General features: G+C 68.4%; 104 protein-coding genes (2 of these 104 only partly in view). 63 read left to right on the top strand and 41 right to left on the bottom strand.

What is annotated here, in order from left to right; all coding sequences use genetic code 11:
* Window positions 1-47, top strand: the end of a protein-coding gene (locus tag AB4112_RS10500) for an MFS transporter (RefSeq protein WP_441719287.1). The gene continues 1,432 nt to the left of window position 1, outside the view; the window shows 47 of its 1,479 coding nt (coding positions 1,433-1,479); its start codon lies beyond the left edge, outside the window; the stop codon is at window positions 45-47.
* A 188-nt stretch (window positions 48-235) separates the two neighbouring features.
* Here AB4112_RS10500 and AB4112_RS10495 read toward each other — a convergent pair whose 3' ends face one another.
* The gene (locus AB4112_RS10495; RefSeq protein ID WP_441719284.1) at window positions 236-1,045 is read right to left on the bottom strand and encodes an SDR family NAD(P)-dependent oxidoreductase; all 810 of its coding nucleotides are present in this window, start codon (window positions 1,043-1,045) and stop codon (window positions 236-238) included.
* A 46-nt stretch (window positions 1,046-1,091) separates the two neighbouring features.
* Here AB4112_RS10495 and AB4112_RS10490 point away from each other — a divergent pair, with 46 nt between their 5' ends.
* Both AB4112_RS10490 and AB4112_RS10485 read left to right on the top strand, forming a co-directional pair.
* A complete protein-coding gene (locus tag AB4112_RS10490) occupies window positions 1,092-1,466 on the top strand; it encodes a winged helix-turn-helix transcriptional regulator (protein ID WP_309799804.1) in 375 nt (124 codons plus the stop codon).
* Between the two features lie 67 nt (window positions 1,467-1,533).
* Window positions 1,534-2,307: a transcriptional regulator NanR gene (locus tag AB4112_RS10485; RefSeq protein WP_309800305.1), complete on the top strand. Its 774-nt coding sequence runs from the start codon at window positions 1,534-1,536 to the stop codon at window positions 2,305-2,307.
* Between the two features lie 14 nt (window positions 2,308-2,321).
* On the opposite strand, the gene AB4112_RS10480 is transcribed toward AB4112_RS10485, so the two are convergent.
* From AB4112_RS10480 to AB4112_RS10455, 6 genes are read right to left on the bottom strand one after another with little or no spacing between them, the layout of a single operon-like run.
* Window positions 2,322-3,347, bottom strand: a complete 1,026-nt coding sequence (locus AB4112_RS10480; RefSeq protein WP_441719281.1) for a Gfo/Idh/MocA family protein — start codon at window positions 3,345-3,347, stop codon at window positions 2,322-2,324.
* A gap of 4 nt (window positions 3,348-3,351) precedes the next feature.
* Window positions 3,352-4,419 carry an ABC transporter permease gene (locus tag AB4112_RS10475; protein WP_441719278.1) on the bottom strand — a complete coding sequence of 356 codons (1,068 nt, stop codon included), beginning with the start codon at window positions 4,417-4,419 and terminating at the stop codon, window positions 3,352-3,354.
* Entirely contained in the window at window positions 4,416-5,957 is a 1,542-nt protein-coding gene (locus AB4112_RS10470; RefSeq protein ID WP_441719275.1) for a sugar ABC transporter ATP-binding protein, read from the bottom strand. Before AB4112_RS10470 ends, AB4112_RS10475 begins: the two co-directional genes overlap by 4 nt.
* Window positions 5,954-6,622 (bottom strand): DUF2291 family protein, encoded by a 669-nt coding sequence (locus tag AB4112_RS10465; RefSeq protein ID WP_309799812.1) that lies wholly within the window; start codon window positions 6,620-6,622, stop codon window positions 5,954-5,956. Before AB4112_RS10465 ends, AB4112_RS10470 begins: the two co-directional genes overlap by 4 nt.
* A 26-nt stretch (window positions 6,623-6,648) precedes the next feature.
* On the bottom strand, window positions 6,649-7,587 hold the full coding sequence (locus tag AB4112_RS10460) for a D-ribose ABC transporter substrate-binding protein (protein WP_309799814.1): 939 nt from the start codon (window positions 7,585-7,587) through the stop codon (window positions 6,649-6,651).
* Between the two features lie 60 nt (window positions 7,588-7,647).
* A complete protein-coding gene (locus tag AB4112_RS10455) occupies window positions 7,648-8,475 on the bottom strand; it encodes a phosphogluconate dehydrogenase C-terminal domain-containing protein (RefSeq protein ID WP_309799817.1) in 828 nt (275 codons plus the stop codon).
* Between the two features lie 103 nt (window positions 8,476-8,578).
* On the opposite strand from AB4112_RS10455, the gene AB4112_RS10450 reads away from it, so the two are divergent.
* From AB4112_RS10450 to AB4112_RS10440, 3 genes are all read left to right on the top strand, one after another.
* Window positions 8,579-9,823 (top strand): ribulose-bisphosphate carboxylase large subunit family protein, encoded by a 1,245-nt coding sequence (locus AB4112_RS10450; protein WP_441719271.1) that lies wholly within the window; start codon window positions 8,579-8,581, stop codon window positions 9,821-9,823.
* Window positions 9,820-11,187, top strand: a complete 1,368-nt coding sequence (locus AB4112_RS10445) for a four-carbon acid sugar kinase family protein (protein WP_441719268.1) — start codon at window positions 9,820-9,822, stop codon at window positions 11,185-11,187. The genes AB4112_RS10450 and AB4112_RS10445 overlap by 4 nt, the downstream gene beginning before the upstream one ends.
* Before the next feature lie 470 nt (window positions 11,188-11,657).
* Window positions 11,658-12,671 carry a helix-turn-helix domain-containing protein gene (locus tag AB4112_RS10440; RefSeq protein WP_441719265.1) on the top strand — a complete coding sequence of 338 codons (1,014 nt, stop codon included), beginning with the start codon at window positions 11,658-11,660 and terminating at the stop codon, window positions 12,669-12,671.
* 4 nt (window positions 12,672-12,675) lie between these two features.
* Here the strand turns inward: AB4112_RS10440 and AB4112_RS10435 are convergent, their stop codons facing one another.
* From AB4112_RS10435 to AB4112_RS10420, 4 genes are all read right to left on the bottom strand, one after another.
* A complete protein-coding gene (locus tag AB4112_RS10435) occupies window positions 12,676-14,475 on the bottom strand; it encodes a hydantoinase B/oxoprolinase family protein (protein WP_309799825.1) in 1,800 nt (599 codons plus the stop codon).
* 28 nt (window positions 14,476-14,503) lie between these two features.
* The gene (locus tag AB4112_RS10430) at window positions 14,504-16,576 is read right to left on the bottom strand and encodes a hydantoinase/oxoprolinase family protein (protein WP_309799827.1); all 2,073 of its coding nucleotides are present in this window, start codon (window positions 16,574-16,576) and stop codon (window positions 14,504-14,506) included.
* 59 nt (window positions 16,577-16,635) lie between these two features.
* Complete coding sequence (locus tag AB4112_RS10425) at window positions 16,636-17,898, bottom strand: purine-cytosine permease family protein (RefSeq protein WP_441719261.1); 1,263 nt, start codon at window positions 17,896-17,898, stop codon at window positions 16,636-16,638.
* A gap of 441 nt (window positions 17,899-18,339) precedes the next feature.
* Window positions 18,340-19,233 carry a LysR family transcriptional regulator gene (locus AB4112_RS10420; RefSeq protein WP_309799830.1) on the bottom strand — a complete coding sequence of 298 codons (894 nt, stop codon included), beginning with the start codon at window positions 19,231-19,233 and terminating at the stop codon, window positions 18,340-18,342.
* A gap of 147 nt (window positions 19,234-19,380) precedes the next feature.
* Between AB4112_RS10420 and AB4112_RS10415 the strand changes: the two genes are divergently transcribed.
* The 9 genes from AB4112_RS10415 (at window position 19,381) to atzF (ending at window position 28,623) form a co-directional block, all read left to right on the top strand.
* Window positions 19,381-20,031, top strand: a complete 651-nt coding sequence (locus AB4112_RS10415) for a hydrolase (RefSeq protein ID WP_309799833.1) — start codon at window positions 19,381-19,383, stop codon at window positions 20,029-20,031.
* A 337-nt stretch (window positions 20,032-20,368) separates the two neighbouring features.
* Window positions 20,369-21,424: a BMP family ABC transporter substrate-binding protein gene (locus AB4112_RS10410; RefSeq protein WP_441719257.1), complete on the top strand. Its 1,056-nt coding sequence runs from the start codon at window positions 20,369-20,371 to the stop codon at window positions 21,422-21,424.
* Between the two features lie 40 nt (window positions 21,425-21,464).
* Window positions 21,465-22,586 (top strand): ABC transporter permease, encoded by a 1,122-nt coding sequence (locus AB4112_RS10405; protein WP_441719254.1) that lies wholly within the window; start codon window positions 21,465-21,467, stop codon window positions 22,584-22,586.
* Window positions 22,586-23,512 (top strand): ABC transporter permease, encoded by a 927-nt coding sequence (locus AB4112_RS10400; RefSeq protein WP_309799839.1) that lies wholly within the window; start codon window positions 22,586-22,588, stop codon window positions 23,510-23,512. Before AB4112_RS10405 ends, AB4112_RS10400 begins: the two co-directional genes overlap by 1 nt.
* 13 nt (window positions 23,513-23,525) lie before the next feature.
* Entirely contained in the window at window positions 23,526-24,236 is a 711-nt protein-coding gene (gene biuH, locus AB4112_RS10395; RefSeq protein WP_441719250.1) for a biuret amidohydrolase, read from the top strand.
* Between the two features lie 77 nt (window positions 24,237-24,313).
* Window positions 24,314-25,795, top strand: coding sequence for an ABC transporter ATP-binding protein (locus AB4112_RS10390; protein WP_441719247.1), 1,482 nt, complete (start codon window positions 24,314-24,316; stop codon window positions 25,793-25,795).
* Between the two features lie 2 nt (window positions 25,796-25,797).
* Window positions 25,798-26,463: a cysteine hydrolase family protein gene (locus AB4112_RS10385; RefSeq protein ID WP_441719244.1), complete on the top strand. Its 666-nt coding sequence runs from the start codon at window positions 25,798-25,800 to the stop codon at window positions 26,461-26,463.
* On the top strand, window positions 26,456-26,806 hold the full coding sequence (locus tag AB4112_RS10380; RefSeq protein WP_309799848.1) for a cupin domain-containing protein: 351 nt from the start codon (window positions 26,456-26,458) through the stop codon (window positions 26,804-26,806). The genes AB4112_RS10385 and AB4112_RS10380 overlap by 8 nt, the downstream gene beginning before the upstream one ends.
* A 23-nt stretch (window positions 26,807-26,829) precedes the next feature.
* Window positions 26,830-28,623, top strand: a complete 1,794-nt coding sequence (gene atzF / locus AB4112_RS10375) for an allophanate hydrolase (protein ID WP_309799849.1) — start codon at window positions 26,830-26,832, stop codon at window positions 28,621-28,623.
* Window positions 28,624-28,625: 2 nt separating this feature from the next.
* Here the strand turns inward: atzF and AB4112_RS10370 are convergent, their stop codons facing one another.
* Entirely contained in the window at window positions 28,626-29,282 is a 657-nt protein-coding gene (locus AB4112_RS10370) for a GntR family transcriptional regulator (RefSeq protein WP_309799851.1), read from the bottom strand.
* A 281-nt stretch (window positions 29,283-29,563) separates the two neighbouring features.
* On the opposite strand from AB4112_RS10370, the gene AB4112_RS10365 reads away from it, so the two are divergent.
* The 7 genes from AB4112_RS10365 (at window position 29,564) to AB4112_RS10335 (ending at window position 34,896) form a co-directional block, all read left to right on the top strand.
* Window positions 29,564-30,148 (top strand): TetR/AcrR family transcriptional regulator, encoded by a 585-nt coding sequence (locus AB4112_RS10365; RefSeq protein WP_309799853.1) that lies wholly within the window; start codon window positions 29,564-29,566, stop codon window positions 30,146-30,148.
* A gap of 158 nt (window positions 30,149-30,306) precedes the next feature.
* Window positions 30,307-30,942 (top strand): hypothetical protein, encoded by a 636-nt coding sequence (locus tag AB4112_RS10360; protein WP_309799855.1) that lies wholly within the window; start codon window positions 30,307-30,309, stop codon window positions 30,940-30,942.
* A gap of 96 nt (window positions 30,943-31,038) precedes the next feature.
* On the top strand, window positions 31,039-31,896 hold the full coding sequence (locus tag AB4112_RS10355; RefSeq protein WP_309799857.1) for a cytochrome b/b6 domain-containing protein: 858 nt from the start codon (window positions 31,039-31,041) through the stop codon (window positions 31,894-31,896).
* Window positions 31,893-32,666 (top strand): molybdopterin-binding protein, encoded by a 774-nt coding sequence (locus AB4112_RS10350; protein ID WP_309799859.1) that lies wholly within the window; start codon window positions 31,893-31,895, stop codon window positions 32,664-32,666. Before AB4112_RS10355 ends, AB4112_RS10350 begins: the two co-directional genes overlap by 4 nt.
* A 114-nt stretch (window positions 32,667-32,780) precedes the next feature.
* A complete protein-coding gene (locus AB4112_RS10345) occupies window positions 32,781-33,161 on the top strand; it encodes a YybH family protein (RefSeq protein ID WP_309799860.1) in 381 nt (126 codons plus the stop codon).
* A 249-nt stretch (window positions 33,162-33,410) separates the two neighbouring features.
* Window positions 33,411-34,136 carry a response regulator gene (locus AB4112_RS10340; protein WP_309799862.1) on the top strand — a complete coding sequence of 242 codons (726 nt, stop codon included), beginning with the start codon at window positions 33,411-33,413 and terminating at the stop codon, window positions 34,134-34,136.
* A 175-nt stretch (window positions 34,137-34,311) separates the two neighbouring features.
* Window positions 34,312-34,896 carry a DUF308 domain-containing protein gene (locus AB4112_RS10335; protein ID WP_309799863.1) on the top strand — a complete coding sequence of 195 codons (585 nt, stop codon included), beginning with the start codon at window positions 34,312-34,314 and terminating at the stop codon, window positions 34,894-34,896.
* Here AB4112_RS10335 and AB4112_RS10330 read toward each other — a convergent pair.
* The 3 genes from AB4112_RS10330 to AB4112_RS10320 are packed head-to-tail and all read right to left on the bottom strand — an operon-like array spanning window position 34,893 to window position 37,423.
* Entirely contained in the window at window positions 34,893-35,774 is an 882-nt protein-coding gene (locus AB4112_RS10330) for an SMP-30/gluconolactonase/LRE family protein (protein ID WP_309799865.1), read from the bottom strand. The genes AB4112_RS10335 and AB4112_RS10330 overlap by 4 nt on opposite strands.
* On the bottom strand, window positions 35,771-36,691 hold the full coding sequence (locus AB4112_RS10325; protein WP_441719236.1) for an NAD-dependent epimerase/dehydratase family protein: 921 nt from the start codon (window positions 36,689-36,691) through the stop codon (window positions 35,771-35,773). The genes AB4112_RS10330 and AB4112_RS10325 overlap by 4 nt, the downstream gene beginning before the upstream one ends.
* A gap of 3 nt (window positions 36,692-36,694) precedes the next feature.
* Entirely contained in the window at window positions 36,695-37,423 is a 729-nt protein-coding gene (locus AB4112_RS10320; RefSeq protein ID WP_441719233.1) for a FadR/GntR family transcriptional regulator, read from the bottom strand.
* A 269-nt stretch (window positions 37,424-37,692) separates the two neighbouring features.
* Between AB4112_RS10320 and AB4112_RS10315 the strand changes: the two genes are divergently transcribed.
* From AB4112_RS10315 to AB4112_RS10295, 5 genes are read left to right on the top strand one after another with little or no spacing between them, the layout of a single operon-like run.
* The gene (locus AB4112_RS10315; RefSeq protein ID WP_441719230.1) at window positions 37,693-39,648 is read left to right on the top strand and encodes an ABC transporter substrate-binding protein; all 1,956 of its coding nucleotides are present in this window, start codon (window positions 37,693-37,695) and stop codon (window positions 39,646-39,648) included.
* Between the two features lie 59 nt (window positions 39,649-39,707).
* Entirely contained in the window at window positions 39,708-40,694 is a 987-nt protein-coding gene (locus AB4112_RS10310) for an ABC transporter permease (RefSeq protein ID WP_441719227.1), read from the top strand.
* Window positions 40,695-40,709: 15 nt separating this feature from the next.
* Window positions 40,710-41,834, top strand: coding sequence for an ABC transporter permease (locus AB4112_RS10305; protein WP_441719225.1), 1,125 nt, complete (start codon window positions 40,710-40,712; stop codon window positions 41,832-41,834).
* A gap of 14 nt (window positions 41,835-41,848) precedes the next feature.
* Window positions 41,849-43,591, top strand: a complete 1,743-nt coding sequence (locus AB4112_RS10300) for an ABC transporter ATP-binding protein (RefSeq protein ID WP_441719222.1) — start codon at window positions 41,849-41,851, stop codon at window positions 43,589-43,591.
* Entirely contained in the window at window positions 43,588-44,814 is a 1,227-nt protein-coding gene (locus tag AB4112_RS10295; protein ID WP_441719219.1) for a mandelate racemase/muconate lactonizing enzyme family protein, read from the top strand. Before AB4112_RS10300 ends, AB4112_RS10295 begins: the two co-directional genes overlap by 4 nt.
* Window positions 44,815-44,835: 21 nt before the next feature.
* On the opposite strand, the gene AB4112_RS10290 is transcribed toward AB4112_RS10295, so the two are convergent.
* Window positions 44,836-45,753 (bottom strand): dihydrodipicolinate synthase family protein, encoded by a 918-nt coding sequence (locus AB4112_RS10290; RefSeq protein ID WP_441719216.1) that lies wholly within the window; start codon window positions 45,751-45,753, stop codon window positions 44,836-44,838.
* 6 nt (window positions 45,754-45,759) lie between these two features.
* Entirely contained in the window at window positions 45,760-46,440 is a 681-nt protein-coding gene (locus tag AB4112_RS10285; protein ID WP_309799882.1) for a GntR family transcriptional regulator, read from the bottom strand.
* Between the two features lie 179 nt (window positions 46,441-46,619).
* On the opposite strand from AB4112_RS10285, the gene AB4112_RS10280 reads away from it, so the two are divergent.
* Genes AB4112_RS10280 through AB4112_RS10255 form a run of 6 tightly spaced genes read left to right on the top strand, consistent with a single transcriptional unit; the run spans window position 46,620 to window position 53,038 of the window.
* On the top strand, window positions 46,620-47,816 hold the full coding sequence (locus AB4112_RS10280; RefSeq protein ID WP_441719213.1) for a mandelate racemase/muconate lactonizing enzyme family protein: 1,197 nt from the start codon (window positions 46,620-46,622) through the stop codon (window positions 47,814-47,816).
* 43 nt (window positions 47,817-47,859) lie between these two features.
* A complete protein-coding gene (locus AB4112_RS10275; protein ID WP_441719210.1) occupies window positions 47,860-49,443 on the top strand; it encodes an ABC transporter substrate-binding protein in 1,584 nt (527 codons plus the stop codon).
* A gap of 7 nt (window positions 49,444-49,450) precedes the next feature.
* On the top strand, window positions 49,451-50,497 hold the full coding sequence (locus AB4112_RS10270) for an ABC transporter permease (protein ID WP_309799887.1): 1,047 nt from the start codon (window positions 49,451-49,453) through the stop codon (window positions 50,495-50,497).
* Window positions 50,494-51,417 carry a nickel transporter permease gene (nikC, locus tag AB4112_RS10265; RefSeq protein WP_441719207.1) on the top strand — a complete coding sequence of 308 codons (924 nt, stop codon included), beginning with the start codon at window positions 50,494-50,496 and terminating at the stop codon, window positions 51,415-51,417. The genes AB4112_RS10270 and nikC overlap by 4 nt, the downstream gene beginning before the upstream one ends.
* The gene (locus AB4112_RS10260; protein ID WP_441719205.1) at window positions 51,414-52,289 is read left to right on the top strand and encodes an ABC transporter ATP-binding protein; all 876 of its coding nucleotides are present in this window, start codon (window positions 51,414-51,416) and stop codon (window positions 52,287-52,289) included. The genes nikC and AB4112_RS10260 overlap by 4 nt, the downstream gene beginning before the upstream one ends.
* Window positions 52,286-53,038, top strand: coding sequence for an ABC transporter ATP-binding protein (locus AB4112_RS10255; protein ID WP_441719202.1), 753 nt, complete (start codon window positions 52,286-52,288; stop codon window positions 53,036-53,038). The genes AB4112_RS10260 and AB4112_RS10255 overlap by 4 nt, the downstream gene beginning before the upstream one ends.
* A gap of 282 nt (window positions 53,039-53,320) precedes the next feature.
* Here AB4112_RS10255 and AB4112_RS10250 read toward each other — a convergent pair whose 3' ends face one another.
* Genes AB4112_RS10250 through AB4112_RS10230 form a run of 5 tightly spaced genes read right to left on the bottom strand, consistent with a single transcriptional unit; the run spans window position 53,321 to window position 58,436 of the window.
* Complete coding sequence (locus tag AB4112_RS10250) at window positions 53,321-54,076, bottom strand: ABC transporter ATP-binding protein (RefSeq protein ID WP_441719199.1); 756 nt, start codon at window positions 54,074-54,076, stop codon at window positions 53,321-53,323.
* Window positions 54,073-54,936: an ABC transporter ATP-binding protein gene (locus AB4112_RS10245; protein WP_441719197.1), complete on the bottom strand. Its 864-nt coding sequence runs from the start codon at window positions 54,934-54,936 to the stop codon at window positions 54,073-54,075. Before AB4112_RS10245 ends, AB4112_RS10250 begins: the two co-directional genes overlap by 4 nt.
* Window positions 54,926-55,819 (bottom strand): ABC transporter permease, encoded by an 894-nt coding sequence (locus AB4112_RS10240; protein ID WP_441719194.1) that lies wholly within the window; start codon window positions 55,817-55,819, stop codon window positions 54,926-54,928. The genes AB4112_RS10245 and AB4112_RS10240 overlap by 11 nt, the downstream gene beginning before the upstream one ends.
* On the bottom strand, window positions 55,819-56,844 hold the full coding sequence (locus tag AB4112_RS10235; RefSeq protein ID WP_309799897.1) for an ABC transporter permease: 1,026 nt from the start codon (window positions 56,842-56,844) through the stop codon (window positions 55,819-55,821). The genes AB4112_RS10240 and AB4112_RS10235 overlap by 1 nt, the downstream gene beginning before the upstream one ends.
* The gene (locus AB4112_RS10230; protein ID WP_441719190.1) at window positions 56,841-58,436 is read right to left on the bottom strand and encodes an ABC transporter substrate-binding protein; all 1,596 of its coding nucleotides are present in this window, start codon (window positions 58,434-58,436) and stop codon (window positions 56,841-56,843) included. The genes AB4112_RS10235 and AB4112_RS10230 overlap by 4 nt, the downstream gene beginning before the upstream one ends.
* A gap of 132 nt (window positions 58,437-58,568) precedes the next feature.
* Here AB4112_RS10230 and AB4112_RS10225 point away from each other — a divergent pair, with 132 nt between their 5' ends.
* The 4 genes from AB4112_RS10225 to AB4112_RS10210 all read left to right on the top strand — a co-directional run bounded on the left by AB4112_RS10225 (window position 58,569) and on the right by AB4112_RS10210 (window position 62,200).
* A complete protein-coding gene (locus AB4112_RS10225) occupies window positions 58,569-59,309 on the top strand; it encodes a FadR/GntR family transcriptional regulator (protein ID WP_309799901.1) in 741 nt (246 codons plus the stop codon).
* Between the two features lie 86 nt (window positions 59,310-59,395).
* Window positions 59,396-60,391: a mannonate dehydratase gene (locus AB4112_RS10220; protein WP_309799903.1), complete on the top strand. Its 996-nt coding sequence runs from the start codon at window positions 59,396-59,398 to the stop codon at window positions 60,389-60,391.
* Window positions 60,392-60,411: 20 nt separating this feature from the next.
* Window positions 60,412-61,332 carry a 5-dehydro-4-deoxyglucarate dehydratase gene (gene kdgD, locus AB4112_RS10215; RefSeq protein WP_309799905.1) on the top strand — a complete coding sequence of 307 codons (921 nt, stop codon included), beginning with the start codon at window positions 60,412-60,414 and terminating at the stop codon, window positions 61,330-61,332.
* Window positions 61,333-61,495: 163 nt separating this feature from the next.
* The gene (locus AB4112_RS10210; RefSeq protein ID WP_309799909.1) at window positions 61,496-62,200 is read left to right on the top strand and encodes a GntR family transcriptional regulator; all 705 of its coding nucleotides are present in this window, start codon (window positions 61,496-61,498) and stop codon (window positions 62,198-62,200) included.
* Window positions 62,201-62,283: 83 nt separating this feature from the next.
* Here AB4112_RS10210 and AB4112_RS10205 read toward each other — a convergent pair whose 3' ends face one another.
* Complete coding sequence (locus AB4112_RS10205) at window positions 62,284-63,330, bottom strand: mannonate dehydratase (protein ID WP_309799911.1); 1,047 nt, start codon at window positions 63,328-63,330, stop codon at window positions 62,284-62,286.
* 361 nt (window positions 63,331-63,691) lie between these two features.
* Between AB4112_RS10205 and AB4112_RS10200 the strand changes: the two genes are divergently transcribed.
* The 9 genes from AB4112_RS10200 to AB4112_RS10160 all read left to right on the top strand — a co-directional run bounded on the left by AB4112_RS10200 (window position 63,692) and on the right by AB4112_RS10160 (window position 73,786).
* Window positions 63,692-65,500, top strand: coding sequence for an ABC transporter substrate-binding protein (locus AB4112_RS10200; protein WP_441719185.1), 1,809 nt, complete (start codon window positions 63,692-63,694; stop codon window positions 65,498-65,500).
* A gap of 72 nt (window positions 65,501-65,572) precedes the next feature.
* Window positions 65,573-66,571, top strand: a complete 999-nt coding sequence (locus AB4112_RS10195; protein WP_309799914.1) for an ABC transporter permease — start codon at window positions 65,573-65,575, stop codon at window positions 66,569-66,571.
* A 12-nt stretch (window positions 66,572-66,583) separates the two neighbouring features.
* Window positions 66,584-67,492: an ABC transporter permease gene (locus tag AB4112_RS10190; protein ID WP_309799917.1), complete on the top strand. Its 909-nt coding sequence runs from the start codon at window positions 66,584-66,586 to the stop codon at window positions 67,490-67,492.
* A 47-nt stretch (window positions 67,493-67,539) separates the two neighbouring features.
* The gene (locus tag AB4112_RS10185; RefSeq protein ID WP_309799920.1) at window positions 67,540-68,526 is read left to right on the top strand and encodes an ABC transporter ATP-binding protein; all 987 of its coding nucleotides are present in this window, start codon (window positions 67,540-67,542) and stop codon (window positions 68,524-68,526) included.
* Between the two features lies 1 nt (window position 68,527).
* Entirely contained in the window at window positions 68,528-69,532 is a 1,005-nt protein-coding gene (locus AB4112_RS10180; protein WP_309799923.1) for an ABC transporter ATP-binding protein, read from the top strand.
* Window positions 69,533-69,584: 52 nt separating this feature from the next.
* Window positions 69,585-70,547, top strand: a complete 963-nt coding sequence (locus AB4112_RS10175; protein ID WP_441719181.1) for a mannonate dehydratase — start codon at window positions 69,585-69,587, stop codon at window positions 70,545-70,547.
* Window positions 70,548-70,562: 15 nt separating this feature from the next.
* Window positions 70,563-71,408 (top strand): NAD-dependent epimerase/dehydratase family protein, encoded by an 846-nt coding sequence (locus AB4112_RS10170; RefSeq protein WP_309799927.1) that lies wholly within the window; start codon window positions 70,563-70,565, stop codon window positions 71,406-71,408.
* 9 nt (window positions 71,409-71,417) lie between these two features.
* Window positions 71,418-72,629, top strand: coding sequence for a D-mannonate dehydratase ManD (gene manD / locus AB4112_RS10165; protein WP_441719177.1), 1,212 nt, complete (start codon window positions 71,418-71,420; stop codon window positions 72,627-72,629).
* A 5-nt stretch (window positions 72,630-72,634) separates the two neighbouring features.
* The gene (locus AB4112_RS10160) at window positions 72,635-73,786 is read left to right on the top strand and encodes a mandelate racemase/muconate lactonizing enzyme family protein (RefSeq protein ID WP_441719174.1); all 1,152 of its coding nucleotides are present in this window, start codon (window positions 72,635-72,637) and stop codon (window positions 73,784-73,786) included.
* A 61-nt stretch (window positions 73,787-73,847) separates the two neighbouring features.
* On the opposite strand, the gene AB4112_RS10155 is transcribed toward AB4112_RS10160, so the two are convergent.
* The 3 genes from AB4112_RS10155 to AB4112_RS10145 all read right to left on the bottom strand — a co-directional run bounded on the left by AB4112_RS10155 (window position 73,848) and on the right by AB4112_RS10145 (window position 77,533).
* Window positions 73,848-74,729 carry an aldo/keto reductase gene (locus tag AB4112_RS10155; RefSeq protein WP_441719171.1) on the bottom strand — a complete coding sequence of 294 codons (882 nt, stop codon included), beginning with the start codon at window positions 74,727-74,729 and terminating at the stop codon, window positions 73,848-73,850.
* Window positions 74,730-74,828: 99 nt separating this feature from the next.
* Window positions 74,829-76,325 carry an MFS transporter gene (locus tag AB4112_RS10150; protein WP_309799935.1) on the bottom strand — a complete coding sequence of 499 codons (1,497 nt, stop codon included), beginning with the start codon at window positions 76,323-76,325 and terminating at the stop codon, window positions 74,829-74,831.
* Window positions 76,322-77,533 carry an HlyD family secretion protein gene (locus AB4112_RS10145; RefSeq protein WP_309799937.1) on the bottom strand — a complete coding sequence of 404 codons (1,212 nt, stop codon included), beginning with the start codon at window positions 77,531-77,533 and terminating at the stop codon, window positions 76,322-76,324. Before AB4112_RS10145 ends, AB4112_RS10150 begins: the two co-directional genes overlap by 4 nt.
* An 83-nt stretch (window positions 77,534-77,616) precedes the next feature.
* Here AB4112_RS10145 and AB4112_RS10140 point away from each other — a divergent pair, with 83 nt between their 5' ends.
* Entirely contained in the window at window positions 77,617-78,240 is a 624-nt protein-coding gene (locus AB4112_RS10140) for a TetR/AcrR family transcriptional regulator (protein WP_309799939.1), read from the top strand.
* A 44-nt stretch (window positions 78,241-78,284) separates the two neighbouring features.
* On the opposite strand, the gene AB4112_RS10135 is transcribed toward AB4112_RS10140, so the two are convergent.
* Window positions 78,285-78,890 carry a DNA-3-methyladenine glycosylase gene (locus AB4112_RS10135; protein WP_309799941.1) on the bottom strand — a complete coding sequence of 202 codons (606 nt, stop codon included), beginning with the start codon at window positions 78,888-78,890 and terminating at the stop codon, window positions 78,285-78,287.
* A gap of 7 nt (window positions 78,891-78,897) precedes the next feature.
* Window positions 78,898-79,278 (bottom strand): nuclear transport factor 2 family protein, encoded by a 381-nt coding sequence (locus tag AB4112_RS10130; RefSeq protein WP_309799942.1) that lies wholly within the window; start codon window positions 79,276-79,278, stop codon window positions 78,898-78,900.
* A gap of 250 nt (window positions 79,279-79,528) precedes the next feature.
* Here AB4112_RS10130 and AB4112_RS10125 point away from each other — a divergent pair, with 250 nt between their 5' ends.
* The 3 genes from AB4112_RS10125 to mug are packed head-to-tail and all read left to right on the top strand — an operon-like array spanning window position 79,529 to window position 82,731.
* Window positions 79,529-80,563, top strand: coding sequence for an HlyD family secretion protein (locus tag AB4112_RS10125; RefSeq protein WP_309799944.1), 1,035 nt, complete (start codon window positions 79,529-79,531; stop codon window positions 80,561-80,563).
* Window positions 80,560-82,170, top strand: coding sequence for an MFS transporter (locus tag AB4112_RS10120; RefSeq protein ID WP_309799946.1), 1,611 nt, complete (start codon window positions 80,560-80,562; stop codon window positions 82,168-82,170). The genes AB4112_RS10125 and AB4112_RS10120 overlap by 4 nt, the downstream gene beginning before the upstream one ends.
* A gap of 6 nt (window positions 82,171-82,176) precedes the next feature.
* Entirely contained in the window at window positions 82,177-82,731 is a 555-nt protein-coding gene (gene mug, locus AB4112_RS10115; protein WP_441719164.1) for a G/U mismatch-specific DNA glycosylase, read from the top strand.
* Between the two features lie 66 nt (window positions 82,732-82,797).
* Here mug and AB4112_RS10110 read toward each other — a convergent pair whose 3' ends face one another.
* The 10 genes from AB4112_RS10110 to AB4112_RS10065 form a co-directional block, all read right to left on the bottom strand.
* Complete coding sequence (locus AB4112_RS10110) at window positions 82,798-84,090, bottom strand: D-tagatose-bisphosphate aldolase, class II, non-catalytic subunit (RefSeq protein WP_441719161.1); 1,293 nt, start codon at window positions 84,088-84,090, stop codon at window positions 82,798-82,800.
* Window positions 84,091-84,111: 21 nt separating this feature from the next.
* Window positions 84,112-85,422 (bottom strand): alpha-glucosidase/alpha-galactosidase, encoded by a 1,311-nt coding sequence (locus tag AB4112_RS10105; RefSeq protein WP_441719158.1) that lies wholly within the window; start codon window positions 85,420-85,422, stop codon window positions 84,112-84,114.
* 190 nt (window positions 85,423-85,612) lie between these two features.
* Window positions 85,613-86,566, bottom strand: coding sequence for an SIS domain-containing protein (locus AB4112_RS10100; RefSeq protein ID WP_441719155.1), 954 nt, complete (start codon window positions 86,564-86,566; stop codon window positions 85,613-85,615).
* A gap of 29 nt (window positions 86,567-86,595) precedes the next feature.
* Window positions 86,596-87,471, bottom strand: a complete 876-nt coding sequence (locus AB4112_RS10095) for a carbohydrate ABC transporter permease (protein WP_441719152.1) — start codon at window positions 87,469-87,471, stop codon at window positions 86,596-86,598.
* 9 nt (window positions 87,472-87,480) lie between these two features.
* A complete protein-coding gene (locus AB4112_RS10090; RefSeq protein WP_441719149.1) occupies window positions 87,481-88,404 on the bottom strand; it encodes a carbohydrate ABC transporter permease in 924 nt (307 codons plus the stop codon).
* A 37-nt stretch (window positions 88,405-88,441) separates the two neighbouring features.
* Window positions 88,442-89,698 (bottom strand): extracellular solute-binding protein, encoded by a 1,257-nt coding sequence (locus tag AB4112_RS10085; protein ID WP_441719145.1) that lies wholly within the window; start codon window positions 89,696-89,698, stop codon window positions 88,442-88,444.
* 24 nt (window positions 89,699-89,722) lie between these two features.
* On the bottom strand, window positions 89,723-90,691 hold the full coding sequence (locus tag AB4112_RS10080) for an N-acetylglucosamine kinase (protein ID WP_309799961.1): 969 nt from the start codon (window positions 90,689-90,691) through the stop codon (window positions 89,723-89,725).
* Window positions 90,691-91,470 carry a DeoR/GlpR family DNA-binding transcription regulator gene (locus tag AB4112_RS10075; protein ID WP_309799963.1) on the bottom strand — a complete coding sequence of 260 codons (780 nt, stop codon included), beginning with the start codon at window positions 91,468-91,470 and terminating at the stop codon, window positions 90,691-90,693. Before AB4112_RS10075 ends, AB4112_RS10080 begins: the two co-directional genes overlap by 1 nt.
* Window positions 91,471-92,030: 560 nt before the next feature.
* Entirely contained in the window at window positions 92,031-92,813 is a 783-nt protein-coding gene (locus tag AB4112_RS10070; RefSeq protein ID WP_441719140.1) for an SDR family oxidoreductase, read from the bottom strand.
* Window positions 92,814-92,851: 38 nt separating this feature from the next.
* The gene (locus tag AB4112_RS10065) at window positions 92,852-93,826 is read right to left on the bottom strand and encodes a sugar-binding transcriptional regulator (protein WP_309799967.1); all 975 of its coding nucleotides are present in this window, start codon (window positions 93,824-93,826) and stop codon (window positions 92,852-92,854) included.
* 273 nt (window positions 93,827-94,099) lie between these two features.
* Between AB4112_RS10065 and AB4112_RS10060 the strand changes: the two genes are divergently transcribed.
* From AB4112_RS10060 to AB4112_RS10030, 7 genes are read left to right on the top strand one after another with little or no spacing between them, the layout of a single operon-like run.
* Window positions 94,100-94,963, top strand: coding sequence for a transketolase (locus tag AB4112_RS10060; RefSeq protein WP_441719136.1), 864 nt, complete (start codon window positions 94,100-94,102; stop codon window positions 94,961-94,963).
* Window positions 94,960-95,910, top strand: a complete 951-nt coding sequence (locus AB4112_RS10055; RefSeq protein WP_441719133.1) for a transketolase family protein — start codon at window positions 94,960-94,962, stop codon at window positions 95,908-95,910. Before AB4112_RS10060 ends, AB4112_RS10055 begins: the two co-directional genes overlap by 4 nt.
* A 2-nt stretch (window positions 95,911-95,912) precedes the next feature.
* Window positions 95,913-97,391 (top strand): FGGY-family carbohydrate kinase, encoded by a 1,479-nt coding sequence (locus AB4112_RS10050; protein ID WP_441719130.1) that lies wholly within the window; start codon window positions 95,913-95,915, stop codon window positions 97,389-97,391.
* 37 nt (window positions 97,392-97,428) lie between these two features.
* Window positions 97,429-98,412, top strand: a complete 984-nt coding sequence (locus AB4112_RS10045; RefSeq protein ID WP_309799974.1) for an ABC transporter permease — start codon at window positions 97,429-97,431, stop codon at window positions 98,410-98,412.
* 50 nt (window positions 98,413-98,462) lie between these two features.
* On the top strand, window positions 98,463-99,392 hold the full coding sequence (locus tag AB4112_RS10040) for a sugar ABC transporter substrate-binding protein (RefSeq protein ID WP_309799976.1): 930 nt from the start codon (window positions 98,463-98,465) through the stop codon (window positions 99,390-99,392).
* Window positions 99,392-100,909: a sugar ABC transporter ATP-binding protein gene (locus tag AB4112_RS10035; RefSeq protein ID WP_309799977.1), complete on the top strand. Its 1,518-nt coding sequence runs from the start codon at window positions 99,392-99,394 to the stop codon at window positions 100,907-100,909. The genes AB4112_RS10040 and AB4112_RS10035 overlap by 1 nt, the downstream gene beginning before the upstream one ends.
* Window positions 100,910-100,924: 15 nt before the next feature.
* Window positions 100,925-101,692 (top strand): SDR family oxidoreductase, encoded by a 768-nt coding sequence (locus AB4112_RS10030; protein WP_441719125.1) that lies wholly within the window; start codon window positions 100,925-100,927, stop codon window positions 101,690-101,692.
* A 96-nt stretch (window positions 101,693-101,788) separates the two neighbouring features.
* Here AB4112_RS10030 and AB4112_RS10025 read toward each other — a convergent pair whose 3' ends face one another.
* Window positions 101,789-102,199, bottom strand: coding sequence for a hypothetical protein (locus AB4112_RS10025; RefSeq protein WP_441719122.1), 411 nt, complete (start codon window positions 102,197-102,199; stop codon window positions 101,789-101,791).
* 73 nt (window positions 102,200-102,272) lie between these two features.
* Between AB4112_RS10025 and AB4112_RS10020 the strand changes: the two genes are divergently transcribed.
* On the top strand, window positions 102,273-105,134 hold the full coding sequence (locus AB4112_RS10020; RefSeq protein WP_441719120.1) for a hypothetical protein: 2,862 nt from the start codon (window positions 102,273-102,275) through the stop codon (window positions 105,132-105,134).
* A gap of 8 nt (window positions 105,135-105,142) precedes the next feature.
* Here the strand turns inward: AB4112_RS10020 and AB4112_RS10015 are convergent, their stop codons facing one another.
* Together AB4112_RS10015 and AB4112_RS10010 are read right to left on the bottom strand one after the other, a co-directional pair.
* Complete coding sequence (locus AB4112_RS10015) at window positions 105,143-107,590, bottom strand: PIG-L family deacetylase (protein ID WP_441719117.1); 2,448 nt, start codon at window positions 107,588-107,590, stop codon at window positions 105,143-105,145.
* Window positions 107,577-108,773: an ROK family protein gene (locus tag AB4112_RS10010; protein ID WP_441719115.1), complete on the bottom strand. Its 1,197-nt coding sequence runs from the start codon at window positions 108,771-108,773 to the stop codon at window positions 107,577-107,579. Before AB4112_RS10010 ends, AB4112_RS10015 begins: the two co-directional genes overlap by 14 nt.
* A 157-nt stretch (window positions 108,774-108,930) precedes the next feature.
* Here AB4112_RS10010 and AB4112_RS10005 point away from each other — a divergent pair, with 157 nt between their 5' ends.
* The 5 genes in view from AB4112_RS10005 to AB4112_RS09985 are tightly spaced (at most 51 nt apart) and all read left to right on the top strand, a layout consistent with a single transcriptional unit that may run on beyond the window.
* Window positions 108,931-110,205: an extracellular solute-binding protein gene (locus AB4112_RS10005; RefSeq protein ID WP_441719113.1), complete on the top strand. Its 1,275-nt coding sequence runs from the start codon at window positions 108,931-108,933 to the stop codon at window positions 110,203-110,205.
* 51 nt (window positions 110,206-110,256) lie between these two features.
* Window positions 110,257-111,153, top strand: coding sequence for a carbohydrate ABC transporter permease (locus AB4112_RS10000; RefSeq protein WP_309799992.1), 897 nt, complete (start codon window positions 110,257-110,259; stop codon window positions 111,151-111,153).
* Window positions 111,153-111,995 carry a carbohydrate ABC transporter permease gene (locus AB4112_RS09995; protein WP_309799993.1) on the top strand — a complete coding sequence of 281 codons (843 nt, stop codon included), beginning with the start codon at window positions 111,153-111,155 and terminating at the stop codon, window positions 111,993-111,995. The genes AB4112_RS10000 and AB4112_RS09995 overlap by 1 nt, the downstream gene beginning before the upstream one ends.
* A gap of 2 nt (window positions 111,996-111,997) precedes the next feature.
* Window positions 111,998-113,497: an argininosuccinate lyase gene (gene argH / locus AB4112_RS09990; RefSeq protein WP_309799994.1), complete on the top strand. Its 1,500-nt coding sequence runs from the start codon at window positions 111,998-112,000 to the stop codon at window positions 113,495-113,497.
* A 1-nt stretch (window position 113,498) separates the two neighbouring features.
* Window positions 113,499-113,590, top strand: the 5' end (the start) of a protein-coding gene (locus AB4112_RS09985) for an ABC transporter ATP-binding protein (RefSeq protein WP_441719108.1). 1,006 nt of this gene lie beyond the right edge of the window; only the first 92 of its 1,098 coding nucleotides appear in the window; its start codon is at window positions 113,499-113,501; its stop codon lies beyond the right edge, outside the window.

Here is a 113,590-nt window from a genome sequence, read left to right as displayed (position 1 = left end):
GGCGACCAGATCGTATTGGCGCGCCAAGACCGTGCGAGCCGACGTGACATGCGGGCATTACCAGGCTGTCGAACGCGACAACGAGGCTCTGCCCGAGACGTTCGCCAACCGCGTCAATGTGGCGACCACCGTAATGCTTGCAAGTGCGCGCGATCTGCCTGTGCGTCCATATGAGTCGCTATGGCTTTCTCGCCGAATCGCGTCTCGGGCGAAGGCCCCCGGCAGGCTGAGGGCTTCAGGTCGTCGGAAGCATGCCGCCGTCCAATCGAATGTTGGAGCCGGTGATGTAGGCCGCGCGCGGGCTGGCTAGGAACGCGACGGCATCGGCGATCTCCATCAGCGTGCCGACCCGCCCAACCGGGACTTCGGCGAAAAGGGGCAGCACAGCCCTTTCCACGTCCGCCCAAGGCGCATCCAGTTCAATGCCGCGCATCGCCGCGACTTCTCGAAACTTCATGTCGAGCTTGGCGCTGTGGATCGTGCCGGGAGAGATCGTGTTGACGGTGATGCCCTCGGCAGCGACGGCCTTTGCCAACGACGCGGACATGGCCGTCATCGCCGCCTTGGCGGCCGAGTAGTCCGGATTTACGGGCGGCGGCATAAGCCCCGCGAGGCTGGAGATGTTGATGATCCGCCCCCATCTTGCCGCGCGCATATGCGGCAATACCGCCGTGATCACGCGCACGGCGGCCAGCACGTTGCGATCATAGACCGAGGCCCAGGCCTCAGGCGCGGTCGTGCTCCAGTCCGCGCCGTCGCCCGAACCTCCGGCATTGTTGACGAGGACATCGATATTCCCGGCAAGGGACCGGACCGCATCGATCATCGCAATCACCTGTGCGGCATCCGTCAGATCCCCGGTCACGACATGCGCCCAGCCGCCCTCAGCTCGGATCTGGTCTGCCGCATCGGTCGCCTGTGTCTGATCACGGCCATGGACGACAACGACGGCGCCTTCCCGCGCGAGCCCCTTTGCGATGCCCTCGCCGATTCCTTTGCTGCTCCCGGTCACGAGGGCAACCTTTCCATCCAGCTGTAAATCCATGGCCAAACTCCATAGGCTGCGAGAAGCTGGATGTAGGAAAATCGCTATGGACACCGCAAGAACGCACCAAAAGGTGCCTATTCCTGTAGAAGACAGGCGCGCTTGCCTGGGGCCGGACGGTACAGTTGCCCTTGTGACCCGATGCCTGCGCTTGATCAGCGGACGTTGGAAACTGCCGATCCTGTTTCGACTTTATGCAGACGAGGTTTTACGAAGTTCGCAAATGCTGCGGGATATTCCGGGCGTGTCCCAGAAGATGCTGACACAGCATCTGCGCGAATTGGAGGAAGACCGGCTGATCGTCAGATCAGATTTCGGCGAGCAGCCGCCGCGGGTCGAATATCGCCTCACCGATCGGGGGCAGGCGCTGATGCCGGTGCTACTTGCGGCGCGGCAGTTCGCAGACGATCACAAAGCGTAACTGTCGCCAGCCTTTGCACATCGGACCATCGCCGCGATCGAGCGGCAGCATTGTCCGTATTGGTGGTATGATCATTGCGCCACGTAAAGCCGGCCCGCGGGATCGAGTGGCCGACAGGAGATTGTATCGCGTGAGGGAATCGATCGAACCCATCCTCCGAAGAAAGTTGTGGCACGAGATCTTTGATCGCCTCAGGACCATGATCACCCGCGGAGAACTGGCGCCGGGTGACGCCATGCCGTCGGAGCGGGATCTGATGGATCGGTTCGGCGTCGGCCGCCCGGCCGTCCGCGAGGCGATGCAGGCCCTGGCCAATATGGGCCTGGTCACGATCAGCCATGGCGAGCGCGCCCGGGTGCGGCAGCTGACGGCGAAGTCGATCTTCCAGCAGGTCGACCTCTCCGCCCATATGCTGCTCTCCGCCTCGCCCGACAGCCTCGAGCACCTCAAGCAGGCGCGCCGCTTCTTCGAGCGCGGCATGGTGCGCGAGGCGGCGGAGAAGGCGACGGCGGCGGATGTCGCCGGGCTGGAGGAGACGCTGCGGGAGCAGAGCGGGAAGCTCGACGACCCGGCCGCCTTCATCGCCGCCGACATGCGCTTCCACGGCCGGATCGCGGCCATCTCCGGCAACCCGATCTTCGAAGCGGTCAGCGAGGCGATGCTGGGCTGGCTGCGCGAGTATCACACCGAGATGCTGATCTGGACGGGCAAGGAGAACGTCACCTTGTCCGAGCACCGCGAGATCCTTGACCACATCCGCCTTCACGACCCGGAGGCGGCCGAGGCGGCGATGGTGCGCCACCTCGACCGGTCGGCGGCGCTCTACACGCACCACGCGTGAGCTGCGCGGCCGAGTCACGCCAGATCCGCGAGGTCCACGATGCGTCCGGCCCCGGCGCTGCGATAGGCGGCCTCGACCAGGGTGAGGGTCTTGAGGTTGTCGCGGCCGGAGGTCGCGGGCTCTCTCCCGGCACGCAGGCAATCGATCCAATGCTGCTGGATCGCCGCCACGCTCTCCTGGATGTTGTGCCAGGGTTGCGCCGCCCAGGGCAGGAGGCGGGGCGAGACGTCGAGCGTCTCGCTGCCGTCGCGGCCGGTCACGACCATTCGGTAGCCCTGACTAAGCCGGATCGTGCCGGCGCTACCATCGACCTCGACCAGCGTCTCCGGGAAAGGCTCGGTCTCCAGCCGCGTGGCGTAAGAACAGTCGACGACCGACGTCACTCCGTCGGCGTGGTCCAGCAGCATGGTCGCGACATCCTCGCCGCGGATCGTCGGGTTCACCCGGCGGGTCCGGGCAGTCAGGCGGGTGGCGTCGCCGAACAGGAAGCGGGCGATGTCGAGAATGTGGATGCCGAGATCCTCGATGATGAAGCGGCTGCCCTCGGCGAGGTATGGCTGGCCGGAGAACACGTCATAGGCTGAGCGGAACGAGACGCGGCCCCAGAACACTTCGCCGATCCGGCCGGAGGCGATGGCTCCGCGGACGGCCTGGATCGGCGTCTGCCAGCGGAAGTTCTCATGCACCATCAGGGACACGCCGGCGGCCTCGCAGGCCGCGATCATGGCGCGGGCGTCGTCCAGGGTGGCGGCGAAGGGTTTCTGGCAGATCACCGGCACCTGGTGCCGGGCGGCGAGTTCGACCAGCTTCCGATGGCTCGGCACCGTCGTGGCGATATCGACGAAGTCAGGCGCCTCGCGCGCCAGCATTTCCTCGGCATCGGCGTAGAGCCGGGTAATGCCGAAGTTTCGACCTGCCGTCTCCAGCCGAGCCGGGTCGCGGTCGCACAGCGCGATGATCTCCGCGCCCTCGACATCGCGCCAGGCGTGCAGCTGGTTGACGGCGAAGAAGCCGCAGCCGATCAGGGCGCCGCGCAGCATCGGCTCAGCCCTCGCGCGCCATGCGGCGCAGCACCACGCGCTGCTGCAGCCGGCGCTGCGCCTGGTCGACCACCACCGCGGCGATGATCACGAGGCCCTTGATCACGGTCTGCCAGAACGAGCTGACGCCCATCATCACCAGCCCGTCCAACAGGATGCCGATGACGAAGGCGCCGATGATGGTGCCGCCGATCGTGCCGCGGCCGCCGGACATCGAGGTGCCGCCCAGCACCGCGGCGGCGATGGCATTCAGCTCGAAGGTCTCGCCCGTCGCCGGGTGAGAGGCCATCAGCTGCGAGGAGATGATGAGGCCGACGAGGGCGGCGCAGAAGCCGGAGAACATAAAGACGAACATCTTCACCCGGTTGACCCGGACGCCGGACAGCGCGGACGCGCGCTCATTGCCGCCGACCGCGAAGATGTGCCGGCCCAGCGGCGTCCTCGCGGCCAGATAGGCGGCCCCGGCGGCGACCAGGATCAGCAGCCAGATGCTCACCGGCAGGCCCAAGAGCGTGCCGGCGCCGAGCGTGGCGAAGCCGGTGGTGCCGTGCTCGGCCTTGCCCGCGAGGTTGGGGAAGGTGCTGCCGTCGGACAGAAGCATCGCAGCGCCGCGGGCGACGTAGAGCGTGCCCAGCGTGGCAATGAAGGGCGCCACCTTCAGCCGGGTGATCAGGAGGCCGTTGACCGCGCCGATCAGCACGCCGAGGGCGAGGGTGACCAGCATGATCTCCGGCACGTTGAAGTACAGCGTGTAGCCGAAGCCGAGGGTCGACAGGTCGACGCCGTGCAGGATCAGCCCGCCCGCCACCATGCCGCAGAACCCGACGATCGAGCCGACCGACAGGTCGATGCCGCCGGTGATGATGACGAAGGTCATGCCGATCGCCAGGAAGGCGTTCAGTGCCACATGCTTCGACATAAGGATCAGGTTGGCGGCGCTGAGGAAGTTGGGCGCGATGATGGAGAACACGACCAGCACCGCGAACAGCGCGATGAAGGTGCGCAGCTTCATCAGATGCAGGGCGATGGCGTCGCCGCTCCAGCCCTCGGCCGCCTTGTCTGCTGCCATCATGCGCGCGCCTCCCTCAGGGTTGGGTCGGGCCCGTGCCCGGCGGCGGAGGCCGCGACGATGCGGTCCCCGGTCGCCGTCGCCCGGTCGAAGATCTCGACCAGCCGGCCGTTGCTCATCACCGCGATCCGGTCCGACAGCGCCATCACCTCCTCGAGGTCGGAGGTCGCGAACAGGATGCCGAGCCCCTGGGCCGCGAGGTCGCGCATCACCCGGAAGATCTCGGCCTTGGCGCCGACATCGATGCCGCGGCTGGGCTCGTCCATCAGCAGCACCCGGGGGCCGGTCATCAGCGCCTTGCCGATCACCACCTTCTGCTGGTTGCCGCCGCTGAGCGCGCTGATCTCGATGCCCGGATCCGAGACCTTGATCGCAAGTTCGCGGATCGACCGGCGTGCCGCTTCAGCCTCCGCCGACCGGCGGAGATGGAAGCCGCGCAGGAAGCGCCGCAGGCTGGACAGGGTCAGGTTCTCGGCCACCGACAGGATCGGCACCAGCCCGTCGCGCTGCCGGTCCTCGGGGATGATGGCGAGGCCGCGGCGGATCCGCCCGGTCACGTCGCGCGCGGTCACCCGCTCGCCGTCCAGATAGATCGCGCCGCGGGAATAGGGATGGCGGCCCATGATGCAGTCGAACAGCTCGGTCCGCCCGGCGCCCATCAGCCCGTACAGGCCGAGGATCTCGCCGGCCCGCAGCGACAGCGAGGCGTGGTCGACGGCATAGCCGCCGGTGGCGCGCGGCAGGCAGATCGCCTCGGCCCGGAACACCTCCGGCCCCGGCGGCCGGTCCCCCGGCGCCGCGAAGTCCTTCATGGCGGAGCCGACCATCTGCCGCACGATCCAGGGCACATCGATCCGGCCCATCGGCTCATGGCCGGTGATGCGCCCGTCGCGCAGCACGGTGATGAAGTTGCCGATCCGCACCAGCTCCTCCAGCCGGTGCGAGATGTAGACGATGGCCACGCCCTGGGCCTTCAGCTCGGCGATCACCCGGAACAGGATCTCGACCTCGGCGGCGCTGAGGGCCGAGGTCGGCTCGTCCATGATCAGGATGCGGGCGTCCTGCGACAGGACCTTGGCGATCTCGACGATCTGCTGCTGGCCGATGCCGAGGTCACCGACCAGGGCGCGTGGGTCGATATCGTGTTCGAGCCGACGCAGCAGCTCTGCCGCCCGCCGGTTCTGGCCGCGATGGTCGATGCCGCGCAGCCCGCCCGTCAGCTCGCGGGCCATGAAGATGTTCTCGGCCACCGACAGGTTGGCGCAGAGGTTCAACTCCTGGAACACGATGCCGATACCCTGTCGCACCGCGTCCTTCGGGCTGTATAGCACCACCGGCCGGCCATCGACCAGAATGCGGCCCTCGGTCGGCTGCTCGACCCCGGCGATGATCTTCATCAGCGTCGACTTGCCGGCGCCGTTCTCGCCGACCAGGACGTTGACCGCGCCGCGATGCACGGTGAAGTCGACACCCTTCAGCGCCACCGTGCCGGGATAGACCTTGGTCACCCCCTCGACCTGGAGGGCAGGGGCCTCGGTCATGGCGTGGCCTCGCCGAGGCCCAGCTCGGCCGGGGTGACCAGCGGCTTGGCCTTCGGGTCGTCCAGGGTGAAGACGCCCAGCAGCGTCACCGTTCGGCCGACCAGCTTGTCGCGCGGCAGGGCGGCCAGCGTGGCGTTGTAGATGTGCGCGTTCAGCGCCTTGCCGAACTTGGCGTATTCGATCTGGTTGGCGAAGCTGTTGAAGGAGAGGAAGTCGATGCTGTCGCGCAGCGCCGTGCCCTTGAACACCGGGCCGATCTGGACGGTCAGGTCGGCCGCGCCGTCGCCATCGGCATCGACCTCGATGGTCGCCGCCCGCGTGCCGGTGTCGGCCGCCGTGATCCTGCCCTCGACCGTCGCCGCCACGGTCCAGGGCATGCTGTCCACCGCCCGGTGGCCGAAGCGCTTCCCGGCCTCGTCCGGGGCCAGCGCCCGCAGCTCGGCGAAGGGACCGGCCTTGGCCTTGAGATAGGGCAGCAGCTTGGGCTGCCAGATCTCCTCGACCGTCTTCTCCGGGTCGAAGGCCGGGTTGTCGAAGGAGGTCGCGACGCTGCCGCTCGCGGCCGCCGAGGCCACCTGCGGCGGCTCGTTTTTCACGAGCTTGCAGGCGGCCAGCGGCAGGCCGGCGGCCAGGATCGCGATCACCAGGCGTCGGGACGGCGCCATCTCGGGACTCCGGACTCGACCGTCCGTCACTTCATCGCAAAGGTTTCCAGCTTGCCGGCGTTGTCTGGCGTGATCAGCAGGCAGTCCATCAGCTGCTTCTCGGGCTGGCCGGTCTTGCCGGTCTTCAGGAACTGGTCGGCCTGCTCGACCGCCAGCTCGGCCTGGCGATAGGCCGGCTGCAGCACGGTGGCCTTGATCCCGCCCTGGCGGATCGAATCCCGCACGTCGTTGCTGCCGTCGAAGCCGACCAGGATCACGTCGGTGCGGCCGGCCGCGGTCAGTGCCGCCCAGGCGCCCATCGCCATGGTGTCGTTGCCGGAGATCACGCCCTTGATGTCGGGATGGGCCTGCAGGATCGACTCCATCTTCGCGAACGCCTCGGTCTGGCTCCAATTCGCCGACTGGCGGGCGACCATCTTCAGGTCGGGATAGTCGTCGATGACGTCGTGATAGCCCTGCGAGCGGATGCCGGCATTGGTGTCGGCCTCGCGCCCGACCAGCTCGGCATAATTGCCCTTCTCGCCCATCAGCTTGACGAATTCCTGCGCGCCCAGCTGGGCGCCCTGGTAGTTGTTTGAGACGATCTGCGCCACGGCGACGCCGGTGACGTTGATCTCGCGGTCGATCAGGAAGGACGGGATGCCGGCGTCCTTCGCCTTCTGCACCGCCGCCACCGTGGCGTCGGCCCCGGCATTGTCGAGGATGATCGCCTTGGCGCCGCGGGCGATGGCGGTATCGATCCGCTCCATCTGCTTGTTGGCGTCGTCGTCATGGACCAGGACGATGGTGTCGTAGCCCAGCGCCTGGGCCCGCTTCTGGGCGCCCTCGGCCTCCGCCTTGAAGAACGGGTTGTCGTGCGAGGGTGTGATGACGGCGACCAGGTCCTTCGCCTGGGCGGCGACGCCGAAGCCCAGCGCCAAGGTGCCGGCGATGCCGGCGGCGAGAAGCGCCTTGGTGAAACGCATATGATCCTCCCTGTGGATGTTGTCGATTTCGCCCGGTTCGGGCCTGCGGCCCGCCGGATCTCAGGTGATGCGCTGGATGCTGGCCGCGATCTCGTCCGGTTCGAACACCCGCTTCCAGTCCGGCCGCATCAGCACCGGCTTGCCGAACTCGATCGCCTTGTTGCAGGCGTCGGAGAACACGCCGTCGCGCTCGTCGAAGATGACGGAGGCCAGCACGTTCAGGTGGCCCAGCAGGAAGTCCCGTGCGGCGTCGTGGGCCACGCCGCGGGCCACCACCTCGTCCATCGCCTCGCGCATCACCACCAGCAGCGTGGCGCAGACGGTCTCGGACAGGCCGGGCTCCAGGAGGGCCATCTGCTCGACCGAGACCCGGTGCGAGCGCATCACCGGCGCCCAGATCACCTTGGCGACCTCCTCGCCCAGGGCATAGGCCTCCTCGGGCCCCTGCATCAGGGCGGAGACGATGTGCTGCTTGGCCGCGATGCCGCCGAAATAGTCGGTCTTCGCCGCCATCTCGGTCTCGTCGTTGAAGATTGGCGGATGGCAGGGATGGGTGACGAAGTAGGTCAGGTCGCCACGCTTCGGCAAGTGGCCGGCGAAGGGGGCGGCGGCATCCAGCGCGACCACCATGGTGCCGGGCCTGAGCCGGGCATCGATCCCGGCGGCGACCTTGCCGATCAGCGTGTCGGGCACGGCCAGAATGACCACGTCGGCGCCGTCCAGCGCCGCCTCGGCCGGGACGCAGTCAACGCCGAGCCTGGCTTTCAGCTGGGCCCGGCCGGCCTCGCCGACCTCGACATGGCGCACGTCGAAGCGCGACCCCTTCAGGTTGCTGGACAGCCGGAAGCCCATCTTGCCGCCAGCCCCGAACAATGCAATCGACGTCATGGGCGCGCCCTCTCTTGCCAGGTCGTTGACGAGACGAGTAAGACAACTGGTATGATGAGTCAATCAGCATGATTTGATCATCCGACGGGCGGAGAGGCAGAGGATGGAGCGCATCGAGGCCGACTACCTGATCGAGACGGCCTATGACCCGCGGGCGGCAGCCGAGGTGATGGCGGGCGAACAATCCTCCGGCACCTTTGTGAAGGTCCCGGGCGAAACGGCCGCGCTGAAGAAGCGGTCGGCCGCGCGGCTCGAAAAGTTGGAGGTCGTCGGCGAGGCCGCGGCGGCGTCGCTGCCTGGTGCGGGCGGGCAGGGGCCGATTGTCCGGGCGCAGGTCACGCTGTCCTGGCCGCTCGCCAATCTCGGCCCGTCCCTGCCGAACCTGATGGCGACGGTGGCCGGAAACCTGTTCGAGCTGAAGCAGTTCTCCGGCCTGAAGCTGCTCGACATCCGTCTGCCGCCCGCCTTCGCCACGGCCTATGAAGGGCCGCGCTTCGGCATTGCCGGCACGCGGCGCCTTGTGGGCGTCGAGGGCCGGCCGCTGATCGGCACCATCATCAAGCCCAGCGTCGGCCTGGGACCGGAGGAAACGGCCGAGTTGGTGCGGACCCTGGCCGAGGCCGGCATTGACTTCATCAAGGATGACGAACTGCAGGGCGACGGCCCTGCCTGCCCGTTCGAGGACCGCGCCCGTGCGGTGATGCGGGCGATCAATGAGGTCGCCGAACGCAAGGGGCGAAAGACGATGTTCGCCTTCAACCTGACCGGCGATCTGGACGAGATGCGGCGCCGGCACGACCTGGTGCAGGCGCTGGGCGGCACCTGCATCATGGCCAGCGTCAACTCGGTCGGCCTCGCCGGCATGATCGCGCTCGGCCGGCACAGCGCATTGCCGATCCATGCCCATCGCAACGGCTGGGGCTACCTCTCCCGCCACCCGCTGCTCGGCTTCAGCTTCACGGCTTGGCACAAGGTCTGGCGGCTGGCCGGGGCCGACCACATCCATGTCAACGGCCTGGCCAACAAGTTCTCGGAGGAGGACGACAGCGTCATCGCCTCGGCCCGGGCCTGCCTGGCGCCGCTGTTCCCGGACAAGCCCTGTCCGATCATGCCGGTCTTCTCCTCCGGCCAGACGGTACGGCAGGCGCCCGGCACTTGGCAGGCGCTGGGCTCGACCGATCTGATCTTCGCCGCCGGCGGCGGGATCATGGCCCATCCCGGCGGGCCGGCGGCGGGCGTCGCCGCCTTGCGCGAGGCGTGGGAGGCCGCGGTCGGGGACGTGCCTCTGGCCGACCATGCCCGTACCCGGCCGGCCCTGGCCCAGGCGCTGGAGACGTACAAGGGATGACCGGCTCCCTGCCCGAAGGACCGCTCGTCTCCTGGTATGGCGACGATTTCACCGGCGCCGCCGCGGTGATGGAGGTGCTGACCTTCGGCGGCGTGCCCTCCGTGCTGTTCCTCGACGTGCCGACGCCGCAACGCCTCGCCGCCTTCGCCGGATACCGCGGTATCGGCATCGCCGGGGTGGCACGGTCGAAGGACCCGGCCTGGATGGAACGGCATCTGCCGCGGGCCTTCGCCGCCCTGGCCGGGCTCGGCGCTCCGGTGGCGCAGTACAAGATATGCTCGACCCTTGATTCCGCGCCTGAGGTCGGGTCGATCGGCAAGGCCGTCGATCTTGCCGTGCCATGGCTCGGCGGGGCCTGGCATCCCTTCGTGGTCGCAGCACCGGCGATCGGGCGCTGGCAGTGCTTCGGCAATCTCTTCGCCGCCTTCGGGGGCGCGGTGCATCGTCTCGACCGGCACCCGACGATGAGCCGCCACCCGGTGACGCCGATGCGCGAGGCCGACATCCGGCGGCATCTGGCGTTGCAAACCGGCAGGGCCATCGGCCTCGTCGACCTCACCGACCTCCGCTCCGGCGGGGGCGAGGCGGCGCTGCGGCGGGAGATCGCCTGGGGCGCCGGGATCGTCGCCTTCGACGTGATGGACGAGGCCGATCTCGCGGCTGTCGGCGGCATCATCTGGCGGAATCGCGGCGAAAGGCTGTTCGCGATCGGCTCGCAGGGGCTGGAATACGCGCTGCTGGCCCATTGGCGCCAGGCCGGGCTGATCGCGCCACCCCCGCCGGCGCCGAGCGCCGGGGCAGTCGAGCGCGTCGCGGTCGTTTCCGGCTCCTGCGCGCCGCAGACCGCGGCCCAGATTGTCCATGCGCTGAAATGCGGCTTCCAACCCATCCCGGTCGATGCTCGCCACGCCGTCGATGCCTCCGCCTGGGTCGCGGAGGTCGGGCGGGCCGTGGACGCGGCGCTGGCCGCGATCGGCGCGGGAAGAGACCCGCTGCTCTTCACGGCGCGCGGGCCGGACGACCCGGCGGTGGCGGCGCTCAACCAGGCCCTGGCCGCCTCCGGCGCCGATCCCGCCGCGGTCAACGAGCGCATCGGCACGGGCCTGGGCACCGCGCTCAATCAGGTGCTGCGGCGGGCGCGGCTGAAGCGTGGCATCATCGCTGGCGGCGACACCTCCGGCTATGGCGCGAGCGTTCTCGGCATCCACGCGCTGACCGCCCTGGCGCCGACAGCGCCCGGGGCGGCTCTGTTCCAGGCGCATGGCGATGATCCGGCCCTGGACGGCCTGCAGATTGCGCTGAAGGGCGGCCAGATGGGTGCGCCGGATTATTTCAGCCATATCAAGGCAGGGGGAGGCGGCTGAGCACCGACGCAGGGCCCAATGTATACCTTCGTGCCCTGGCGGTTAAACCTCGCGAACGCTTATGGCGCATTCGCGCCAAGTCTCGGCGCGTTGTTCTGGTTGCAGATCCGTGATCTGAAGCTGTGTTGCTCTGCGCTCCCATAGGGCAGGGGACCGAAGTTGTGTCGTTTCACGCGGCCTTCGTCATCGACTTTTGGGCCGCCTTCTTCGAGAGGATTTTCCGGACGAACTTGTTACAGTAGGCAATCGCCGCGCGCTTCTCAGCCGCGTAGGTCCAGCGATCGTAGCACTTCGAACTCTCGTCCCGGGGCATAGTTGCCAGACCCGTGGATGGCACGAACAGCATTGCCGCTTTGAAGGCCCTTGATGGCGGGATATTTGCTAAACTGTCGTCGAAGTTCTCCGACGGGCACGGCGTCGCCAGGATGTTGCCAGCCCGTCCCAGTCCTGTGCACGGCGGACAATCATTGATGCATGATCGGGCCGAGTTCGATTTCGTGACGGGAAGGGGAATCGCCGACCCGGAAGCGCAGATCGATGTCGGCTCGGTGGCCCGCATCGGGTCGCGCCTTGCGGCGTGGCGCGATGTGCTGAACACCTACTACTACCCCCTCGACCTCTCCTCGCCGGCCGCCCTGTTCGATGTCGGCCGCCTGTCCGTGCACGACGTGGCCTCGATCCGGATCGGCGTCCTGCACAGCGATCCGATGACCGTCCGGCGCCACCCCACCCACATCCGGCGCCACAGCGACGACTTCTTCATGATGCCGATCTCGGCGTCGGGCAGCCTGTCCCTGTCCCAGCGCGGCCGTGAATGCGAGGTCCGGCCCGGCGACCTCGCCTTCATCGGCACCGGCGACCCTTACGTCTACGTCCAGCCGACGCGCAATTCGGTGGCGGCCATCCGGCTGCCCGCGGACATGGTCCGCTCACGCATCCCGTGGATCGACGACATGACCGCCCGGCAATGCCCGGGGGAGCAGCCGCTGGTCCGGGTGTTCCAGGATTTCCTCAGGTCGATGATCCGCAACAGCGCGGCGCTGAGCGACGCGGAAGCGGAATTCCTGCGTCGGTCGCTGTTCGACCTCCTGGCGCTCGCCTTGACCGTGCCGGGGGATGCCGCCTTCGACGAGACCTCGGTCCGGTTCGCCCATCGGCAGCGCATCCTCCACTTCATCGAGGAGCATGTCTGCGACCGGGATCTGAGTAGTTCGGCGATCGCCCGGAGGCTCGGCCTGTCGCCCCGCTACATCCAGCGGATCTTCGCGGAGCGGGGCGAGACCCTGACCGAGATCATCCGCCGGCGACGGGTCGCGGAGGCGCAGCAGCTGCTGCGCAGCCGGAGCCTCGCCAACCGGTCGGTCGAGCAGGTCTGCTACTCCGTGGGGTTCCAGGACCCGGCCTATTTCAGCCGGGTGTTCCGCCAGGAGACCGGAATGTCCCCTGGCGAATACCGCCGGCAACACGCCGAGCCGGCGGCCTGACCCGTCAGCCCGGCCGGGCCGATCGCAGCTCGGACCGGCGCCGGTCGGTCGCCGCTTCGTCGACCTCCAGGGCGTCCGGCCCGCTGGCCGAGAACACCACTCCGTAGATGTCGCGCGCCCGGTCGGGGGTCTCGTAGCGTTCCAGCACGTCGTGCAGCACGCGCCTGACGTCGCGGTCCAACGGGTCGCCATAGCCGCCGCCCCCGGCTTGGTTGCCCTTGACGTACTCATCCTTGCGGATGGTCAGGACGGTGATGTTCGGCAGTTCCTCCTCCTGGCCGTTGGCGCCGATCTTCCAGTGCCGGCAGCGCTGCCCCTCATGACCGCCGAGGACGCCCTTGGGCGGGTAGACCGTGCCATCGCAGGGCCAGATCACCTCCATCGGCCGTTCCTTCGGGCCGTAGGCCACCTCCATCGCCGGGGCGCCGCGGAACTTGCCGGCGCCGCCGGTGCCGGGCATCAGGCGCAGGAACCGGATGGCGATCGGGTGCTTGAGCTCATCGATCTCGACCGAGTCCCGGTACATCAGCCCGGCCGCGACCGGCAGACCATAGGTGACCCAGCCGTCGGCGTTGGGCGAGCCCGGCCCGCCCGCATTGGCCAGGAACAGCTGGTTGACATAGGCGGCGTTGTCGACCCGGTGATCCTTGCCCGACACCACGGCACAGCCGGCCCCCATGCCGAGGCCGCCCTCGGCCAGGCCCCAGCCCTCGCCGAGCTGGGCGAAGGCCGATTGCACGATGTTCACCAGCCGGTCGGCGACGTTGGTGGTGCCGACCGAGCAGCTGTGCGGGAATTGCGGCCGGCCGGCGACGCAGCCGTCGCGCAGCTTCAGCCGGATGCGGCGGAACGAGCCGTAGTTGCGCGGCACCGAGGTGTCCAGGGCGTTGAAGATGCCGGCGATGGTCGAGGCCGAGGTGCAGGCCTCGCTCTCGTTGAAGCCGCAGTCGACATTGTCGACATTGTCCATCAGGTCGATCTCGATCATCGCCGCGTCAGGGTCGATGTCGATGACGACATTCAGCGGGATCCCGTCGGGCAGCAATTCGCCGAACGGGTCGTGCGCGCCGGTATTCTTCAGCGTCACCTTGGGTAGGGTGCGGATCGCCTGCACCATCCGCTGTTCGGAATAGGCGAACCAGTGGCGCACGAAGGCCTTGATCTGCTCCGTCCCGTATTTGGCGCACAGCTCCTTCAGCCGCCGCTCGGCGATGCGGGCCGAGCCGATGCCAGCCAGGAAGTCGCCGTACCACTGGTCGGGGACGCGGATGCGCGACCGGCACATCCGCACCACATCCTCGACCATCTCGTAGCCCCGCTGGATCCGCACCGCCGGGAAGATCAGGGCGCCCTCGGCGTACTGGTCCTTGGCGCCGGCCATGTAGGTGGTCGGCAGGGCGTTGCCGATATCGGCCTGATGCGCCTTGGCCACGGCGGTGAACAGGTGCTCCCCATCGACGAAGACGGGGACGAGGTAGGTGTGGTCGCCGGCATGGGTGTTGCCGGAATAGGGGTCGTTGTGCAGATAGCAGTCGCCCTCGCGCAGCGTGTCGCCAGCGAAATCGCACATCGCCTGCGTCTGCATGTGGCTGCCGAAGATGTGGATCGGCAACCCTTCGGCAGAGGCCAGCAGCCGGTTGTCGCCGGTGCAGATCGAGCAGCTGAAATCCCGCGCGCCGTTGATCACGCCCGAGCGGGCGGCCCGCAGCAGCGTGTTCGTCATCTCCCGGATGATGCCGTCGATCCGGTTGGCGATGATCGCCGTCATATAGGGATCGAAATCGGCTTCGGTCGTCTCGGTCATGGTCAATGTCCTTCGAAAACGGGAGCCGTCAGGCGATGTCGAGCCGGTAATGGCCGTTGCCGCTGATCGACACGGCCATGCCGGGATAGACGACCAGCGTCGTCGTGGATTCCTCGATGATGGCGGGGCCCTGGATGCGGCTGCCGCGGGCGAGGTCGGCCGACTTGTAGATCGGCACTTCGACCGGGACTCTGTCGCCGAAGAAGCAGGGCCGCGTGGAGGAGGCGGTCGCGGCCCCGATGGCCTCGACCATGGGCGACGGAGTCGGCGGGTCGGATAGCGCCACCTTCAGCCGGGCCTTCCAGCTGACCGTCTCGATCGGACTGTTGACGTCGCGCACGGCGAAGACCCGCTCATGGACGTCATGGAAGGTGTCGACATAGGCCGAGAGATCCTGGTCGCCGGCAAACCGATCCGTCGCCAGAGGTGTGTCGAGCTCCCAGATCTGGCCGAGATAACGGGCCTCGCCGAAGCGTTCGACGGCATAGGCGTCGCCGCGTCCGGGCAGCTTGCGGCGGAAGGCGTGCAGCTTGTCCTCCAGCGCGTCGAACACCTCGTTCACCCGGGCCCGGTCGAAGCGGTTCGACGGCATCACCACGCTTCGGGCCTCCTCCGCCACGATGTCGGCGAACTGCATGCCGGCCGCGGACAGGGCCGAGGCGCTGTTGGGCAGGATCACGTTGCGGCAGCCCAGCTCCTTGGCGATCAGCATGATGTTGACGCCGGCGGCGCCGCCCCCGGCGACGATCGTGCTCTCGCGCGGGTTGACGCCCTCGTTGATGGTGACGTCACCGATCGCCCGCACCATCAGGTCGCTGGCAAGGCCAAGGATGCGGAAAGCGGTCTCCTCGACCGTCAGGCCGATCCGCGTCGCCACCTCGCCCACGGCGCGCCGCGCCGCCTCCACATCCAGCCGCATCCGGCCGCCGAGGAAATAGTCCGGGTCGAAATAGCCAAGGACGACCGCGGCATCCGACACGGTCGGCCGAGTGCCGCCGCGGCCATAGCAGGCCGGGCCGGGGACCGAGCCGGCCGACATCGGGCCGACGCGCATCAGGCCGCCATCGTCGATCCAGGCGATCGATCCGCCGCCGGCCCCGATCGAACGCATGTCGACGGCGGAGATGCCGAGCAGGTTCCCGGTGTAGCGAGGCCCGAGCCAGGTGTCGCGGCTGAAGGTCAGGCGGCCGTCGCGAACCACGCCGACATCGAAGGTGGTGCCGCCGGTGTCGCAGACGATCACGTCCTCGCCCATCCCCTCCAGCCGCGAATAGGTGATCGCCGCGATCGGCGCCATGGCGGGGCCGGAACCGACCGTGTAGATCGGCTTCTCGATCAGCCCCTCGATGCTGCTGCAGCCGCCGGCGGCGGTGCTGACCAGGATCTCGCCGCCATAGCCCGCCGCCCGCAGGTCGCTTTCCAGGTCGCGGAGATGGGCCTGCATCAGCGGCTTCAGCGAGGCGTCGATCGCCGTCGCCGAGGCGCGGCGGTATTCGCGCACCACCGGGATCAGCTGGTGCGACAGCGTGTAGGGCATGCCCGGCAGGATCTCCTCGATCAGGGCGCCGACCTGCAGCTCATGGGCCGGGTTCGCGATCGACCACAGGAAGCAGACGGCGACGGCGCCGAAGCCCTGCGGGCCGAGATCGGCGATCACCTTGCGCGCCTGGGCCGCGTTCAGCGGGATCACCGTCTGGCCCTCGGAGCCGATCCGCTCCTCGATCTCGAAGGTGTGGCGCCGCGGGATGTAGGGCTGCGGGTAGTCCTGCGAGAAGTCGTGCGGGTTGAACTTGCCGCCCTCCTTCAGCACCAGGACGTCGGGGAAGCCTTCGGTGGTGAGCAGCGCCGTCTTGGCCACACTCCCGGTGACGATGGCGTTGGTCGCCCGTGTCGTCCCGTAGATCAGCAGCGAGGCGTTGCGCAGCAGGTCGTCCAGGGAGATGCCGAGATCCTGCGCCGCATGCGCCAGGGCGCCGCGCATGCCCTCGAAGATGCGGTCCGGCGTGGTCAGCGCCTTGCCGATGGTGAAGGTGCCGGCGCTGTCGCTGACCACGACGTCGGTGAAGGTCCCGCCGGTGTCGACGGAGATGCGATAGGTCATGGAACTCGTCTCGATCAGGGGAAGGTAGGCGGCGGGGCGGCGCGCCCCGGCCGTCGGCGTCAGGCGGCGCCTTTGACAAACCATCCGGGCTGGGCCCGTATCAGAAGCCCGTAGTAGAGGCCGGCGGCGACCACGGCCGTGGCCGGGGCCGAGAAGCTGGCGGTCAGCCCACCCATCTGCTGTAGGCCGAGGCCGACCGCGGCGCCGACGAACCATGCGGCCAGGCCGCAGGGATTGAAGGCGGGGATGCGGTCGCTGCGATACTCGACGGCACCGCCGAACAGCCGATCGTAGCGCGAGGACAGGATGTGGGTGAGGGCGATGGCCACCCAGGCCACGACGAAGATGCCCTGATAGGCCAGCGCCTGGAGCAGCCAGGTGAAGACGTCGGCCAGCATCAGCCCGTAGACGATGGCGCCGACGACGAGCGCCCAGACCAGCTTGCCGGCCCGGATGCCGGCCGCCTGAGCGAAGAACGATGCCATGTTGCCGGTGGCGAGATGGAAGTTCGCGGTGTTGATCCGTGTCTGGGTCACCCAGACGAACAGCAGGCCGGCGATGCCCATCAGCTTCAAGAGGGCCAGCAGGACCGAGACTTCGGATAGTGCCCCGTCCATCGGCACGGTGCCGACCAGGAAGATGCCGAACAGCCCGTTGACGATCAGGGCCATCAGGTAGAACGGCGTGCCGAAGTTGAACAGCGAATGGTAGCGGATGTCCTCTTCACGGCCGAAGCGGGCGTAGTCGAAGGTGTACATCATCAGGATCCACACCCCCATGAAGTACACGAAGCAGTGCCACCAGCCGTCGGCGGGCGCGCCGCCAGTCGGCCCGAGGGCCAGCCAGGCGTTGGAGTAGCCGTATTCGAGAACGGCCATCACCACGGCCGCGACCAGGCCCAGGAGATAGAGCGGGAACAGCACGCCGTTCAGCTTGTCCAGCCAGGTCTGGATCGAGCCCAGGCTCAGCGGGACGCTGTACAGGATGACGATCAGCGCCGCCCATCCATACCCGACGCCCGGGAAGACCGTGTGGATGCCCACGGCGATGACCGAGCCCTCGAACACCGCGTAGTAGATCGCGGTCACGAAGAAGATCAGCGTGGCCAGCGCCGCGCCGGCATTGCCGAACAGGATGCGCGAGAACAACGCGACGGAAAGGCCCGTCTTGATCGCATAGCGGGAAATAATGCCGTTGATGATGCTGTACACCACGACCGACAGCAGCATGCCGATGATCGCGTTCACGGCGCCGAAGCCCTGCGCCAGCGCCGCGGCAACCACGAAATAGAACACGGCGCTCGACACGGCCCACCAAGCCATCGTCAGCGCGCCCTTGGACGTCCGATGGCCAGGGGAACCGGCCGTGTCGAGAAATCCAGACTGTTGGAATCGCTGTCGTCGGTTGGCGCCGATCCAGCCATGTGAGCCTCCTGTCGACGTGTTTGCGGCGGCCATGCCTTCCTCGGGAAAGGCAGGGTCCCGGGGCGGTACGGGCTGATGGAGCTCTGTGAGGCTCCTTGTGAAGGCCACGCCGCCCTTCGAGGGACAGAGTAATCAGCTCGTCCGGTGGCTGTTTTGGACGAAACCGCCCAATCTCTTGGATTCTGGCACGCGTTGCTGGGGCCCGACGACGACCGGTTCAACTGCGTGGGCCGATCCGCTGCTGGCTGTTCGGATCTGACCATTTGCGCAGTCCGTGATCATTCTCGCGTTCATCGTCCGTTGGATCGTGGGAGGGATCGGCTTCGCGCCGTTCGTGCATTAGCGATCAACACTCGTGGGGTGCGGAGCCGGTTCGCAATACTCGATCAGCAATTCGGTGAGGACCCGTATCTTCCGTGCAGGATGCTGACCTGGCGGGCGAATGACATAGGCACCGGCGGGCGGCGGCGGATGACGCGTCATGACCGGCACAAGCGCACCGGAAGCGATATGTTCATGGGTCAGGCAATCGGGCAGGTAGGCGATGCCGAGTCCGGCTGTTGCGGCGGCGACCAGAGCTATGCCGTTGTCGGCCTTGAAGCGCCCCTGCGGACGAACCGTGATGATCTTGTCGCCATCCATGAGTTGCCAGCTTTCGGCGCCCTGCATGAGAGCCTCATGGGCGACGAGTTCCTCCGGCGTCTCGGGCGACCCATGCGCCTTGATGTAGTCGGGGCTTGCGACGAACTTCCCATAGATCGGTCCGACGCGTCTGGCGATCAGGTTGGAGTCCTGAAGATAGCCAACCCGTATCGCGCAATCATAACCCTCCGTGATGAGATCGACGAAGCGATCGCTGTAGCAGGTGTGGATTCGGAGCTGGGGGTGGCGGCGCGCCATTTCCGCGAGGATGGGAGCGAAGTGAGTCGAGCCGAAAGAGAGCGGCACGGCAACTCGCAAGCGGCCGTGAAGGTCACCGGTGGGTAGGATCGTTTCTCTGGCTACGTCGATCTCGGCGCAGACTCTGGCAGCATAGTCTCGGAACGTGGCCCCTGCTTCCGTGAGGGCGGCGCCCCGCGTGGTCCGTGCAAGAAGCTGGACACCGAGTTCCGCTTCAAGCCGGAAGAGCCGCCGGCTGACGATTGACTTGGAGACGCCGAGCCGCAGCGCAGCAGGCGAAACTCCCCCGGCATCAGCCACTTCTACGAAGGTCTGCAGCTCTTCGATGTCCATTGGCGTTCCCCTTCCCGCGACACAGCTTGTCGCAAAAGGGTGCTACCGCATCTCGAATAGGAACGGCAATACGGGTTCCGGCAACGCGCCGTCGGCGCATGTCTCCGCAAAACCAATGCCGCTCACACGACAGCAAAGGATGTGACAATGACCTTTCGCAATGGCCTTGCTTCGCTTCTTCGTCCCGAAGACTCGGTACTTGTCCTTATCGACCACCAGCCCTACCAGCTCGCGAACCTGAACAGCCACGATCCGCATGCGGTGGTCAACAACTCGACGGCCTTGGCAAAGGCCGCGAAGGCCTTCGGCGTCCCCACCATCCTGACGAGCGTCGTCGCCGAACGAGGCGGTCTCATCTTCCCCCAGATCACCGAGGTGTTCCCTGGCCAGGAGGTCATCGACCGGACGTTCATCAATACCTGGGAGGACAGGAAGGTCGTGGACGCAGTCAGGGCGACCGGCCGCAAGCAGCTGATCATCGCCGGCCTGTGGACCGAGATCTGCGTCGCCATGCCGGTTATCCAGGCGCTGGGCGAAGGCTGGGATGTCACGGTCATCACCGACGCCTCGGGCGGCACGTCGGTCGAAGCGCACGAAGTCGCCATCCAGCGCATGATCGCGGCCGGCGCGAACATGATGACCTGGCTGGCGCTGGCATCGGAGTGGCAGCGCGACTGGGCGCGCACCGAGCACGTCGGCGAACTGACGGAGGTGCTCAAGCAGCACGCCGCCGGCAGCGGCATCGCGTACCTCTGGGAACAGCAGTTGCTCAACACGCCGGTACCGACCACGGCCTGACCCGAGCGGGATGACGAGGATCAGAAACGAGACGTTGCGAAAGCCACCACTCTTCGAGCCTCGTCATCTCTTTCAACAGGCCATCTCGTAGGCAATGCCCTACCGTGATGAAAAAATGATCAATCTGCTTCTCTGCCGACCTCAGATGATATGCCAGAATTTAGAAAATCTATATTTTTCAATAGATTGATTTTGGCATTGGAATTGCATGCAATTCAAGGAAAGGCATCGGCCGAAAGCGGGCCGGGCAAATTCCGATCTGCAGGGGGCTTCCATGTCGCGTCCGTTCTCCATCACGCGCCGCAAATTCCTGTCTGGCACCGCAGCGACGGCAGCGATGTCGACATTGCCGTCGTTCCGGGCGAAAGCGGCGGCGCCGTTGACCGTCGGCTTCATCTATGTCGGGGCTCGGGGCGACTACGGATACAACCAGTCCCACGCCGAAGGCGCCGCCGCCGTCAAAGCGATGGCCGGCGTCACCGTGGTCGAGGAGGAAAACGTTCCGGAGACCATCGACGTCCAGAAGACCATGGAATCGATGATCAACCTGGACGGGGCGAGCCTGATCTTCCCGACCTCCTTCGGCTATTTCGACCCGCATATGCTGGCGATGTGCGCCAAATACCCCGACGTGCAGTTCCGCCATTGCGGCGGGCTGTGGTCGAAGGACAAGCACCCGGTCAATGCCGGGTCCTATTTCGGCTATATCGGCATGGGCCAATACCTGAACGGCATCGTCGCCGGCCATGCCAGCAAGACCAAGAAGATCGGCTTCGTCGCCGCCAAGCCGATCCCGCAGGTGCTGCTGAACATCAATTCCTTCGTGCTGGGCGCCCGCAGCGTCGACCCGACGATCACCGGCCAGGTGATCTTCACCGGCGAATGGTCGCTGGCGGTGAAGGAGGCGGAGGCGACCAACGCGCTGATCGACCAGGGTGTCGACGTCGTCACCTGCCATGTCGACGGGCCGAAGGTGACGGTCGAGACCGCCGCCGGCCGCGGCGCCTATGTCTGCGGCTATCACGCCAGCCAGGCGCCGTTGGCGCCGGAGAGATACCTGACCGGCGCGGAATGGAACTGGGCCGAGGTCTACAAGGGTTTCGTCGCCAAGGCGCTGGCGGGCGAGCCGCTGCCGAACTTCACCCGCGGCGGCCTCGCCGACGGCTTCGTCAAGATGAGCGCCTACGGCCCCGCGGTCGACGACGGGGCCCGCCGCCATGCCGATGCAGTGAAGGCCGAGATCCTGAAGGGAGGCTACGCCGTGATCAAGGGGCCGCTGAAGGACAATGGCGGCAGGCAGGTCGTCGCCGCCGGCGCTGCCTATCAGGAGACGGCGATCGAACTGGAAAGCATGAACTACCTGGTCGAAGGCGTGATCGGGTCGACCTCCTGAGGCCGCCGTCCAAAGGCAGATGCGACAGGGAGTTCCGCCGATGTCCGATCTGACGACCAAGCTGGGCATGATCGCCGCCGGAAGCGGGGTCGCCGGCGATGGCACGGTGCGGCTGAAGCGGGCCGCGGAAGCGGTCGCCGTCCCGATCCTGGCGGTGCTGGGCGGGGCCGCGGCCTTCTCGCTGTTCCTGCTGCTGGCCGGTGCATCGCCGCTGCAGCTGTACGGGCTGATCTGGACCGGCGGCTTCGGCAGCTGGTTCTCCTGGCAGAACACGCTGCAGCGGGCCGCGCCGCTGTTGCTGACCGCGCTGTGCGTGGCGCTGCCGGCCCGGGTCGGTCTGGTCATCATCGGCGGCGAAGGCGCCCTGGTGCTGGGCGGCGTCGCGGCGGCCGCGATCGCGCAGCCGCTGCAGGGCTTGCCGGCGGCGCTGGTGATCCCGGCCATGGCGCTGGCCGCGATGACGGTCGGGGCCGTGTGGATCGGGTCGGTCGGCGCGCTGCGCCATTGGCGCGGCGTCAACGAGACGATCGCCAGCCTGCTGATGACCTATATCGCGATCGCGCTGATGAACCATCTGGTCGAAGGACCGCTGCGCGACCCGGCCAGCCTGAACAAGCCGTCGACCGCCGCGATCGGCGACGCCTACCGCATCGGCGCGATGCCGGGCATGGATGTGCATTGGGGGCTGGCCGCCGGCATCGTCGCCTGCGGGCTGGCCTGGCTGCTGATCGAACGGACCGGCTTCGGCTTCAGCGCTCGCATCACCGGCGGCAACCTTCGGGCAGCCCAGCTGCAGGGGCTGGCCGTCGGCAGGCTGCTGATCGCCACCACCGCGCTGGCCGGGGCATGTGCCGGCCTGGCCGGGCTGTTCGAGGTGGCGGCGGTGCAGGGGCGGGCCAACGCTTCGCTCGCCGCCGGCTACGGCTACAGCGGCATCCTGGTCGCCTTCCTGGCTCGGCAGAACCCGCTGGCGATCATCCCGATGGCCCTCCTCCTCGGCGGCATCGCCGCCGCCGGCGGGCTGATCCAGCGCCGCATGGGCCTGCCCGACGCCACGGTCCTGGTGCTGCAGGGCGTCCTGTTCGTCGCCATCCTGCTGGGCGAGACGCTGTACGGCCGCATCCCCTGGTTCCAGCCCCGCATCACCCGGGACATCCGCTGATGGACCCGACCGATCTCGGCTCCTGGGCCGTACCGCTGGCGATTCTCGGCGGCGCCATCCGCGTCTCGACCCCCTTCCTGTTCGTCTCGCTCGGGGAATGCCTGACGGAGAAGAGCGGGCGGATCAATCTCGGCCTCGAAGGTACGCTGGTGATCGGCGCGGTCAGCGGCTACGCCGCCGCCTACCACTCCGGCTCCGCCTGGATCGGCGTGGCCGCGGCCGGCGCGGCCGGTGCGGTGATGGGGGCCGTGCACGGCTGGATCTGCAAGTTTCCGCGGGTCAACGACATTGCCATCGGCATCGCCCTGATGCTGCTCGGCACCGGCATCGCCTTCTTTTTTGGCAAGCCTTACATCCAGCCGGTCGCCCCGCATCTGCCGGCGATCGAATTCGGGGCGTGGTCGGCCAGCCCGCAGGTCCAGGCGGCGCTGAAGGTCAACGTGCTGTTCCTGGTCGGCGCCGTGCTGGCCGTGGCGCTGTGGTGGGCTTTCCGCAACACCCGCGCCGGGCTGCTGGTCCGCGTCGCCGGCGACAGTGCCGATGCGGCGCGAGCGCTGGGGGCCGACGTGAACCGCATCCGCCTGCTGGCGACCACGGCCGGCGGCGTCCTGGCCGGGATCGGCGGCTCCTACCTGTCGCTGTACTACCCCGGCAGCTGGACGGAAGGCGTCTCCTCCGGCCAGGGGCTGATGGCGGTGGCGCTGGTGATCTTCGCGCGCTGGAACCCGATCGCCTGCTTCGGCGCGGCGCTGCTGTTCGGCGGGGCCGGGGCGCTGGGGCCGGCGCTGCAATCGGTCGGCATGACCAAGGGCTACTACCTGTTCTATGCCGCGCCTTATGTCCTGACCCTGCTGATCATGATCCTGACCTCGTCGCGCGGCCGCACCCTGTCCGGCGCACCGGGCGAGCTGTCGATCACCAAATAGGAAGGACGCGTCCATGCTTTCGACGGCGACCGCAGCGGCAGAGACCGGCCGCTTCATCGAGGCCGACCCCTATCCCTGGCCCTGGAACGGCGATTTGCGGCCGGAGAACACGGCCCTGATCATCATCGACATGCAGATCGATTTCTGCGGGCCCGGCGGTTATGTCGACGCCATGGGCTACGACCTGTCGCTGACCCGTGCGCCGATCGAGCCGATCCGCCGCGTCCTGGCGGCGATGCGGGCAGGCGGCTATCACATCCTGCACACCCGCGAAGGCCACAGGCCGGACCTGGCCGACCTGCCGGCCAACAAGCGCTGGCGGTCGCGCCGCATCCATGCCGGCATCGGCGATCCGGGTCCCTGCGGCCGCATCCTAGTGCGCGGCGAGCCGGGCTGGGAGATCATCCCCGAGCTGGCGCCGCGGGACGGCGAGCCGGTCATCGACAAGCCCGGCAAGGGGTCCTTCTGCGCCACCGACCTGGAACTGATCCTGCACCAGCGCGGCATCGCCAATCTGGTGCTGACCGGCATCACCACCGATGTCTGCGTCCACACCACGATGCGCGAGGCCAATGACCGCGGCATCGAATGCCTGCTGCTGGAGGATTGCTGCGGCGCCACCGACCGCGGCAACCACGAGGCGGCGGTCAAGATGATCAAGATGCAGGGCGGCGTGTTCGGCGCGGTCTCCGACGCTGCCGCCTTCACCGCGTCCCTGCCGTGAGCGCCGCGATAACGGCCGTGGCCGGTTCCCGGACCATGCCGCCGTTCGGCCGCGCTCTCGGTCTCGAAACGATCGGGATGACCAAGCAGTTCGGCGGCTTCACGGCGCTCGACGACGTGTCGATCCGGGTGCGGCCGGGGACGATGCATGCGTTGCTCGGCGAGAACGGCGCGGGCAAGTCGACCCTGGTGAAGTGCGTCATGGGGTTTCAGCCGCCGACCCGCGGGTCGACCGTGATCGACGGGCGTGAGGTCGCGATCGACAGCCCGCGCGCCGCCCAGGCACTGGGCGTCGGCATGGTGTACCAGCATTTCACCCTGGTGCCGTCGCTGACCGCGGCCGAGAATCTGGTGATCGCCCGGGCCGGCGGTCCGCGCGTGATCGACTGGCGGCGGGAACGGGCGCGGCTGGACGCCTTCCTGGCGGGGACGCCCTTCGCCGTGCCGCTGGACAAGCCGGTGGCCCGGCTGGCGGCCGGCGAGAAGCAGAAGCTGGAGATCCTGAAGCAGCTTTACCTCGACCAGCGCCTCCTGATCCTGGACGAGCCGACCTCGGTGCTGACGCCGGCCGAGGCGGACGAGATGCTGGGCCTGCTGCGCGGCATGACCGATGCCGGCCGGCTGACGGTGCTGATGATCACGCACAAGTTCCGCGAGGTGACGGCCTTCTGCGAGGAGGTCTCGGTGCTACGCCGCGGCCGCTATGCCGGCGGCGGGCTGGTCGCCGATCTCGCCCGCGCCGATATGGCGGCGATGATGATCGGCGCGGCCACACTGCCCACTGTCGGCCAGAGGATCGGCGAGCCGCGGCGGACGGTGCCGGTGCTGTCGCTGCGCGGTGTCGCCGCGCCGGATCTGAGCGGGCGAAAGCAGTTCCGCATCGACGCGCTCGACGTCTTCCCGGGCGAGATCGTCGGCATCGCCGGCATCTCCGGCAATGGCCAGAAGGAGCTGGTCGAGGTGCTGGCCGGGCAGCGGGCCCGGACCGAAGGGCAGGTGCTGGTGGCCGGCGCCCCCTATGCCGGCACCCGTGGCGAGGCGCAGGCCCGCGGCGTGCGCTGCATTCCGGAGGAGCCGCTGCGCAACGCCTGCGTCCCGCGCATGTCGGTGACGGAGAACCTGGCCTTCCGCATCTTCGACCGGACAGCCGAGGGCGGCCGGAGATCCTGGCTCGACCGCGGCTTCATGCGCGATCACGCCCGGCGCTTGATCGACGCTTATGGCATCAAGACCGCCTCGCCGGAGGCGGAGATCGCCACCCTGTCCGGCGGCAACGTCCAGCGCGCCGTGCTGGCCCGCGAACTGGCCGGGACCGTACGGCTGCTGATCACCGCCAATCCGTGCTTCGGGCTGGACTTCGCCGTCGTGGCCGACATCCGGTCGCAGATCGTGGCGGCGCGGAACCAGGGCACGGCGGTGCTGCTGATCAGCGAGGATCTGGACGAGCTGCTGGAGCTGTCGGACCGCATCCTGGTGATGTCGGAGGGGCGGATCACCTATGAGACGCCGGGTGCGGTCGCCGACGCCCATGTCATCGGCAGCCACATGGCGGGGCATTGACCATGGCGATGGTGCGGGCCCGGCCGTTCGACTTTCCGTTCTCGCCGGCGACGCTGGCGCTGGTGGTGATCGACATGCAGCGTGATTTCCTGGAGCCGGGCGGGTTCGGCGCCAGCCTCGGCAACGACGTCTCGCTGCTGGCGCCGGCGGTGCCGGCGGCCCGGCGGCTGATCGCCGGCTTCCGCGCTGCGGGACTTCCGGTGATCCACACCATGGAATGCCATCGGCCGGACCTGTCCGACTGCCCCGAGGCCAAGCGCAGCCATGGCGCACCGAGGCTGCGCATCGGCGACGACGGGCCGATGGGGCGGATCCTGATCGCCGGCGAGCCGGGCACCGCGATCGTGCCGGAGCTGGCGCCGATCGCCGGCGAGATGGTGATCGAAAAGCCGGGCAAGGGCGCCTTCCATGCCACCGGCCTGGGCGATGGGCTCGCCCGGCTCGGCATCCGCCAGCTGGTGCTGGCCGGCGTCACCACCGAGGTCTGCGTCCAGACCACGATGCGCGAGGCCAACGATCGTGGCTTCGACTGCCTGCTGGCCGAGGACGCGACCGAGAGCTACTTCCCCGAATTCAAGGCGGCGACGCTGGCGATGATCCGGGCCCAGGGCGCCATCGTCGGCTGGACCGCCCGGACCGATGCCGTGCTGGAGGCGCTCCATGGCTGATCCCCTGCATATCCCGGGCCTTGTCGCCGGCGGCTGGCGCAGCCTCGCCTATGAGCCGTTTCGCGACGGCATCGAGATCGCCCGGCTGTATGGCGAGGGCGGGGAGGGGCCGGCGATCGCGGTGCTGCGCTACCGGCCCGGCGCCACGGTGCCGCGCCACCTGCATGTCGGGGTCGAGATGATCCTGGTGCTGGAGGGCGGGCAGGTCGATGAGCACGGCAGCTATCCCGCCGGCTCGCTGCTGATCAACCCGCCCGGCACCGACCACGCCGTCGCCGCCCCGGAAGGCTGCGTGGTGCTGATCCAATGGGCCCGGCCGGTCCGCTTCCTGGATGCCGGCTGACGCCGGAAACAATGGATCTCCGAATGTCGTCCGAACCGAATTTCACCATCCCCGACCTGCACCGGGCCTATGCCGACGGGCTGTCGCCGCACGCGGTGGTCGACATCGCCTTCCGGCGGCTGCGGGCGGCTGACGATCCCGGTATCTTCATCGCCACCGCCGATCCGGCCGCTCTGCATGCGGAAGCCGATGCGCTGGGGGCTTTCGATCCCGCCCGGCCGCTCTGGGGCGTGCCGGTCGCGATCAAAGACAACATCGATGTCGCCGGGCTGCCGACCACGGCTGCCTGCCCTGATTTCGCCTACCGGCCCGAGGCGGATGCGGCCTGCGTCGCCCGGCTGCGCGCGGCGGGGGCGCTGGTGGTGGGCAAGACCAATCTCGACCAGTTCGCGACCGGGCTGGTCGGGCTGCGCACCCCTTACCCGGCGCCACGCAACGCCTGCGACCCGACGCTGGTGCCGGGCGGATCGTCCAGCGGCTCGGCCGTGGCCGTGGCCAGGGGCATCGTCGCCCTCTCCCTCGGCACCGACACCGCCGGGTCCGGCCGGGTGCCCGCCGCGTTGAACGACATCGTCGGGCTGAAGCCTTCGCTCGGTGCGATTTCGACGTGCGGCGTCGTTCCGGCCTGCCGCACCCTGGACTGCGTCTCGATCTTCGCCCTGACCGTCGAGGATGCCTGGGCCGGGCTGACGGTCCTGGCCGGCTTCGACGCCGCGGACCCGTATTCCCGGCGGGTCCGGCTGGCCCGGCCGCACCGCCCGCCGGTGCTGCGGGTCGGGGTGCCGCAACCGCATGACCGCGTCTTCCTCGGCGATCCCCACGCCGAGGCGGCGTTCACGGCGGCGCTGGCCGATCTCGAGGCGCTCGGATGCACAGTGGTGCCGATCGACTTCCAACCGTTCCGCGAGACGGCGGCGCTGCTCTACGAGGGGGCCTGGGTGGCGGAGCGCTATGCCGCGATCCAGCCCTTCCTGGAGAGCCGGCCGGATTCGGTCCACCCCGTGACCCGGGGGATCATCGAGGGCGCGCGGCGCTTCAGCGCCGCCGACGCCTTCCGCGGCCTGTACCGGCTGGAGGCGCTGCGGCGCGAGGTCGGTGCCATCCTCGCCGGGCTCGACCTGTTGTGCGTGCCGTCGGTGCCGACGGTCCACACCGTCGCGCAGGTGCTGGCCGACCCAGTCCGCACCAACAGCGATTTCGGCCTCTACACGAATTTCGCGAACTTCCTCGGCCTGTGCGGGGTGGCGGTGCCGGCGGAGCGGCGTCGCGACGGCCGGCCGGCCGGGGTGACGCTGCTGGCCCCGGATGGCGCGGACGGCCTGGTCACGGCTCTGGCCCGGGACCTGCAGCGGCGCCTCGATCGTCCGCTCGGCGCCACCGGCTGGCGGCTGCCGGCGGCGGGGCCGGCGCCCGATCCGGACGCCGATCTGGTGCCGCTGGTGGTGGTCGGCGCCCATCTCTCCGGGCTGCCGCTGAACTCCGAACTGACAGGGCTGGGCGCCGTGTTCCTGGAGACAACCCGAACCCGGCCCGATTACCGGCTGTACCGCCTGGCGGGCACGATCCCGCCCAAGCCCGGTCTGCTTCGTGTGGCCGATGGCCAAGGTCAGGCGATCGCGGTCGAGATCTGGGGGCTGTCGCCGGAGGCGTTCGGCCGCTTCGTCGCCGGCATACCGGCGCCGCTCGGCATCGGCACCGTCCGGCTTGCCGACGGCCGTGCGGTCAAGGGCTTCGTGGCCGAGGCTGCGGGCGTGGTCGGCGCCGAAGATGTCAGCCACCATGGCGGCTGGCGCGCCTATCTGGCCGCCCGGGCCTGACCTCAGGCGACCGCCTCGGGCATGGCGGGGATCAGGTCGACGGCACCGCGGACGATCGACATGTGCGACTGCATCTCGCCGGCCGCACGGTCGGCGTCGGCACGCAGGATCGCCTCGACGATGCGATCGTGCTCGGCATAGGACCGGGTCAGGCGGCTCGGGGCCTCGAATTGCGCGCGCCGGAACGGGGCGACGCGCTGGCGCACATGCAGGGCCAGCTCGGCCAGATAGCCGTTGTGCGCGCCGCGGTAGATCGCCTCGTGGAAGCGGAAATTGTGGTCCTGGTAGGCGGGCAGATCGCCATCGACGACGTGGCGGTTCGAGGCTCGGTGCATCGCCTCCAGCGCGTGCCGCTCCGGGGCGGTCATGGCCCGCGCCGCCCAGCGCGCAGCCAGCGCCTCGACCTCCGCCATCACCGCGAACATCTCGTCGATCCGCTGCGGCGTGAAGGCCGCGACCACGGCGCCGCGTCGGGGACGGGCTTCGGCGAAGCCGCTGGCCTCGAGCTGCCGGATCGCCTCCCGGATCGGCGTGCGGGACACGGCGAAGCGCTGAGCCAGGCCGGCCTCATCCAGGGCGTCGCCCGGCCGCAGCCGGCCATGCACGATGTCGTCGGACAGAGTCGTGCGGATCTGTTCGGCGCGGGTGGGAGGCTTCATCGGCGACATCGCAACGGCGGCAGGGCCTCCAGTGGAAGCCCAAGCCCGCGGTTTTGCAAGCCGACGGAGGATCGGGTCGGCGGCGGCCGCGGCCCGGGCAATCGGAAGCCCGTGCGGTGCCGCGCCGGAACGCCGGAGTGCCAGATCTTCGCGGCATAAGGCGAACTTATGAGCAATATTTAAACTACAAATTTGCCAATAATTGTCCGGTCAGTATCGCCGAGCCAGACCCGTCGCGCTTGGCGGTTGACATCCTACCAACTAGAAGGTAGTCATAGGCCATGAGCAACGCATCGACCACCGCGGACGACATCCTTGCCTGCGCGCGGACCCTGATCACAACCGGTGGCTACAACGGCTTCAGCTATGCCGACATTGCGGATGTCGTCGGTATCCGCAAGCCAAGCATCCATCACCATTTCCCGACCAAAGCGGATTTGGTGCGCACACTGCTCTCCCGATATCGGGAAGAGGCCGTCGCCGGTCTCGCATATCTGGAACAACGGACTTCCGATCCGCTCGAACAGCTTCGGAACTATACGGATTACTGGGCAGCCTGCATCAGGGACGCCAGCGCGCCAATCTGTGTGTGCGCTCTTTTGGCGAGCGAGCTTCCTGTTCTTCCGGCGGAAGTCGCCCTCGAAGTCAGAGCCCATTTCCGCATGCTCTCGGCTTGGTTGACCTCGGTCCTGGAGCGCGGCCAGCGAGTGGGAAGTCTTGAGTTGACAGACGCGCCCCACATCGAAGCGGAAGGCTTCATGGCGACCATTCATGGAGCCATGCTGTCGGCACGTGCCTATGACAATCCTGAGATATTCGGCGCTGTCACCGCTCGGCTGATCGACCGACTTTGTCATCGTCAGTGAGAGCCCGTTGATCTCCGGCAAGGAAACCGCGGCTTAGCATCTATCAGGGCGACGTTCGGTGATGCCCTGGCGGGCTTCGAGCGGAGAAGCCGCGCTGTGCAAGATGGGCCGCAAATTCGCAGCCCAAGACTACCAACTAGAAGGTCAGTGAAGATAACATGCATCTCAAAGTCTTTCCGTCCTTGATCATCGCCGCAGCACTCGGCGCCTTGGTGACGACAGGTCTTGCGTCTCCGGCATCCGCCCAGAACCAGAACGCCCAGCAGGTGCGTCTGCGGGGCAGCATCGTCGAATCCAGCAATGCGATGCTCAAGGTGAAGACCCGTGAAGGGCAAACCGTCGATGTCACGCTGGCGCAGGGCTTCAAGGTCTCCGGCGTTGCCAACGCCTCGGTGACCGACATCAAGCCCGGCGACTATGTCGGCATCGCTTCGCTGCCGAAGGCGGACGGCGGTGATGGTGCCCTGGAAGTGCTGATTTTCCCGCCGGCCCTCAAGGGCGCCGGGGAAGGAAGCTACGGCTGGGACCTCAAGCCCAACAGCACCATGACGAACGCGACGGTGGCTGATGCCGTGAAGGGTGTGGAGGGACGCACGGTGACGGTGACCTATCACGGACAGGAGAAGACGATCGCCATCCCCGAGGGCACGCCCGTTGTCACCCTCGCTCCGGCAACCCAGGCCGATCTGAAGCCGGGGGCGGTTGTCTTCATCCCGGCCCAGAAGGACGCGGGTGGCGCGCTCACAGCGCAGCAGGTTGTCGTCGGCGCCAACGGCGTCGTCCCGCCGATGTGAGCCGCGACCCCACCGGCCGGGCACCACCCCCGCTCGGCCGGTGGGGTTTTCGACCCTCAGTCCCGATCAGTTCAGTCACCCGCACAGGACGGACCCATGAACGCGGAGATGCGAAGCTCCCAGCCGGCGCCCCGCCCGAGGACCATCCTTATCCGGCGTCACTCCGTCGTTACCCGTTTGACGCACTGGCTGAATGTGCTGTGCCTCAGCTTCCTGCTCTTGAGCGGGCTTCAGATATTCAACGCCTACCCGCGACTCCACTGGGGCCAGTTCGGCGCCGACGCCGATCCTGCCGTCCTCGAGATCGGCGCAAACGAAAGCGACGGGGAGCCGCACGGCTTCATCAAAATCGGCGGTGTCTCTGTTCCCACGACGGGTGTCTTGGGCCTGTCGAAGATGGAAGGCGAGTGGACGCCGCGGGCGTTTCCGGCCTGGCTTACGCTTCCGTCGTACCAGGACCTTGCCGCCGGCCGACGTTGGCATTTCTTCTTTGCCTGGGTCTTTGTCGTCAACGGCCTCGTGTATCTCGGATACGGGCTCCTGAGCCGCCATTTCCGGCGTGATCTGGCTCCGAACCGCCGTGAACTCGCACCGCGCCACCTCTGGCGCGAGATCATCGATCATGCCCGCTTGCGTTTCCCTAAGGGGGAGGAGGCCCGGCACTACAACGCCCTGCAGAAGCTCACCTACATCGTCGTCATCGCAGCTCTCTTGCCTTTGATGGTGCTGACCGGCCTGACGATGTCGCCGGGCGTAGACGCGGCATTGCCGGTTCTTCTCGACATCTTCGGCGGGCGTCAGTCCGCCCGGGCGCTGCATTTCATCACTGCATCGCTGCTCGTTACGTTCGTCGCCGTTCACGTCGCCATGGTCATCCTCTCAGGCCCTTGGAACAACATGCGTTCGATGGTCACGGGCCGCTATGCCATCCGTCAGAAGGGACCCGGCGCATGACCAGCCTGACACGCCGTCGCTTCCTGATCGGCAGTGCTTCCGGCGCGAGCGCGCTGGCGCTGACCGGCTGCGACATGCTGGAGCAGAATTCCGGATTGGGAGCCGTCATCCGTTCAGCCGAGACGCTGACGATGAAAGCCCAGAGGCTGCTTCTGGGTCGCGGAGCGCTCGCGCGCGAATTTGCCGAGACCGACATCTCGCCATCCTTTCGGGTGAACGGGACCAGCGCGCCAGACGGCGACGAGTATGCGCAGCTCGTCGATGGCAAGTTCGCAAGCTGGCGGTTGAAGATCGATGGCCTTGTCGATCGGCCGGGGGAGCTCTCGCTCGCGGATCTCAAGACGCTCCCGGTCCGCTCCCAGATCACCCGCCATGACTGCGTCGAGGGCTGGAGCGCCATCGGCAAGTGGACAGGCGTTCAGCTTGGGATCCTGCTGAGCTCGGTCGGGCTCAAGCCCTCAGCGCGATATGCTGTCTTCCATTGTGCCGACGAGCTGGAGAGGACGCTCGACGGAAGTGGTCGATACTATGAAAGCATCGATCTCATCGATGCCTTCCACCCGCAGACGATCCTCGCCTACGCGATGAACAATCAAGACCTCAGTGTCGGCCACGGCGCCCCACTGCGCCTCAGGGTCGAACGGCAGCTAGGCTACAAGCAGGCAAAGTACATCATGCGCATCGAGATCGTCGATAATTTCACCGGCCTGTGGGGCGGAAACGGCGGTTACTGGGAAGACCGAGGATACGAATGGTATGCCGGAATCTGAGCAGTTTCGGTGGACCTCAATATCTTATCGGGCACCGCTGGTGAGCCTGCCTACATCCGCCGCCAGCCATGAATCGTGGCGAAGCTTCAATGAGAACTTGGAAGGGGAATCCCGATGTTCGCACGAGATCCGGCGCATGCCATCGAATTGATCGACAAGGCGTTCCAGGAGGCTGATGTCGATACGCTCGTCAGCCTGTATGACGATGCCGCCGTTCTGATCTCGACTGAGCTCGCTCCCGGTCGTGAGATCCGCGGCAAGCAGGAATTGCGCGATTTCTACGCTCGCGTATTGCAGCCCGGCGCTTTCTCCGTCGCCCAGATAAAGACCCATGTGGTCGAGGCGGACGGTATCGCGCTCTTTACATCGCGCTGGAGCTTGAGCCGGGAAGGCGCGCCGACCAAGAGCTTCATTGCGACAGTGGTGTTCCGACAGCAGCCAGACGGTGGTTGGAAGGATTTGATCGACAGCAGCCCCGCAGTCTTGGGTCACTGAGGGCGCTGAACCTTGATCACAGGTTGTGTGCGGCGGATGCGATTGAGCGCCCAGGATATCGCCGTGGGTCATGATGTCTCATGCCGCGGTGCGATGGTTCGGGCACAGCACAGGCGGCGGGTGCCACCGCCGCCGGAACCGGAGTCAGGACCCTTGCATCAGTATCGGACATCCCCGGCCCCGCGCCCCGCCGCCCCCTGGGCGGAGGCAGGGTTCGACATGCAATCGGCACGGCTGGATAGGAGCACCGTGGACAACCGGCTGATCCGCGTCCTCGTCGCCGACGACGACCCCGAGATGCGGAAGGAGATCGTCGATTTCCTGGAGCGCCACGGCGTTCAGGCGGTCGCGGCCCCAGGTCGGCAGGAACTGACCCGCCACCTGGCCGAGGGCAGCCACGACCTGATGATCCTGGATCTGCAATTCGGCATGGAGAACGGCTTCACCCTGCTGCCCGAGATCCGGTCGAAATCCGAGGGCCTGGCGATCATCGGCACCGGGCGCGGCAGGGATGAGATCGACCGTGTCGTCGGGCTGGAACTGGGCGCCGATGACTATCTGGCCAAGCCGTTCGGCCTGCGGGAGTTGCTGGCGCGGATCCGGGCGATCCTGCGCGGACGATATGGCCGGCGGGCACCGCAGCCGCGCGGGACCGAGCGCGGGCGCTATCGGTTCGCCGGCTGGCAGCTGGATCGCCGCCTGCGGCGGCTGACCGATCCCCTGGGGGCCTTGGTGGCACTGTCGAAGAGCGAATACGCGCTGCTGATTGCCTTCATCGAGGCGTCGCCGCGGACGCTCTCGCGCGCGCAACTGCTGCAGGCGACGCACATCCATGAGGACGTGTTCGACCGCAGCATCGACGTCCAGGTGCTTCGGCTGCGCCGCAAGCTCGAGATCGATCCCAGCAACCCGAAGATGGTCCGGACCGAGCGCGGTGTCGGCTACGTCTTCACCACGCCGGTCGAGGTGCTGTGACCGCCCCGACCAGCCCGGTGCAGCTTCCGGTCGTCGCCTCGCATGGCGTTTCCGCGCCCGCGCCAGGCGCGACCGGATGGTGCCGATCGGGACCTTGAACCTCAACCAGGCCCGAATGCACCCGCTCCAACCAGCTCGCCCTATTGGCCTACCGACTAGTCGAAAGGACAGTGCAATGACAGACAGTCACACGGATTCCACTCGCTCCAGCCAAGAACGATGGCTGAGGCTCTACTACTTTACTCGGGCGGCGTTTTCAGTCGTATGGGTGGCTGCCGCGTTCACGGTGGGTCAGCATTCCTCGACCATCGCCGCCGTTTTGCTCGTCGCCTATCCCGCGTGGGATGCCGTTGCCAACTATTCCGACGCGTCGCGAAGCGGTGGATTGGCGCTGAATCGCACCCAGGCCATCAATGTCGTCGTCAGCCTCGCGACGACACTTGCGGTCGTCGTGGCGCTGCAGATGAGCATGAACTGGGTCCTCGCGGTGTTCGGCGCCTGGGCTATCCTCTCGGGCCTGCTTCAACTCGGCACCGCCGTGCGCCGCTGGAAAAGCTACGGCGCGCAGTGGGCGATGAGCCTGAGCGGCGCTCAGTCGGCGCTCGCAGGCGTCTTCTTCATCCTGCAAGCCCGGATGCCGGCTCCGCCGTCGATCACAAACGTGGCTGGCTATGCCGCATTGGGCGCCTTCTACTTCCTGGTTTCGGCGGTGTGGCTGTCCGTGAGCGATCTGCGCCGTAAGGCCGCTCGGCGGTCCTAGGTGTCGAGAAAGCGCCAGGAGGCAAAGCCCGCCACCGGCGCCTCGGCGGCGAGCAGGGCGCCCGACAGCGGCGCTCGCGCCAGCACCTCCGGCGGGTGGCTGCCGCGCAGGCTGGTGAGGTAGAGCGTGCGGAAATCGGGGCCGCCGAAGCACGGCATGGTCGGGAACGGCACCGGAACGGGGAGGGACTCGACCAGGTCGCCATCGGCGGAGAAGCGGTTCAGCCTGCCGGCGGAGACGCCGGCGCTCCAGTAGAAGCCTTCCGCGTCGCAGCTGCCGCCGTCCGGCCGTCCCGTCGCCTCGTCCGGCGTGGCGATGCGCCGGCGGTCGCTGATCGTCCCGGTGCGGGGATCGAAGCGCCAGCGGTCGATCCACTGGCCACGGGAATCGGTGTGGAACATGGTCGCCCCGTCGGCGGTCCAGGCGAGGCCGTTGGACACGATCAGCCCCTCGATCTTCCGCTCCACCCGGCCCGACGGGTCGACCCGGTACAGCGACGCGATCGGCCCTTTCTGCGGCCGGTCGTCCATGGTGCCGACCCAGAGGGCGCCGTCCGGCCCGACCCGCCCGTCGTTGAGGCGCGTCTCCGGCCGGTCCGCCTCGATCGTGCACAGCTCCTGCCGCTCCCCGGATCGCGGATCGAACAGGATCACCCGGTCGCGCAGGGCGACCATCAGCCGTCCGGAGGCGGCGAGGCCGAGCGAGCCGACCTCGCTCTCGAACTGCCAGGACCGCCGCTGCCCGGTCGGCAGGTCGACCGCATGGACCAGGCAGGCCGGGATATCGACGAAGAAGACCTGTTCGGTCGTCTCGTCATAGACCGGGCTTTCGCCGACCCCGCAGCGGGTGTCGGCGATGGTGGCGAAGCTGAGGGTCATGATGAGGCGTTTCCCGGCGAGGAGGGAGGGGAGGGCCACGAGACGCGGCGGCGGCGCACGGCCCCGTCATGGTTCAGCGCGCAGAAGCCGGCGCCCTGGAAATGGTCGGTCACCTCGGGCAGGGGTGAGGGCTTGGGCTGGAAGGCTTCGGGCGCGGCGAAGTCGACCGTGCGGTCCTGCGGCCGATAGCCCAGCGCGGTCGCCACCGAATTGTCCCACCACGTGGCGTCGGTGGCCGAGACGCCGTAGACGGTGGTGCAGTCGATGTCCGGATGCTCCAGCCCGATCAGCACCAACTGGGCCAGGTCGCGCGGGCTGATCCAGACCGCCAGGCCGCGGGGGTCGAACGGCCGTTCGCCGGCATTGCCGATGCGGATCGCCAGGGTGCGGATGCCGGTCTTCTCGAAGTAGAGGCCGGCCTCGAGCTCGCCCCAGCATTTGCTGAGCCCGTAGAGGCCGTCCGGGCGCATCTGGTCCTCGGACCCGACCCGCGCGTCGCGCGGATAGAAGCCGGTCACGTGGTTGCTCGAGGCCAGCACCACGCGGCCGATGCCGGTGCGGACCGCCGCTTCGTATACATTGTGCGTGCCGAGCACGTTGACCCGCAGGATGTCCTCGATCGCCCGCTCGTTGGGATAGCCGGCGAAATGGACGATGGCGTCGGCGCCCTCGACCGCCGCGGTCAGCGCCGCGAGGTCGGTGATGTCGGCGGGCACCCAGCTCTCATGCTCCGCCAGCTCGCCCGGATCGACGACGTCGACGATGCGCACCGCTGTGATGCGGCCGGCCAGCGCCTTGCGCAGCGCCCGGCCGACATTGCCCGACCCGCCGGTGAGGACGATCGATTTGGCGGATGATGCCGGCGCAGCGTTGTCGGTTCCGGCGGCGCTGCCGCCGGATGGCACGGTCGAGGTCACGGGTCACACTCCTTCGAACATGCGCTGCCGGGCGTTGAGGACGTGCCGGCGCATGGCTTCGGCCGCGGCCCCGGCGTCGCGCCGGCGGATCGCCGCGACGATCGCGACATGCTCGTCCTGCACGGCGCGGATCCGCTCCGGCGTCCGCATGCGGCTGAGCTGGCGCGTGATGTTCATGCCGACGGCGATGTGCGAGGCCAGCGAGGCCTGGACCGCGACATGGTAGGGGTTGCGGGTGGCCCGGGCCACCGCCTCGTGGAAGCGCTGGTCCTCGTCGGCGCCGAGCACGCCATTGCCGAGGCAGATCTCGAGCGCCTCCAGCGCCGTCTCGATCTCCTGCAGATCGACCGGCTCCCAGCGTTCGGCGGCCAGTGCCGCGGCGACCGGTTCGAGCCCGGCGCGGAACTCGAAGCAGCGCTGCACATCGGCCAGCGAGCGCACCTGGGCGAAGCGCAGCACCGCCAGATCCGGCTGCCGCCGGACATAGGAGCCGGAGCCCTGGCGCGAGACCACCAGCCCGTCCTGGCGTAGCCGTCCCAGCGCCTCGCGCACCACCGGGCGGGAGGCGCCGAACCGCTCCGACAGCTCCGCCTCCGACGGCAGCCGGCTGTTGAGGGCGAAGTCGCCCTGCGCGATCAGGGCAACAATGCCGTCATAGACAACCCCGCTCAGCCGCCCCGACGGGCCGCTGTCCCGCGGCAGGAGGCCGGCATCGCTGTCGGTGCCAACCATGCCCGTCATCCCTCCGCCGGCAAGTTGTCAAGATTGATCACCCCGGTGATCCTCCTGGCCGTCATGCCGAATGGCTCGTCGCCGCCCGGATTCTCCGAATCTTTTCGGTGTTTGCGCTGCAACATTCTCGGGCGACAGAAAACTTCGGGAACAAGGCCATTGCGGTTGTGATTTGTCAATATTTGTAATATGACCGGAACGACAAAGGAAGCGGGTCGGCACGCATGGCGAAGCCGGATCCGACACGCCACACAGGGGAGGATCCAGGAATGGACGAGAAGCTCAGCGCCTCGCCGCACGTGTTCGCCCGACGCATGGTCCTGAAAGGTCTCGCCGGGGTGGCGGCGCTGCCGCTCGCCGCCCGGCTGGCCCACGCCCAGGCCGCCAAGGGCGAGGCGCCCGGCCTGGCGCAGCTGGTCAAGGACGGCAAGCTGCCGCCGCTGGCCGAACGCCTGCCGGCCAACCCGCTGGTGGTGCAGCCGCTGACCAAGGTCGGCACCTATGGCGGCACGCTGCATCGCGGCCTGCGCGGGTCGGCCGACCACAACGGCATCCTGCGCTTGGTCGGCAATCAGAGCCTGGTGCGCTGGGACCTCGGCTTCACCAAGGCGCTGCCCAACCTGGCGGAAAGCTGGGACGTGAATGCCGATGGCACCGAGTTCGTGTTCCATCTGCGCAAGGGCACGAAATGGTCGGACGGCCATCCCTTCACCGCGGACGACATCGTCTTCTCGATCGAGGATTGTGCCAAGAATTCCGAGCTCTACGGTTCGGTCCCGTCGCAGCTGACCATCGCCGGCAAGCCGGTGGTCGTCACCAAGGTCGACGATGCGACGGTGAAGTTCACCTTCGCCGCGGCCTATGCGACCTATCTCGAGACGCTGGCCACCCCGCTGGGCCAGCACCCGACGCTGTTCGCCAAGCACTACGCCAGCCAGTTCCACCCGAAGTACAACGACAAGGTCGGTGACCTCGCGAAGCAGGCGAACCTGTCGAACTGGACCGACCTGTTCCGGGCCAAGTGCGGCGACATCGAGATCCCGTCGCGCTGGGGCAATCCGGAGAAGCCGACGCTCGACCCCTGGGTGATCGATGAGCCCTATGTCGGCGGCGCCACCCGCGTGGTGATGAAGCGCAACCCCTATTTCTGGCAGGTCGACACCGAGGGCAACCAGCTGCCCTATATCGACGAGCTGTATTTCGGCATCTCGCAGGACGTCGAATCGCTGCTGCTGGACGCGATCTCCGGCAAGCTCGACATCCAGGAGCGGCACATCAACCTGCTGCAGAACAAGCCGACCCTGTCGAAGAACCGGGAGAAGGGCGGCTACCGGCTGATCGAGCTGGAGCCCTCCGCGGCGCAGCAGTGCCAGATCTACCTGAACATCTGCCACAAGGACCCGAAGCTGAAGGCCTTCTTCGGCAACAAGGAAGTCCGCCAGGCGCTGTCGCTCGGCATCGACCGGGGCGAGATCATCGAGCTGGTCTATTTCGGCCAGTCGGAGCCGTACCAGGCCGGGCCGCGGCCCAGCCATCCCTGGTACCACGAGACGCTGGCCCGGCAGTTCACCGATTTCGACGCCGACAAGGCGAACGCCATGCTCGACAAGGCCGGCTACGACAAGAAGGACGGTGACGGCTTCCGCCAGCATCCCGATGGCAGCAAGGTCTTCTTCGCCATCGACGTCATCCCGACCCTCTATGCCGACCTGGTCGACGTGCTGGAGCTGGTGAAGCGGCACTGGGCGGCGATCGGCATCGACATCAAGGTCAACACCATCGAGCGCGCGCTGTACTACACCCGTGGCGACAGCAACGACCATGACGCCCAGGTGTGGCCGGGGCCGGGCGGGCTGGACCCGATGTTCGATCCGCGCGACTTCTTCGCCCAGCATCCGCAGGGTTCGCGCTACGCCATTCCCTGGACCCAGTGGTACGTTTCGAACGGCCAGTCGGGCGAGGAGCCGCCGGAAAGCCAGAAGCAGCGCATGAAGCTGTTCGACGAGGCGCGCAGCACCGCCGATCTCGACAAGCGCGGCGCGACGATGAAGCAGCTGCTCGACCTGACCGCCGAGGCCTTCGAGACGGTCGGCATCTGCCTCGCCGTCAATTCCTTCGGGGTGGTCAAGACCAATCTCGTCAACGCGCCGGAGAAGGAACCGGATTCCTGGACCTGGCCGAACCCCGGCCCGGCCATGCCGCAGCAGTTCTTCTTCTCGAGCTGAGGCCCGGCACCGCCGGCCTTCCTCCGCCGCTCAGCGTCCGTATCGAGGAGAGCCCAGGGATGCTCCGCTTCATCGCCAAGCGCCTGCTGTGGATGGTGCCCGCGCTCTTCGCGGTCAGCTTCCTGGCGTTCGTCCTGATCCAGCTGCCGCCCGGCGATTTCGTGACCAGCTATATCGCGACGCTGGCCGCCTCGAACGAGATCGTCGACCAGAACGCGGCGGCGGCGCTGCGCGAGCGCTTCGGCCTCAACGACCCGATGCTGTGGCAATACGCCAAGTGGATCACCGGCATCATCACCCGCGGCGATTTCGGCCTGTCCTTCGAATGGCAGCAGCCGGTCAGCGACCTGATCTGGGAACGCATGGCGCTGACCCTGGTGCTGACCCTCGCCACCCTGATCGCGACCTGGGCGATCGCGCTGCCGATCGGGGTCTATTCCGCTGTGCGCAAATACTCGATCGGCGATTACATCGTCACCATCATCAGCTTCGCCGGGCTGGCCATCCCGTCCTTCCTGCTGGCGCTGGTGCTTATGTATGTCGCCGCCATCGAGTTCGGGCAGGATGTCAGCGGCTTGTTCTCACCGGCCTATGAGAAGGCCCCCTGGAGCATCGCCAAGACCATCGACCTGCTGCAACATTTGTGGATTCCGGTGCTGATCCTGGCGGTCTCCGGCACCGCCAGCCTGATCCGGGTGATGCGGGCGAACATGCTGGACGAGATCCACAAGCCCTACGTCACCACCGCGCGCGCCAAGGGCCTGTCCGAGTTCCGGCTGCTGATGAAGTACCCGGTGCGGGTCGCCCTCAACCCGTTCATCTCCACCCTGGCCTGGCTGCTGCCGAACCTGGTCTCCGGCTCGATCGTGGTGGCGATCGTGCTGAACCTGCCGACGGCGGCGCCGCTGCTGCTGCAATCGCTGATGGCGCAGGACATGTATCTCGCCGGCGCCTTCGTGCTGCTGATCTGCGCCTTGACGCTGATCGGGTCGCTGATCAGCGACATCCTGCTCGCGCTGGTCGACCCGCGCATCCGCCTCGAATAGCGGGAAGGGCACCCGATGACCGACATCGCGACCGTCGCGCCACCCGCCCAGCTTGCCGTCGCCTCGCAATGGCAGCTGATCTGGTGGGCCTTCCGCCGCCACCGGCTGGCCATGGCCTCGCTGGTGATCGTGATCGTCCTCTACGTGATTGCGGCCGTGCCCGGCTTCTTCGCGATCAACGACCCGAGCCAGCAGAACGCCCGCGCCGCCTTCCACCCGCCGCAGGGGATCCATCTGTTCGACCGGGCCGAGGACGGCAGCCTGCAGGTCGGCCTGTACTTCCATCCCCACAAGCTGACCCGCGACCCGGAGACGCTGGCCGCCATCTACCAGGAGGATCCGGCGCGCAAGGTCGGGATCTCGCTGTTCGGGCGGGGCTACAGCTATTCGGTGCTGGGCCTGTTCACCACGAACATCCACCTGATCGCCTCGGCCGACCCGAAGCAGCCGCTGTTCCTGTTCGGCACCGACCGGCTGGGCCGTTGCGTCTGGAGCCGGATCATGCAGGGCGGCCAGATCTCGCTGTCGGTCGGCCTGGTCGGGGTGTTCCTGTCGCTCGCCATCGGTCTCGTGCTCGGCGGCATCTCCGGCTATTACGGCGGCAAGCCGGACTTCGTGATCCAGCGGGTGATCGAGTTCGTGCTGGCCCTGCCGACGATCCCGATCTGGCTGGCCATGGCCGCGGCCCTGCCGCAGGACTGGCCGGCGATCACCCAGTATTTCATGATCACGGTGATCCTCTCGTTGACCGGCTGGGCCCAGCTGGCCCGTGTCGTCCGCGGCCGCTTCCTGTCGCTGCGGACCGAGGAGTTCGTGACCGCCGCCCGGCTCGACGGCTGCAGCGAGGGGCGGATCATCTTCCGGCACATGATGCCGAGCTTCCTCAGCCACATCATCGCCTCGGTCACGCTGGCGATCCCGGCCATGATCCTGGCCGAGACGGCGCTGTCCTTCCTCGGCCTGGGGCTGCAGCCGCCGACCATCTCCTGGGGCGTGCTGCTGCGCGAGGCGCAGAACATCCGCTCGATCGCCACGGCCCCATGGCTGTTCGCGCCCGGCGCTTTCGTCGTGGTCGCGGTGATGGCGCTCAACCTGCTCGGCGACGGCCTGCGCGACGCGGCCGACCCGTACAACAAGTGACGGCGGAGAGCGCGATGACGAACCCTCCGGCCGATCCCGTGCCGTTCCCCGGCCGCCGCAAACCGGTCCTGGCGGTGCGCGACCTGGTGACCCACTTCCCGACCCGCGCCGGGCTGGTCAAGGCGGTCGACGGCGTGTCCTTCGCGGTCGAGCACGGCAAGACCCTCTGCGTCGTCGGCGAAAGCGGCTCGGGCAAGAGCGTCACCGCGCGCTCGATCCTGCAGATCGTCGACTCGCCCGGCCGCATCGTCTCCGGCGAGATGGTGCTGAACCGCGCCGACGGCAGCAGCGTCGACCTGGCCAAGCTGCACCCGCGCAGCCGGGCGATCCGCCGGGTGCGCGGCCGCGAGATCGCCATGATCTTCCAGGAGCCGATGTCCTCGCTGTCGCCGATCCACACGGTCGGCGACCAGATCGTCGAGGTGCTGCGCCTGCATCTCGGCATGAGCAAGGCCGCGGCCCGGGCGCGGACGATCGAACTGCTGAAGCAGGTCGAGATCCCGCGGGCGGAGCGCGCGATCGACCGCTACACCTTCGAATTCTCCGGCGGCATGCGCCAGCGCGCCATGATCGCCATGGCGCTGGCCTGCAACCCGCAGCTGCTGATTGCCGACGAGCCGACGACTGCCCTCGACGTCACCACCCAGGCCGAGATCCTCGACCTGATCAAGCGGCTGCAGACCGAATACGGCATGGCGGTGCTGTTCATCACCCACGACATGGGCGTGGTGGCCGAGATCGCCGACGACGTGCTGGTCATGTATCGCGGCCGGGCGGTGGAGCACGGGCCGTCCGACCGCATCTTCCACGCGCCGGAGGACCCCTACACCAAGATGCTGATCGGGTCGGTCCTCAAGCTCGAGGACAAGGCCGAGATCCGCCTCCGGCGCCCCGTGCTGCCGCCCGACCGCCTACCGGTGATCGAGGTCGAGGGGCTGAAGATGCAGTTCGGCACCGGCAGCGCCGCGGTGGCCGCCGTCGACGGCGTGTCGCTGCAGGTGCGGGCGGGGGAGACGCTGGGCATCGTCGGCGAATCCGGCTCCGGCAAGACCACCATGGGGCGCTGCCTGCTGCGGGTCTACGACCCGACCGGCGGCGCCATCCGCTACCGCCGCGCCGACGGCGCCGTGGTCGACCTGGCCAAAGCCGACAAGCCGACGCTGTCGGCCTGTCGGCGCGAGATCCGGATGATCTTCCAGGACCCGGTCTCCTCGCTCAACCCGCGCATGACCGTGGCCCAGGTGATCGGCGAACCGCTGCTGGTCCATGGCATCGCCAGGGGCAAGGACCTCGACGAACGCGTCGCCGGGCTGATGCGCCAGGTCGGCCTCGACCCCGCCTGGCGCGAGCGCTATCCGCACGCCTTCTCCGGCGGCCAGCGCCAGCGCATCGGCATCGCCCGGGCCATCGCGCTGAACCCCCGCGTCATCGTCGCCGACGAGGCGACCTCGGCGCTCGACGTCTCGCTGCGCTTCCAGGTGCTGGACCTGCTGCTGAAGCTGCAGGACGAGCTTGATCTGGCGACCATCTTCATCAGCCACGACATCGGCGTGGTCCGCTACATGTGCGACCGCGTCGGCGTGATGTATCGCGGCCGGCTGGTCGAGATCGGGCAGGCCGACGAGGTCTGCGAGGCGCCGAGCCACGACTACACCAGGGCGTTGATCTCCGCGGTGCCGCGGCCCGATCCGCGCCGCCGCAGCATCCACAACCGCACCCGTTACACCGAACCGTCCGAGCGGAGCGTCGCACTATGAAGATCACCGATATCAGGACCTTCCTGATGCAGGCCGGGCGGCCGGACCCGTCGCATTGGGCAGCGGACGGCCGGTCCGACGACGCGGCGATGGCCCAGGGCAAGCTGGGCGGCTTCCGCAACTGGCTGTTCGTGAAGGTCACCACCGACGCCGGCATCGTCGGCATCGGCGAATGCTCCGGCTGGCCGCGGGTGATCGAGACCGCGGTGCAGGACCTCAAGGGGCTGCTGATCGGCGAGGACCCGACGCATATCGAGCGGCTGTGGCAGAAGATGCAGATCGCCATGATGGGGCACGGCCTGCTCGGCACGGTCGGGGCCGGCGCCATGACCGGCATCGACGTGGCGCTATGGGACATCAAGGGCAAGGCGCTGGGCGTGCCGGTGTGGAACCTGCTCGGCGGCAAGATGCGCGACCGCACCCCGATCTACTCCCACGCCAACACGGCCGAGATGGCGGTGGCGGTGGCCGGCCGCGGCATCAAGATGATCAAATGCGGCGGCGTGGCCGACCCGGTGCGCAAGGTGGCGATGCTGCGCGAAGCGGTGGGCGACGAGGTCGATATCGCCATCGACCTGCACGGCCCGCCCTGGCTGACCCCGGCCGACGCTGCCCGGGTGGCACGGGCGCTGGAGCCTTACAACCTGCTGTGGATCGAGGACCCGATCGCGCCCGACAACATCGATGGCTACAAGCGCATCCGCGACGCCGCCCATGTGCCGCTGGCGGCGGGCGAGCGCATGGCGACGATCTTCGGCGAGCGCGAGCTGATCGAGCGCGAGCTGGTCGACGTCATCCAGCCGGACACCGGCCGGGCCGGGGGCCTGACCCAGATGAAGAAGATCGCGGCGATGGCGGAGGCGCATCACATCATGGTGGCGCCGCATTCCGGCTCGCTCGGCCCCGTCGCGGAGTATGCGGCGCTGCATCTGCTCGCCGCGATCCCCAACGCGCTGATCCTGGAGCGGCTGGATGACGACTGGCCGGGCCGTGCCCGGACCGTGTCGCCGCATCCGGTGCAGGAGGGCGGCTCGATCGCCGTGCCCGACGCGCCGGGCCTGGGCTGCGACATCGACGAAGACTTCGTCGCGCTGCACCCCAGCGAGCGCAACGTCGCCGTGCCGGTGGCCGAGACCGACCGCGCCTACGCCCCGGGCACCCACCGGGAGCACGTCTATGTCCAGACGCGGCTCCGGCGGGCCAAATACTTCACGGGGGGCTGAGCGGCCGTGGTCCGGACCGGGTCAGAGGCCCCAGCGCGAGACCTCGCGCTCGAGCGTCGCCCGGTCCGCCGGATCGAGGGCCGGCAGCCCCGGCAGGCGCACCGCGCCGACCGGGAAGCCCAGCAGCCCCAGCGCCTCCTTGACCACGGTGACGTTGGCGCCGTTGCCGTAGCGGGTGCGCAGCGACTCGAAGCGGGCGATCTCGGCGACCAGGGCGCGGGCGCGGGCGTAGTCGCCCCCCTCCAGCGCCGCATGGATGGCCAGCGACCGGGCGGGGTCGACATTGACCAGGCCGGAGGTGAAGCCGCGGGCGCCCAGCGCGTAGAACGGCGCCGCCCAGCCCTCGGCCAGGCCGCAGACCCAGACAGCGGTGGCGGCATCGCTCGACCGCACGCATTCGGCCAGCAGCATCAGGTTGGTGGTGGCGAACTTCACGCCGACGACATTGGGGTGGTTGGCGACCGACAGCAGGTCGGCCAGGCCCATGGCGTCGGACCTGATATAGGCGACCAGCGACAGGTCGACCGCATCGGCGATCGCCCGGAAATAGGCGGCCTGGGCCTGGGGCGCGGCGAAGGGGTCGAGCGGCTGGTGCGACATGATCGCGGTCGCCCCCGACTCCTTGGCCCGGCGGCCCAGCGCGATGGCTTCGGTCAGCGACCGGCCGACGGCGGCGATCACGTTGCTGCGGCCCCGGGACGCCGCCACGGCGGTGTCGTGCACCAGCCGGACCTCGTCGGGCGACAGGGCATAGAACTCGCCGGTGTTGCCGGCGGCGACGACGTTATGGATGCCGCCGGCGACGATGCGCTCGACGATGCGGCCGGTCAGCAGCGCGTCGACGCCGCCCTCCGCGGTATAGGCGGTCGCATGCACGCCCGAGATGCCGCACAGCGCGCGGCGCAGGCCGGAAGCGGGGGCCTGGTCCGTGGTCTCCATCGTCAGCTACTCCTTCCGGCGCGCGAACGCCGTCTGCACATGTTGCCGGCCCGACCGCACGATGTGGTCGCGCATCGCTCGTTCCGCCGCGTCCGGGTCCCGGGCCTCGAGGGCCGCCAGGATGCTCAGATGCTCGCCCAGGGCGCGCTCGCGCTCCTCCTGGTCACCGAGCAGGAAGCGGCGGGCCGCCTTGTCGTAGACCAGCTGCCCGGCCAGCAGGCGCTGCAGGTAGCGGCAGCCCGACGCGGCGTGGATGGTCTCGTGGAAGGTCTCGTTCAGCGCGATCAGCCGGCGCACGGTGCCGGCCTGCGTCGCCAGGCGCATGCTGTCCCCGACCGTGCGCAGCCCGGCGATCTCCTCATCGGTGATCCGCGTGGCCGCCTGGCGGGCGATCATGCTCTCCAGCGCAGCGCGGGCCAGCGCCATCTCCTCGGCCTGGGCCGCGTCGAAGGTGATGCGGATGCCGCGGCGCGGCTCGGTCCGCACCAGCCCTTCCAGCTCCAGCCGGCGCAGCGCCTCCTTCACCGGCGTGGTGCTGACCCCCAGCTGCGCCGCCGCCTGGCGCTCGTTCAGCAGCGACCCGGTCGGCAGCTGGCCGGAGATGATGGCCTGGCGCAGCTGCTCGTGCACGTGCTCGCGCAGCCCCTTCAGCATCTTCGGGTCGAGGGAGGTCAGGGGGCGCTGCAAGCGGGGCCTCTCGATACAGCCGGCGACGGCCGGCGATTCTTGAGACTTGATATATCAGGTCTCAACGGGCTAAGTCTAGCCGCGAGGCAAGGCCGGCGCCCGGCGGCCGTGCTCCCGCCCATCCGATCGTGCCGGGGCACGCGGGGCGGCAAGCAATCGGGGCGGGGAGGATTGGCGGCGTGAAGATCGATCGTCTGCGAACCTACATGACGCGCGACAAGGACCGTCCGCGTCTGCTCGTCGCCATCGACACCGATGATGGCCTCACCGGCTGGGGCGAGTGCTACAACCACGGGCCCGACCGGGCGCTGGCGCCGTTGCTGGAATACCTGTTCACCTTCCTGCAGGGGCAGGATCCGCGCCGCATCGAGTTCATCATCCAGTACCTGATGCAGCAGACGCGCTTCCCGCCGGGCGCGCTGACGCTGGCGGCGATCTCGGCGATAGACCATTGCCTGTGGGACATTTCGGCCAAGGCGCTCGGCGTCCCGGTCTACATGCTGCTGGGCGGCAACGCCCGCGATCGGGTGCGTGTCTATGCCGGCGTCTACACCGCGCCCGACGCCCCGGCCGCGAAGGAGGAGTTCGACCGGCTGAACGAGGCCTGGGGCCTGACCGCCTTCAAGCTCAGCCCCTACCGCATCAACATCTACGAGAACCGCTGGGGCGAGGTGGTGCGCACCAGCGCCGAGTATTTCCGCTCGCTGCGGGAGACGGTGCGCAGCGACTACGAGATCGCCTTCGACGCCCATGCCCGCATCTTCGAGCCGCACCAGGCGGTGCAGCTCGGCAACGCGCTGGCCCCCTACGACCCGCTGTTCTTCGAGGAGCCGATCCGGCCGGAGAATGTCGAGGCCTGGGGCGACATGAAGCGGCAGATGACCTGCACCCTGGCGACCGGCGAGTCGCTGTACAGCCGCTTCGAGTTCCTGCGGCTGCTGTCCCTCCGCGGGGCCGACATCATCCAGCCCGACATCTGCGTGGTCGGCGGCCTGTTGGAGATGCGCAAGATCGCGGCGATCGCCGAGGCGCATTACGTCACCGTCGCGCCGCACAACCCGATGGGCCCGCTGGCCACCGCGGTGAACCTGCACTTCTCCGCCGCCCAGCCGAACTTTCGCATCCTCGAATACCGGCTGCCGCAAGGCCCGGCCTATGCCTTCGAGGCGGGCGGCACCGGTGCCGGCAGCGCCCCGTCGGAGGGCACCTGGTACGTCAAGGACCCCTACCTGCCGCGCGACGGCTATCTCGAACTGCGCCCCGACCGGCCAGGCTGGGGCGTCGAGATCGACGAGGAGGTGCTGAAGACCGACGGCTACATCCATTGGGAACGGCGCGTCACCCGCCGCCCCGACGGGTCGACCGCGTTTCCGTAAGAAACCAAGAAAGGCGGGCATCCGCCCCACAGGGAGGACGAGAATGAGACTGTCCCTACTGGCCGCGACCGCGGCCCTGGCGCTCGCCTTCGGCCCGTCCGGGGCGCAGGCGGCGTCGCCGGCCACCGCGCTGGTCATCGGCACGCAGCTCAGCGCGGTGCCGTCGCTCGACCCGGCGGCGATCAACGCGCGCACGCCGTCCGAGGTGGTGTCCAACCTCTACGACAACCTCGTGATGGTGAGGCCCGACGACATCCAGACCATCCGCCCGATGCTGGCGGAAAGCTGGGCCGTCTCCGACGACAAGCGCACCATCACCCTGACGCTGCGCCAGGGCGCGACCTTCGTCTCCGGCAATCCGGTGACGGCGGCGGACGCGGCCTGGACCATCCAGCGCGTCATCAAGATGGGGCAGGTCGGGTCGACCGACATCGCGCTGTGGGGCTTCACCAAGGACAATGTCGACCAGCTGGTCCAGGCCAAGGACGACCGCACGCTGGTGATCTCCCTGCCGCAGCCGGTCTCGACCGACCTGGTGCTCTACTCGCTGGCCGGCGCCTCGCTGGGCATCATCGACAAGAAGACGGCGCTGGAGCACGAGCAGAACGGCGACCTGGCCCAGAACTGGCTGAAGGCCAATGCCGCCGGCAGCGGTCCCTACAAGCTGACCCAGTGGCGGCCGAACGACCTCCTGCTGTGCGACGCCCGGCCCGACTATTGGGGCGGCGCGCCGGGGATGAAGCGCGTGGTCATGCGGCACATCCCGGAATCCGGGAACATACGGCTGCAGATCGAGGCCGGCGACGTCGATGTCGGCCAGTACATGGCGAACAGCGACATCGAGGCGCTCAAGGCCAAGGGCGCGGTGGTCGATCCGGGGCCGGGGCTCGGCTTCTACTACATGGCCATGAACACGCAGGACCCGGATCTCGCCAAGCCCAAGGTGCGCGAGGCCTTCCAGCACATCATCGACTGGAAGCCGCTGGCCGAGACCACGATGAACTTCAACGGCTTCCCCTGGCAGTCGATCATTCCCAAGGGCATGCCCGGCGCCCCGACGGGAGAGCCGACCGGATACCAGTACGATCCGGAGCTGGCGAAGAAGCTGCTGGCCGAGGCCGGCTATCCCGACGGGCTGAAGAAGACGCTGTTCCCGTCGAGCGACGCGCTGCTGAAGATGGCGGTGGCGCTGCAGGCCAGCGCCAAGAAGGCCGGCGTCGAGTTCGAGGTCGTGCCGGGCGAGCACACGCCGGATTTCCGGGCCCGCCGCTACCAGGTGCTGGTCGGCAATTCCGGCACGCGGCTGCCCGATCCGTTCGGCACGCTGGTGCAGTACGCCTACAACCCGGACAACCGCGACGAGGCGAAGCTCGGCGGCTACTACCTGTGGCGCACCGCGCTGGATGCGCCGGAGCTGACCAAGCTGGTCGATAGCTCCAAGGGCGAGACCGATCCCGCCAAGCGGGCGCAGATCTTCGCGGAGGTCGACCGCAAGTTCAAAGAGATGGTGCCGTCGCTGGTCGTCATCCTGCAGCGCACCGACCCCTATGTGTTGCGCCAGGGCGTCACCGGCTACACCGGCAACCCGACCTGGTCGACCCGCTGGTTCGACGTGAAGAAGAACTGAGGCGCGGATGACGACGGTCGACGCCTTCAACCGGCCGGCGCGCTTCCTGCGCATGCGGCGCCTGTCGGGCCGCACCCTGTCGATCGTCGTCACCCTGGTCGGGCTGATGCTGCTGACCTTCGCCATGGGGCGGCTGCTGCCGGCCGACCCGGTGCTGGCGGTGACGGGGTCGGAGGTCGACAAGGCCACTTATGACCGGGTGTACCAGGAGCTCGGCCTCGACCAGCCGGTCTGGCAGCAGTTCCTGTCCTATGTCGGCCGGGTCGCGACCGGCGACATGGGCCGGTCGCTGACCACCGGACAACCGGTCTCGGCCGACCTCATGGCTGTCTTCCCCGCCACCATCGAACTCGCCCTCGTCGCCATCCTGTGCGGCACGCTGGTGGGGGTGCCGCTCGGCGTCGTCGCGGCGGTCAACCGCGGCAAGCCGATCGACCATGTGGCGCGGGTGGTCGGCCTGGCCGGCCATTCGGTGCCGATCTTCTGGCTCGGTCTGATCGCGCTGATCGTGTTCTACGCCAAGCTGCACTGGGTCGCCGCCTCGGGCCGGATCGACATCCTCAACGAAGGCATGGTCCCGCCGATCACCGGGCTGCTGCTGCTCGACACCGCGCTGCAGGGCGAATGGGACGTGTTCCGCGACGCGCTCGACCACATCATCCTGCCCGGCGCGATCCTCGGCTACTACTCGGTCGCCTATATCAGCCGCATGACCCGCAGCTTCATGCTGGAGCAGCTGGGCCAGGAATACATCGTGGCCGCCCGGGCCAAGGGCGTCTCGCGCCGGCGGATGGTCTGGGCCCATGCCTTCAAGAACATCCGTGTCCAGCTGCTCACCGTCCTCGCGCTCACCTTCGGCGGGCTGCTCGACGGCGCGGTGCTGATCGAGACGGTGTTCGGCTGGCCGGGGCTCGGCCAGTACCTCACCCGGGGGCTGAAGATGAACGACATGAATGTGGTGATGGGGGCGGTGCTGCTGATCGGCGTCGTCTTCCTCGCCATCAACATCATCTCCGACCGCCTCTACCGCATCCTGGACCCGCGCACCCGATGACGGCGACCTTCAACGCTCCCCAGGGCGGCCTGCGCGCCTGGCTCAAGGCGGATGCGCCGCGCACCGTCTTCCAGTCGGCGATGCAGCAGCTCTATCGCGGCTGGCGGCGCTTCGCCACGCATCCGCTCGGGCTGGCCGGGCTCGGCGTCATCCTGCTGCTGGTGATCGCCGCGATCGCGGCGCCGTGGCTCACTTCGTACGACCCGATCGCGCAGGATATGGTGAACCGGCTGCAGCCGCCCTCGGGCGCGCATTGGTTCGGCACCGACGAGTTCGGGCGCGACGTCTTCGCCCGGGTCGTCTATGGCGCGCGCACCACGATCTACATCATCCTGCTGGTCACCATCATCGTCGCGCCGATCGGCCTCTTGATCGGCGCCTGCGCCGGCTATCTCGGCGGCTGGGCCGACGAGATCCTGATGCGGGTCACCGACATCTTCCTGTCCTTCCCCGGCCTGGTGCTGGCGCTCGGCTTCGCCGCGGCGCTCGGCCCCGGCATCACCAACGCCATCATCGCCATCGCCCTGACCGCCTGGCCGCCGATGGCGCGGCTGGCGCGGGCCGAGGCGCTGAGCCTGCGAAAGGCTGACTTCATCGCCGCGGTGCGGCTGCAGGGCGCGTCGAAGACGCGGATCATCACCCATCACATCCTGCCGATGTGCCTGCCCTCGGTGGTGGTGCGCCTGACCCTGAACATGGCCGGCATCATCCTGACCGCCGCGGGGCTGGGCTTCCTCGGCCTCGGCGCCCAGCCGCCGCTGCCGGAATGGGGCGCCATGGTCTCGACGGGCCGTGAGTTCATGATCGACTGCCCCTGGGTGATCACCGCGCCCGGCATCGCCATCGCCGTGGTCAGCCTGGCCTTCAACCTGGCGGGCGACGCGCTGCGCGACGTGCTCGACCCGAGGTCCGGCGAATGAGCGACACCCCCCTGATCGAGGCCCGCAACCTGCGCATCGCCTTCGGCCGCGGTGCCGCCGCCGTGCCGGTGGTGCATGGCGTGTCCTTCACCCTCGGGCGCGAGAAGCTCGGCATCGTCGGCGAATCCGGCGCCGGCAAGTCGACCGTCGGCCGCGCCCTGATGCGGCTGCTGCCATCGGCCGCCCATGTCACCGCCGATCGGCTGGCCTTCCGCGACATCGACCTGCTGGCGGCCAGCGAGCGCCAGATGATGGCCCTGCGCGGACGGCGCATGGGCCTGATCCTGCAGGACCCGAAATACTCGCTGAACCCGGTGGTGCCGGTCGGCGAGCAGATCGCCGAGGCCTGGCGGCTGCACCATCGCGGCCGGGCCGGCGCGCGCGAGGCGAGGGAGCGGACGCTGGCGATCCTGGAGGCGGTGAAGATCCGCGACCCTGCCCGGGTGGCGCGCCTCTACCCGCACGAGATCTCGGGCGGCATGGGCCAGCGCGTCATGATCGCGATGATGCTGATCGCCGGCCCCGACGTGGTCATTGCCGACGAGCCGACCTCGGCGCTGGACGTCACCGTGCGGCTCGAGGTGCTGCATCTGCTCGACGAGCTGATCGAGAGTCGCGGCCTCGGCCTGATCCTGGTCAGCCATGATCTCAACCTGGTCCGCCGCTTCTGCGACCGGGTGGTGATCATGTATGCCGGCCGGGTGATGGAGACGCTGCGGGCCGCCGATCTTGACCGGGCCGAGCATCCCTACACCCGTGGTCTCCTGGCCTCGCTGCCATCGATCCGCCACGGCCAGGACCGGCTGCCGGTGCTGCGCCGCGACCCGGCCTGGCTGGCCGGGGCCGCGGCTCCGGCGGGGGCGACGCCATGATCGAAGTGCGCGACCTCGGCGTGCGCTTCGCCGCCGATGCTCCGCCGGTGGTGGCCGGCGTCTCCTTCACGGTCGAGGCCGGCGAGACCTTCGGCCTGGTCGGCGAATCCGGCTGCGGCAAGTCGACGGTGCTGCGTGCCCTGGCGGGGCTGATCCCGGACCATGCGGGGGAGGTGCGGCTGGACGGCGTGGCCCTCCCGGCCCGACGGCCGCGCGGCTTCTTCAAGCGGGTGCAGATGGTGTTCCAGGACCCCTACGGGTCGCTGCATCCGCGCCAGACCATCCAGGCCCAGCTGCTGGAGCCGCTGCGCAACCAGGGGCTGGCCGGGGCCCCGGATGCCGTCGCCGCGGCGCTGGACTCGGTCGGGCTGCCACAGACGGCCGCCTTCCGCTTCCCGCACCAGCTGTCCGGCGGCCAGCGCCAGCGGGTGGCGATCGCCCGCGCCCTGATGCTGCAGCCGGAGGTGCTGCTGCTGGACGAGCCGACCTCGGCCCTCGACGTCTCGGTCCAGGCCGAGATCCTGAACCTGCTGATGGACCTGCGGGCGCAGCGCAGCCTGACCTGCATCCTGGTCAGCCACGACCTCGCGGTGGTCGCCCATATGTGCCACCGCATCGCGGTGATGCAGGGCGGCCGCATCGTCGACGGCTTCGACGCCGCGACGCTCCGCGCCGGCACGCCGGCGCATCCCTATACCCAGGAGCTGCTGGCCGCCAGCGAGGCCTATGGCGAGGGCGCGGCGGGGTGAGGGGACACGCTAAGGGCAGGAGAAATCGTCCGGTTCAGGATTCCACCCCCGTCATTGCGAGGCGCCAGGCTGGACCCATAAGTGTCAACCCAAGCCCTTATTCTGTCATGCCACGGCTTGACCGTGGCATCCAGGGGCGGCTAGAGCGGCTCTTGATGGCCCCTGGATTGCCCGGTCAAGCCGGGCAATGACAAAAAAGGGGAGGCCAGAGAGCGCTATCCGTTCCTTGTCTTGACGCCGGTGGGGTCTCGCGATGACGGGTCGATGCCTCGTGTCGCCGCCTCACAAAAAGCTGTTCGCGATCAGCTCCCGCGTATAAGGCGCGGTGACGGTGCGGGCGCGCAGGGCGTCGGCGGACAGCTCCTCGACGCAGGCGCCGTCCTTCATCACCAGCACCCGGTCGCACATCTGACCGACCACCGCGAGGTCGTGGCTGACGAAGACATAGGTCAGCCCGTGTTCCTCGCGCAGCTCCATCAGCAGGTTCAGGATCTCCGCCTGGATCGAGACGTCGAGGGCCGAAGTCGGCTCGTCCAGCAGCACGATGGCCGGCTGCAGCATCAGGGCGCGGGCGATCGCCACGCGCTGGCGCTGGCCGCCCGACAGCTGGTGCGGATAGCGGTCGGCGAAGGCCGCCGGCAGGCCCACCCGCGCCAGCGCCCCGGGCACATGGTCCCAAGGGTCGGGCAGGCCCATGGCGATCAGCGGCTCGGCCAGGGCGCGGCCGATGCGGTGCCGCGGGTGCAGCGACCCGTAGGGGTCCTGGAACACCATCTGCACCCGGGCCAGCTCGTCGCGGCTGCGCCGCGGCCCGACCGGCCGGCCGGCCAGCTCGACCCGGCCGGTCCAGCGCTGCTCCAGCCCGGCGAGGGAGCGCAGCACCGTCGACTTGCCGCAGCCGGATTCACCGACGATGCCCAGCGCGCCGCCGGCCTCGACCGCGAAGGAGACGTCCTTCACCGCATGCGCCGAGCCGCGGCGGGACTGGAAGCGCACGTCGAGACCCGTCACCCGGACCATGGCATCGCCGGGGGTCATCGGGCGGCCTCCTCGAAAGCGGCCAGCCGCGCCCGGTCGATCACCGGCAGCCGGTGGGGCCGCGGGCCGTCGAAGCCCGGCATCGAGGCGATCAGGCCCTGCGTGTAGGGATGGCTGGCTTCGTCGAGGGACCGCAGCTCCTCGACCACCCGGCCGGCATGCATCACCAGGATCCGGTCGCAAAAGCGCGCGACCATGCGGATGTCGTGGCTGATCAGGACCAGGCCGGAGCCGTTCTCGCGCACCAGCCCGTCCAGCAGGCTCAGCACGTCCTGGCGCACGCTGACGTCCAGCGCCGAGGTCGGCTCGTCGGCGATCACCAGCTTCGGCTTGTTCAGCAGCATCATCGCGATCATGGCGCGCTGGCCCATGCCGCCCGAGATCTCGTGCGGATACAGCCGCATGGCCCGCTCCGGATCCCGGATCCGGACATGGCCGAGCATCTCCAGCGCCGCCTTCCGCGCCGCCCGGTTGCCCAGCTTCAGATGCACCCGGGCGGATTCCGCGATCTGCGCCCCGATCGGCTTCACCGGGTTCAGCGAATAGCGCGGGTCCTGCAGGATCAGGGCCATGTCGCGACCGCGGATCCGGGTCATCTCGCGCTCGGACAGGGACAGCAGGTCGCGGCCCATGAAGCGCAGGGCGCCGGCCGTGACCCGCGCGCCCTTCGGCTGCAGCCGCATGATGGCGCGACCGGCCGTCGACTTGCCGGACCCGGATTCGCCGACGATCCCCAGCCGCTCTCGGCCCAGCGCGAAGCCGATCCCGTCCACCGCCCGGACCGGGTGGGCGGCCTCGCCGAACTCGACCGACAGGGTCTCGATCTGCAGCATCGGGGCGTCAGGCGTATCAGCGGACATGGCGGGGATCCAGCACGTCGCGCAGCGTATCGCCCAGCAGGTTGAAGGCCAGGCTGGTGAGCAGGATCGCCAGGCCGGGCATCACCGAGACCCACCAGGCGTCGAGCATGAATTTGCGGCCGCTGGAGATCATCGCGCCCCATTCCGGCGCCGGCGGCTGGGCGCCGAGGCCGAGGAAGCCGAGGCCTGCCGCGGTCAGGATCACCCCGGCCATCGACAGGGTCAGGCGCACGATCACCGAGGGGATGCACATCGGCATGACGTAGAGGCCGATGAGGCGGAGATGCGAGGCACCGTAGAGCCGCGCCGCGGCGATGTATTCGGCCTGGCGCACCACCAGCGTCTCGGCCCGGGCCAGCCGCGCGATCGACGGCCAGGCGGTCAGCGAGATGGCGACGATCGCGGTGCCGAGGCCGGCGCCCAGCGCCGCCGCGAAGGCCAGGGCCAGCACCAGCGAGGGGAAGGACAGGACGATGTCGGTCGCCCGCATCAGCACGGCGTCGACCCGGCCGCCGCAATAGCCGGCGACGACGCCGATGGCGAGGCCGATCGGGCCGATGATCAGCGTCACGGTGCCGACGATCTGCAGCGTGATCCGGCTGCCCCAGACCAGCCGGCTGAAGATGTCGCGGCCGAGTTCGTCGGTGCCGGCGAGATGGGCCCAGCCCGGCGGCTGCAGCACGTTGCCCAGGTTCTGCACCGTCGGGTCGGAGGGCGCGATCCACGGGGCCAGGAGCGCGACCACCACGAGCAGGCCGATGAAGCTTAGCCCGGCCAGCCCCAGCTTCTCGCGGCGCAGGCGGCGCAGCGGGGCCGACCAGGCGCCGCCGGCGGGCGGCTGCGCCACCGCCGGCGCGACCGGCTGTTGCGCTGGCATCGACATCAGCGCGCCTCCCGGGTGCGGGGGTCGAGCGCGAGATAGGCGGCGTCGGCCAGGGCATTGAGGATCATGAAGATCACGCCGATCAAAAGGGTGCAGGCCAGGATGGCGTTCATGTCGCCGATCATCAGCGCGTTGGTCATGTACTGGCCGATGCCGGGCCAGGAGAACACGATCTCCACCAGCACCGCGCCCTCCAGCAGATGGCCGTAGGAGATCGCCAGGATGGTGACCAGCTGCACCGCGATGTTCGGCAGGATGTGGCCCCAGACCACGGCGGGCAGGCGCAGGCCCTTGGCCCGGGCGGCGATGATGTAGTCCTGGCCCAGCTGCTCCAGCGTGAAGCTGCGGGTCATGCGGACGATATAGGCCATCGAGGTGTAGGCCAGGATGCAGGCCGGCAGGATCAGGTGGCCCAGCGCGTTCCAGAAGATCTCGGTCTCGCCGGCCAGCAGGCTGTCGATCAGGATCGCGCCGGTGCGCGGCTCGACGATGTCCTCGTAGAACACGTCGATCCGGCCCGGCCCCAGGGCCCATTGCAGCCCGGCATAGAACACGATCAGCCCGACGATGCCGAACCAGAACACCGGCAGGGAATGGCCCAGCAGGGACAGCACCCGGGCGATCTGGTCCAAGAGCGTGTCGCGGTACAGCGCCGCCAGCAGGCCGAGCGGCACGCCGACGGCGACGCTGAGGATGATGGCCAGGGTGGCCAGCTCCAGCGTCGCCGGGAAGGCGGCGGCGAGGTCGGACAGCACCGGGTTGCCGGTCAGGATCGCCGTCCCCAGGTCGCCATGGGCCAGGGATTTCAGATAGACCCAGAACTGCTCCGGCACCGGCAGGTCCAGCCCCATCTTGGCTCGCATCGCCGCATAGGCCTGCGGGTCCGCCAGCTCGCCGACGATGGCGCCCACCGGATCGGACGGCATCAGCCGCCCGATCACGAAGGTCAGGCACAGCAGCACGAACAGGCTGAGCATCAGGCTGAAGCCACGGCGCAGCAGCCGCAGCGGCAGGTCGCGGGTCATTCGGCCTTCTTCTTGACGATGTCGAGACGGACGCCGCGGAAGCCCTGGCCGACGAAGTTCTCGACATTGGCGGAGACCACCACCGGCGCGAACCGCTCGAACATCGGCAGGATGGCCGGGCCGCTGGCCAGGAAGGTCTTCTGGATCTCGGTGTAGAGGGCCTCGCGCTTGGCACGGTCCTCCTCGCCGCGGGCCTGGACCGTCAGCCTGGTCAGCTCCGGGATGTCCCAGGCCGACCGCCAGGTGAAGTAGCCGGAATTGCCGCTGGGACTGTTGTCCGGATTGTACGTGAAGTTCTGCAACGACCCGATCGGATCCGCCATGTTGCCGCCGCCGGTCAGCGGCATCAGCAGGTCGAAGTCGCGGGCGCGATGGGCGGCGATGATCTGGCTGCCGTTGCCCTGTTCGATCGAGACCTTGATGCCGATCTGGGCCAGCGAGGCCTGGATCGCGGTGGCGAGGTCGACGCGCGGCGTCTCGGCGATCGTCTTCAGCACCAGTGGAAAGCCGTCCGGGACCCCGGCCTTGGCCAGCAGCGCCTTGGCCTTGGCGACGTCGAGGGTATAGCCGGGGTCGGGCAGGGCGGTCGGGTAGTTCTCCGGCACCGGCACTTGGCGGACGCGGCCATAGGGGCCCATGATCGTCTTCTGCATGCCGGCATAGTCCAGGCCCCAGGCGATGGCGCGGCGGACATCCGGATTGGCCAGGTACTGGTTCTGGGTGTTCATCGCCAGGACGTAGAAGCCGCCGGTCGGCACCCGCTGGGCGACGAAGCCGGGCTTGCCGTCGAAGGCGGTGATGTCGGAGGCGGCGAGGGCCGTGGCCACGTCGATGTCGCCACGCTCCAGCAGCAGGCGCTGCACCTGGCTTTCCGCGATGTGGCGCACCGCCACCCGCTTCATCGCCGGCGCGCCGCCCCAGAAAGCGTCGTTGCGGTCCATCAGGATGATCTCGTTCGGCGACCAGCGGCGCAGCACGAACGGGCCGGACCCGGCGGAATTGGCGCGCAGCCAGGCATTGCCGAAATCGCCATTGGCCTCGTGCTTGCTGGCCTCGACCTTGTCGATCACGGCGCCGTTGTTGCCGGACAGGGCGAACAGCACGAATTCGGCGATGGTGCCTTCCGGGAGCTTCAGGCGGAAGGTCTTGGGGTCGACCACCTCGAGCATGCTGTCGATGTTGGTGTCGTCATAGCCGTAGGGCTTCCACAGCGATGCCGCGGCCTGGTTAAGCTTGACCATCCGCCGCAGCGACCATGCCGCATCCTCGGCCGTGACCGGGTTGCCGCTGGCGAATTTGGCGTCGCGCAGGTGGAAGACGATGGATTTGCCGTCGATGTCCCAGCTTTCGGCCAGCTGCGGCACCAGCTTGGTCGCGTCGTTCGGATCGGTCGAGACCAGCCGGTCGTAGATGTTGGATGTGATCAGCCAGGATCCGGATTCGGTGGCCTGGCCGGGGTCCAGCGACAGGACCTGCGCCAGCGACGCCCCGATCACCAGCTGGTCGGCCGGCGTCTTGGCGGCGGCGCCGCCACCCCAGGCCGGCGCCAGCGCGACCGCCAGGGCCAAGAGCCCCTGTTTCCACCCTCCCATGGTGTCCTCCCCATTTTTAGTATGATGTCTGTTGTATGATGACTTATCATCCGCCATCTTGACTTCGCAAGAGTCAAATGTGTGACTGGCCAACGGATGGGCGGCACGCGCCCGGACAGCCCAGGAGGAGCGGTGCCGAACCCGATCGGACTCGAAGCCGCAACGCCGCGCCGCCGCGACAAGCTGGCGGTCGCGGTGGTCGAGGCCCTGCACCAGCGCATCGCCAATGGCGCGCTGCCGGTGGGCGCCAGGCTGCCGACCGAGCAGCGGCTGATCGAGGAGTTCAACGTCAGCCGCACCGTGGTGCGCGAGGCCATCGCCGAGCTGCGCGCCAAGGGGCTGGTCGAGCCGCGGCAGGGGATCGGGGTGTTCGTGACCCCGTCGGCCGAACCCGCGCCCGGCCTGCTGTCGGGCGACTTCACCCGGCTGTCGGAAGTGCTGGAACTGCTGGAGTTCCGGACCGGGGTGGAGGTCGAGGCGGCCGGTCTGGCGGCCTTGCGCCGGTCGTCGCGGCAGGAGGGCGAGATCCTGCTGGCGCATGAGCGGGTGATCGCCGCGGTCGACAGCGGCAGCAATGCGGTCGATGCCGATTTCGCGCTGCACCTGGCGATCGCCGCCGCCACCAACAACCACTTCTACAGCGACGTCCTGACCTATCTCGGCCAGCGCACCATCCCGCGCAGCCGGCTGGGCGATTCCGCCGAGGCGACCACCGCCTATCTGCGCAAGGTGATCGCCGAGCATGCCCGGATCATCGAGGCGATCGAGCGCCAGGACCCGGATGCCGCCCGCCTGGCGATGCGCCACCACCTGACCGAAAGCCAGCGCCGCTACCGCGGCCTGGGCGGGCTGCCAGCCGACTCCGCCTCCTGACCGGACGGGGCGCGTTCCGGCTTGTCATCAGTCGTATGATGTCATATTAGCCTACCAACGAAGCCGATCGCAGGGAGGGTGCGGGCATGTATCTCGGAACGCAGAACGGGGTTCGCGACGACGACGATCTCAGGGTCATGGCCCAGCTCGGCGTCCGCCACCTCAACGACAATCCGCCCGGCAACCCGCATGACTGGTCGCTGGACGTGCTGTTGCGCCATCGCGAGAAGCTCGAGAGCTTCGGCCTGGTGCTGGACATGGTGCAGCTGCCGCTCGGCTCGCGCCCGATCGAGCAGTCGCACAGCCCGGACATCCTGTCGGCCGGGCCGGACCGCGACCGCCAGATCGACTCGATCTGCCGCCTGATCGAGAACATCGCCCGGGCCGGCATCCCGGCCGCCAAGTACAACCTCAACATCATCGGCATCCCGCGCACGCCGGACGAGCCGGGGCGCGGCGGGTCGCTGAACGCCTCCTTCCGCTGGGACAAGGCCGACCACGACGCGCCGCCGACCCTGGTCGGCACCCTGTCCGAGGACGAGAACTGGGAGCGGATCGACTATTTCCTCGAGCGGGTGATCCCGGTCGCCGAGGCGAACAAGGTCCGGCTGGCCTGCCACCCGCACGACCCCTACACCCCGCCCGGCTATCGCGGCGTCACCCGGGTGCTGGGCACGGTCGAGGGGCTGAAGAAGTTCGTGCTGATGCGCGAGAGCCCCTATCACGGCCTCAACTTCTGCCAGGGCTCGGTCGGCGAGATGCTGGAAGACCCAAGGACCGAGATCGACGACGTGATCCGCTGGTTCGGCAGCCGCGGCAAGATCTTCAACGTCCATTTCCGCAACATTCGCGGCGGCAAGCTCTCCTTCATGGAGACGTTCCCGGATGAGGGCGACATGGACATGTGGCGGTCGATGAAGCTCTACGCCGAGCTCGGCTATCCCTACATGGTGATGCCGGACCATGTGCCGACCATCAGCGGCCGCGACCCCGAGGGCGTCGCCTTCGCCTTCTGCTACGGCTACCTCGCCGCCCAGCTCGAGGCGCTGAGCCAGCTCTATCCCGGGTCCGTGACCCGCTGATCCAATCCGACGAGGCTTCCATGGATCCTCTTCAGCTCAAGGGCGCCCTCTCTGCGGGCCTCCTGTCCTTCCCCGTGACCCATTTCGGGCCCGACCTGGAGTTCGACCGCACCGCCTATGAGGCGCATGTCGGCTGGCTCGGCGGGTTCGAGGCGGCGGTGCTGTTCGCCGCCGGCGGCACCGGCGAGTTCTTCTCGCTGACCCCGACGGAGGTGCCGGAGGTGGTGCGCGCCGCCAAGGCCGCCGCCGGCGCCACGCCGATCGTCTCCGGCTGCGGCTACGGCACCCGCATCGCGGTCGAGATCGCCCGGGGCGCCGAGGCGGCGGGGGCCGACGGCATCCTGCTGCTGCCGCCCTATCTGATGACGGCGGAACAGGCGGGGCTGTACGCCCATGTGAAGGCGGTGTGCGACGCGGTCGGCATCGGGGTCATCGTGTACAACCGTGACAATGCGGTGCTGTCGGCCGACACCATCGCCCGGCTGTGCGATGCCTGCCCGAACCTGGTCGGCTTCAAGGACGGCCACGGCCAGGTCGACCTGGTGCTGGAGATCACCCGCCGGATGGGCGGCCGCCTGGCCTATATCGGCGGCATGCCGACCCATGAGGTGTTCGCCGCGCCCTATTTCAGCGCCGGCGTGACGACCTATTCGTCGGCCGTGTTCAACTTCGTGCCGGAGCTGGCGCAGCGCTTCTACCGCGCCCTGCGCGATGGCGACACGGCCACGACCGACGCGCTGCTGCGCGACTTCTACTATCCGCTGCTGGCGATCCGGAACCGCGGCAAGGGCTATGCCGTATCGATCATCAAGGCCGGCCTGGCCGCGATCGGCCGCCCCGCCGGCCCGGTGCGCCCGCCGCTGACCGACCTGAAGCCGGAGGAGATGGCGCAGCTGCGCGACCTGCTAGCCCGGCATGTCGAGGCCGCTGTCCCAGCCTGAAGGCGGCGCCGTCTGGCCTGGGACCGGCTGCCGGCGTCGGGCGTGTTTCAGACTCGACATTTCGCGTCAACTCCGACAAGGATCGTACACGAAATCCGGAGGATCGCGTGTCGAGTCCCGAGGCTGGACATGCTGGGCCCTGCAATGTGGCCCGGCACGGTCCATGAGCGTCATTCCTGATCTGGACCAGCCGGCCTTCCAGGCGCCGGACCGCGAGGCTTCGGTCTATGAGGCGATCCGCGAGGACATCATCTCGGGCCTCATCCCGGCCAATGCCCGGCTGATCGTCGCCGATCTGGCCGAGCGGCACGGCACCTCGACCAACCCGGTGCGCGAGGCGCTGCAGCAGCTCCGCGGCGAGGGCTTCGTGGTGATGACGCCCAATCGCGGGGCGCGCGTGCGGCCGATCGACGAGGATTTCATCCGCGACATCTATGAAATCGAAGTCCTGATCGAGCCGGCGCTGACGCGCTGGTTCGTCGGCATCGCCACCGATGCCGACATCGCCGAGCTGGAGGCGCTCCACGCCGAGATGCTGCGGATCAATTATTCGGACCCGGTGCGTCACGGGCGGCTCGACACCCAGTTCCACCACACGATGTACGAACGCCACTACAACCGGCACGCGGTCGATCTGTGGTGGAAGCACCGCGAGATCCTGCGCGCGATCAGCCGGCGGCATCCGACCTCGCTCGGCCGCCAGGCCGCGGTGATGCGGGAGCACGGGGAGGTGCTAGACGCGATCAAGGCCCAGGACGCGGATGCGGCGGCGGCGGTTCTCGCCCGCCATGTCGAAGGATCCGGCCGCCACATCATCGAGCAGATGCGCGCGGCGCGGCGCAGCGGACAGAAGACCAAGGTGGAGTAACCACCGGACCAGCTTCGGGAGGTGATGCTGTGACTTGTGCGGGGAGAGGACGGCCTTCTCAGGTCAGGAAGGCCTCTCCGACGTCAGGCGGCCCGTTCGGCCATGCGCAGGAGCCCCTGCATGTAGCCGATCGCGTGGGCGCGACCCCGATGGTTCCAGTCGGTGTCGTCGTCCATATGCGGGACATGGTCGTCCAGCAGGAAGCCGGTGAAGCCGCTCTTGCGCAGCAGCGCCATGGCCTCGCCGGGATCGAAATTCCCTTCGCCGATGAAGCATTCGATGAAGTCCGGCACCGTGCCCTGCACGTCGCGGAAATGGACGTAGAAGATCCGCCCCTTCGGCCCGAAATACGTGATCATCTCCCGCACATTCGCCGCGCCGCCGGGCATCTCCGAGCAGCAGCCGAGACACAGGTCGAGGCCCCAGGAGGGGCTGTCGGCATAGCGGGCATGGGCGCGCTTGAAATCCGCCGGGTCCTTGAAGATGCGGGCGACGCCGCCCAGCATCGGCACCGGCGGGTCGTCGGGATGCAGCGCGATCTTCACCCCAGCCTCCTGGGCGGCGGGCAGAATCGCATCCATGAAATAGGTGTAGTTCGCCCACATCGCCTCGGCGGTGACGACGCCGTCCGCCGTGTCGAAGAGCGGCATCGAGTCCGGCCGGCCCAGCGTCGTCGGCATGAAGCGTCGCCACTCCGCCTTGGTGGTGCCCTCGACCTTGGCCATCTCGAACCGGGTGTTGCCGGCGCCGCCGCGGCCGGGGGCTTTCCGGTCGGTGCGCCAGACCGAATTCGGCATGAAATGCAGGCCCAGGATCGGCACGCCGGCGCGGCCGACAGCGCGCAGTGTCCGGCAGTAGTTCTCGATCTGCTCGTCGCGCCCGGGAAGGCCGAGCATCGCCTTGTTGTAGAAATGGGTCGGCACGTTCTCGATGGCCTCGAAGGTCAGGCCGGCCGCCTCGACCGTCTCGACCAGCCGGCGGATGTCCGTCTCCTCCCAATACGCGTCGCCCGGCAGCGTCGGATTGTTCATCTGGATGCCGGTGACGCCGATCTGGGCGGCGAAGCGCAGCTTCTCGTCCGTGAGTTCATGGAATTGGCCCACGGCGACGCGCATGGCGGGGGCTGGCATCGGTCTTCTCCATCTCATGAGCGTGATGGCAACAGAGGGGGCTGCCGAAAATAGCGATGTCAGAGGATCATTGACGGTTGAGCCTGCCGTGGAACTGACCTAGGCTATCGACAAAATATACAAGATGCGAATTGCTTGGCGATGGGCAATATCGCTGAAGGAGGAAGAACACAGGAAGCCAACGGGCATTGTGCTTTCGGACATGAGATTTGTCGGGATTCGATTGACGACTGTCGATCGGGCCATGAGGCCTTTTGACTTCGAGAGGGTAGGGGGCGTGCGTCGTCGCGCCGGAAGAGCTCCATAAGGTGCAAAGGCGACATTTGCACCATTCGACAATCACAGGGAGGAGGTCTGTCCTATGGTCAGTCTGAAACGCCTTGCCGGCCAAAGCCTCGCCGGCCTTGCGCTCGTCGCGGCGGCGATATTCGCGCCGGCCGCGTCGTTCGCGCAGAGCGCCGGCCTGCCGGCGGCGCAGGAAATCACGCCCAAGGGCGCGCTGCCGGACGTGCCCCGCAACCAGACGCTGATCCTCGGCTGGGGCGYCGCCGGCGGCACCTCGGTCGGCACCACCAACCCCTGGGTGCTGCCGGGCTACACCCATCAGGAAGGCAACAACCTGCTGTTCGAGCCGCTGATGTACTTCGCCATCTTCAAGGGCGAGTTCGTGCCGTGGCTGGCCGACAGCATGGAATACACCACGCCGGACTTCAAAACGCTGGAAATCAAGCTCAACAAGGACGCGAAGTGGAGCGACGGCAAGCCGGTCACATCGAAGGACGTGGTCTACACCTTCGAAGGGCAGATGAAGTATGACACGCTGCCCTACCACGCCCATTTCGAGCAGTTCGTCGACAGCGTCAGCGCCAAGGACGACCTGACCGTCGAGGTCAAGTTCAAGCAGCCGGCGCCGCGCTTCAAGTTCGAGGTGCTGACCGAGAAGTTCGACACCGGCCTGCCGATCGTGCCGGCGGAATGGGAAGCCGCCCAGCCGAACCCGACGGCGGCCGTCGGCCTCGATGCCATCCCGCATTCCGGGCCCTACAACGTGGTCGCCTGGAACGCCAACCAGAAGATCATGGATTTGCGCCCCGACTGGTGGGCGGTGAAGGCGGGGCGGATGGCCCAGCCGGCGGTCAAGCGCGTCGTCATCGTCAACGTGCTGAACCAGCCGATCGACACGGTGGCGCAGCGCCTGGTGAACAACGAGTTCGATTCCTCGGTCGACATGCGCGCCCAGGTGATCGGCAACATCGTCGAGCAGAACAAGGACATCCAGTCCTGGACGGGCACGGAATCGCCCTATGGCTATCTCGACTGGTGGCCGAACTCGCTGTGGATGAACACTCAGCTGGCGCCCTACAGCGATCCGCGGGTGCGCAAGGCGATCAGCCTGGCGATCGACCGCGACCGCATCAACGAGGTGCTCTATGACGGCGCCAAGATCGCGACGATCTATCCGTTCCCGCTGTATCCGAACCTGCAGAAATTCGCCGACTCCCCAGCCGTGAAGGCGGAGGAGGAGAAGTACCAGCCCGGCAAGTTCGACGTCGCGGAGAGCGAGAAGCTGATGACCGAGGCCGGCTTCAGCAAGAACGGCGACGGGCTGTGGGCGAAGGACGGCAAGACCCTCGACGCCACCATCCAGGCCTTCGAGACCATCCATGGCGACATCGCCCCGATCCTGGCGGAGATGCTGCGCCAGGCCGGCTTCGACGCGAATGTCAACTTCGGCACCGACGCGTTCCAGAACATGGTTGACGGCAAGGCCGGCCTCTATCTCTTCGGCCACGGCGCCAGCCTCTACGATCCGTTCGAGGCCCTGAACCTCTTCCACGGCAAGTACAGCAACGCGAACGGGTCGGCGGGGGGCGCGAACCGCTTCTCGCGCTACAAGAATGCCGAATTCGACAAGATCCTGGATGAGATCTCGCCGCTCGACTCCAGCGATCCGAAATTCCAGGAAGGCGCGGCGAAGGCGCTGGGCATCTACTGGCGCGACACGATCGACGTGCCGGTGATCCAGTGGCTGCACCGGATTCCCTACAACAACCACTACTGGAAGGGCTGGCCCAGCGCCACCAACCTCGCCGGCGGCACCAACGGCGCCTTCTGGGCCCATACCGGCCTGCTGGTGATCACGGCGCTGCAGCCGTCGGGCGCGCCGTAACCATTCGCTTGCGACAGGTGCGCGCCCCGGGGCGCGCACCTCCTGTCCGGCAACAGCACCAGGATCGCCCCAGTGACCGTCAAGCTCATCATCCGGCGTCTTCTGTTCCTCGTCCTGGTGGTCTGGGCGGCCTCGACCATCGTCTTCCTCATCCCGCGGCTGTCGAGCCGCAACGCGTTGCGCGAGCGGTTCGGCGAGTTGGCTCGCACCGGCGGCTTCTCGCCCCAGGATCTGGAGAAGATCATCGCCTCGATGCAGCAGCAGTTCGGCCTCGAACAGCCGCTGTACCAGCAATACTGGCACTATCTCGGCAACATCCTGCGGATGGATTTCGGCTATTCGCTGTACCGCTATCCCTCGACCGTGTCCGAGGTGATCGCGCAGTCGCTGCCCTGGACCATCGGTCTGCTGCTGGTCACCACCATCCTCAGCTTCATCATCGGCAACCTGCTCGGCGCCGTCGCCGCCTGGCCGCGGGCGCCGCGCTGGCTGCGGGCCTTCGCCGCGCCCTTCATCCTGCTGACCGGCGTGCCGCCGGTGATCATGGCCATCCTGCTGCTGTTCTTCATCGGCTTCCGGCTGAAATGGCTGCCGCTCGGCGGCGCCTATTCCGCCGGGGTGGTGCCGAACCTGTCCTTCGGCTTCGCCTTCGACATGCTGCAGCATCAGGTGCTGCCGGCGCTGGCCCTGATCCTGGGCTCGGTCGGCGGCTGGGTGCTGTCGATGCGCGGCATGGGCGTCACCATCCAGGGCGAGGACTACGTCAACTTCGCCGAGCACAAGGGCCTGACCGGCGGCCGCATCTTCCGCGATTATTATCTGCGCAACGCGATGCTGCCGCAGGTGACCGCGCTGGCCCTGGCGCCCGCCGCCATCGTCACCTCGGCGATCATCGTCGAGGGGCTGTTCGGCCTGCCGGGCATCGGCAGCGCGCTCAACCTCGCCATCCGCGCCAACGACTTCCCGACCATCTACGGCATCGTGGTGTTCATCACCATCGCCGTGGCGGTGCTGATGACCGTGGTCGAGTTCCTGTACCCGCTGCTCGACCCCCGCGTCCGCAATTCGTGAGGAGCGTGAGACATGACGATCGCCGCGCTCTCGCCCTCCGCCGAACCCGTCTTCCAGCGCCCCGGCCGCGTTGTCCTGGTGCTGCGCTACCTGCGCCGCAACAAGGGGCTGGCGCTGGGCGTGCTGATCCTGCTCGGCCTCATTGCCTTCACCATCGTCGGGCTGCTGACGATCAATCCGAAGGACGCCTATCCGCTGTCGGTGGCGGTGAAGAAGCCGCCGAGCCTGAAATATCCGTTCGGCACCGATTTCTTCGGCCGCGACCTGTTCTCCGCCATGGTCGTGGGCATGTGGCAGACGGCCCTGATCGGCTTCATCGCCGGCGGCCTGGGCACGCTGATCGGTGTCGTGCTCGGCTTCATCGCCGCCTATTTCCGGGGCTGGAGCGACGCCGTGATCCGCACGGTCTGCCAGATCCTGACGCCGATCCCGGTCCTGCTGATCCAGGTCGTCATCGCCGGGTCGCTCGACAAGCGCGACGTCACCATTCTGACCATGGCGCTGATCGTCGTGCTGCTGGCCTGGATGGGGCCGACGCTGGTGATCCGCTCCCAGGTGCTGACCATGAAGGAACGGCAGTTCGTCGCCGTGGCCAAGCTGTCTGGCGTCAGCGACCTCGGCATCATCTTCAAGGAGATCCTGCCCTGCCTGCTGCCCTTCATCGCGGCGGCGTTCGTGGCGCAGGTGTTCTCGGCCGTGTTCGCCGCCTTCTACCTCGCGGTGCTCGGGCTCGGGCCGCTGCGTGAGCCGCTCTTGGGCAACATCATCTGGGCGGCGCAGTCGCAGGGCGCCTTCTTCAACGGCTGGTGGTGGTGGCCGATCATCCCGTCGGTGGCGATGATCCTGATCCTCGGCTCGCTGGCCCTGATCAATATGGGCCTGGACGAGCTGGCCAATCCCCGCGTGCGCAGGACGGAGTGACGGCGATGGATACGACGCTCGCGCCGCCCCGGGACCGGAGGAAGGCCATGCCGGCCGCAACGACGGAAGCCGTTCCCGTCCTCGACGTCCGCAACCTCGAGGTCACCTACTACACCGATTCCGGCCGCGCCCGGGCGCTGGACGATGTCAGCTTCACCCTGCGTGCCGGCGAGAAGCTGGGCATGGTCGGCGAATCCGGCTCGGGCAAGAGCACGCTGGCGCTGGCCATGATGCGGATGATCAAGCCGCCGGGCCGGATCGAGGGTGGCGCGGTGATGGTCGGCGGCGCCGACCTGATGGCGTTGGACGCCGAGGGGATGCGCCAGGCGCGCCTGTCCCGCATCGCCTATATCCCGCAGGGGGCGATGAACTCGCTGAACCCGGTAACCCGGATCGGCGCCCAGATGGTCGACGCGGTGAAGTCGCATCTGCCGGGCGAAGCCCGCGGGGCGATCGAGGCGCGCTGCAAGCGGGCGCTGCAATCGGTCGATCTCGATGCCGGCGTCTACCGCATGTATGCGCATGAGCTGTCCGGTGGCATGAAGCAGCGTGTCTGCATCGCCATCGGCATCCTGCTCGACCCCCACGTCATCATCGCCGACGAGCCGACCAGCGCGCTCGACGTCGTCACCCAGCGCCAGGTGATGGAGACGATCGACAATGTCCAGAAGGCGATCAACGCGGCGGTGATCCTGATCGGCCACGACATGGGCCTGATGGCGCAGTTCGTCGACAAGGTCGCGGTGATGTATGCCGGGCGGCTGGTCGAGGTCAGCACGGTCCGCGAGATGTTCACGGACCCCAAGCACCCCTATTCCCAGGCGCTGATCGACAGCCTGCCCAGTCTGGAGAACAAGGGCGTGTTCCGCGGCATTCCCGGCCTGGCGCCGTCGCTGCTGCGGCTGCCCGGCGGCTGCGCCTTCCACCCGCGCTGCGACAAGGCCATGGCCGTGTGCAGCACGACCCGGCCCGAGCAGATCATCCTGGCCGGCGGCCGCGGCGTGACCTGCCACCTCTATGACGGGGACGCCTGAGATGGCCGATCTGCTGCGGCTCGAGAACGTCTCGAAGACCTACACACGCGGGCTGGTCCATGCCCACCTCACGACGGCGCTGCGCGACATCTCGCTGACGCTGAAGGAGGACGAGCCGACCATCCTGACCGTGGCCGGCGAAAGCGGCAGCGGCAAGACCACGCTGGCCATGCTGCTGCTCGGCTTCATCGCGCCGACGACCGGCCGCATCATCTATCGCGGCAAGGATGTCTCGACCCTGCGCGGCAAGGAGAAGATGGCCTATCGCCGCGAGGTGCAGGCGGTGTTCCAGGACCCGTTCGCCGTGTTCAACCCGTTCTACACGGTCGACCATCTGCTGACCGTACCGATCCGGAAGTTCCGCCTGGCGGCATCGAAGGCCGATGCGCGCGCTAAGATGGAGGAGGCGCTGACCGCCGTCGGGCTGCGGCCGGAGGACATCCTCGGGCGGTTCCCGCACCAGCTGTCCGGCGGCCAGCGCCAGCGCATCAACGTCGCCCGCGCTTTGCTGCTGAAGCCGCGGCTGCTGATCGCCGACGAACCGGTGTCGATGGTCGACGCGTCGCTGCGCGCCACCATCCTCGAAACCCTGCGCAACCTGCAGCGCGACCATGGCGTGTCGATCATCTACGTCACCCACGACCTCACCACCGCCTACCACATCGCCAAGTCGATCATCGTGCTCTACCGCGGCGCGGTGATGGAGGCGGGGGATGTCGACCAGGTGATCAAGGATCCGCAGCACCCCTACACCCAGCTGCTGGTGGATTCGATCCCCTGGCCCAATCTCGACCGCCGCTGGGGCGCCCAGCCGATCCAGGCGCGCGACGCCGCCATCGGCGCCGGCGGCTGCCGCTTCCGGTCCCGCTGCCCGCAGGCGATGGAGGCCTGCGCGGCGGAGCCGCCGCTGTTCCGGATCGGTGATCGCCAGACCGCCTCATGCTTCCTCTACGACCGGCAGCCGCAGGTCGCGCAGGAGCGGCTTTCGGAACTGCTGCCCGCCTGAACCTCAACCATCCGCCCTTCACCCGCCCAGCCTCTCCGGGATCCTCACGACCATGCTCGAGATCGCCGAATTCATCAGCCCCACGCCGACGCCCGTCTGGAAACTGGCAAAGCAGGCCGGGGTGGACCTCGCCGTGGGCGGCTTGCCGCCCGACGACCTGCTGCAGGGCGAGGCGCCGTGGGATCTCGCGCCGCTGCAGCGCCTGAAGCAGCGCTACGAGGACGCCGGCTTCACCTTGAAGGTGATTGAGGCCCGGCCGCCGCTGAACCTGGCGAAGCGCGGCCTGCCGGGGCGCGACGAGGAGATTGCGACGGTCTGCACCCTGCTGCAGAACATGGGCCGGCTCGGCATCCCGGTGTGGTGCTACGAGTGGATGACCGACTTCAATTGGGTGCGCACCAACCTGGCGACGCCGTCGCGCGGCGGGTCGGTGGTCACCAGCTTCAACCTCGCCGACGTGCCCGCGGACCTGACCAGCAACCCGCCGATCAACGAGGACGCGCTCTGGGTCAACCTCGAATACTTCCTGAAGAAGGTGCTGCCGGTCGCGGAGACGGCCGGGGTGAAGATCTCGATGCACCCGGATGACCCGCCGCTGTCGCCGATCCGCGGCGTTGGCCGGATCATGCGCAGCATCGACAACTACCGTCGCCTGGTCGAAACCGTGCCCAGCCCGATGAACACGATCACGCTGTGCCAGGGCAACTTCACGCTGATGACCGACGATTTGCCCGGCGCCATCCGCGGCTTCGGCAAGGCGATCTCTTTCGTCCATTTCCGCGACGTGCAGGGCACGCCGGAGGCGTTCCGCGAGACCTGGCACGACGCCGGCAAGACCGACATGCTGGCCTGCATGCGCGCCTATCGCGACATCGGCTTCGACGGCGTGCTGCGCCCCGACCATGTGCCGACGGTGGAGGGCGACAGCAACGATCATGCCGGCTACTCCGCCTTCGGGCGGCTCTACGCCATCGGCTACATCCGCGGGCTGCATCAGTCCGTCTACGGCTCCTGAGCGGGGGAGAGCAGGATGGACACCGCAAAGACCGTCAAGACCATCGCGCTGACCGGCGGCAGCGGCCGGATCGGCCGCGCCATCGCCGCGGCGGCACTGCGCCGCGGCCATCGCATCGTCAGCATCGACCGCGCCGCGCCGGCCGAGGCGCAGGAGAACACCCGCTTCGTCCAGGCCGATATCGGCGACTACGACGCGCTGGTCGACGCCTTCCGCGGCTGCGACGCCCTGATCCACATGGCGGCGATTCCCTCGCCGGGCAACCACCCCGACCACATCGTCCACAACAACAACGTCACCGGCAGCTACAACGCCCTGCGCGCTGCGATCGAGGTCGGCATCACCCGGATCGTGCAGGCGTCGAGCGTCAACGCCATCGGCCTGTCCTTCAGCCGCGAGGCGCATTTCGACTACCTGCCGATCGATGAGGCGCATCCGAACTACACCGAGGAGCCGTACTCGCTGTCGAAATGGATCTGCGAGCAGCAGGCCGACACCTTCGCCCGCCGCTACAGCGACCTCCGCATCGCCAGCATGCGCTTCCACCTGGTGGTGGAGGAGCGCGCCCAGGCCGGGGCCGTCTACGGCTTCGCCACCAAGGAGGCGTCGAAGCATCTCTGGGCCTACACGCTCTACGACGCGGCGTCGCGGGCCTGCCTGCTGGCGCTCGACGCGCCGTTCAAGGGGCACGAGGCGTTCTACATCGCCGCCCCGGACACGGTGATGGATGTGCCGAGCCTGGATCTCGCCGCCCGCTTCTTCCCGGATGTGCCGATCCGTGGCGACCTCAGCGGCTTCAGCAGCTTCTTCTCATCCGCCAAGGCCGAACGGATGCTCGGCTGGCGCCACGATCCCGACTGAGGTGCTTCCATGAAGATCAAGGACGTCAAAATCATCGTCTGCTCGCCCGGGCGGAACTTCGTCACCGTCAAGATCGTCACCGACGAAGGCCTGTACGGCATCGGCGACGGCACGGTGAACGGGCGCGAGCTCTCGGTCGTCAGCTATCTCCAGGACCATGTCGCGCCGCTGCTGATCGGGCGCGATCCCGCGCAGATCGAGGACATCTGGCAGTACCTCTACCGCGGCGCCTATTGGCGGCGCGGGCCGATCACCATGGCGGCGATCTCGGCCGTCGACATGGCGCTGTGGGACATCAAGGCCAAGGCGGCGAACATGCCGCTTTACCAGCTGCTCGGCGGCGCCTCGCGGCACAAGGTGATGATCTATTCGCATGCCCAGGGCATGTCGATCGAGGAGGCTGTCGACGCCGTCGGCAAGAAGCGCGACGAGGGCCATGTCGCGATCCGCTGCCAGGTCGGCATCCCGGGACTCCCGGCGGTCTACGGCACCGGCAAGGGGGCCAAGCAGGGCACGGGCGGCATGGTCGAGGCCCTGCCGCATGAGGAGGTGTGGTCGACCGCGAAATACATGGGCCACATCCCGAAGCTGTTCGCCCGGCTGCGGGACGTCTATGGCGACGACCTGCACCTGCTGCACGACACGCATCACCGCCTGACCCCGATCGAGGCAGCGCGGCTGGGCAAGGACCTGGAGCCGTTCCGCCTGTTCTGGCTGGAAGACCCGGTCCCAGCCGAGCTGCAGGAGGGCTATCGCCTGATCCGCCAGCACACCACGACGCCGATCGCGCTGGGCGAGGTGTTCAACACCATCTGGGATGCGCGGCTGCTGATGGAGGAGCAGCTGATCGACTACATCCGGGCGACGTCGGTCCATGCCGGTGGCGTGACCGGGCTTCGGCGCATCTTCGATTTCGCCTCGGTCTACCACATCCGCACCGCCTGCCACGGGCCGATGGATGTCTCGCCGGTGGCGATGGGCACGAACGCCCATATCGATCTCTGGGTGCCGAATTTCGGCATCCAGGAGTTCTCCGGCTACACCCCGCTGATGCATGAGGTCTTCCCCCATTCATGGGTGCAGGAGGGCGGCTACATCCATCCCGGCGAGGCGCCGGGCCATGGCGTCGACATCGACGAGGCGCTGGCGGCGAAGCACCCCTATCAGCGCGCCTACCTGCCGGTAAACCGGCTGGAGGACGGCACGCTGTGGCACTGGTGACCCCAATGAAGATCTCCACCATCCGCGCCTACCCGGTCTGGGTCGGCACGCGCAACCAGCTGATCGTCAAGGTCGAGACCGACCAAGGTCTGTCCGGATGGGGCGAAAGCGGCCTCTCCGGGCGGGAGAGGGCGGTGGTCGGCGCCATCGAGCACTACCGCGAATTCCTGATCGGCCGCGATCCGCTGCGGATCGGCGCGCTGTGGCAGGAGATGTATCGCAGCCAGTATTTCGAGGGCGGCCGCGTGCTGCAGGCGGCGATCTCGGCGATCGACATCGCGCTCTACGACATCCTCGGCAAGGCGCTCGGCGTGCCGGTCTACCAGCTGCTGGGCGGCAAGCAGCGGGATCGGATCCCAACCTTCGCCACCACCTCGGCCCCGCCGGGCGAGGCGATGATCGAGCAGGCGCGGGCGCTGATCGCCGCCGGCTGGACCGCGATGCGCCTGTCGCCCTCCGGCCATGGCGGCAGCGCGGTCTATGAGCCGCGCGAGCATATCGCCACAACGGCGAAGTGGTGCGTCAGGGCCCGCGAGGCGCTGGGCGGCGACGTCGTACTCGGCATCGACCTGCATCACCGCCTGTCGGTGGCGGAGGCGGCGAGCTTCTGCCAGAAGATGCCCTCCGGCACGCTCGACTTCCTGGAGGAACCGATCCGCGACGAGACGCCGGAGGCCTATGAGGCGCTGCGGCGCATGGTCGACGTGCCCTTCGCCATCGGCGAGGAGTTCGCCTCGAAATGGCAGTTCCTGCCTTACATCGAGCGCAACATCCATCAGTTCAACCGGATCGACATCTGCAATGTCGGCGGCTTCACCGAGGCGATGAAGGTCGCGGGCTGGAGCGAGGCGCATTACGTCGACATGATGCCGCACAACCCGCTGGGCCCGATCTGCACCGCGGCGACGGTGCATTTCGCCGCGGCGGTCCCGAACTTCTCCTGGCTCGAGACCCGCACCTCGACGGCCGAGCAGCTCGGCTTCGACAATTCCGAATTCTTCCCGGTCCAGCCACGGATCGAGAATGCCCATTATCCGGTGACGGACGCGCCCGGCCTCGGCGTCGAGGTGAATGAGGCGCTGATCCAGCAGCAGAGCTTCAAGTTCTGGGAAGCGCCGCATCTCAAGCGCAACGACGGATCGGTGACGAACTGGTAGGGCGGCCCTCGTGATCGTCAAACGAGATTGGGCTTGGCCGCCCTAAGCCGTTGCATTCAGGTCAGCGGACCCGGGGAATGAAGCCGGGCACGCCGGTCGTCACCACGCTGTTGAACCGGATGTTGGTGGTGATGCCGTCCCGGATCTGCTGCATCGCGTCCTCCGGCAGGGTCGAGATGTCGAAGTTGCCCCGGATGCGCTCAGGCTTGGTCGAGGTGGTCAGGAAGGCGGTGCCGCGCTGCGCGGCCCAGGCCAGCGCCACCTGGGCCGGCGTCTTGCCAACCCGCTGGGCGATGGCCGTGATCACCGGGTCCTCCAGCAGGTTCGGGTCCATGCCGTGGCCCAGCGGGGCGAAGGCCAGCAGCACGATCCCATGCTCGCGGCAGAAGTCGAGCAACTCCCATTCCGGGAGATAGGGGTGGGATTCGACCTGCACCGCGGAGGGCTTGATCCGCGCCCCCGCCACGATCTCGCGCAGCTTTTCCAGGGTGATGTCGGACAGGCCGATCGACTTGGCATGGCCCTCATCCACCAGGCGTTCGAGCGCCTGCCATGTCTCGCCCAGCGTCACCCCGGAATCGTAGACGACCTTGCCGTCCGCATCCCTCGGGTCCTGCTCGTCGCCGGGGCGGAAGGCGAAGGGGGTGTGGATGATGTAGCAGTCGACGGTGTCGACCTTCAGCCGCCGCCGGCTGGCGTCGAAGGCGGGCTTGACTCGCTCGGGGCGATGATTGGTGTTCCACAGCTTGGTGGTGACGAAGACATCCTCGCGCCGGACCGTCCCCGCCTGGAAGGCGGCCTGGAAAGCGTCGCCGATCGCCTCTTCGTTGCGGTAGCGTTCGGCGCAATCGAAATGGCGGAACCCCACCTCCAGCGCGGCGGTCACCGCCTGCCGGGTCGCGACCGGATCGGGGATCAGCGTGCCGAACCCGGCGGCGGGCATCGCCCCGGTCCCGTGGTTGAGGGGGATCCGTTTGTCGCGAAGCGCATCGGGGATTGCCATCTTCGTACGCCTTTGTCCTGGGTTGGCGATGGAGCGGGGTCAGCGGGCCGGGCGCGGTTTGCGGAGAAACAGCACAAGGGGACTCACGATCAGCATCGCGATCATCATGACCTCGAACTGGCCGATGATCCCGACGAAAGCCGCCTGGCCGGTGATTATGTGGTTAAGCGAGACAAGTCCCGGCCCGGCGATCGACCCGGTGACATGGGCGGCGGCGCGAGTGGGTATGAGCTGCTTCGCCAGCGCCAGATGCATGGCCTGGGTGTTCTGGTGGAAGAAGGTCTGGACCAGGGCGATGCCGATCGTGCTGCCATAGAGGCGCGACAGGTTGAACAGCACGGTGCCTTCCGGGCGCAGCGCCGGGTCGAGCGTGCTGAACGCCGCCTTGGTCAGCGCCGGCATCAGGATGCCCAGGCCGGCGCCCTGGATCACGCCGGCGACGATAACGGGCCGCCAGTCCATCAGGGGGGAATAGCCGAGCATCCGTCCGTTGGCGTAGATGATCAGGGCCATCCCGCCGGCCACGAGCCACCGGTTGTCGATGCGCGACGGGGCGCGCACCGTCAGGATCAGCGCCACCACCAGCGCGATGCTACGGGGAACCGCCATCATGCCGGTGGTGTCGGCGGGATAGCCGAGCAGTTCGTCCAGCATCGGCGACGTCAGGGCCATGGTCGGCAGCAGGACGAAGCCGAAGGCGAAGAACAGGATCGCGGACAGGATGAAGTTGCGGTCCCGGAACAGCGCCTTGCTGAGGAAATGGACCTTCGCGGTCAGGATGTGCACGAGATAGAGGCCGAAGCCGAGCACCGCGGCCGCAGCCTCCACCCAGCTCTCGGCCGAATTGAACCAGTCCACCCGTTCGCCGCGGTCGAGCAGCGCCTGCAGCCCGATCAGGCCGAGCGCCAGCGTTGCCAGGCCGAAGGCGTCGAAGGGCGGCGGCTGCTCGGCCTTCTTCTCCGGCAGCGACAGCGCCATCGCCAGGAGGATGAACCCCGCCATCGGCAGGCTGAGGGTGAAGATCGACCCCCAGCCGAAATATTCGCACAGCCAGCCGCCGATGCTGGGGCCGCTGACGATGCCCAGCACCAGGGTGATGGTCCACATCAGGCTGATGCGGGCATGACGCTGCGCCGGCAGGATGTCGAGCAGGATCGCCAGCGACAGTGGGGCGAGGGGGCCGCTTGCGGCACCCTGGACGATGCGGGCGGCCATGAACTGCATCGTGGTCGTCGCCAGCGTGGCGAGCACGAGGCCGAGGGCGAAGACGGCGATCGAGAGCTGATAGACCGCCTTGCGGCCATAGCGGCCCGCGAGCCAGCGCGTCATCGGCATGGTGATGATGCTGGCCGCGATGTACCAGGAGAACACCCAACCGGCCTCGTCATCGGCCATCGACATCGTGCCCTGGATGTGGAGCAGGGCGGCATTGGGCAGCGAGATGTTGACCGCCTGCATATAGGTCGCCAGCAGCGCCGCGATGGTGATGGCGCGATGGCCGTCGGCCGCAGGGTTCGATGCGGATATGGCGCTCATTCGGCCGCCTCCGCCGCGAACGCGGCCAGCAGCGCGTGGCGCCAGTTGCTGCGATGGCCGGTGTCGACCCGCACGGTGGCGCTGATGCCGGAGAACAGCGGCCGGCCCGGATCAACCTCATCGAGTTCGAGGCGCACAGGCAGGCGCTGGACCACCTTGACCCAATTGCCGGTCGCGTTCTCGGGCGGCAGCACCGAGAAATCCGATCCGGTGCCCGGGCTCATGCTGACGATATGCGCCTTGAAGCTGCGGTCCGGATAGGCGTCGACATCGATCGATGCTTCCTGGCCCGGGCGCATGTGGGTCAGGCCGGTCTCGCGGAAATTCGCCTCGACCCAGATCTGTCGGCTCGACAGCAGCGAGAACACGTCGGCGCCGGGATTGACGAAGTCACCGACCTGGAGGTCGTCGACCCGGGTCACGATGCCGTCATCGGGTGCCGTCACCGCGGCATAGGAGAGGTCGAGCCGGGCCCGGTCGAGCTGGGCCTGGGCGGCGCGGACCGAGGGATGGCGATCGATCTCGATATCCGGATCGCCGTTCAGCGCGGCCACGGTGTTGGCGACCTGCTGTTCGATCGCCGCGATGTGCTGGCGGGCGATCTTGAGGTCCGTGTCCGCCCGCTCATAGGCCGCGCGCGGCGTCCAGTCGGAGGCGACGAGCGCCTTCTTGCGGCCGAACTCGCGCTCGGCGAAGTCGGCGGAATCCTTGGCCGACTGCAGGTCGGCCAGTTGCTGGCGGTAGGTGGCCTTCAGCGCGTCGATCTGCAGGCGCGCGCTGCCCAGCTGTGCCTCGGCCTGGTCAACCGCGATCTGGTACGGCGCCGGGTCGATCCGGAACAGCAGCTGGCCGCGCTGGACCTGCTGATTGTCGGTCACCGCGACTTCGACCACCTGGCCGGAGACCCGGGCGTTGATCGACTCCTTCGCCGCACGGACGAAGGCGTTGTCCGTCGAGACATAAGGCTCTTCGGCCAGGTAATAGGCCGCGCCGGCGCCTGCCAGGATCAGCGGGAAGGCGATCAGCAGCGGGCGGCGCAGGCGTTCGCGCAACGCCCGCTTCGGCGCCACGGCGCGGCGGCCGGATCGGGAGCGATCGAACACCCGGCTCAACTCGGCGTCGACCTCGGCGAGCTGCACCGGATGGCTTTCGCCGATCGCGATGCCTGATGTCACCGAGTTGCTGGGGGATGCGAGGTTGGGCTGCATGACGGGCCTCATGGCCATTGAATATTGTACCGTTCCGCATAAATATGGAGATACGAGAATTCCCGTCAAGGATTTTATGCGACATGGTACAAAAAAAGGATGACGAGCCGCGGGGCCGGGGCCGGCCACGTGCCTATGACCCGCAGGTCGCCCTGCAGCAAGCCACGGACCGGTTCTGGAGAAGCGGCTATGCCAGCACGTCGCTCGACGAGATCAGCGCCGCCACCGGCATGAACCGGCCGAGCCTCTATGCCGCGTTCGGCGACAAGCACGCGCTCTATCTCAAGGCGCTCGACCGCTATTGGCAGCGCGCCTTTGCCGCGATGCGCGAGGCGTTGGCGGATGTCGACCAGGCCTTGGACGAGGCGCTGATGCGCGCCTATGACGGGCAGCTGGAGATCTACTTCTCGGACGACGACCTGCCGCTCGGGTGCTTTGCGATCGGAACCGCGACCACCGAGGCGGCAGAGGATCCCGAGATCCGCAGCTCCCTCGCGGACGGACTCCGGGGGCTCGACGCCGATCTCGAAGCGCGATTCCGGATAGCGCGCGACAAGGGCGAGCTGAAGGATGGTGCCGATCCCGCGGCGCTCGCGGTGCTGGCCTCCGCCGTGCTGCACACCATCGCCATCCGCGCCCGCGCCGGCGTCCCCCGGGCCGAATTGCGGGAGATGGCGCGCAAGACGGTGGACATGATCTGCGGCTGACCGAAGGGGTCGACCAGCCCCTCACCCCGTCACGATGCCGTCCCTCATCGGTTGAGCGATTGCGGGCCGCTGACGAACCGATTGCCCCGAACGTAGAAGCGCAGCGGACTGTCGGCTGCGCGCGTGATGCCGATCCGTTTGCCCTGTCCGATATCGCCCGACGCCTGATCGTCGGATCCGAGCCATAGCGGACCGGCCTGGCAGAGGTCGATCCCGTCCAGCCGGCGATCGATTCCCAGGGCTGCGCACAGCCGTCCCGGGCCCCGCGCCAGGTCGCGCACCCGCTCGGTGCCGCGATTTCGCGCCATGATCGCGATTCCGTCGGTCGGCTCGATCGCCCGGATCAGGACGCCCGCGCCCACGCCCGGCATCTCGCTCGAGACGTTCAGCATGAACGAGATGCCATAGGCAAGATACACATAGGCGTGCCCGCGCTCGAGGAAGAGCGTCCGGATGCGCGGGGTGATGCCGCGATAGGCGTGACCCGCGGGGTCGCCGATGCCGTAGGCCTCGGTCTCGACGACGCGGCCGCCCGCCACGCCTTCGGCCAATGTCCGCACGACCCTTTTGCCAATGAGAAAACGGGCAAGCTCGGCGGTATCGACGGGCAGCTCCGCCCGGTCCAGCACGCGCGGGAGCGCCACTGTCATGCCGAGGTCATCCCATGCGCTCGACCCACTGCGCGCGCGAAGGCCCGGGCTCGAACGGGTCGGCAAAGTATTGGGTCTCGCGCGTCACATTGCCGTCGAGGAACTCCATGATGCTCACCGTAAAGGACGGCCGGCCGTCATAGGAGAGGATGAATTCCGTGACCCAAAGGTCGCCTGCGCCGGTGATGCGGCGCACCGTGAAGCGCTTCGAATTCGGCTGCGCCGCGCGCGACGCCTGAATGTTGCGGCGGCCCCGGATGCGCTCGCCGGACTGTGGGTATTCGAGCACCGCGTCCTCCCGGTAGATGTCGTGCTCGGCATCGAAATCGTTGGTATCGGAAGCGGCCCAGTGACGGTCGAGGGCCTCTCGAATCCCAATGTCATCCATCCTGCTGCTCCTGTTTCTGGAAAACGCCGCGGAAATTGGTGGCCAGACCTAGCCGTGGGCATAGTCGACAACGCGACAGGCCGCCGACTACAGTTCCTGGATCAAGCCAGCGTATCGGGGAATCGTGATGGATGGGCAGCCAACTTCCGCGGCCGTCAGCCCGTCTGGGCCGACACCTGCTTCCGGGCAGCCGCCCGCCGGCCCCGACCAGAGCCCCGGCACCAAGCCATCGCGTCGGCTGGGGGCCTGGTTGCTCCGGCTGGTGATCCTCGTCATCGCGGGCGGAATCGTCGCCCTGTTCGTCATCCGCTGGGATGTCTGGGTCGGCCAGGCGAGCCGCCAGGACACGGACAATGCCTATGTGCGCGGCGACATCACCCCTCTCAGCGCCCAGGTCGACGGCTATGTCGACCGCGTGGCCGTGACCGATTTCCAGTTCGTCAAGGCCGGGGACCTGCTGGTCGAGATCGACGACCAGGACTATCGGGCGCGGGTGGACCAGGCCGATGCGGATGTGCTGGGCGCGGCGGCGGCGATCCAGAATTTGAAGGCGCGCAAGGACCTGCAGCATGCCGAGATCGACCAGGCGCAGAGCGTCATCGCCGCGACCCAGGCCGATGTCGACCGCACCAAGCTGGAGCTGAACCGCCAGCAGACCTTGCTGGGGACCACCTTCGGCACCCCCCAGAGGGTTGAGCAGGCGCTCGCCGATGAAAAGCGCTTCGAGGCCACCCTCACGCGCAACCAGGCCGAACTCGAAGCCGCCCGCCGGCAGATGGGCGTGCTCGACACCCAGGAACTGCAGCTCCGTGCCGATGCCAAGGCCAAGGACGCGGCGCTCGCGCTGGCCAAGACCAATCTCGGATACACCCGGATCATCGCGCCGGTGGACGGCATGGTGGGCGAGCGCGGGGTTCGCGCGGGACAATATCTGCGCCCCGGCACCCAGGTCATCTCCGTGGTCCCGCTGGACAATGTCTGGGTGATCGCGAACTACAAGGAGACCCAACTGACCCGCGTGGCGATCGGCCAGAAGGCCGAGGTCACCGTCGACACCTTTCCCGGGGTGACCGTGACCGGGCGGGTCGACAGCATCGCGCCGGCCAGCGGATCGCAGTTCAGCCTGCTGCCGCCGGACAACGCCACCGGCAATTTCACCAAGGTGGTGCAGCGGATCCCGGTCAAGATCGTGCTCGATCCCGGCAGCCCGCTCGCCGGCCGGCTGCGTCCCGGCATGTCGGCGGTCGTGACGATCCTGACCGACAGCCAGCCGGCGAAGCCGTGACCGCCGCCGTCGAGGCGGCCGGCGCCCGCGTCCCGGCCGCGCCCGCGCCCTGTCTGCGCCCGGTGGCCGGCGTCGCGGCGGTGCTGCTGGGCGCCGTCATCTCGACGCTGAACACGCGGGTCACCACCTTCGGCCTGGCCGACATCCGCGGTGGCCTCGGCCTCGGCTTCGACGAGGGCTCGTGGCTGACCACCGCCTTCTCCGCCAGCCAGATGGTGGTGGCGCCGTGCGCGGCCTGGCTCAGCACGGTCCTTGGCCCGCGGCGCTTCCTGCTCTGGGCCAGCGCGATCTTCATCCTGTCCTCGCTGCTGCTGCCCTTCATGGCCGGCTACGACGCCGTCATCGCCCTGCAGGTCGTCCGCGGCCTCGCGGTCGGCACCTTCATCCCCGCGTCCCTCGGCTTCATCCTGCGCAGCCTGGCGCCGCGCTGGTGGATCTGGGGCATCGCCGCCTATGCCTTCCGCTTCACCTTCTCCCAGAACGTCGCCGCCTCGCTCGAGGCCTGGTATTCCGAGACCGGCCAATGGCAGTGGATTTTCTGGCAGAACGTCGTGCTGACCTCCGTCATGGTCCTGCTCATCCTGTGGGCCGTGCCTCGCGAGGGCATCAACCGCGACCTGCTGCGCCGCACCGACTGGGGCGCCATCATCTTCGCCGGCCTGGGTTTCGGGCTGGTCTATGTCGGGCTGGACCAGGGCAACCGTCTCGACTGGCTGAATTCCGGAATCGTCGTCGGCTGCCTGACGGGGGGCCTGCTGCTGGTCGTCGCCTTCATCGTCAATGAGGCGACCGTCGAGCATCCGCTGATCCACCTGCCGGTGCTGGCCCAGGCGAATGTCGCGATCCCGGCGCTGCTGATCTGCATCTACGGCTTCGGGTCCCAGGCCACGGCCTTTGTCCTGCCGGACTATCTGACGCGGATCCAGGGCCTGCGGGCGCTGCAGGTCGGTGATGTCCTGAACTGGATCGCCCTGCCGCAATTCGTGATCATCCCGTTGGTGGTGCTGGCGCTGCGCCGGGTCGATGCCCGCCTCCTCCTCGCCATCGGCTTCGCCCTGATCGCGATCGGCAGCTGGATGGACACGGGCCTGACCCATGACTGGGCCAACGGCGACTTCCTGCCCTCCCAGATCGTCGAGGCGGTGGGCCTGGCGATCGGCATCACCTCGCTGGTCACCTTCGCGGTCTCGAACATCAAGCCGCCCCAGGCCGCCGCCATCGCCGCTACCATCCAGATCTCCCGGCTGTTCGGCATCGAGCTGGGGACCGCCTTCATGCAGACCTTCGTGCGGGTGCGCGAGCAGGTCTATTCGAACCTGATCGGGCAGCATGTGGTTTCGGGCTCGGACGCCGTGGACCGCATCGTGACCGCGCTCTCCAACGTCTTCAGCCAGCGTGCGAACAATATCGGGCTGGAGACCAGCCAGGGCATGGCCCAGGCCGGCCGCTTCGTGCAGCGCGAAGCCTACGTGCTGGCCTATATCGACGGTTTCTGGATCGTCGCCTGGGTGCTGGCGCTGGCACTGCTGCTGCTGCTTCTGCTGCGCCGCCCGCCGCCCAACCCGATGACGCCGCCGCGCAACGACATCCCCGTGACGCCCCGGTAGCCACCGATGGACCTGTCCTATTTCGACATATTGGCGCCGGAGCTGCCGGTCGTCTTCTGCGGCATCAACCCCAGCGCACAAGCCGCGGTCTCCGGCCACAATTTCGGATCGGCATCCAACCGCTTCTGGCCCGTCCTGCACCTGTCCGGCTTCACGCCCGAGCGGATCCGGGCGCAGGACGACCGCCGCCTGCTCGCCTTCGGCTGCGGCATCACCGCCGCCGTCCCGCGGGCCACGCGCAGCGCCGGCGAACTCCAGGGCCGCGAACTCCGTGACTCGGGGGATGGGCTCCGCGCCAAGATCGATCACCTCCGGCCCGAGACCATCGCCTTCCTGGGCAAGGCGGCCTATGAGGCGATCGCAGGGGACAAGGTCGATTGGGGGCGGCAATCCGCCCGCTTCTGCGGTGCCGTCGTGTGGATCCTACCGAACCCAAGTGGGCTCAATCGCAGCTTCAGCCTTGCCGATCTTGTCGAGGCTTACACAGCACTCAGGATCGCGTGTTCATCCTCTTTGACACGTTGGATGGCTCGACGGTCTCCCGAGGGGGCGCCCCAATAGGTTGGTGTTCGCCGATGCGTCGGCACCCTTGCCGGCGACGAACCGACCAGACATGGCGCTCCTGGGTCATCCGCCACGGCCACCGGGACCGGAGGCCCGTCGATACCGGGCAAGGACCTGGCCGAGCGCCGCCATGACGAGGTCAGGCGCCTCGGCCCTGACCACCCCCGTCGCCACAGCAGGATAGAGCGGGGCGAGATATTGGCTCACGAGCGTCTCGGGTATGGCGCCCCCGGCGAGGCGGTCGAACAGCCGGTCGACCGCCTCTCGGGCCTCGGGATGGGGCCAGTAGTAGCGGATGCGGTCGCTGTAGCTGTAGTGTCGCTTGATGCGGGCCGCCGTGGCATCGCCGCCATAGTAGCGCTGCCAATGTTCGGGTTCGGCGCACATCAGCCGTTCCATGGTGGCGCGGAGCGAGGCGGCGCTGCGGGCGGGGTCGAGCTCATCCCCGATCGCGTCGAGGCCGTAGAGGACTTCGCGCAGGGCGAAGGTCAGCCAGGGGCCGACCTTCAGGATCGCGAAGCCGTCCCGCACGAGCCCTTCGAGCCCTTCCTCCGTCTGGTAGTCGGTCGAATGCGCCTCGAAGACCAGCGGCGCATGATCGCCCAGCCATGAAGAGAGGGCCGCGGCGCGGGCGGGATCGTAGCGGATGACCTCGCCGTCGCCGAATTCGACGCCCGGCTGGACCACCAGCCCGATCACGCGCTCGAACGCGGTTTCCAGGCCGCGACCGGCGAAGGCCTCGGCGTGCACCGCGACGGTGCGCTCCGCCGCCTCCGGCCGCGTGACCTGGAGGTGATCGGCCGCCGCCTCCCACGCCCCACCGGGAACCGGCACCTCGGTGCCGATGACATAGACCGGGCGCCGGCTGCCATCCGACCGGGCCTCGGCGACCGCCGCCAGGCGCGCCGCCCGGCTGGCGACCGTCTCGTCCTCCAGCGCCTCCGGCTCGCCGCGGCAGCCCATGCTGGCATCGAGATGGATCTTGGCGAAGCCGGCTTCGACATAGGCCGCGATCATGGCGTCCGCCTTGGCGAAGGCCGCCTCGGCGTCGAGGTGCTTCCAGGGGTTGGGGCCGAGATGATCGCCGCCCAGGATCAGCCGGTCGCGCGCAAAGCCGACACGGTCGGCGATCCCTTCGACGAAGCGGCGGAAGCCGGCGGGGGTCATGCCGGTGTAGCCGCCATCCTGGTTCACCTGGTTGCAGGTCGCCTCGATCAGCACGTCGGATTCCGCGGCCAGCCCTTCGCGCAGGGCGGCCTCGACCACGAGCGGATGGGCGGAACACACCGACGGCAGACCGCGCCTGGTGCCGTCGGCGCGACGGCGGGACAGGCCGGCAAGGGTCTCGACGCTCATCTTACGATCTTCCCTTCGCTGCTATGCGGCATGCCGGAGCGAGGCCGGCAGCCACTCGCCATGGGCTTCGATCAGCTCGTCGACCAGCGACCAGATCTGGTCCGGGCCGAGTTCGGCCGCGGTGTGCGGATCGAGCATCGCCGCGTGGTAGACGTGGCTGCGGTCGCCGGTCAGCGCCGCCTCGACGGTGAGGCGCTGGACGTTGATGCTGGTCTGCATCAGCGCCGCGAGGTGCATCGGGATCTCGCCGACCGTGACCGGCTGCACCCCGTTCCCGTCGACGAGGCACGGCACCTCGACGCAGCAATCGGCAGGGAGGTTGGTGATCGATCCCCGATTGATGACATTGCCGTAGACCACCCGGCTGATGCCGGTCTCGCGGCTGTGGATGATCTCCGACGCATATTCGTTGCTGCGGACGGCCTGGATGACCGTCTTGGGATCCTCCATCTCGGCCTGGGTCTGCTGCCATTCCGCGATATTGACCTCGCAGCGGCGGATGTATTCGTCGAGCGGGATGTTCAGCCGCTCGATCGCCTCCGGCCGGTCGCGCTTGATGTACCAGGGCACATATTCGGAGAAGTGCTCGCTCGACTCCGTGACGAAGTGGCCGAACCGCTGGAGCAGGTCGTAGCGCACGCGGTTGTCTTCGGGGACCCGGCCGTCCTGGGCGACCTTCCGGATCAGCGGATAGAGATCCTCGCCGTTCCGTTCGAACTTGAGATAGAAGGCGATGTGGTTGATGCCCGCGGCGAGGTAGTTGATCTCCTCGACCGGCACGCCGATGTCACGGGCGAGCTGGGCCGCGGTGCCGCGGACGCTGTGGCAGAGCCCGACGGTGCGGATGGGGCTCGCGCGGTTCAGCGCCCAGCAGTTCATCGCCATCGGGTTGACGTAGTTGAGATGGAGCACGTCGGGGCACAGCCGCTCCATGTCCCGTGCCATGCCGACCAGCACCGGGATGGTCCGGAGGCCGCGCATGATGCCGCCGATGCCCAGCGTGTCGGCGATGGTCTGGCGCAGCCCGTATTTATTCGGCAGCTCGAAGTCGGTGACGGTGCAGGGTTTGTAGCCGCCGACCTGGATCATGTTGATCGCATAGTCGGCGCCATCGAGGGCGCGGTCGCGATCGGTCGTGGCGACGATGGTGGGCTTGATCTTCAGCGCATCCGCGATCTTCCGCGCCACGATCTCCGAGGTCGAAAGCCGCTCGGCATCGATGTCGTAGAGATGGATCTCGCTGTCCGCGAGTTCGGGATAGCTGAGGATGTCGCCGAGCAGGTTCTGGGCGAACACGGTGCTGCCGGCGCCGATGAAGGTGATTTTTGCCATGTCGGCTCTCTGTTTCCGATTTGCTCTTGCGGCCGGAGGCCGGCTCAGAGCCTGTTTGGAAATGCGCTGGCATGAGTCGGCCGGCGGTGGTTTCGAGAACCGGAGCGCAGCGGACATCTACGTCCGTGAGCACCGGAAGCGGAGAAACCGCCGTCAGACGGCCATGCCAGTAGCATTTACAAGCGGGCTCTCAGGCGACCAGGACGACCTTGGTGAGGTGGCGGGGAGCGGTGGAATCAATGCCGCGGCGAAGAGCGACCCGCTCGCCGAGCAGCTGCAGCGCGGGCAGGCAGACCAAGCCGCGGAGGGCGTCGGGCGCCGTGACCTCGATCGAGAGGTCGCCCGGGCCGCCGAAGCCGATCACCCGCGCGCCCTTGGCCTGCAATTCCCGCGCGAGCTTCGCTTCCTCGTCCCGCAGCGCGTCGCTGGTGAGCATCACGACCAGCGTGCGGTCATCGACCAGGCTGACCGGGCCATGCCGGTATTCCATCGGGTGATAGGCCTGGGTGTAGCTGAGGCTCATCTCCTGCAGCTTCAGTGCCCCCTCCTGGGCGATGCCGTAGAGCGGGCCGCTGCCGAGAAACACGAAATGGGAACGGTCGGCGAGCACGGCGGGCAGGCCGCGGTCGAGCGCCTGCAACACCCGGCGGGCCTCAAGCGACGTCTCCGGGCCGACGGCCTGGCCGATGAAGCGCAAGCCCAGCAGCACCATCAGGCTGGCCGAGGCGGTCATCACGATGCCCTCCTCGGGATGGGTCGTGGCGAACAGGACATGGTCCGAATTGCGCGCCAGGCTGCTGCCGGCCTCGCAGGTGACGCCGATCACCGGCAGCCCCGCTTGCCGGCTGCGCTGTGCGGCCTGGACGGATTCGGTCGACTCCCCGCTGCGCGACAGCACCATGACCATGACGCCGGTCTCGTTCGCCACCCAGGCGCGCGGACGGTGGGTCCATTCGCTTCCCGGCACTGCCACCGCCTCAATGCCCGCGAGGTTCATGGCCGAGGCGACGCTCTGGGCGAGATAGAAGGAGGTGCCGCAGCCGACGACGACGTAGCGCCGCCCGGCATCGGCCGTGATCGGGAGCTGTGGCGCGCGGTCCCAGAACGGGAACTGCTCCACGATGCTGCGCTCCGTTGCATTCATAGGGGTGTACCTCGGGTGAGCGGGAGCGGTTACTTGCCGGTGCCGGCCGTGAGGCCCTGCACCAGGAACCGGTTGAGGAAGAAGACGACGATGAACGGGGGGATGATCGCGAGGATGCCCGCGGCGTTGAGCAGGCCGTAATTGATGTCGTGGCGGGACGCGAGTTCCGGGATCATCACCGTCAGCGGCTTGGTCGCCGCGGTCGGCGAGAACACCAGGGGGATGCCGAACTGCTGCCAGACGCTGAGGAAGGTGATGATGCCGGCGGCGATCAGGCTGGGAAGCGCGAGCGGCAGCACGATCCGGAACAGGATGCGCATCCGCCCGGCGCCGTCGATCGCCGCGGCCTCCTCCAGCACCACCGGCAGGCCGGAGAAGAAGCTGCGCATCATCCACAGCGCGAGCGGCAGGAAGGCAGAGACGTAGATCAGCGTCAGCCCGAGATAGGTGTCGACCAGCTTCAGCGCGATCATTTCCCGATACAGCGGGATGATGACGGTGTAGCCGGGCACGGCCAGCGTCGCGACGACCAGGCCGAAGACGATGTTGCGGCCGGGGAAGTGGAGCCGGGCGAAGGCGTAGCCGCCGAGGGCCGCGAGCACGATCGTCGCCAGGGTGGCGGCCACGGCGGTGACGATGCTGTTGATCGTCGCGCTGCGGAACTGCGGCCAGATCGACTGCCCGGTGGCGTTGTCGGCGGCGTTCTCGAGGCCGAGCAGGCCGGTGTAGTGGGCGAGCGTCGGGGCCGGCGGCACCGCATGCGGCGGCTGGGCCAGGAGATCGACCGGCTGCATCAGGCTGGAGTTGATCGACCAGTAGATCGGCCCGAGCGACCAGATCAGCACGAAAGCGATGAACAGGCCCTTGAAGATCTTCTTGGGCTGGATGGCGCGGGATTTCGGCATGGCGTCCTCCTACTCCCCCTGGGTCTCGCCGCGGCGGCGCGCGACATAGATCAGGGAGACCGCGAGGGATGCGATCAGGACCAGGATGGACAGCGCCATCCCGTAGGACATGTGGAGGTTCTGGAAGGCGGACATGTAGACCTGGATCAGCAGGGTCCGGGTGTCGAGGCTGGCCCCGCCGAGGATCCAGGCCTCGTCGAACAGGTTGAAGGCGGACACCGTCGACTGCGTCATCGCGATCGCCAGCGCCCCCATCGTCATCGGCAGCGTGATCGAGAAGAAGGTCCGGATCGGCCCGGCGCCGTCGATCTTCGCCGCCTCGTAGAGATGCATCGGGATGGTCTGCAGCGCCGCCAGCATGATGACCGCGGTCAGCGGCAGCATCTTCCAGACATGGACGATGGTGATGATGAGGAGGGCCGCGGTGCGGTCGTTCGACCAGACATAGCCGGCGGGAATCAGCCCGAGCCCGTGCAGGATGGCGTTGAGCACGCCGTAGCTCGGGTTGAACATCCAGCTCCAGATCAGCGAATTGACCACCGACGGCATCGCCCAGGGCAGGATGATGGCGGCGAGCAGCCATTTGCGGACCGGCCCCATGCTCTGCAGCAAGAGGGCGAAGGCGACGCCGCCGACCGTCTCCAGGATGACGGCGAGCAGCACGATCCACATCGTGTTGGCAGCGGCGGCCCGCACCTCCGGGTCGCTGGCGAGGTTGATGTAGTTCGCGGCCCCGATGAACGGCGTCCCCGCCCGCATCGGATCGATGCGGTACAGGCTGTCCCACGCCGTCAGCACCAGCGGCAGCAGCACCAGGGCGCCCATGACCAGGACGATCGGCGCGATCAGCAGCAGGCCGAGCCGGGCGTCGCGGCCCGGCAGGCGCAGCGCCGCGATGCGCCGTGCCGCCGAGATCCGATCGGGTTTCGTCATCGACATCGTCATCGCCCTGGTCCCCGTTGGCCGGCGGCTACTGCTGCATTGCCGACTGGGCGCGGGCGGCGATCTGCTTCATCGCGTCGTCGACGCTGATCTGGCCCTTGGCCGCCTGGTTGATGGTGGCGGACGCGGCGCTGCTGAATTCCGAGTACCAGGGCGGCGTGCCCTGGGCGAAGATCGCCTGGGTGAAGGCGCCGTATTTGGCGATGTCGTCGCCACCGACCAGCTGGCCGTCCTGGGACAGGGCCTTCAGCGCCGAGGTCCGCGTCGGCAACACGGCGACGGCGGTGTAGATCTTCGCCTGATGGTCGGCCCACCACTGGATGAACTTGACCGCCGAATCCTTGTGTTCGGAGTTGACCGGGATCGCGAGCGCTTCCGGCAGGCCGATGGTGCGCAGGGTCGAAGGGTCGGCCCCCGTCAGGCCGAGGGCGGCGAGGCCGGGAATGGTCGAGCGCTGTTTGTCCTGGTAGATCGCGAGGTCATAGGGGTGACCGGCGATGTCGAACGCCGCGGCGCCATGCGCGAAGGCGGCGGTGGTCTCCTGGTCGCTCATCCCCGTCATGGCGGGGTTGATCAGCCCGTCATGCAGCCCGTCGACCACCCATTGCAGCGCCTTGTAGCCTGGCGAGGCGGGATCGGTGAACAGCGGGTTCCAGTCCTTGTCGAACAGCTCGCCCCCGAACATGCGGGTGGTGAAGTACCAGGCGGTCGCCGCCCCCTCGGTCGCGGAGAGCGGGATGCTGATGGGAAACTCGACGACCTTCTTGTCCTTGAGGATCCGGGCGTCCCGGATGATCTCGTCCGGCGTCTTCGGCAAGTCGGTGATGCCGGCCTGCTTGAGATAGGCGGTGTTGATGGAGTGCAGCCGGAAGTCGTTGGCATAGGGAATGCCGAGCCGCGCGCCGTCATAGACGAAGACACCGGCGGTCGGCATGTCGTCCACCAGCGCCTGGTCGAACTTGCCGTCGAGGGGAGTGAACCACTTCGCCGCGCCGAACTGACCGACCCAGGACCAGTCGAACTCGATCACATCGGCCGGCGCGGTTCCCGCGACCATCGAGGTCACGATCTTCGGGCGGATGTTGTCCCACGGCATGGTCTGCAGCTGGACCTCGATGCCGGTGTCCTTGGTGAATTCCTCGGTCAGGGCCTTGGTCGCCGCATCGGCCCCGAAGGACGGCAGCAGCACCGTGATGGTTTCCGCGGCGGCGGCCTGTGCCCAGGCCAGGCCGATGGCCAGCGCCGTCATGGCCACTGTCCGCGACAGGGTTTTAGAGATCGTCATCCCAGACACTCCCGGTTTTTGATTTCATTGCTTGGTCGGCTCGGACCCCGCACAGGAGATGAGCGAGGTCCGCAGCCGGTCGATCCAGGCCCGATCCACCGCCCAGCCGGCGGCGATCGCCGCGCAGCGGAGCGCGCCGCCGACCGGCGGCAGGATCGGCTCGCGATAGGGCGTCCCGACCCGGTCGGCGACGCGAGTACGAAGCTGGGCGCTGGCGAAGGCGCCGCCGGCGACGCTCCAGCGGATGGGGCCGTCGCCGCCGATCGCCCGCCACGCGGCCACGACATGCCGGGCGAGATGGTCGGCGGCCTCGTCCAGGATGCGCAGCGCCTCGGGACGGCCGGCCTCGGCCTCGCGATCGACGAACAGCGCCAGGGCGGCGAGGTCCGACCGCAGATGGGCACGTGACCGATACCAGCCGATCAGCGCGTCATAGGGATCATCGAATGGGAGCCCGAGGAACGAGAACAGCGCCTCGCCGAAGCCCGGGGCGTCGTCGCGGCCGTCGATCGCGCGGCTGGCGCGGGTGACGGCCTCCTTGCCGATCCAGAACGCGCTGCCTTCGTCGCCGAAGGCGTCGCCCCAGCCGCCGACCCTGACGTGGCTTCCATCCCCGGCGGAGGCCCAGGCCATCGACCCGGTGCCGGCGAGCAGCAGGACGCCGGGGCGGCCGGCGAAGGCGCCTTCGAACGCCGCCTGGACATCGTTCATCACGATCACCGGCCGGTCGGAGAAGGCGGCAGCCGCTTCCTCCTGCTGCCGGGACACCTCGACGACCTCGCCGTAGCCCGGCATGCCCAGGGCGACCGCAGCGGCGTCCGCACGCAGGGCTGCCGACCGTGCCCCGAGCGTCGCGAGAATGTCCCGCCAGCCCGGCTCGTCGAACGGGTTGCAGCCGGACTCCCGCAGGCAGGCGGTCGCCGTGCCGTCTTCATCGGCCGCGGCCAGCAGCGTCTTCGATCCGCCGCCGTCGATCCCGATCACGACCGCCATCAGGCATCCTCCCCGTCGGCCGCGACCAGGAGATCGACCCCGAGGTCGGCCAGGCGTTTCCGCCACGCCTCGGAGAGGCCTTCGTCGCTGACCACCTTCAGGGGGGGCTGGAGCGGCGCGACGCCATAGGTGGCGCGCAGCCCGAATTTGGAGGAGTCGGCCAGCAGGATCGGCGTCGCCGTCCGGGTCAGCATGCGGCGGTTCAGGCTCGCCTCATGGACGTCCAGCGTGTTGATCGAACCATCCTCATGCGCGGCGCTGAAGCCCATGAACAGCTGGTCGAACCAGACCTCGCCGAGGACCTGTTCGGCCTGGGGGCCGACGAAGGACAGGTTCTCGTTGCGCAGCTGGCCGCCGATCACCGTGACGCGAAGCGCCGGCACATTGGCGAGCTCGTTGGCGACGGCGAGGCCGTTGGTGAAGATGGAGACCGCGATCGGCTGCAGCCGCAGCAGCCGTGCGACCTGCAGCACCGTGGTGCCGGCATCGAGGAAGATCGTGGTCTGCGGCCGGATCAGGTCATAGGCGCTGCGGGCGATCATCCGCTTGGCGCGGATGTTCTGGCTTTCGCGGACCCGGAAGGCGGTCTCGACGCCGGCGCTCTCCGCCAGGCGGACGCCGCCATGGGTGCGCTCGACCGCGCCCTCTTCCTCCAGCCGCTGGAGATCGCGCCGGATGGTCGCGAGCGAAGCCCCCGTCGCGTCGCAGAGATCCTGCACGCTCGCGGCGCCTCGCACATAGAGATGATGCCTGATGACGTCCAGACGCTCGCCCGACATGTCGCCCTCCTTCGCTCAGATAATCGGCGATTTCCGATCACAGTCAATCAAAAATATGATCGATATTGGTTGTCATTCAGGCTGAGATGATCGATTCATGAGCAGATCGCGGCAGTTCGCGGCTCGCCTCTCGATCGATGGCAGACAAGGTGTGGAAATTGCCACGTCATCGCGAACCGCGGTTCGGCACGGGCCGGCGCCGCCACCATCCGGATGGACTGGGGTCCGGGGTCGCCGCCTCCAACGAGCATCGGGTCTGTGTCTCAGGCCCGCATCGCCTGCATGGGCGGCCGGGCGCCCATCCAGGCCTCGATGGTCCCGAACGGGTGCTCGACGGCGGCGCGGCGGATGCGCATGGCCTTGGGCGGGCGATCGGCGTCGGCCTCGGCATGGTGCCCGGCGACATTCTGCGGCAGGCACGGCTGACGCGGGGCATCAGCGCCGGCGGCGACGCCGGACTTGAGATCGCGCCGAAGGGCGGCCAGATGGGCGCGACGGACTATGTCATGCGGATCGAGCGGGGAGGCGGGCCGACATTGGCCAACGGGCCCGCCGCCGGCTCACGACATGATCAGGCCGCCATCGACATTGATGGTCTGGCCGGTGATGTAGGCGGCGTCGTCGCTGGCCAGGAAGGCGACCAGGCCGGCGACGTCCTCGCCGCTGCCGGCGCGGCCCATCGGGATGCCCTGGACCCATTCGGCCATCAGCTCGCCCGGCTTGTAGTCGCCCAGCAGCTTGCCCCAGGCGGCGTCGTTGTAGGCCCACATGTCGGTGTCGATGATGCCGGGGCAGAAGGCGTTGACGGTGATGCCTTCCTTCGCCACCTCCTTGGCCAGGCTCTGGGTCACGCCGACCACGCCGAATTTCGAGGCGGCGTAGTGCGGCGTGAAGACGAAGCCCTGGCGCGCCTGGCCTGACGCGGTGTTGATCAGCCGGCCGCCGCGGCCATGCTTGCGGATCCGGCGGATCGCCTCCTGGCAGCACAGGAAGACGCCCTTGGTGTTGACCGCCAGCACCTTGTCCCACTCCGCCTCGGTCATGTCCTCGATCCGGGCGATGGTGATGACGCCGGCATTCTGGACCGAGATGTCGACCGCGCCGAAGCGCCGCTCCGCCTCGTCATAGAGGGCGATCACCTGGGCCTTGTCGGTGACGTCGGCGACGAAGGAGGCGGCCCGGCCGCCTTCGGCCTCGATCCGCGCCGCGACCTCGGCCACCAAAGGCTCGTTCGCCACCAGCAGCACGGCGGCACCCTCCGCGGCGAAGCGGCGGGCGATGGCGGCGCCGATGCCGCGGCTGGCGCCGGTGATAACGACGGTCTTGTCGGTGAAGCGGGGCATGGGGTCTCTCCCGGAACTTTCTTGGTGTCGGTGATGGATCAGCGGGCGAAGTCGCCGTCGGATTGGGCCAGCAGCTTTTCCGCCGTGAACCGGTCGGTGATCAGGATGTTGATGTGCCGGCCCAGCAGGGCGCCGCGGATCGCCGCGACCTTGCGGGCGCCGCCGGCCACGCCGACGATGCGCGGGATGGTGCCGATCTCATCCAGCGTCATCGCGATCACCCTCTCGTCCAGCGCGGTGCGGACCGGCGCGCCGTAGCCGCCGAAGAAGCGCAGGCAGATGTCGCCGACGCCGCCGGCTGCCACCACCGCCTCCAGCTCCTCGCCGGTGAAGACGTTGCCGCTGTTGGCCAGCATCTTCGACGGCTCGACCGCGCCGATGCCGACCAGGGCCAGGGTGATGCGCCGCCACTGGTCCATCGTGGCGCGGACATAGGGGTCGGCCACCAGCGCCCGCCTGGCCGAGGCCGAGCCGGCGACGCCGGGGGCGGGCAGCAGCTGGGGCTGCGACCCGGTCAGCTGGGCCAGGCGGGTGGTCAGGTGGGTGGCGTGGCCCTGCACCGCGGGGTTGCCCATGCCGCCCAGCATCTGCACCACCCGTTCCGCCGCCACGCGCTTCAGCGGGTTGATGCCGTCGACCATGCGCAGCAGCGAGGCGCTCCAGGACGAGATGCCGATGACGTCGCCATCGTCCAGCGTGGTCTCCAGGAAATGCGCCGCGGCGTCGCCGATGCCGGCCAGGATCGATTCCTCGCGGTCCTCGCCGCATTCGGCGACGATGGCCTCGGTCAGGCCGAAGCGGTCGCGTAAGCCGGTCTCCAGCTCGACATAGGTGCCGCGCGGCGCGTTGATGGTGATCCGGACGATGGATTCGGCCTGCGCCCGCTTCAGCAGGCGCGAGATCGTGGCCTGCGAGATGTGCAGCCGCTGCGAGATGTCGGACTGCTTCAGCCCGTCGACGTAATACATCTGCGCCACGCGGGTGATCAGACGAAGCTCGTTGATGCGGGTCATCGGCGGGCGGTCTCGGTGCAGGGCTCGCCGGATCGGCGCGTTGCAATTTTATGCAATAAAGTCTGGATATTCATGGATGGTTGCCCGTGGGTCAAGGGGCGCCTTCCGGATCCATTGCCGAAACTCCAATCCAGCCTACCCCTTTTGGAGGAAAGGCCGTGGAACGCCATGCGGCAGCAATCGGCTTGACGATCCGATTTTCTCACCGTAGCATGAATTTAAATCTGAGTGTGAATAAATATTCAGTCCGGAGGATGAGTGTCCGAAGTGCAGATGACAACCGCTCCTGACGCCCTGTCCCCGGCGCGCATCGCCGCGGCGGACGGGGCCGAGCGGGCACGCCTGCTGGCCGGGGCCGCGACCGCGATCCGCCGCTCCGTGCTCCGCACCATCGGGCGGGCCGGGCTGGGGCATGTCGGCGGCGACCTGTCGGTCAGCGACATCCTCGCCACCCTGTTCTTCGGCGTGCTCGACCTCGACCCGGCCAAGCCGGCCTGGGTCGACCGCGACCGCTTCATCCTCAGCAAGGGTCATTGCGCCGCGGCGCTGTACAGCGCGCTGGCGCTGCGCGGCTTCATCCCGACCGATCTGCTGGACAGCTTCATGGCGCCGCTGTCGGTGCTGAACGGCCACCCCAACCGGCGCAAGGTGCCGGGGGTCGAGGCCAACACCGGCCCGCTCGGCCACGGCCTGCCGATCGGCGTCGGCTGCGCCGTCGCGGCGAAGTTGTCGAAGGCGTCGTGGCGCACCTTCGTCGTGCTCGGCGACGGCGAGCTGCAGGAAGGCAGCAACTGGGAGGCGGCGATGTCCGCCGGCCACCGCAAGCTGGACAATTTGACCGCCATCGTCGATCGCAACCGGCTGCAGCAGGGCGCCCGCACCGAGGACACCAACCGGCTGGAGCCGCTGGCCGACAAGTGGCGCGCCTTCGGCTGGGACGTGGTCGAGCTGGACGGCCACGACCACGCCGCGCTGTGGGCCGCCTTCACCGCCGCGCCCTCGGGCAAGCCGCGCTGCGTGATCGCGCGCACCATCAAGGGGAAGGGCGTGTCCTTCATGGAGGATCGGGTGGAGTGGCACCACAAGGTGCCGACGCCGGAGCAGGTGGAACAGGCCCTGGCGGAGCTGGCTCGATGAGTGCTGACAAAGTCGCCCAGGCCGGCACCTTCGATTGCCGCAAGGCCTTCGCCGAGACGCTGACCGACCTGGCCCGCACCGACCCGCGCATCGTCGCGGTGTGCAACGATTCCGTCGGCTCCAGCAACCTGGTCGCCTTCGCCGCCGAATTCCCCGACCGGCTGGTCAATGTCGGCATCGCCGAACAGACCATGGTCGGGGTCGCCGCCGGCCTGGCCAATGGCGGGTTCATCCCCTTCGTCTGCGCCGCCTCGCCCTTCCTGACCGGCCGGGCGCTGGAGCAGATCAAGGCCGATGCGGCCTATAATTTCTACCATGTGGTGCTGTGCGGCATGAGCCCGGGCATGGCCTATGGCGAGCTGGGGCCGACCCATCATTCGATCGAGGATCTCGCCTGGACCCGCGCGATCTCCGACCTCACCGTGATGGTGCCGGCCGACCCGACCCAGACGCGGGATGCGGTGCGCTGGGCCGCCGGCGCCGGCCGCCCGGTGTTCCTGCGCGTCGGCCGCTTCCCGGTGCCGGAGGTGACCCCGGCCGGCACCGATTTCGACGGCGGCGCCACCCAGGAACTGCGGGCCGGGACGGACGTTACCCTGGTCGCCACCGGCACCATGGTGTCGCGCGCCCTGGAGGCCGCCGCGCTGCTGGCGGGGGAGGGGATCGAGGCCCGCGTGCTCAACGTCGCCACCATCAAGCCGCTCGACCCCGCGCCGCTGGTCCGCGCCGCCAAGGAGACCGGCCGGATCGTGACGGTGGAGGAGGCGGTGGTGCAGGGCGGGCTGGGCGGTGCGGTGGCGGAAGTGGTGTCGCAGGCCCATCCGGTGCCGATGCGCATCCTCGGCGTCACCGGCTTCGCCCCGACCGGCGACGCCGCCTTCCTGATGGATCATTTCGGGCTGAACGCGCAGGGCATCGCCGCCGCCGCGCGCCAGCTGGTGGGCTGACCGTGCCGGCCCCGCTCATCCTCGCCATCGACCAGGGCACCAGCTCCACCAAGGCGCTGCTGGTCGATTCCGCGGGGACGGTGGTGGCGCGCGGCATGGCGGCGCTCGGCGAAAGCCATCCGCGGCCGGGCTGGGTCGAACAGGATCCGGCGGCGATCTGGGACAGCGTGCGAGCGGCCGTGGCCGCCTGTCTCGACGGCCAGGACCCGCACCGGGTCGCGGCGGTCGGCTTCAGCACCCAGCGCGAATCCCTTGTGATGTGGGACCGCAGGACCGGTGAGGCGCTGTCGCCGCTGATCAGCTGGCAGGACCAGCGCACCGGCCCGGTGTGCGAGGCGCTGCGGACGCCCGGGACGGAAGCGCTGGTGCGGCGGCGCAGCGGCCTGCCGCTCGACCCGATGTTCTCCGCCGCCAAGGCGAAATGGCTGCTCGATACGCTCGATCCGGACCGTGCCAGGGCCAAGGCCGGCGAGATCTGCCTCGGCACCATCGATGCCTGGCTGCTCAGCCGCTTCGGCGGCGACGCGGTGACCGAGGCCGGCAACGCCTCCCGCACCCAATTGCTCGATGTCCGCCGCGCCGCCTGGGACCCCGACCTGCTCGCCCTGTTCGGCGTGCCGGAGGCGGCGCTGCCGCGCGTGGTGTCCTCGACCGGGCCGTTCCCGGCCGTGCGCGGCCTCGGCCCGCTGCCGGACGGCGTGCCGGTCACCGCCGTGCTCGGCGATTCCCACGCCGCCCTGTTCGCCCATGGCGCCTTCGTGCCTGGGCAGATCAAGGCGACGACCGGCACCGGCTCCTCGGTGATGGGGCTGGTCGACGACGCCGATGCGCTCGATCCCGGCCTGTGCCTGACCATCGCCTGGTCGGTCGACGGCCCGGCCCTGGCCGCGGAGGGCAATATCCGCGCCGCCGGGTCGACGCTGCGGTGGGTGGCGGATCTGCTCGGCCTGTCGACCCAGGACCTCGCCGACCTGGCGGCGAATGCGTCCAGCGATGGCGTGTTCCTGGTGCCGGGCTTCAACGGCCTCGGCGCGCCGTGGTGGGACGTGAATGCCGTCGGCCTGCTGGCCGGCTTCAGCCTCGGCACCGGCCGGGCCGCGGTGGCCCGCGCGGCGCTGGAATCGATCCCGCACCAGATCGCCGATGTGGTCGAGGCGATCGATCGCAGCGTCGGCCGGGTCCACGCCCTGCATGTCGATGGCGGCCCGACCCGCAACCCGGTGCTGATGCAACTGCTGTCCGACCTGGCCGGCTGCGAGGTGCTGCGGTCGGACACCGCCGAATTGTCGGCGCTCGGCGCGGCGCATCTCGCCGGGCTCGGCGCCGGGCTGTGGTCCTGGGACGATCTGAAGGCGCTGCCCCGCGACCGCCACGGCTTCGTCCCGGTGATGCCGGCGGAGCGGCGCGGGACCGAGCGGGACGGCTGGCGGCAGGCGGTGCGGCGCGCCTCAGGTAAGCCGCCGGAGACGGCGGGGCGCTGAGCTGCCCTGCCGGATGACACGAAAAAGGATGTAGGGAATGGAAGCGCGCATCGACCGACCGGCCCACAGGACGTTCCTGCCGCGGCTCAGCCTGACCAGCGGCGCCCAGGGCCCGCTGATCGGCCTGGTCCTGCTGTGCGTGATCTTCTCCTTCGCCTCGGATCATTTCCTGTCGGTGCGCAACGCGCTCAACGTGCTCGACCAGATCACCGTGCTCGGCATCCTCGCCATCGGCATGACGGCGGTGATCGTGATCGGCGGCATCGACCTGTCGGTCGGGTCGGTCCTGGCGCTGTCGATGATGGTGATGGGCTGGCTAGCGCGCGACATGGAGCTGCCGATGGCCCTGGCCATCCTGCTCGGCATCGGCGCCGGCGCGGTGTGCGGCCTGGCCTCCGGCCTGCTCATCACCCTGGCGCGGCTGCCCGCCTTCATCGCCACCCTGACCATGATGTCGGTGGCGCGCGGCCTGGCCAACATCCTGACCGACGGCACCCAGATCGTCGGCTATCCCGACTGGTTCACCTCGTTGGCGATCACCCGCAATTTCGGCTTCCTGTCGGCGACCGTCGGCCTGTTCGTCGTGCTGGTCGCGGTCAGCTGGCTGTACCTGACCTTCCGGCCGGGCGGCCGCAACCTCTACGCCATCGGCGGCAGCCGCGAAGTGGCGCGGCTGGCCGGCATCAAGGTCGCCCGGGTGACGATCGCGGTCTATGCCGCGGCCGGGGCGCTGGCCGGCGTGGCCGGCATGGCGCTGGCGGCGCGGCTCGACTCCTCCCAGCCCAGCGCCGGGCTGGGCTACGAACTCGACACCATCGCCGCGGTCGTGATCGGTGGCGCCAGCCTGTCCGGCGGCGTCGGCAGCATCGGCGGCACGGTGGTCGGCGTCCTGATCATCGGCGTGCTGCGCAACGGGCTGAACCTGCTCGGCGTCTCGCCCTTCGTGCAGCAGGTGGTGATCGGCCTGGTGATCGCCGCCGCCGTCACCTTCGACACCCTCGGCCGGCGCAACAACCGCTGACCCGGGGACACAAAGACGGCAGGACCGTCGCAACAGGAGAGGATCCACCCATGAAGACCCGTATCGTCGTTGCCGCGCTGGCGCTGCTGGCCGGCACCGCCCTCGGCTCCCCCGCCTGGGCCAAGGACAAGGTGATCGGCCTGGCCGTCGCCAACCTGCAGGCTGATTTCTTCAACCAGATCAAGCAGTCGGTCGAGGCCGCGGCCAAGGAGCAGGGGATCAAGGTCGTCACCGTCGACGCCAAGGGCGATTCCGCCACCCAGGTCAGCCAGATCCAGGACCTGATCACCCAGCAGATCGACGCGCTGATCTACATCCCGGCCGGCGCCACCGCCGCCAGCGTCCCGGTCAAGACCGCGAAGGCGGCCGGCATCCCGGTCGTCGCCGTCGACCGCAACCCGGCCGATGCGCCGGGCGACACCTTCATCGCCACCGACAGCGTCGCGGCCGCCCGCACCCTGGGCGATTATGTCTGCAAGGTCACCGGCGGCAAGGGCAATGTCGCCGTCATCCAGGGCCAGATCGGCACGACGCCGGAGCAGGACCGCGACAAGGGCTTCACCGAGGCGCTGGCCAAGTGCCCGGGCCTGACGGTCAGCGCCAAGCAGGCCAGCACCGCCTGGATGCAGGATGAGGGCTTCAACATCGCCCAGGACATGCTGCAGCGCGACCCGACCATCTCGGTGTTCTTCGGCCGGGCCGACGCCCTGGCACTGGGCGCCGCGCAGGCGGTCAAGGTCGCCAATCTCGACCACAAGACCTGGATCTTCGGCTTCGACGGCGACGTCGCCGGGCTGAAGGCGGTGCAAGGCGGCACGCTGGACGCGACCATGACCCAGACCACCCAGCAGATGGGCCGGCTGGCGCTGCAGTCGGCGCTCGACCTCGCCGACGGCAAGAAGGTGCCGGCGGAACAGCTGCAGGCCGCAACGCTGACGACCAAGGACAACGTCGCCGGCTTCATCGAGAAGCATCCGTAATGGCTGCACCGGCGACCGTTCGCGCCGCCGCGGCGGAGGGCCCGGAGGGGCTCTCCATCCGCGGCATCGGCAAGGCCTATGGCGGCATCACCGTGCTGGAGGGGGTCGACCTCGACATCCGGCCCGGTGAGGTGCTGGCCCTGTTGGGCGAGAACGGCGCCGGCAAGTCGACCCTGTCCTCGATCATCTCCGGCCTGGTGCCGCCCAGCGCCGGGACGATGAGCTGGCAGGGCCGGCCCTATGCCCCGGCGGCGCCGGGGGATGCGATCGCGGCCGGCATCGGCCTGATCCACCAGGAAATGAAGCTGCTGCCGGATCTGACGATCGCCGAGAACGTGTTCGTCGGCCGGCTGCCGACCGGCGGCGGCCGGATCGATCGGGCGGAGATGAACCGCCGCGCCGGCGAGCAGCTGCGGCGGCTGGGCCTCGACATCGCGCCGACCACGCCGGTGCGCCGGCTGCGGGTGGCGGCGCAGCAGCAGGTCGAGATCGCCAAGGCGCTGACCCTGAACTCCCGCCTGCTGATCCTGGACGAGCCGACCGCCGCGCTGGGCGGGGAGGAGACGGAGCGGCTGTTCCAGCAGATCGACCGGCTGCGCCGCGACGGCGTCTCCTTCGTCTATATCAGCCACCGGCTGGACGAGATCGCCCGCATCGCCGACCGCATCGCGGTGCTGCGCGACGGGCGGCTGGTCGCCACCCACGACACGGCGCAGGTGCCGGTCAAGACGCTGGTCGAACAGATGGTCGGCCGCAGCGTCGACCGGATGTTCCCGGCGGTGACGGTGCCGGGCGACGCGGTCCGGCTGCAGGTCGACGGCCTCGCCGCGGCCGACGGCGCCTATCGCGACATCAGCTTCACCGTGCGGGCGGGCGAGATCTTCGGCATCGCCGGCATCGTCGGCGCCGGGCGGACCGAGCTGGTGCGCGGCGTCGTCGGCGCCGACCCGATCGCCGCCGGCCGGGTGGCGGTGGACGGCAAACCGGTGGCGCTGCACGGTCCGGCGGATGCGATCCGTGCCGGGGTGATGCTGGTGCCGGAAGACCGCAAGCTGCAGGGCGTGGTGCTGGACCACTCCATCGCCGACAACATCGCCTATGCCAATTTCGACCGCATCGCTCCCGGCGGCTGGATCAGCCCCGCCCGGGTGCGCGGCTTCGCCGCCGGGCTGATCGCGCGGATGGGGGTGAAGGGCGCCCCCGGCCAGCGCGCCGGCAACCTCTCCGGCGGCAACCAGCAGAAGGTCGTGATCGCGAAATGGATCGCGCGCGACCCCAAGGTGTTCATCCTGGACGAACCGACCCGCGGCATCGATGTCGGCGCCCGGGCCGCGATCTACGACGTCATCGCCGGCCTTGCCGCCTCCGGCATGGCGGTGGTCGTGGTCAGCTCCGATCTAGACGAGGTGCTGGGTCTGTCGCACCGGGTCATGGTGCTGGCCCGCGGCCGCAACCAGGGCATCCTCGACCGCGACCAGGCCAGCCGCGTCGCCGTGATGGAACTCGCAACCCGTTAAACACAGGGGAATCCCGTGCAGATCTTCCGGCTCGATGACCAGATCGCCTTCGTCACCGGCGCCGGCAGCGGCATCGGCCAGCGCATCGCGGTCGGCCTGGCCGAGGCCGGTGCCGACGTCGCCCTGTTCGACCTTGCGGCGGCGGGGGCCGGCCTGGCCGACACCGCCGGCCGGATCCGGGCGCTTGGCCGCCGCGCGCTGGTGCTGACCGGCGACGTGACCAAGGCCGCCGATCTATCCGCCGCGGTCGGCGCGGCCGAGGCACAGCTTGGGCCGCTGGAGGTCGCGGTCAACTGCGCCGGCATCGCCAACGCCACGGCGGCGGAGGAGATGGCGGCGGCGCAGTGGCAGCGCATGCTGGACGTCAACCTGACCGGCGTCTTCTTCTCCGCCCAGGCCGAGGCTCAGGCGATGCTGCCGCGCAAGCGCGGCTCGATCATCAACATCGCCTCGATGTCGGGCTCGATCGTCAACCGCGGGCTGCTGCAGGCGCATTACAACACGTCAAAGGCCGGGGTGATCCACCTGACCAAGAGCCTGGCGATGGAATGGGCCGACCGCGGCCTGCGGGTCAACGCGATCAGCCCCGGCTACACGCTGACGCCGATGAACCTGCGGCCCGAGGTGGCCGAGCAGCGCAAGATCTTCGAGCGCGACACGCCGATGGGCCGGATGGCGACGGTGGACGAGCTGGTCGGCCCGGCGGTGTTCCTGGCCAGCGCGGCGTCGTCCTTCTGCACCGGCGTCGACCTGATCGTCGATGGCGGCTTCGTCTGCTGGTAGTCCGAGCCCATCGCATATCGGGCTTTCGGTCAGCGGGCGGACGTTTGCGATTTGCGACGCTGAAAGGAGTGCTTTTCAGGCTGCCGATTGCCTCATTCAGGATGACATGATGCCGCCGATTTCGGTATCGGCTGGGTCCAGCGACGCGCGCTCGACGCCCGCCACCAGGCTGCGCTGGACCGCGAGAACGCCGCGCTCGCGGGCCTCGTCGTCGAACTCGTCGATGCCGAATACGAGCCGGATGACAAATCCGCCGCTTTCCGCTCTCTTTGAGGGGCGTTTTGGAATAATTTTGCGCAAATTAGGAAAATAGATGCCGTTCAAGCCAAGTGATAAGCTTCGGCTATATTGAAGCGTCAAGCATTCGGCCATTGGGGCGGATCCGTATTTGGATTTGGTCAATTGATCGGCAGCTCGCCGGCAGATGATATGGTGCATTGTGCAAAAACCAATAAGATCAGCTGATTGGCGCAGGGCAGCGAGCCGGTTCTGTATCGCTGTGCTCATGGCTGCCGGCGTCTTGTCCGCCGGTCCGAGCGCCGCCGACCCGGCACAATGCACGGCCGAACGGGCGCAGCCGATGATCCCGACGGACCCGGCGCTGTGCGAGAGGCTGACCGCGGCCGTCCGCAACCCGTCGGCCCTGCCGCTCGACCAGTACCAGGCCAAGCTCAACCAGTTCTTCGGCAACTACTGCCACCGCAACGAGGCCGCGGGATGGCGGCGCGACAAGCATGTGCGCGACGCCGGTCCCTTCGTCGCGTCGCTGGCGGCGGGCGCCTGGAAGGGCACCGGCTTCGGCACCCATGCCCCGGTGGTGATCTGGTACTCGCCCGACATGGCGGAATGGCTGGTCAAGAACCGCTCCGGCGAGGGGGGCGCATCGAACCCGCCGCCACCCGTCCCCGACGGGGCGATCATGGTGAAGGAGATGTTCCCGTACCCGGCCGCCGCCTGCGCCGACGTCGACCCGGTGAAGCTGTTCCCGACCTCCGGCGCGGCGATCATGGTCCGCGACAGCACCGCGTCGCATGACGGCTGGTACTGGGGCTGGTACGGCTTCGGGCCGAAGAGCGGCTGGGCGCCGGACTGGCCGCCTGGCCCGGCCAACAATCTCCCCGTCCAGGGCTTCGGCCAGTACTGCATGAACTGCCATGCCTCGGCGAAGGACAACCTGACCTTCGCCTCGCCGCGCAACATCCAGGGCGAACCGGGACGGCCGCTGGTCTATCTCAGCCAGTCCTGGTTGATGGCGCCGCCGCCGGAGGACCACCATCACGACGTGGCGATCCCGGACGAGGTCGGGCCGCTGGAGCAGCCGCTGCGCACGGCGGATCCGGCGGTCGACCAGGCCCTGCGCGCCTATCTCTTGAAGACGCCGCCCCGGGATACGGTCGTGAACATGCCGTCGGCGACCTATGACAACACCTGGGTCGGCGCCGGCGGCCCGCATGCGTCGGATGAGTTCGTGACCTCGACCCAGTGCCTGGGCTGTCATGACGCCGGCAGCACCGGGCTGCAGTTCGACATGACGATGCCGAACCCGCATGGTGCCAACCTGATCAACCTGTCGCCCTATGGCACCTGGCGCACCTCGCCGATGGGGCTGGCCGGGCGCGACCCGTTCTTCTTCGCCCAGCTGGCCAGCGAGATGCAGAGCTTCCATCCCGCCGCGAAGCCCGGCCTCGTCGAGGACACCTGCCTCGGCTGCCACGGCATCCAGGGCCAGCGCCAGTTCCACATCGACATGTTCAGCCAGACCGGCGGCGAGTGCCCCGACTTCACCCGCGAGATGGTGAATGCCGTGCCCTGGCCGGACGACAACCCGACTGCGCCGCATGCGCAATACGGCATGCTGGCCCGCGACGGCATCTCCTGCGCCGCCTGCCACCGCATGGCCCTGGGCGAAGCCGCGACCAAGGCCGCGGCCGGCACCCCGGAAAACGCCTGCATCGCGCAGCGCCAGGCCTTCCTGAACCCGCACAACACCGGCTTCGCCCGCACCTTCACCGGCAGTTTCCTGGTCGGCCCGCCCGACAAGCTGATCGGCCCGTTCGAGATGCCGAAGGTCAAGCCGATGGAGAACGCGCTGGGCATCACCCCGGTGCATGACGTGGCCATCACCAGTTCGGAGGTCTGCGGCAGCTGCCATTCGGTGCATCTGCCGGTGCTCCAGAACGGCCAGCCCATCGCCCGCATCTACGAGCAGACGACCTATCCGGAATGGGCCTTCAGCGCCTACCGCACCGGCACCACGCCCGACGGCCCGCTGCCGCAGGGGCCGGGCAGCCTGGCCCAGACCTGCCAGGCCTGCCACATGCCGTCGAAGACGGCGGATGGCCGGCCGATACGCAGCAAGATCGCCAGCATCCAGGAGTTCAGCAACTTCCCCGAGGCCGAGAACAACCTCGGGCCGGAGGATATCGACCTGCCCGTGCGGGACGGTTTCGCCGCGCACACCCTGGTCGGCCTCAACATCTTCCTGACCAAGATCGCGCAGCAATTCCCGGATGTGCTCGGCATCCCGACCCAGGATCCGATGCTGACCTCACGCGGCCTCGACCCGCTGCTGCGGACCGAGCAGGCGATGCTCGACATGGCCGGCAACCAGACCGCCGACGTGGCCGTGAGCGGCGTGTCGACGGTGGGCGGGCGGCTGCAGGCGACGGTGACCGTCAACAACAAGGCCGGGCACAAGCTGCCCTCCGGCGTCGGCTTCCGCCGCGTCTTCCTGGAGTTCCAGGTGCTGGACCAGAACGGCACCACGCTCTGGGCCTCCGGCCGCACCGACACGGCGGGCGCGCTGGTCGACCAGGCCAACACGCCGCTCGATGGCGAATACTGGTGGACCGACGACTGCTCGTCCCGCATCCAGCCGGAGGCACGGCTGCACCAGCCGCATTTCCAGCGCATCACCCGCCAGGACCAGACCCAGATCTACCAGGAGCTGGTCTCCACGCCGCCCCTGGACAATTCGGCACCGGTCTGCGGCCCGGGCACCGACCCGAAGGGCATGCTGACCACCAGCTTCCTGTCGATCTGCAACACGGTGAAGGACAACCGCATCCTGCCGCATGGCTATCTGCCGCTGCCCGAGCGCACCCAGATCGCCACCGCGCTGGGCGCGACGGAAGATCTGGCGAAGGAGGCCGGCGCCACCGCCGTCGACGACGATCCCGACTACATCTCGGGCGGCGGCGACAGCCTGGTCTACGACGTGGCGCTGGCCGACCTGCCGGCCGGCAGCCACCCGGCCGCGGTGCAGGCCACGCTGTTCTACCAGGCGGCCCCGCCCTTCTATCTGCAGGACCGCTTCTGCACGGCCAAGGGCGACGACACGGAGCGCCTGAAATACCTGGTCGACCACCTCAACCTCGACGGCTCCGCGGCCGATGACTGGAAGCTGAAGCTGATCTCGAGCGGGGTGGTGGCGCTGCCCTGAGATGCCATCTAGGCCCGCTGCATCAGGTTGGCCATCAGCCGGAAGGCGCCGGGCACCAGCCGGTCCAACTGGTGATGCAGGGCCAGGGCGACATGGGTGTGGCGGCCCTGGCCGAAGCGGCCCGACAGCAGCCCGCCCTGCAGCGGCGTCTCGCCCGGGTCGCCGATGGCGAGCAGGGCCTCGTAGGCCGGATCCCACCCGCTGGCGAAATACAGCCCGCGCTCCTTGTCCCAGCCGGCCCAGTCGGCATCGCCGATCGGGTTGGGGCCGGTCAGCAGCGGATGATCCGGTCGCAGCATTTGGACCGGGGCGGCGGGATCGGTCACCCGCCAGCGATAGGAGGGGTGGCCGATCGTCAACGGAGCCAGCGGCGTCGACTGCGGCGCCCATGCGTCGATCGGACGATGGTACAGCGTGACCAGATGGCCGCCGTCCCGGACCCAGCGATGCAGCCGCGCGGTCGCGGCGGCCAGCTCCGGCCGGGTGCGGAAGGCGAAGACGCCGACCAGGATGGTGTCCCAATCGCCCAGGTCGCCGCTGGTCAGGGTTTCGGCATCGATCGGGTCGACGGCAAGCCCGACCTGACGCAACCACGCGTCCGCACGGTCGCTGCCGCCGCCGACGACACCGACGCGAACGCCGTCCGGCAGGGCAACCTCGAGCGTGCGCAGCCGCAGGATCGCCGGGGCCGCGCGAACCACCGGCCCAAGATGGGCGTAGCTCATGCGCCGGACGCTCCAGCCTGGCTGGCCGTCGATGGTGACAACGGCCTCGTGCAGGCCGGCGGTGGCGGGCGGGGTCAGAACCGCCTCGATCGAGGCGACGCCTGCATCCCCGGGCACTTCGACCGAGCCAGGGCCTGACGACTCCCAGCCTGCGGGGGCCGTGATGCCGATGCTCCGTGCCGCCGCGGCCGTTCCCCGAAGGCTCTGCAGCCTCAGGCCCAGGGGCCGCGGGGCCGATGGCCGGGCCAGGTTGACCACGATGGCATCGGAAGCCGGAGTCACGGAGGCGGCGGGCAGGACCCGGACCGGCTCGTCGAGGTCGATGGTCGCTTTTGCCCGGACCCCGGCCAGGGTGAAGGTGACCTCGACCGAGGCCAGGCCGTTGCCGCCCAGCGGATCGAAGCCCGGCGCGAAGGGCAGGGTGATCGGGGCATCGTCGGGAATGCGGACCCGGAATCCGCCCGTCGTGCTGTCGGTTTCCCAGGCCCAGCCGCGGGGGAGCCGCGGCGCCAGCGCAATCTCCGTGGCGCTCGTGTCGGCGGCTCGCAATGCCGTGATGCCGAGCGTCCCGCCGGGTGCGATTTCGGCCGGCTCGGCAAAGGCGCGAACGTCCAGCCCCGACGCCACGAACAGGATCTGCTCCAACTCGCGGGCCTTGCGCTGCAGGCGGTGGTCCAGGAGGGAGGCGGCGTGCTTGGGGCGGGATGCCAGGGCTGCGCGGATCGCGGTCAGGGCCTGGCCCGCCGCCACAGCGACGGCATCGCTGTCCGGCCAGGCCGCGATGGCCCGGTCGATCGCGGCCTGGGCGGTTCGCAGCGATGCCTGGCATTCGATGCCGTCGACGGCGTCGGCCAGCGCGGCGACCGTGGCGGGCAGCCCATCCATAATCGAGGTCTCCATCGCCGGCATTCCGGGCACGGCATAGGCCCGATGCAGCGGCCAGGGGGAGGGGACCGCCTCGCGCCACACCCCCATGCCCTGGGTGCGGTGCGCCAGCCGCGACCACTGGCCGATCTGGGCATGGGTGGCGCCGGCGACCGGATCGCGGTCGCCGGCCTGCACCGTCACGGTCGCCTCCGGCGGCGGCAGGTCGTCGTCATAGGACGCGCTCTTGCCCGACCAGGCGGGCAGGTAGAACTTCGCCGCCGACCATGGGGCGAGGCCGGCGGCGGCATGTTGGGGGAAGGCGGCGGGGTCGCCGGCCAGCTCGACGGCCTCCCGGCTCGCCTGGGTCATGGCGCGGTGGTGCCCGTGCTGGCCCGGCACGTCGAGGAAGGTCGGGATCACGATGTCGGGCCGCTCGGTCCGGATGGCGCGGACCAGCCGCTCCAGCACCCGCTTGTGGCCCCAGCGGCGCAGCGTGTCGACGCCGCTCTTGGAGAAGCCGAAATCATGCACCGGGTCGTCCGGACCATGGCCGATCCAGGTGACGCCGGCATCGAGCACGCGGGCCGCTTCCTCCATCTCCCGGCTGCGCAGCGCCGCCAGGTCGCCGCCGCGCTCCGGCCCGATCGCGTTCTGGCCGCCTTCGCCGCGGGTCGAGCACAGCAGCACGACGCGGACACCGTCGCGCAGCGACAGGGCGGCCAGCATGGCGCTGCTCTCGTCGTCCGGATGGGCGCCGGTGTCGAGCAGGGTGACGGTGCTCTTCAGCCGCGACAGGGCGCGGTGCAGCCGCAGCACGCTCGGCTGGGCCATCTGGCGGCGGATGAGGGCCTCATCGGCGGGCATGGGACGATCCTCCGGAATCACGGGCGCGAAGCACGGCGCCGAAATCGGGTGTCAGGGTCTCGAACACCGGCAGCGCCGCGGCGCCCAGCGCCGGCGTCAGCCCGCCGGTGGTGCCCCGCAGCAGGCGCGGCACGGCTCGGCCGGACCGGTGCGACACGGTGTTGGGCAGCGGCCCGATCCTGGCGATCAGCCGGTCCAGCACGGCGTCCGGCAGACGACCGCCGAACACGATGGCCTCGGGATCGAACAGGTTCTCCAGGATGCCGACCATGATCAGCAGCTTCTCGGCGGCGATGTCGATCCAGGTGTCGAAACGCGGGTCCCCGTCGCGGACCAGGACGTCGACATCGGCCGCGCCGCCCAGCTGCTCGGCCAGCGAATGCAGCGAGGCGTAGCGTTCCAGGCAGCCCTGGCCACCGCAGGCGCAGGGGCGGCCGCGCGGCTCGACCGTGACATGGCCCAGCTCTCCGGCATTGCCGAAGGCGCCGGTGTAGGGCTGCCCGCCCAGGACCAGCCCGAGGCCGATGCCGGTGCCGAAATGGACCAGGCAGAAATCCCGCAATTCGCGCGCCACGCCGTGCAGCCGCTCGCCCACCGCCGCCGCCGTGGCGTCGTTCTCGACCAGGACCGGCATCCCCAGCGCTTCGCCGAGGAAGGCGGCGGCATCGATCGCCAGCCAGCCGGGCACGGCGGTGGGGCCGACCGAGCTCAGCCCCTCGATCCCGAAGGGGCCCGGCATCACGACCCCGGCGCCGAGGATCGCGACGCGGGCGACCCCGGCCGACTCCAGCAGCGCATCGATCTCGCGCCGCAGGCACGGCCCGATGCCGGCGGGGGTGGGGTCGTCGACCGCGGAGGTGCGGCTGGCCAGGACGCGCCCGGCCAGATTGACCAGGACGGATTGCTGGAACCGCGGCCCGATCTCGACGCCGATGGTGAAGCCGCCATCCGGATTGACCTCGTATTCGATCGGCGGCTGGCCCCGCCCGCTGCGCCGGCGGCCGGCGTCACGCAGCAGCCCTTCGGCCAGCAGCGCGGCGGTGATGTTCGAGACGGCCTGCGTGGTCAGGGCGGTGCGGCGCGCGATCTCGGTGCGGCTGACCGTGCCCTGCAGCCGCACGGTCTCCAGCACAACCCGGCGGTTGTAGGATCGGGTCTTGCCCGAATTGTTGCCGATCGCCATGCGGGGCCCGTCTCCCGGAGTCTCCGGGTGCAGGGTGCTGCGGCCAATACAATAATTCAACTATGTTGAGTTATTGACTCGGGCTTTCGGCCTATGATCGATTGGGAACGAGACCAATGGGCTGCAATGCCCGAACAAGACAGGGATGGAGGGGGAGATGGCAGGTTTCGGCGGCATCCGGCGCATGGCGCTGGCGACGGCCTTCGCGCTCGGCCTGTGCGGTGCGGCTTCGGCGGCGCAGGCGGTCGAGATCGAGTACTGGCAGTACTTCTACGATTCCCGGGTCAAGGCGATCGACACGCTGATCGCGAAGTTCGAGGCCGAGAATCCCGGCATCACCGTCAAGCACACCAACTTCCCCTATGCCGACTACCAGACCAAGGTCGCGGCCGCGATCCCGGCCGGTGAGGGGCCGGACGTGGTGCAGCTGTTCTACGGCTGGCTCGACAATTTCGTGGCGGCCAAGCTGATCCAGCCGCTGCCGACCGACACCTTCCCGCATGACGCCATCGAGGCCGATTTCTTCCCGATGGTGAAGGCGATGAAGCGCGGCGACGACTATTACGGCCTGCCGACGGCGGTCCGCTCGCTCGCCATCTTCTGGAACAAGCGGCTGTTCGAGGAAGCCGGGCTCGACCCCGAGAAGGCCCCGGCCAATCTCGACGAGCTGGTCCAGTTCGCCCAGAAGCTGACCAAGAAGGACGATGGCGGCAACCTCACCCAGGTCGGCATCACCATGGACATGAACGGCCAGGACCACCAATGGTGGCGCGAGGTGCTGGTCCGCCAGTTCGGGGGTGAGCCGTATCTGAACGACTACAAGACGGTGAACTACGCCGATGCGGCCGGCGCCAAGGCGCTGCAGTACTACATCGACTTCCAGACCAAGTACGGCGTCAGCCAGCTCGGCTTCATGGATGAGGGCCAGGCCGCCTTCAAGGCCGGCCGCGCCGGCATGACCATCGACGGCTCGTTCCGCCTCGGCTCCTTCGACGCCGTGCGCGGGCTGAAATACGGCGTCGCCGAGCTGCCGGCCGGGCCGGACGGCACGCGCTCGAACTACGCCAGCTACTGGGTGAACGCGATCACCACCAAGGCCCAGGGCGAGAAGCTGGAGGCGTCGAAGAAGTTCCTGGCCTTCCTGACCTCGCCCGAGGCCATGCAGATCTGGCTCGAGACGGTGGGCGAGCTGCCGGCCCGCCGGTCGGTCGCGCTCAGCGACAAGAACATCGCCAACCCGGTCTATGCCCCGTTCATCAAGGGCCTGGACTACGCCCACACCACGCTGTTCGTGGACGAGGCGGCGGAGCGCCAGGTGTCGATGGACATGGTCAACCGCGTGGTGCTGCAGAACCAGCCGGTCGACGCCGCCCTGGCCGAGGCCGCCAAGGCCGAGCAGGAGATCCTCGACCGCTACTACCAGAAGAAGTGACGGGACCGGGATGAGGGGCGTGACGGTGCGGGAAATGGCGCGGGGGCCGGCATGAGATCCCCCGTCGCGGGCCTGTCGGTGCGGGCCAAGCAGGTGGTCTGGGCCTGGGGCTTCCTGGCCGTGCCGGTGCTGTTCTACATCGTCATCCGGTTCTGGCCGACACTGGACGCCTTCTGGCTGTCCTTCACCGACTGGAACCTGCTCGGCACCCCCAACTTCGTCGGGCTGAAAAACTACGTCCGGCTGGTCGAGGACCCGCTGTTCTGGAAGGTGTTCGGCAACACCTTCCTGTACCTGCTGATCGGCACCCCGCTCAGCCTGGTGATCGCCTTCGTCGTGGCCTACCGGCTCGACAAGGTCCGCTTCATGCACGGTTTCATCCGGGCGCTGTACTTCCTGCCGTTCCTGACCACGGCGGTGGCGATGGCCTGGGTGTGGCGCTGGTTCTACCAGCCGGTGCCGATCGGCGTGTTCAACAACGCCCTGGCCAGCATCGGCCTGCCGCAGCAGCCCTTCCTGCGCTCCACCGTCCAGGCGCTGCCGGCGGTGCTGGCGCCGGCGATCTGGGCCGGGCTCGGCTTCCAGGTGGTGATCTTCATGGCCGGCCTCAGGGCCATCCCGATCAGCTACTACGAGGCCGCGCGGGTCGACGGCGTGTCGCGCTGGACCATCCTGTGGGAGATCACGCTGCCGTTGCTGAAGCCGACCTTTGTGTTCCTGGTGGTGTTCAGCTCGATCGCGTTCCTGCGCATCTTCGACCAAGTCTACAACATCACCCTGAACGATCCGGGCGGCCCGCTGAATTCGACCAAGCCGCTGGTGCTGATGATCTACCAGACCGCGTTCCGGTCCTTCGACATGGGCTATGCCGCGGCCCAGACCGTGATCCTGTTCCTGGTCCTGCTCGGCATCTCGGTGCTGCAGCTCCGCATCCTGAGGGACCGCTGATGGCGACCGCGACCGTGATCATGGGGCGCCGGATCCGGCCCGGGCGGGTGGTGGCCTGGACGCTGCTGCTGATCGGCGGGATCGTCATGGTGATGCCGATCCTCTACATGTTCGCCACCTCGTTCAAATTCCCGCATGAGGTCGGCGAGCTGTCGCTGATCCCCAAGGAGCCGACGCTCGAGAACTACATCTATGTTCTCGGCGACGGGCGCTTCTTCCGCTGGTTCCTCAACTCGCTCGGCATCGCCGTGATCGTCACCCTGTCGAACGTCTTCTTCGACAGCCTGGTCGGCTACACCCTGGCCAAGTTCCGCTTCCGCGGCCGCTACCTGGTCTTCATCGCCATCCTGTCGACCCTGATGATCCCGACCGAGATGCTGGTGATCCCGTGGTACGTGATGGCGAAGACCCTCGGCTGGCTGGACAGCTATTGGGGCATCATGTTCCCGGGCATGATGACCGCCTTCGGCACCTTCCTGATGAAGCAGTTCTTCGAGACGGTGCCGGACGACTTCCTGGAGGCGGCGCGGATCGACGGGCTGAACGAGTTCCAGATCTGGTGGCAGATCGCCATGCCGCTGGTGACGCCGGCCCTGTCGGCGCTGGCGATCTTCACCTTCCTGGGCAACTGGACCGCCTTCATCTGGCCGCTGATCGTGACCAACAGCAAGGAGCACTATACCGTCCCCGTCGGCCTCACGAGCTTCTCGTTCGAGCAGGGCGTCCAGTGGGAGGTGATCATGACCGGTGCCGCCATCGCGACGCTGCCGACCCTGATCGTGTTCCTGGTGTTCCAGCGCTACATCGTGCGCGGCGTGGTCCTCGCCGGGCTGAAGGGATAGTCATGATCAAGGACGAAAGCCGCTTTCCCGCGCCGGTCTATGCCGAGACGGTGCTGGCGCCGCTGTTCGACGGGGCGAAGCGGCACTATCGCGACCATTTCCAGCGCGTCGACCGCGCCCATCTGGTGATGCTGGCCGAGACCGGCGTGCTCGACGCCGCCACCGCCGCCGCCATCGGCGGGGCGTTGGTCGGGATCGAGCGCGACCTCGATGTCGAGGCGCTGACCTACACCGGCGAGGTCGAGGACTTCTTCTTCCTGATCGAGGCCGAGCTGAAGCGCCGGCTGGGGCCCGACATCGCCGGCCGGCTGCACACCGGCCGGTCGCGCAACGACATCGACCACACCCTGTTCAAGCTGGCGCTGAAGGGGCGGATCGATGCCCTGTCGGCCAAGGCGCGCGGCCTGGCCCGCAGCCTGCTGGACACGGCGCGGCGCGAGCGGGCGACGCTGATCGTCGCCTACACCCACGGCCAGCCGGCCCAGCCGACCACCTTCGGCCACTACCTTGCCGCCGCGATCGAGGTGCTGCTGCGCGACCTGGCGCGGCTGCAGGCGGCGCGTGCCATCGTCGACCTCTGCCCGATGGGGGCGGCGGCGATCACCACCACCGGCTTCCCGATCGCCCGGCACCGCATGGCGGAGCTGCTGGGCTTCTCGGCGCCGCTGCAGAACTCCTACAGCTGCATCGCCGCGGTCGACTACGTCACCTCGACCTATGCCGCGCTGGAATTGATGATGCTGCATCTCGGCCGGCTGGTGCAGGACCTCCAGTTCTGGTCCAGCTTCGAGGTCGGGCAGCTCTACGTGCCGAACGCCTTCGTGCAGATCAGCTCGATCATGCCGCAGAAGCGCAACCCGGTGCCGATCGAGCATCTGCGCCTGCTGGCGTCGCACGCCATGACCCGGGCGCGGTCGATGCTGACGGTGATGCACAACACGCCCTTCACCGACATGAACGACAGCGAGGGCGAAACCCAGGGCCAGGGCTATGCCGCCTTCGACCTCGCCGGCCGGGTGCTGGACCTGCTGTCCGGCCTGGTCGCCGCGGTGACGATCGACGGCGACAAGGTTCGCCGCAACATCGACCGCAGCTGCATCACCGTCACCGAGCTGGCGGACAGCCTGGTGCGGATCGAAGGCCTGTCCTTCCGCCAGGCGCATGAGATCGCGGCGGCCACGGCGAAGGCGGTGGTCGCCGCCCGCGGCAGCTTGGCCGAGGCCGGCTTCGCCCCGTTCGGCCAGGCCTTCGCCGAGACCTGCGGGCGGCCATCGACCGTGGACGAGGCCCGGTTCCGCGAGATCGTCTCGCCGGAGCACTTCGTCGCCGTCCGCGCCCGCTTCGGCGGCCCGGCGCCGGAGCCGCTGGACAAGGCCTTCGCCGGCTACGACGCCGTGCTGGACACATTCGCGGCCAACGCCGCCACCGCGGCCGATCGCGAGAAGGGGGCGTCCGCCATGCTCGACTCCTGTTTCGACATCGTGCTGAAGGGACAGGGCTGACATGGCCGACGTGTCGCTGCGCCGCATCGTCAAGACCTACGGCAAGAATCCGGTCATCCACGGCCTGGACCTCGACATCGCCGATGGCGAATT

It is taken from the genome of Inquilinus sp. 2KB_23, assembly GCF_052115705.1.
Lineage (GTDB): Bacteria > Pseudomonadota > Alphaproteobacteria > DSM-16000 > Inquilinaceae > Inquilinus > Inquilinus ginsengisoli_A.
Note: the sequence above shows the minus strand (reverse complement) of the source record. Positions and strands in the feature narration are given on the sequence as shown.

Coding starts and splice junctions, on each gene's coding strand:
- AB4112_RS10260 (WP_441719205.1), top strand. CDS start 51,414: ATGAGCGACACCCCCCTGATCGAGGCCCGCAACCTGCGCATCGCCTTC.
- AB4112_RS10235 (WP_309799897.1), bottom strand. CDS start 56,844: ATGACCCGCGACCTGCCGCTGCGGCTGCTGCGCCGTGGCTTCAGCCTG.
- AB4112_RS10180 (WP_309799923.1), top strand. CDS start 68,528: ATGGCCGATCTGCTGCGGCTCGAGAACGTCTCGAAGACCTACACACGC.
- AB4112_RS10135 (WP_309799941.1), bottom strand. CDS start 78,890: ATGACAGTGGCGCTCCCGCGCGTGCTGGACCGGGCGGAGCTGCCCGTC.
- AB4112_RS10320 (WP_441719233.1), bottom strand. CDS start 37,423: ATGGTTGGCACCGACAGCGATGCCGGCCTCCTGCCGCGGGACAGCGGC.
- AB4112_RS10045 (WP_309799974.1), top strand. CDS start 97,429: ATGGAAGCGCGCATCGACCGACCGGCCCACAGGACGTTCCTGCCGCGG.
- AB4112_RS10475 (WP_441719278.1), bottom strand. CDS start 4,419: ATGATGGCAGCAGACAAGGCGGCCGAGGGCTGGAGCGGCGACGCCATC.
- AB4112_RS10270 (WP_309799887.1), top strand. CDS start 49,451: ATGACGACGGTCGACGCCTTCAACCGGCCGGCGCGCTTCCTGCGCATG.
- AB4112_RS10345 (WP_309799860.1), top strand. CDS start 32,781: ATGTTCGCACGAGATCCGGCGCATGCCATCGAATTGATCGACAAGGCG.
- AB4112_RS10355 (WP_309799857.1), top strand. CDS start 31,039: ATGAACGCGGAGATGCGAAGCTCCCAGCCGGCGCCCCGCCCGAGGACC.
- AB4112_RS10055 (WP_441719133.1), top strand. CDS start 94,960: ATGAGTGCTGACAAAGTCGCCCAGGCCGGCACCTTCGATTGCCGCAAG.
- AB4112_RS10035 (WP_309799977.1), top strand. CDS start 99,392: ATGGCTGCACCGGCGACCGTTCGCGCCGCCGCGGCGGAGGGCCCGGAG.
- kdgD (WP_309799905.1), top strand. CDS start 60,412: ATGGATCCTCTTCAGCTCAAGGGCGCCCTCTCTGCGGGCCTCCTGTCC.
- AB4112_RS10380 (WP_309799848.1), top strand. CDS start 26,456: ATGGCTGATCCCCTGCATATCCCGGGCCTTGTCGCCGGCGGCTGGCGC.
- AB4112_RS10100 (WP_441719155.1), bottom strand. CDS start 86,566: ATGAATGCAACGGAGCGCAGCATCGTGGAGCAGTTCCCGTTCTGGGAC.
- AB4112_RS10350 (WP_309799859.1), top strand. CDS start 31,893: ATGACCAGCCTGACACGCCGTCGCTTCCTGATCGGCAGTGCTTCCGGC.
- AB4112_RS10415 (WP_309799833.1), top strand. CDS start 19,381: ATGACCTTTCGCAATGGCCTTGCTTCGCTTCTTCGTCCCGAAGACTCG.
- AB4112_RS10005 (WP_441719113.1), top strand. CDS start 108,931: ATGGCAGGTTTCGGCGGCATCCGGCGCATGGCGCTGGCGACGGCCTTC.
- AB4112_RS10330 (WP_309799865.1), bottom strand. CDS start 35,774: ATGACCCTCAGCTTCGCCACCATCGCCGACACCCGCTGCGGGGTCGGC.
- AB4112_RS10060 (WP_441719136.1), top strand. CDS start 94,100: ATGACAACCGCTCCTGACGCCCTGTCCCCGGCGCGCATCGCCGCGGCG.
- AB4112_RS10090 (WP_441719149.1), bottom strand. CDS start 88,404: ATGACGAAACCCGATCGGATCTCGGCGGCACGGCGCATCGCGGCGCTG.
- AB4112_RS10015 (WP_441719117.1), bottom strand. CDS start 107,590: ATGCCCGCCGATGAGGCCCTCATCCGCCGCCAGATGGCCCAGCCGAGC.
- AB4112_RS10300 (WP_441719222.1), top strand. CDS start 41,849: ATGACGAACCCTCCGGCCGATCCCGTGCCGTTCCCCGGCCGCCGCAAA.
- AB4112_RS10190 (WP_309799917.1), top strand. CDS start 66,584: ATGACGATCGCCGCGCTCTCGCCCTCCGCCGAACCCGTCTTCCAGCGC.
- AB4112_RS10205 (WP_309799911.1), bottom strand. CDS start 63,330: ATGCCAGCCCCCGCCATGCGCGTCGCCGTGGGCCAATTCCATGAACTC.
- AB4112_RS10450 (WP_441719271.1), top strand. CDS start 8,579: ATGGAGCGCATCGAGGCCGACTACCTGATCGAGACGGCCTATGACCCG.
- AB4112_RS10130 (WP_309799942.1), bottom strand. CDS start 79,278: ATGGATGACATTGGGATTCGAGAGGCCCTCGACCGTCACTGGGCCGCT.
- AB4112_RS10230 (WP_441719190.1), bottom strand. CDS start 58,436: ATGGGAGGGTGGAAACAGGGGCTCTTGGCCCTGGCGGTCGCGCTGGCG.
- AB4112_RS10440 (WP_441719265.1), top strand. CDS start 11,658: ATGCATGATCGGGCCGAGTTCGATTTCGTGACGGGAAGGGGAATCGCC.
- AB4112_RS10110 (WP_441719161.1), bottom strand. CDS start 84,090: ATGAGCGTCGAGACCCTTGCCGGCCTGTCCCGCCGTCGCGCCGACGGC.
- AB4112_RS10390 (WP_441719247.1), top strand. CDS start 24,314: ATGACCAAGCAGTTCGGCGGCTTCACGGCGCTCGACGACGTGTCGATC.
- AB4112_RS10220 (WP_309799903.1), top strand. CDS start 59,396: ATGTATCTCGGAACGCAGAACGGGGTTCGCGACGACGACGATCTCAGG.
- AB4112_RS10430 (WP_309799827.1), bottom strand. CDS start 16,576: ATGACCTATCGCATCTCCGTCGACACCGGCGGGACCTTCACCGACGTC.
- AB4112_RS10365 (WP_309799853.1), top strand. CDS start 29,564: ATGAGCAACGCATCGACCACCGCGGACGACATCCTTGCCTGCGCGCGG.
- AB4112_RS10275 (WP_441719210.1), top strand. CDS start 47,860: ATGAGACTGTCCCTACTGGCCGCGACCGCGGCCCTGGCGCTCGCCTTC.
- biuH (WP_441719250.1), top strand. CDS start 23,526: ATGCTTTCGACGGCGACCGCAGCGGCAGAGACCGGCCGCTTCATCGAG.
- AB4112_RS10175 (WP_441719181.1), top strand. CDS start 69,585: ATGCTCGAGATCGCCGAATTCATCAGCCCCACGCCGACGCCCGTCTGG.
- AB4112_RS10145 (WP_309799937.1), bottom strand. CDS start 77,533: ATGCAGCCCAACCTCGCATCCCCCAGCAACTCGGTGACATCAGGCATC.
- AB4112_RS10065 (WP_309799967.1), bottom strand. CDS start 93,826: ATGACCCGCATCAACGAGCTTCGTCTGATCACCCGCGTGGCGCAGATG.
- AB4112_RS10385 (WP_441719244.1), top strand. CDS start 25,798: ATGGCGATGGTGCGGGCCCGGCCGTTCGACTTTCCGTTCTCGCCGGCG.
- AB4112_RS10305 (WP_441719225.1), top strand. CDS start 40,710: ATGACCGACATCGCGACCGTCGCGCCACCCGCCCAGCTTGCCGTCGCC.
- AB4112_RS10160 (WP_441719174.1), top strand. CDS start 72,635: ATGAAGATCTCCACCATCCGCGCCTACCCGGTCTGGGTCGGCACGCGC.
- manD (WP_441719177.1), top strand. CDS start 71,418: ATGAAGATCAAGGACGTCAAAATCATCGTCTGCTCGCCCGGGCGGAAC.
- AB4112_RS10480 (WP_441719281.1), bottom strand. CDS start 3,347: ATGCTGCGCGGCGCCCTGATCGGCTGCGGCTTCTTCGCCGTCAACCAG.
- AB4112_RS10410 (WP_441719257.1), top strand. CDS start 20,369: ATGTCGACATTGCCGTCGTTCCGGGCGAAAGCGGCGGCGCCGTTGACC.
- AB4112_RS10000 (WP_309799992.1), top strand. CDS start 110,257: ATGAGATCCCCCGTCGCGGGCCTGTCGGTGCGGGCCAAGCAGGTGGTC.
- AB4112_RS10010 (WP_441719115.1), bottom strand. CDS start 108,773: ATGGCGATCGGCAACAATTCGGGCAAGACCCGATCCTACAACCGCCGG.
- AB4112_RS10420 (WP_309799830.1), bottom strand. CDS start 19,233: ATGGACATCGAAGAGCTGCAGACCTTCGTAGAAGTGGCTGATGCCGGG.
- AB4112_RS10040 (WP_309799976.1), top strand. CDS start 98,463: ATGAAGACCCGTATCGTCGTTGCCGCGCTGGCGCTGCTGGCCGGCACC.
- AB4112_RS10070 (WP_441719140.1), bottom strand. CDS start 92,813: ATGCCCCGCTTCACCGACAAGACCGTCGTTATCACCGGCGCCAGCCGC.
- AB4112_RS10095 (WP_441719152.1), bottom strand. CDS start 87,471: ATGCCGAAATCCCGCGCCATCCAGCCCAAGAAGATCTTCAAGGGCCTG.
- AB4112_RS10445 (WP_441719268.1), top strand. CDS start 9,820: ATGACCGGCTCCCTGCCCGAAGGACCGCTCGTCTCCTGGTATGGCGAC.
- atzF (WP_309799849.1), top strand. CDS start 26,830: ATGTCGTCCGAACCGAATTTCACCATCCCCGACCTGCACCGGGCCTAT.
- AB4112_RS10435 (WP_309799825.1), bottom strand. CDS start 14,475: ATGACCGAGACGACCGAAGCCGATTTCGATCCCTATATGACGGCGATC.
- AB4112_RS10315 (WP_441719230.1), top strand. CDS start 37,693: ATGGACGAGAAGCTCAGCGCCTCGCCGCACGTGTTCGCCCGACGCATG.
- AB4112_RS10250 (WP_441719199.1), bottom strand. CDS start 54,076: ATGACCCCCGGCGATGCCATGGTCCGGGTGACGGGTCTCGACGTGCGC.
- AB4112_RS10465 (WP_309799812.1), bottom strand. CDS start 6,622: ATGGCGCCGTCCCGACGCCTGGTGATCGCGATCCTGGCCGCCGGCCTG.
- AB4112_RS10020 (WP_441719120.1), top strand. CDS start 102,273: ATGATCCCGACGGACCCGGCGCTGTGCGAGAGGCTGACCGCGGCCGTC.
- AB4112_RS10460 (WP_309799814.1), bottom strand. CDS start 7,587: ATGCGTTTCACCAAGGCGCTTCTCGCCGCCGGCATCGCCGGCACCTTG.
- AB4112_RS10140 (WP_309799939.1), top strand. CDS start 77,617: ATGGTACAAAAAAAGGATGACGAGCCGCGGGGCCGGGGCCGGCCACGT.
- AB4112_RS10075 (WP_309799963.1), bottom strand. CDS start 91,470: ATGTCGGGCGAGCGTCTGGACGTCATCAGGCATCATCTCTATGTGCGA.
- AB4112_RS10485 (WP_309800305.1), top strand. CDS start 1,534: ATGATCATTGCGCCACGTAAAGCCGGCCCGCGGGATCGAGTGGCCGAC.
- argH (WP_309799994.1), top strand. CDS start 111,998: ATGATCAAGGACGAAAGCCGCTTTCCCGCGCCGGTCTATGCCGAGACG.
- AB4112_RS10245 (WP_441719197.1), bottom strand. CDS start 54,936: ATGTCCGCTGATACGCCTGACGCCCCGATGCTGCAGATCGAGACCCTG.
- AB4112_RS10405 (WP_441719254.1), top strand. CDS start 21,465: ATGTCCGATCTGACGACCAAGCTGGGCATGATCGCCGCCGGAAGCGGG.
- AB4112_RS10310 (WP_441719227.1), top strand. CDS start 39,708: ATGCTCCGCTTCATCGCCAAGCGCCTGCTGTGGATGGTGCCCGCGCTC.
- AB4112_RS10255 (WP_441719202.1), top strand. CDS start 52,286: ATGATCGAAGTGCGCGACCTCGGCGTGCGCTTCGCCGCCGATGCTCCG.
- AB4112_RS10105 (WP_441719158.1), bottom strand. CDS start 85,422: ATGGCAAAAATCACCTTCATCGGCGCCGGCAGCACCGTGTTCGCCCAG.
- AB4112_RS09995 (WP_309799993.1), top strand. CDS start 111,153: ATGGCGACCGCGACCGTGATCATGGGGCGCCGGATCCGGCCCGGGCGG.
- AB4112_RS10185 (WP_309799920.1), top strand. CDS start 67,540: ATGCCGGCCGCAACGACGGAAGCCGTTCCCGTCCTCGACGTCCGCAAC.
- AB4112_RS10495 (WP_441719284.1), bottom strand. CDS start 1,045: ATGGATTTACAGCTGGATGGAAAGGTTGCCCTCGTGACCGGGAGCAGC.
- AB4112_RS10155 (WP_441719171.1), bottom strand. CDS start 74,729: ATGCCCGCCGCCGGGTTCGGCACGCTGATCCCCGATCCGGTCGCGACC.
- AB4112_RS10425 (WP_441719261.1), bottom strand. CDS start 17,898: ATGGCTTGGTGGGCCGTGTCGAGCGCCGTGTTCTATTTCGTGGTTGCC.
- AB4112_RS10080 (WP_309799961.1), bottom strand. CDS start 90,691: ATGGCGGTCGTGATCGGGATCGACGGCGGCGGATCGAAGACGCTGCTG.
- AB4112_RS10240 (WP_441719194.1), bottom strand. CDS start 55,819: ATGTCGATGCCAGCGCAACAGCCGGTCGCGCCGGCGGTGGCGCAGCCG.
- AB4112_RS10150 (WP_309799935.1), bottom strand. CDS start 76,325: ATGAGCGCCATATCCGCATCGAACCCTGCGGCCGACGGCCATCGCGCC.
- AB4112_RS10170 (WP_309799927.1), top strand. CDS start 70,563: ATGGACACCGCAAAGACCGTCAAGACCATCGCGCTGACCGGCGGCAGC.
- AB4112_RS10470 (WP_441719275.1), bottom strand. CDS start 5,957: ATGACCGAGGCCCCTGCCCTCCAGGTCGAGGGGGTGACCAAGGTCTAT.
- AB4112_RS10490 (WP_309799804.1), top strand. CDS start 1,092: ATGGACACCGCAAGAACGCACCAAAAGGTGCCTATTCCTGTAGAAGAC.
- AB4112_RS10455 (WP_309799817.1), bottom strand. CDS start 8,475: ATGACGTCGATTGCATTGTTCGGGGCTGGCGGCAAGATGGGCTTCCGG.
- AB4112_RS10335 (WP_309799863.1), top strand. CDS start 34,312: ATGACAGACAGTCACACGGATTCCACTCGCTCCAGCCAAGAACGATGG.
- AB4112_RS10290 (WP_441719216.1), bottom strand. CDS start 45,753: ATGGAGACCACGGACCAGGCCCCCGCTTCCGGCCTGCGCCGCGCGCTG.
- AB4112_RS10295 (WP_441719219.1), top strand. CDS start 43,588: ATGAAGATCACCGATATCAGGACCTTCCTGATGCAGGCCGGGCGGCCG.
- AB4112_RS10400 (WP_309799839.1), top strand. CDS start 22,586: ATGGACCCGACCGATCTCGGCTCCTGGGCCGTACCGCTGGCGATTCTC.
- AB4112_RS10210 (WP_309799909.1), top strand. CDS start 61,496: ATGAGCGTCATTCCTGATCTGGACCAGCCGGCCTTCCAGGCGCCGGAC.
- nikC (WP_441719207.1), top strand. CDS start 50,494: ATGACGGCGACCTTCAACGCTCCCCAGGGCGGCCTGCGCGCCTGGCTC.
- mug (WP_441719164.1), top strand. CDS start 82,177: ATGGACCTGTCCTATTTCGACATATTGGCGCCGGAGCTGCCGGTCGTC.
- AB4112_RS10360 (WP_309799855.1), top strand. CDS start 30,307: ATGCATCTCAAAGTCTTTCCGTCCTTGATCATCGCCGCAGCACTCGGC.
- AB4112_RS10085 (WP_441719145.1), bottom strand. CDS start 89,698: ATGACGATCTCTAAAACCCTGTCGCGGACAGTGGCCATGACGGCGCTG.
- AB4112_RS10025 (WP_441719122.1), bottom strand. CDS start 102,199: ATGAGCACAGCGATACAGAACCGGCTCGCTGCCCTGCGCCAATCAGCT.
- AB4112_RS10370 (WP_309799851.1), bottom strand. CDS start 29,282: ATGAAGCCTCCCACCCGCGCCGAACAGATCCGCACGACTCTGTCCGAC.